At 70.5% G+C, this 112,630-nt stretch carries 105 protein-coding genes and 3 pseudogenes (2 of these 108 only partly in view); 41 read left to right on the top strand and 67 right to left on the bottom strand.

Annotated features, from left to right (window positions below):
- The 7 genes from ACIBW9_RS21460 to ACIBW9_RS21430 all read right to left on the bottom strand — a co-directional run.
- Positions 1 to 2,554: the 5' portion of a SpoIIE family protein phosphatase gene (locus ACIBW9_RS21460; protein ID WP_398957249.1), read on the bottom strand. Its footprint begins 113 nt before the window's first position; the window shows 2,554 of its 2,667 coding nt (coding positions 1–2,554); its start codon is at positions 2,552 to 2,554; its stop codon lies off the left edge, out of view.
- 274 nt (positions 2,555 to 2,828) lie between these two features.
- Complete coding sequence (locus tag ACIBW9_RS21455) at positions 2,829 to 3,236, bottom strand: ATP-binding protein (RefSeq protein WP_398957247.1); 408 nt, start codon at positions 3,234 to 3,236, stop codon at positions 2,829 to 2,831.
- A gap of 123 nt (positions 3,237 to 3,359) precedes the next feature.
- Positions 3,360 to 3,770 carry a (deoxy)nucleoside triphosphate pyrophosphohydrolase gene (locus ACIBW9_RS21450; protein WP_398957244.1) on the bottom strand — a complete coding sequence of 137 codons (411 nt, stop codon included), beginning with the start codon at positions 3,768 to 3,770 and terminating at the stop codon, positions 3,360 to 3,362.
- A gap of 18 nt (positions 3,771 to 3,788) precedes the next feature.
- Positions 3,789 to 3,989 (bottom strand): SPOR domain-containing protein, encoded by a 201-nt coding sequence (locus ACIBW9_RS21445; protein WP_351462159.1) that lies wholly within the window; start codon positions 3,987 to 3,989, stop codon positions 3,789 to 3,791.
- 351 nt (positions 3,990 to 4,340) lie between these two features.
- Complete coding sequence (locus tag ACIBW9_RS21440; protein ID WP_351462160.1) at positions 4,341 to 5,093, bottom strand: GntR family transcriptional regulator; 753 nt, start codon at positions 5,091 to 5,093, stop codon at positions 4,341 to 4,343.
- A 147-nt stretch (positions 5,094 to 5,240) separates the two neighbouring features.
- On the bottom strand, positions 5,241 to 6,359 hold the full coding sequence (locus ACIBW9_RS21435; RefSeq protein WP_398957241.1) for a DUF4190 domain-containing protein: 1,119 nt from the start codon (positions 6,357 to 6,359) through the stop codon (positions 5,241 to 5,243).
- A 111-nt stretch (positions 6,360 to 6,470) separates the two neighbouring features.
- Positions 6,471 to 6,917: a MarR family winged helix-turn-helix transcriptional regulator gene (locus ACIBW9_RS21430; RefSeq protein ID WP_398957239.1), complete on the bottom strand. Its 447-nt coding sequence runs from the start codon at positions 6,915 to 6,917 to the stop codon at positions 6,471 to 6,473.
- Between the two features lie 71 nt (positions 6,918 to 6,988).
- Between ACIBW9_RS21430 and ACIBW9_RS21425 the strand changes: the two genes are divergently transcribed.
- Positions 6,989 to 7,495 (top strand): hypothetical protein, encoded by a 507-nt coding sequence (locus ACIBW9_RS21425; protein ID WP_398957237.1) that lies wholly within the window; start codon positions 6,989 to 6,991, stop codon positions 7,493 to 7,495.
- A gap of 16 nt (positions 7,496 to 7,511) precedes the next feature.
- Here ACIBW9_RS21425 and ACIBW9_RS21420 read toward each other — a convergent pair whose 3' ends face one another.
- Positions 7,512 to 8,336 (bottom strand): SDR family NAD(P)-dependent oxidoreductase, encoded by an 825-nt coding sequence (locus tag ACIBW9_RS21420; RefSeq protein ID WP_398957234.1) that lies wholly within the window; start codon positions 8,334 to 8,336, stop codon positions 7,512 to 7,514.
- Between the two features lie 112 nt (positions 8,337 to 8,448).
- On the opposite strand from ACIBW9_RS21420, the pseudogene ACIBW9_RS21415 reads away from it, so the two are divergent.
- Positions 8,449 to 8,929, top strand: a pseudogene (locus ACIBW9_RS21415) (LysR family transcriptional regulator); the annotation flags it as partial.
- 186 nt (positions 8,930 to 9,115) lie between these two features.
- Here ACIBW9_RS21415 and ychF read toward each other — a convergent pair.
- Positions 9,116 to 10,204: a redox-regulated ATPase YchF gene (gene ychF / locus ACIBW9_RS21410; protein WP_398957232.1), complete on the bottom strand. Its 1,089-nt coding sequence runs from the start codon at positions 10,202 to 10,204 to the stop codon at positions 9,116 to 9,118.
- A gap of 199 nt (positions 10,205 to 10,403) precedes the next feature.
- Here ychF and ACIBW9_RS21405 point away from each other — a divergent pair, with 199 nt between their 5' ends.
- A complete protein-coding gene (locus tag ACIBW9_RS21405) occupies positions 10,404 to 10,994 on the top strand; it encodes a DUF6542 domain-containing protein (RefSeq protein WP_398957230.1) in 591 nt (196 codons plus the stop codon).
- Positions 10,995 to 11,002: 8 nt separating this feature from the next.
- Here the strand turns inward: ACIBW9_RS21405 and ppgK are convergent, their stop codons facing one another.
- Positions 11,003 to 11,746: a polyphosphate--glucose phosphotransferase gene (gene ppgK, locus ACIBW9_RS21400; protein ID WP_398957228.1), complete on the bottom strand. Its 744-nt coding sequence runs from the start codon at positions 11,744 to 11,746 to the stop codon at positions 11,003 to 11,005.
- A gap of 29 nt (positions 11,747 to 11,775) precedes the next feature.
- Entirely contained in the window at positions 11,776 to 12,786 is a 1,011-nt protein-coding gene (locus ACIBW9_RS21395; protein ID WP_398957226.1) for a 4-hydroxy-3-methylbut-2-enyl diphosphate reductase, read from the bottom strand.
- Positions 12,787 to 12,931: 145 nt separating this feature from the next.
- On the opposite strand from ACIBW9_RS21395, the gene xseA reads away from it, so the two are divergent.
- The 3 genes from xseA (at position 12,932) to ACIBW9_RS21380 (ending at position 15,178) form a co-directional block, all read left to right on the top strand.
- A complete protein-coding gene (gene xseA / locus ACIBW9_RS21390) occupies positions 12,932 to 14,149 on the top strand; it encodes an exodeoxyribonuclease VII large subunit (protein ID WP_398957223.1) in 1,218 nt (405 codons plus the stop codon).
- Positions 14,150 to 14,196: 47 nt separating this feature from the next.
- On the top strand, positions 14,197 to 14,427 hold the full coding sequence (locus ACIBW9_RS21385) for an exodeoxyribonuclease VII small subunit (protein ID WP_398957221.1): 231 nt from the start codon (positions 14,197 to 14,199) through the stop codon (positions 14,425 to 14,427).
- 160 nt (positions 14,428 to 14,587) lie between these two features.
- A complete protein-coding gene (locus tag ACIBW9_RS21380; protein ID WP_398957219.1) occupies positions 14,588 to 15,178 on the top strand; it encodes a malonic semialdehyde reductase in 591 nt (196 codons plus the stop codon).
- A gap of 303 nt (positions 15,179 to 15,481) precedes the next feature.
- Here ACIBW9_RS21380 and ACIBW9_RS21375 read toward each other — a convergent pair whose 3' ends face one another.
- Positions 15,482 to 16,003 (bottom strand): DUF4245 domain-containing protein, encoded by a 522-nt coding sequence (locus tag ACIBW9_RS21375; RefSeq protein WP_398957217.1) that lies wholly within the window; start codon positions 16,001 to 16,003, stop codon positions 15,482 to 15,484.
- Positions 16,004 to 16,130: 127 nt separating this feature from the next.
- Here ACIBW9_RS21375 and glpX point away from each other — a divergent pair, with 127 nt between their 5' ends.
- Entirely contained in the window at positions 16,131 to 17,165 is a 1,035-nt protein-coding gene (gene glpX, locus ACIBW9_RS21370; protein ID WP_398957215.1) for a class II fructose-bisphosphatase, read from the top strand.
- Between the two features lie 197 nt (positions 17,166 to 17,362).
- On the opposite strand, the gene ACIBW9_RS21365 is transcribed toward glpX, so the two are convergent.
- Both ACIBW9_RS21365 and ACIBW9_RS21360 read right to left on the bottom strand, forming a co-directional pair.
- Entirely contained in the window at positions 17,363 to 17,740 is a 378-nt protein-coding gene (locus ACIBW9_RS21365; RefSeq protein WP_115906155.1) for a WhiB family transcriptional regulator, read from the bottom strand.
- Positions 17,741 to 17,914: 174 nt separating this feature from the next.
- Positions 17,915 to 18,616 carry a DUF1707 domain-containing protein gene (locus tag ACIBW9_RS21360; RefSeq protein ID WP_398957213.1) on the bottom strand — a complete coding sequence of 234 codons (702 nt, stop codon included), beginning with the start codon at positions 18,614 to 18,616 and terminating at the stop codon, positions 17,915 to 17,917.
- Positions 18,617 to 18,794: 178 nt separating this feature from the next.
- Between ACIBW9_RS21360 and ACIBW9_RS21355 the strand changes: the two genes are divergently transcribed.
- The 6 genes and pseudogenes from ACIBW9_RS21355 to ACIBW9_RS21330 all read left to right on the top strand — a co-directional run bounded on the left by ACIBW9_RS21355 (position 18,795) and on the right by ACIBW9_RS21330 (position 27,467).
- Complete coding sequence (locus ACIBW9_RS21355; RefSeq protein WP_398957211.1) at positions 18,795 to 20,462, top strand: fumarate hydratase; 1,668 nt, start codon at positions 18,795 to 18,797, stop codon at positions 20,460 to 20,462.
- Between the two features lie 802 nt (positions 20,463 to 21,264).
- Positions 21,265 to 21,786 (top strand): SH3 domain-containing protein, encoded by a 522-nt coding sequence (locus ACIBW9_RS21350; protein WP_398957209.1) that lies wholly within the window; start codon positions 21,265 to 21,267, stop codon positions 21,784 to 21,786.
- A 232-nt stretch (positions 21,787 to 22,018) separates the two neighbouring features.
- A complete protein-coding gene (locus ACIBW9_RS21345) occupies positions 22,019 to 22,819 on the top strand; it encodes a DUF2690 domain-containing protein (RefSeq protein WP_398957207.1) in 801 nt (266 codons plus the stop codon).
- Positions 22,820 to 22,898: 79 nt separating this feature from the next.
- Positions 22,899 to 24,287: a class II fumarate hydratase gene (locus ACIBW9_RS21340; RefSeq protein WP_398957205.1), complete on the top strand. Its 1,389-nt coding sequence runs from the start codon at positions 22,899 to 22,901 to the stop codon at positions 24,285 to 24,287.
- 72 nt (positions 24,288 to 24,359) lie between these two features.
- Positions 24,360 to 25,061 (top strand): DUF402 domain-containing protein, encoded by a 702-nt coding sequence (locus ACIBW9_RS21335; protein WP_398957203.1) that lies wholly within the window; start codon positions 24,360 to 24,362, stop codon positions 25,059 to 25,061.
- 293 nt (positions 25,062 to 25,354) lie between these two features.
- Positions 25,355 to 27,467, top strand: a pseudogene (locus ACIBW9_RS21330) (SpoIIE family protein phosphatase).
- A 58-nt stretch (positions 27,468 to 27,525) separates the two neighbouring features.
- Here ACIBW9_RS21330 and ACIBW9_RS21325 read toward each other — a convergent pair.
- A complete protein-coding gene (locus ACIBW9_RS21325; protein WP_398957201.1) occupies positions 27,526 to 29,907 on the bottom strand; it encodes a transglycosylase domain-containing protein in 2,382 nt (793 codons plus the stop codon).
- Between the two features lie 274 nt (positions 29,908 to 30,181).
- Between ACIBW9_RS21325 and ACIBW9_RS21320 the strand changes: the two genes are divergently transcribed.
- The 5 genes from ACIBW9_RS21320 (at position 30,182) to ACIBW9_RS21300 (ending at position 35,044) form a co-directional block, all read left to right on the top strand.
- Entirely contained in the window at positions 30,182 to 31,099 is a 918-nt protein-coding gene (locus ACIBW9_RS21320; protein WP_398957199.1) for an SPFH domain-containing protein, read from the top strand.
- Entirely contained in the window at positions 31,096 to 31,353 is a 258-nt protein-coding gene (locus ACIBW9_RS21315) for a hypothetical protein (protein ID WP_078912344.1), read from the top strand. Before ACIBW9_RS21320 ends, ACIBW9_RS21315 begins: the two co-directional genes overlap by 4 nt.
- A 150-nt stretch (positions 31,354 to 31,503) precedes the next feature.
- The gene (locus tag ACIBW9_RS21310; protein WP_398957197.1) at positions 31,504 to 32,028 is read left to right on the top strand and encodes a PadR family transcriptional regulator; all 525 of its coding nucleotides are present in this window, start codon (positions 31,504 to 31,506) and stop codon (positions 32,026 to 32,028) included.
- Complete coding sequence (locus tag ACIBW9_RS21305) at positions 32,025 to 32,711, top strand: ABC transporter ATP-binding protein (RefSeq protein WP_398957195.1); 687 nt, start codon at positions 32,025 to 32,027, stop codon at positions 32,709 to 32,711. The genes ACIBW9_RS21310 and ACIBW9_RS21305 overlap by 4 nt, the downstream gene beginning before the upstream one ends.
- Positions 32,708 to 35,044, top strand: a complete 2,337-nt coding sequence (locus ACIBW9_RS21300) for an ABC transporter permease (protein WP_398957193.1) — start codon at positions 32,708 to 32,710, stop codon at positions 35,042 to 35,044. The genes ACIBW9_RS21305 and ACIBW9_RS21300 overlap by 4 nt, the downstream gene beginning before the upstream one ends.
- Before the next feature lie 76 nt (positions 35,045 to 35,120).
- On the opposite strand, the gene ACIBW9_RS21295 is transcribed toward ACIBW9_RS21300, so the two are convergent.
- The 4 genes from ACIBW9_RS21295 to ACIBW9_RS21280 all read right to left on the bottom strand — a co-directional run bounded on the left by ACIBW9_RS21295 (position 35,121) and on the right by ACIBW9_RS21280 (position 40,160).
- Positions 35,121 to 36,470 (bottom strand): AI-2E family transporter, encoded by a 1,350-nt coding sequence (locus tag ACIBW9_RS21295; protein WP_398957191.1) that lies wholly within the window; start codon positions 36,468 to 36,470, stop codon positions 35,121 to 35,123.
- 159 nt (positions 36,471 to 36,629) lie between these two features.
- On the bottom strand, positions 36,630 to 37,313 hold the full coding sequence (locus ACIBW9_RS21290; protein WP_398957189.1) for a transglycosylase SLT domain-containing protein: 684 nt from the start codon (positions 37,311 to 37,313) through the stop codon (positions 36,630 to 36,632).
- Positions 37,314 to 37,732: 419 nt separating this feature from the next.
- Positions 37,733 to 39,058 carry a PhoH family protein gene (locus ACIBW9_RS21285; RefSeq protein WP_398957186.1) on the bottom strand — a complete coding sequence of 442 codons (1,326 nt, stop codon included), beginning with the start codon at positions 39,056 to 39,058 and terminating at the stop codon, positions 37,733 to 37,735.
- Positions 39,059 to 39,386: 328 nt separating this feature from the next.
- Entirely contained in the window at positions 39,387 to 40,160 is a 774-nt protein-coding gene (locus ACIBW9_RS21280; protein ID WP_398957183.1) for an isoprenyl transferase, read from the bottom strand.
- A gap of 647 nt (positions 40,161 to 40,807) precedes the next feature.
- Here ACIBW9_RS21280 and ACIBW9_RS21275 point away from each other — a divergent pair.
- Positions 40,808 to 41,962, top strand: coding sequence for a winged helix DNA-binding domain-containing protein (locus ACIBW9_RS21275; protein WP_398957181.1), 1,155 nt, complete (start codon positions 40,808 to 40,810; stop codon positions 41,960 to 41,962).
- 3 nt (positions 41,963 to 41,965) lie between these two features.
- On the opposite strand, the gene ACIBW9_RS21270 is transcribed toward ACIBW9_RS21275, so the two are convergent.
- From ACIBW9_RS21270 to ACIBW9_RS21260, 3 genes are all read right to left on the bottom strand, one after another.
- Positions 41,966 to 42,757 carry a methyltransferase domain-containing protein gene (locus tag ACIBW9_RS21270; protein ID WP_398957179.1) on the bottom strand — a complete coding sequence of 264 codons (792 nt, stop codon included), beginning with the start codon at positions 42,755 to 42,757 and terminating at the stop codon, positions 41,966 to 41,968.
- A gap of 111 nt (positions 42,758 to 42,868) precedes the next feature.
- Entirely contained in the window at positions 42,869 to 43,741 is an 873-nt protein-coding gene (locus tag ACIBW9_RS21265; protein ID WP_398957177.1) for an LLM class flavin-dependent oxidoreductase, read from the bottom strand.
- An 80-nt stretch (positions 43,742 to 43,821) separates the two neighbouring features.
- Positions 43,822 to 44,583: a prepilin peptidase gene (locus tag ACIBW9_RS21260; RefSeq protein WP_398957175.1), complete on the bottom strand. Its 762-nt coding sequence runs from the start codon at positions 44,581 to 44,583 to the stop codon at positions 43,822 to 43,824.
- Between the two features lie 125 nt (positions 44,584 to 44,708).
- Here ACIBW9_RS21260 and ACIBW9_RS21255 point away from each other — a divergent pair, with 125 nt between their 5' ends.
- On the top strand, positions 44,709 to 45,086 hold the full coding sequence (locus ACIBW9_RS21255) for a DUF192 domain-containing protein (RefSeq protein WP_398957173.1): 378 nt from the start codon (positions 44,709 to 44,711) through the stop codon (positions 45,084 to 45,086).
- A gap of 28 nt (positions 45,087 to 45,114) precedes the next feature.
- Here ACIBW9_RS21255 and ACIBW9_RS21250 read toward each other — a convergent pair whose 3' ends face one another.
- Positions 45,115 to 45,963 carry a LysR family transcriptional regulator gene (locus ACIBW9_RS21250; RefSeq protein WP_398957171.1) on the bottom strand — a complete coding sequence of 283 codons (849 nt, stop codon included), beginning with the start codon at positions 45,961 to 45,963 and terminating at the stop codon, positions 45,115 to 45,117.
- 104 nt (positions 45,964 to 46,067) lie between these two features.
- Here ACIBW9_RS21250 and ACIBW9_RS21245 point away from each other — a divergent pair, with 104 nt between their 5' ends.
- A complete protein-coding gene (locus ACIBW9_RS21245) occupies positions 46,068 to 46,793 on the top strand; it encodes an SDR family oxidoreductase (RefSeq protein WP_398957169.1) in 726 nt (241 codons plus the stop codon).
- A gap of 73 nt (positions 46,794 to 46,866) precedes the next feature.
- On the opposite strand, the gene ACIBW9_RS21240 is transcribed toward ACIBW9_RS21245, so the two are convergent.
- The 19 genes from ACIBW9_RS21240 to ACIBW9_RS21150 form a co-directional block, all read right to left on the bottom strand.
- Entirely contained in the window at positions 46,867 to 47,250 is a 384-nt protein-coding gene (locus ACIBW9_RS21240; RefSeq protein WP_398957167.1) for a hypothetical protein, read from the bottom strand.
- Positions 47,247 to 49,265: a PrsW family glutamic-type intramembrane protease gene (locus ACIBW9_RS21235; protein WP_398957165.1), complete on the bottom strand. Its 2,019-nt coding sequence runs from the start codon at positions 49,263 to 49,265 to the stop codon at positions 47,247 to 47,249. The genes ACIBW9_RS21240 and ACIBW9_RS21235 overlap by 4 nt, the downstream gene beginning before the upstream one ends.
- A 265-nt stretch (positions 49,266 to 49,530) precedes the next feature.
- Entirely contained in the window at positions 49,531 to 50,064 is a 534-nt protein-coding gene (locus ACIBW9_RS21230; protein WP_398957163.1) for a GNAT family N-acetyltransferase, read from the bottom strand.
- 93 nt (positions 50,065 to 50,157) lie between these two features.
- Positions 50,158 to 50,550 carry a hypothetical protein gene (locus ACIBW9_RS21225; RefSeq protein WP_398957160.1) on the bottom strand — a complete coding sequence of 131 codons (393 nt, stop codon included), beginning with the start codon at positions 50,548 to 50,550 and terminating at the stop codon, positions 50,158 to 50,160.
- Positions 50,547 to 50,828 (bottom strand): Arc family DNA-binding protein, encoded by a 282-nt coding sequence (locus tag ACIBW9_RS21220; protein ID WP_398957158.1) that lies wholly within the window; start codon positions 50,826 to 50,828, stop codon positions 50,547 to 50,549. Before ACIBW9_RS21220 ends, ACIBW9_RS21225 begins: the two co-directional genes overlap by 4 nt.
- 132 nt (positions 50,829 to 50,960) lie before the next feature.
- Complete coding sequence (locus tag ACIBW9_RS21215; protein WP_398957157.1) at positions 50,961 to 51,620, bottom strand: OmpA family protein; 660 nt, start codon at positions 51,618 to 51,620, stop codon at positions 50,961 to 50,963.
- Positions 51,621 to 51,628: 8 nt separating this feature from the next.
- Positions 51,629 to 52,213 carry a hypothetical protein gene (locus ACIBW9_RS21210; protein ID WP_398957155.1) on the bottom strand — a complete coding sequence of 195 codons (585 nt, stop codon included), beginning with the start codon at positions 52,211 to 52,213 and terminating at the stop codon, positions 51,629 to 51,631.
- Positions 52,214 to 52,247: 34 nt separating this feature from the next.
- A complete protein-coding gene (locus ACIBW9_RS21205; RefSeq protein ID WP_398957153.1) occupies positions 52,248 to 52,850 on the bottom strand; it encodes a pilus assembly protein TadG-related protein in 603 nt (200 codons plus the stop codon).
- Positions 52,850 to 53,047, bottom strand: a complete 198-nt coding sequence (locus ACIBW9_RS21200; RefSeq protein WP_115906185.1) for a hypothetical protein — start codon at positions 53,045 to 53,047, stop codon at positions 52,850 to 52,852. Before ACIBW9_RS21200 ends, ACIBW9_RS21205 begins: the two co-directional genes overlap by 1 nt.
- 160 nt (positions 53,048 to 53,207) lie before the next feature.
- The gene (locus ACIBW9_RS21195; RefSeq protein WP_398957151.1) at positions 53,208 to 54,149 is read right to left on the bottom strand and encodes a response regulator; all 942 of its coding nucleotides are present in this window, start codon (positions 54,147 to 54,149) and stop codon (positions 53,208 to 53,210) included.
- 32 nt (positions 54,150 to 54,181) lie between these two features.
- Positions 54,182 to 55,705 carry a sensor histidine kinase gene (locus tag ACIBW9_RS21190; protein WP_398957149.1) on the bottom strand — a complete coding sequence of 508 codons (1,524 nt, stop codon included), beginning with the start codon at positions 55,703 to 55,705 and terminating at the stop codon, positions 54,182 to 54,184.
- 19 nt (positions 55,706 to 55,724) lie between these two features.
- A complete protein-coding gene (locus ACIBW9_RS21185; protein WP_398957647.1) occupies positions 55,725 to 56,612 on the bottom strand; it encodes a DUF5936 domain-containing protein in 888 nt (295 codons plus the stop codon).
- 41 nt (positions 56,613 to 56,653) lie between these two features.
- Positions 56,654 to 57,598 carry a type II secretion system F family protein gene (locus ACIBW9_RS21180; RefSeq protein WP_398957147.1) on the bottom strand — a complete coding sequence of 315 codons (945 nt, stop codon included), beginning with the start codon at positions 57,596 to 57,598 and terminating at the stop codon, positions 56,654 to 56,656.
- Positions 57,599 to 57,634: 36 nt separating this feature from the next.
- Complete coding sequence (locus tag ACIBW9_RS21175) at positions 57,635 to 58,972, bottom strand: CpaF family protein (RefSeq protein WP_398957145.1); 1,338 nt, start codon at positions 58,970 to 58,972, stop codon at positions 57,635 to 57,637.
- A gap of 24 nt (positions 58,973 to 58,996) precedes the next feature.
- Complete coding sequence (locus tag ACIBW9_RS21170; RefSeq protein ID WP_398957143.1) at positions 58,997 to 59,371, bottom strand: TadE/TadG family type IV pilus assembly protein; 375 nt, start codon at positions 59,369 to 59,371, stop codon at positions 58,997 to 58,999.
- 1 nt (position 59,372) lies between these two features.
- On the bottom strand, positions 59,373 to 59,768 hold the full coding sequence (locus ACIBW9_RS21165; RefSeq protein WP_398957141.1) for a TadE/TadG family type IV pilus assembly protein: 396 nt from the start codon (positions 59,766 to 59,768) through the stop codon (positions 59,373 to 59,375).
- 5 nt (positions 59,769 to 59,773) lie between these two features.
- Positions 59,774 to 61,018 carry a CpaE family protein gene (locus ACIBW9_RS21160; protein ID WP_398957138.1) on the bottom strand — a complete coding sequence of 415 codons (1,245 nt, stop codon included), beginning with the start codon at positions 61,016 to 61,018 and terminating at the stop codon, positions 59,774 to 59,776.
- A 9-nt stretch (positions 61,019 to 61,027) separates the two neighbouring features.
- Positions 61,028 to 61,735 (bottom strand): Flp pilus assembly protein CpaB, encoded by a 708-nt coding sequence (gene cpaB, locus ACIBW9_RS21155; protein WP_398957136.1) that lies wholly within the window; start codon positions 61,733 to 61,735, stop codon positions 61,028 to 61,030.
- A gap of 84 nt (positions 61,736 to 61,819) precedes the next feature.
- Positions 61,820 to 62,647, bottom strand: a complete 828-nt coding sequence (locus ACIBW9_RS21150) for a hypothetical protein (RefSeq protein ID WP_398957645.1) — start codon at positions 62,645 to 62,647, stop codon at positions 61,820 to 61,822.
- A gap of 297 nt (positions 62,648 to 62,944) precedes the next feature.
- Between ACIBW9_RS21150 and ACIBW9_RS21145 the strand changes: the two genes are divergently transcribed.
- The 3 genes and pseudogenes from ACIBW9_RS21145 (at position 62,945) to ACIBW9_RS21135 (ending at position 66,696) form a co-directional block, all read left to right on the top strand.
- Positions 62,945 to 64,666, top strand: coding sequence for a chitinase (locus ACIBW9_RS21145; RefSeq protein ID WP_398957134.1), 1,722 nt, complete (start codon positions 62,945 to 62,947; stop codon positions 64,664 to 64,666).
- Positions 64,667 to 64,849: 183 nt separating this feature from the next.
- Positions 64,850 to 65,355: pseudogene (locus tag ACIBW9_RS21140) on the top strand (SigE family RNA polymerase sigma factor).
- Between the two features lie 75 nt (positions 65,356 to 65,430).
- Positions 65,431 to 66,696, top strand: coding sequence for a hypothetical protein (locus tag ACIBW9_RS21135; protein WP_398957132.1), 1,266 nt, complete (start codon positions 65,431 to 65,433; stop codon positions 66,694 to 66,696).
- A gap of 32 nt (positions 66,697 to 66,728) precedes the next feature.
- Here ACIBW9_RS21135 and ACIBW9_RS21130 read toward each other — a convergent pair whose 3' ends face one another.
- A complete protein-coding gene (locus tag ACIBW9_RS21130; protein WP_398957130.1) occupies positions 66,729 to 67,127 on the bottom strand; it encodes an ATP-binding protein in 399 nt (132 codons plus the stop codon).
- A 242-nt stretch (positions 67,128 to 67,369) separates the two neighbouring features.
- On the opposite strand from ACIBW9_RS21130, the gene ACIBW9_RS21125 reads away from it, so the two are divergent.
- Positions 67,370 to 68,068 carry a hypothetical protein gene (locus ACIBW9_RS21125; protein WP_398957128.1) on the top strand — a complete coding sequence of 233 codons (699 nt, stop codon included), beginning with the start codon at positions 67,370 to 67,372 and terminating at the stop codon, positions 68,066 to 68,068.
- Here ACIBW9_RS21125 and ACIBW9_RS21120 read toward each other — a convergent pair.
- Positions 67,992 to 68,897, bottom strand: coding sequence for an anti-sigma factor RsbA family regulatory protein (locus tag ACIBW9_RS21120; protein WP_398957126.1), 906 nt, complete (start codon positions 68,895 to 68,897; stop codon positions 67,992 to 67,994). The genes ACIBW9_RS21125 and ACIBW9_RS21120 overlap by 77 nt on opposite strands.
- A 53-nt stretch (positions 68,898 to 68,950) precedes the next feature.
- Positions 68,951 to 71,335 (bottom strand): ATP-binding protein, encoded by a 2,385-nt coding sequence (locus tag ACIBW9_RS21115; RefSeq protein WP_398957125.1) that lies wholly within the window; start codon positions 71,333 to 71,335, stop codon positions 68,951 to 68,953.
- Between the two features lie 331 nt (positions 71,336 to 71,666).
- Here ACIBW9_RS21115 and ACIBW9_RS21110 point away from each other — a divergent pair, with 331 nt between their 5' ends.
- On the top strand, positions 71,667 to 73,010 hold the full coding sequence (locus tag ACIBW9_RS21110) for a M14 family metallopeptidase (protein WP_398957123.1): 1,344 nt from the start codon (positions 71,667 to 71,669) through the stop codon (positions 73,008 to 73,010).
- A gap of 3 nt (positions 73,011 to 73,013) precedes the next feature.
- On the opposite strand, the gene ACIBW9_RS21105 is transcribed toward ACIBW9_RS21110, so the two are convergent.
- From ACIBW9_RS21105 to ACIBW9_RS21085, 5 genes are all read right to left on the bottom strand, one after another.
- Positions 73,014 to 73,565, bottom strand: coding sequence for a hypothetical protein (locus ACIBW9_RS21105; protein ID WP_398957120.1), 552 nt, complete (start codon positions 73,563 to 73,565; stop codon positions 73,014 to 73,016).
- 443 nt (positions 73,566 to 74,008) lie between these two features.
- Positions 74,009 to 75,490: a GntP family permease gene (locus ACIBW9_RS21100; protein WP_398957118.1), complete on the bottom strand. Its 1,482-nt coding sequence runs from the start codon at positions 75,488 to 75,490 to the stop codon at positions 74,009 to 74,011.
- Between the two features lie 118 nt (positions 75,491 to 75,608).
- A complete protein-coding gene (locus ACIBW9_RS21095; RefSeq protein WP_398957116.1) occupies positions 75,609 to 76,019 on the bottom strand; it encodes a RidA family protein in 411 nt (136 codons plus the stop codon).
- Positions 76,020 to 76,029: 10 nt separating this feature from the next.
- Positions 76,030 to 76,800, bottom strand: a complete 771-nt coding sequence (locus tag ACIBW9_RS21090; protein ID WP_398957114.1) for an IclR family transcriptional regulator — start codon at positions 76,798 to 76,800, stop codon at positions 76,030 to 76,032.
- The gene (locus ACIBW9_RS21085; protein ID WP_398957112.1) at positions 76,797 to 78,074 is read right to left on the bottom strand and encodes a PfkB family carbohydrate kinase; all 1,278 of its coding nucleotides are present in this window, start codon (positions 78,072 to 78,074) and stop codon (positions 76,797 to 76,799) included. The genes ACIBW9_RS21090 and ACIBW9_RS21085 overlap by 4 nt, the downstream gene beginning before the upstream one ends.
- Before the next feature lie 137 nt (positions 78,075 to 78,211).
- On the opposite strand from ACIBW9_RS21085, the gene ACIBW9_RS21080 reads away from it, so the two are divergent.
- Positions 78,212 to 79,477, top strand: a complete 1,266-nt coding sequence (locus ACIBW9_RS21080; RefSeq protein ID WP_398957110.1) for an amino acid deaminase — start codon at positions 78,212 to 78,214, stop codon at positions 79,475 to 79,477.
- Between the two features lie 10 nt (positions 79,478 to 79,487).
- Positions 79,488 to 81,119, top strand: coding sequence for an amidohydrolase family protein (locus ACIBW9_RS21075; RefSeq protein ID WP_398957108.1), 1,632 nt, complete (start codon positions 79,488 to 79,490; stop codon positions 81,117 to 81,119).
- Between the two features lie 9 nt (positions 81,120 to 81,128).
- Here ACIBW9_RS21075 and ACIBW9_RS21070 read toward each other — a convergent pair whose 3' ends face one another.
- Entirely contained in the window at positions 81,129 to 81,998 is an 870-nt protein-coding gene (locus ACIBW9_RS21070) for a serine protease (RefSeq protein WP_398957106.1), read from the bottom strand.
- A gap of 952 nt (positions 81,999 to 82,950) precedes the next feature.
- Between ACIBW9_RS21070 and ACIBW9_RS21065 the strand changes: the two genes are divergently transcribed.
- A complete protein-coding gene (locus ACIBW9_RS21065) occupies positions 82,951 to 84,162 on the top strand; it encodes a pyridoxal phosphate-dependent aminotransferase (protein ID WP_398957104.1) in 1,212 nt (403 codons plus the stop codon).
- 47 nt (positions 84,163 to 84,209) lie between these two features.
- Positions 84,210 to 84,647, top strand: a complete 438-nt coding sequence (locus ACIBW9_RS21060; protein WP_398957101.1) for a hypothetical protein — start codon at positions 84,210 to 84,212, stop codon at positions 84,645 to 84,647.
- A gap of 211 nt (positions 84,648 to 84,858) precedes the next feature.
- Here the strand turns inward: ACIBW9_RS21060 and ACIBW9_RS21055 are convergent, their stop codons facing one another.
- The 7 genes from ACIBW9_RS21055 to ACIBW9_RS21025 all read right to left on the bottom strand — a co-directional run bounded on the left by ACIBW9_RS21055 (position 84,859) and on the right by ACIBW9_RS21025 (position 92,375).
- Positions 84,859 to 86,031, bottom strand: a complete 1,173-nt coding sequence (locus ACIBW9_RS21055) for a hypothetical protein (RefSeq protein WP_398957099.1) — start codon at positions 86,029 to 86,031, stop codon at positions 84,859 to 84,861.
- Complete coding sequence (locus ACIBW9_RS21050; protein WP_398957097.1) at positions 86,028 to 86,852, bottom strand: PP2C family serine/threonine-protein phosphatase; 825 nt, start codon at positions 86,850 to 86,852, stop codon at positions 86,028 to 86,030. The genes ACIBW9_RS21055 and ACIBW9_RS21050 overlap by 4 nt, the downstream gene beginning before the upstream one ends.
- A gap of 11 nt (positions 86,853 to 86,863) precedes the next feature.
- Complete coding sequence (locus ACIBW9_RS21045; protein WP_398957095.1) at positions 86,864 to 87,625, bottom strand: hypothetical protein; 762 nt, start codon at positions 87,623 to 87,625, stop codon at positions 86,864 to 86,866.
- A gap of 25 nt (positions 87,626 to 87,650) precedes the next feature.
- Positions 87,651 to 88,580: a hypothetical protein gene (locus ACIBW9_RS21040; RefSeq protein ID WP_398957093.1), complete on the bottom strand. Its 930-nt coding sequence runs from the start codon at positions 88,578 to 88,580 to the stop codon at positions 87,651 to 87,653.
- A gap of 92 nt (positions 88,581 to 88,672) precedes the next feature.
- A complete protein-coding gene (locus tag ACIBW9_RS21035) occupies positions 88,673 to 89,098 on the bottom strand; it encodes a hypothetical protein (protein WP_398957090.1) in 426 nt (141 codons plus the stop codon).
- Between the two features lie 16 nt (positions 89,099 to 89,114).
- Positions 89,115 to 90,101 carry a serine/threonine-protein kinase gene (locus ACIBW9_RS21030; protein WP_398957088.1) on the bottom strand — a complete coding sequence of 329 codons (987 nt, stop codon included), beginning with the start codon at positions 90,099 to 90,101 and terminating at the stop codon, positions 89,115 to 89,117.
- Between the two features lie 450 nt (positions 90,102 to 90,551).
- On the bottom strand, positions 90,552 to 92,375 hold the full coding sequence (locus tag ACIBW9_RS21025) for a phosphoenolpyruvate carboxykinase (GTP) (protein WP_398957086.1): 1,824 nt from the start codon (positions 92,373 to 92,375) through the stop codon (positions 90,552 to 90,554).
- Positions 92,376 to 92,716: 341 nt separating this feature from the next.
- On the opposite strand from ACIBW9_RS21025, the gene ACIBW9_RS21020 reads away from it, so the two are divergent.
- The 4 genes from ACIBW9_RS21020 (at position 92,717) to ACIBW9_RS21005 (ending at position 96,532) form a co-directional block, all read left to right on the top strand.
- Positions 92,717 to 93,463, top strand: coding sequence for a hemolysin III family protein (locus ACIBW9_RS21020; protein WP_398957084.1), 747 nt, complete (start codon positions 92,717 to 92,719; stop codon positions 93,461 to 93,463).
- Between the two features lie 118 nt (positions 93,464 to 93,581).
- Complete coding sequence (locus tag ACIBW9_RS21015; protein WP_398957082.1) at positions 93,582 to 95,144, top strand: MFS transporter; 1,563 nt, start codon at positions 93,582 to 93,584, stop codon at positions 95,142 to 95,144.
- The gene (locus ACIBW9_RS21010) at positions 95,141 to 95,782 is read left to right on the top strand and encodes a TetR/AcrR family transcriptional regulator (RefSeq protein ID WP_398957080.1); all 642 of its coding nucleotides are present in this window, start codon (positions 95,141 to 95,143) and stop codon (positions 95,780 to 95,782) included. The genes ACIBW9_RS21015 and ACIBW9_RS21010 overlap by 4 nt, the downstream gene beginning before the upstream one ends.
- Positions 95,783 to 95,815: 33 nt before the next feature.
- A complete protein-coding gene (locus tag ACIBW9_RS21005; protein WP_398957078.1) occupies positions 95,816 to 96,532 on the top strand; it encodes a Mut7-C RNAse domain-containing protein in 717 nt (238 codons plus the stop codon).
- A gap of 11 nt (positions 96,533 to 96,543) precedes the next feature.
- Here the strand turns inward: ACIBW9_RS21005 and ACIBW9_RS21000 are convergent, their stop codons facing one another.
- Positions 96,544 to 98,577 (bottom strand): thioredoxin domain-containing protein, encoded by a 2,034-nt coding sequence (locus ACIBW9_RS21000; RefSeq protein WP_398957076.1) that lies wholly within the window; start codon positions 98,575 to 98,577, stop codon positions 96,544 to 96,546.
- A gap of 29 nt (positions 98,578 to 98,606) precedes the next feature.
- Positions 98,607 to 99,314, bottom strand: a complete 708-nt coding sequence (locus tag ACIBW9_RS20995) for a hypothetical protein (protein WP_398957074.1) — start codon at positions 99,312 to 99,314, stop codon at positions 98,607 to 98,609.
- Between the two features lie 192 nt (positions 99,315 to 99,506).
- On the opposite strand from ACIBW9_RS20995, the gene ACIBW9_RS20990 reads away from it, so the two are divergent.
- Positions 99,507 to 102,707, top strand: coding sequence for a tetratricopeptide repeat protein (locus ACIBW9_RS20990; protein ID WP_398957072.1), 3,201 nt, complete (start codon positions 99,507 to 99,509; stop codon positions 102,705 to 102,707).
- 27 nt (positions 102,708 to 102,734) lie between these two features.
- Here ACIBW9_RS20990 and ACIBW9_RS20985 read toward each other — a convergent pair whose 3' ends face one another.
- Complete coding sequence (locus ACIBW9_RS20985; protein WP_398957070.1) at positions 102,735 to 102,983, bottom strand: hypothetical protein; 249 nt, start codon at positions 102,981 to 102,983, stop codon at positions 102,735 to 102,737.
- Positions 102,976 to 103,857 carry a mycothiol conjugate amidase Mca gene (mca, locus tag ACIBW9_RS20980; protein ID WP_398957068.1) on the bottom strand — a complete coding sequence of 294 codons (882 nt, stop codon included), beginning with the start codon at positions 103,855 to 103,857 and terminating at the stop codon, positions 102,976 to 102,978. The genes ACIBW9_RS20985 and mca overlap by 8 nt, the downstream gene beginning before the upstream one ends.
- A gap of 113 nt (positions 103,858 to 103,970) precedes the next feature.
- Here mca and ACIBW9_RS20975 point away from each other — a divergent pair, with 113 nt between their 5' ends.
- On the top strand, positions 103,971 to 104,369 hold the full coding sequence (locus ACIBW9_RS20975) for a DUF4307 domain-containing protein (protein WP_398957066.1): 399 nt from the start codon (positions 103,971 to 103,973) through the stop codon (positions 104,367 to 104,369).
- Positions 104,370 to 104,538: 169 nt separating this feature from the next.
- Positions 104,539 to 105,039 (top strand): transcription elongation factor GreA, encoded by a 501-nt coding sequence (gene greA, locus ACIBW9_RS20970; RefSeq protein WP_030929763.1) that lies wholly within the window; start codon positions 104,539 to 104,541, stop codon positions 105,037 to 105,039.
- Between the two features lie 70 nt (positions 105,040 to 105,109).
- On the opposite strand, the gene ACIBW9_RS20965 is transcribed toward greA, so the two are convergent.
- The 3 genes from ACIBW9_RS20965 to ilvA all read right to left on the bottom strand — a co-directional run bounded on the left by ACIBW9_RS20965 (position 105,110) and on the right by ilvA (position 108,389).
- Positions 105,110 to 105,955, bottom strand: a complete 846-nt coding sequence (locus ACIBW9_RS20965) for an ABC transporter permease (protein WP_398957064.1) — start codon at positions 105,953 to 105,955, stop codon at positions 105,110 to 105,112.
- A complete protein-coding gene (locus ACIBW9_RS20960; protein ID WP_398957062.1) occupies positions 105,952 to 106,962 on the bottom strand; it encodes an ATP-binding cassette domain-containing protein in 1,011 nt (336 codons plus the stop codon). Before ACIBW9_RS20960 ends, ACIBW9_RS20965 begins: the two co-directional genes overlap by 4 nt.
- 197 nt (positions 106,963 to 107,159) lie before the next feature.
- Positions 107,160 to 108,389 carry a threonine ammonia-lyase gene (gene ilvA / locus ACIBW9_RS20955; protein ID WP_398957060.1) on the bottom strand — a complete coding sequence of 410 codons (1,230 nt, stop codon included), beginning with the start codon at positions 108,387 to 108,389 and terminating at the stop codon, positions 107,160 to 107,162.
- Positions 108,390 to 108,555: 166 nt separating this feature from the next.
- Between ilvA and ACIBW9_RS20950 the strand changes: the two genes are divergently transcribed.
- The 3 genes from ACIBW9_RS20950 to ACIBW9_RS20940 all read left to right on the top strand — a co-directional run bounded on the left by ACIBW9_RS20950 (position 108,556) and on the right by ACIBW9_RS20940 (position 109,988).
- The gene (locus ACIBW9_RS20950; RefSeq protein WP_389076952.1) at positions 108,556 to 109,062 is read left to right on the top strand and encodes a MarR family winged helix-turn-helix transcriptional regulator; all 507 of its coding nucleotides are present in this window, start codon (positions 108,556 to 108,558) and stop codon (positions 109,060 to 109,062) included.
- 148 nt (positions 109,063 to 109,210) lie between these two features.
- Positions 109,211 to 109,714 carry a sigma factor-like helix-turn-helix DNA-binding protein gene (locus tag ACIBW9_RS20945; RefSeq protein WP_398957058.1) on the top strand — a complete coding sequence of 168 codons (504 nt, stop codon included), beginning with the start codon at positions 109,211 to 109,213 and terminating at the stop codon, positions 109,712 to 109,714.
- A 25-nt stretch (positions 109,715 to 109,739) separates the two neighbouring features.
- Positions 109,740 to 109,988, top strand: a complete 249-nt coding sequence (locus tag ACIBW9_RS20940; protein WP_398957056.1) for a hypothetical protein — start codon at positions 109,740 to 109,742, stop codon at positions 109,986 to 109,988.
- A 161-nt stretch (positions 109,989 to 110,149) separates the two neighbouring features.
- Here ACIBW9_RS20940 and ACIBW9_RS20935 read toward each other — a convergent pair whose 3' ends face one another.
- Positions 110,150 to 111,304, bottom strand: coding sequence for a cystathionine gamma-synthase (locus tag ACIBW9_RS20935; protein WP_344404415.1), 1,155 nt, complete (start codon positions 111,302 to 111,304; stop codon positions 110,150 to 110,152).
- Between the two features lie 163 nt (positions 111,305 to 111,467).
- On the opposite strand from ACIBW9_RS20935, the gene ACIBW9_RS20930 reads away from it, so the two are divergent.
- A complete protein-coding gene (locus ACIBW9_RS20930) occupies positions 111,468 to 112,586 on the top strand; it encodes a hypothetical protein (protein ID WP_398957054.1) in 1,119 nt (372 codons plus the stop codon).
- A 30-nt stretch (positions 112,587 to 112,616) separates the two neighbouring features.
- Here the strand turns inward: ACIBW9_RS20930 and msrA are convergent, their stop codons facing one another.
- A protein-coding gene (msrA, locus tag ACIBW9_RS20925) for a peptide-methionine (S)-S-oxide reductase MsrA (RefSeq protein ID WP_398957051.1) crosses the window boundary here: on the bottom strand, positions 112,617 to 112,630 show its 3' portion. Its footprint extends 499 nt past the window's final position; 14 of the gene's 513 nt are visible here — the last part of the coding sequence; the start codon falls outside the window, past its right edge; the stop codon is at positions 112,617 to 112,619.

The following is a 112,630-nucleotide window of genomic DNA, read 5'->3' as shown; positions in this document are numbered from 1 at the left end:
CCGCGCTCAGGAGGCCGACCAGCTGGAGGCCACGGCCGCCCTCGTCGGTGTCCCGGGCGCGGCGCCGACGCGGCTGGACGAGGCCGGAGTCCCAGACCTCGCAGACCAGGGTGCGGTCCAACAGCAGCCGCAGTCTTATCTCACCCTCGCCGTACCGCAGGGCGTTGGTGACCAGCTCGCTGACCAGCAGCTCCGTCGTGTCGACGAGGGGTTCGAGGTCCCAGGACAGCAGCTGCCCGCGGGCGTACTCCCGGGCTCTGCCCACGCTGCGCGGCTCGCGCGGCAGCGTCCAGTCGCCGACGGAATCGGCGGGCAGTCCCTGGACACGGGCCATCAGCAGGGCGATGTCGTCCTCGCCGTGGTGGGTGTCGAGGGTGTTGAGGACCTGGTCGCAGACGTCCTCCAGGGGCGCGGAGGGGTCCGTGAGCGCGCCGACGAACGCCTGGAGGCCTTCGTCCAGCGGATGGTCGCGCGATTCGACCAGTCCATCCGTGTAGAGCGCCAACAGTGCGCCTTCGGGTAGTTCGACCTCCACCTCCTCGAAGGGCTCCCCGCCGACGCCCAGCGGCATGCCCGGCGGCACGTCGAGCATCAGCGCGTCCTCCCCGGGCTCCACCAGCACGGGCGGCAGATGGCCCGCGTTGGCGAACGTGCAGCGCCGCGTGACGGAGTCGTAGACCGCGTAGACGCAGGTGGCGAGGTACACCTCGGAGAGGTCCGCCTCACGGGGCCGGCGGGCCGCGCGGGTGGCCTGCTGGACACCACCGGGTGCGCCGAGGCCCCGGGCGATCTCGTCCAACGCGCTCAGCACCTCCGCCGGTTCGAGGTCGAGGAGCGCGAGTGTCCGTACCGCCGAACGGAGTTCGCCCATCGCCACCGCCGCCCGCAGACCGCGGCCCATGACGTCCCCGACCACCAACGCCGTACGGTGCCCCGGCAGTTCGATCACGTCGAACCAGTCGCCGCCGACCTCGCTGGGGCGGTCCGCGGAGGAGTTGCCCGGCAGATAGCGGCAGGCGATGTCCAGACCGGAGGCCACCGGGTCGCCCGGCGGGAGCAGCGACCGCTGCAGTATCAGGGCCCGCTCGTGCTCACGGCGGTACAGCCGCGCGTTGTCGATGCAGACGGCGGCGCGCGCCGCGAGCTCCACCGCCAGATCCCGGTCCCGGTCCCCGAACGGCTCACTGCCCTTCGTACGGGCGAACTGCGCGAGTCCTACGACGGTGTCGTGGGCGACCATCGGCACGGCCAGCGTGGACTGGACGAGGCCGCCCTCCTCGGCAGGGACGACCTGGGGGCGGGCGGTGCGCAGGGCGTCCGCACAAGGGGAGTTGAAGGGGTAGTGGTGGACCGCCCCGACGGCCACGGGCGCGCCGCCCCCGACGAACGGCGCGTCGGAGACCGCGCTGGCGAAGGCGACCCTGCGCAGCTCCGCGCTGCCGTCGGCGAGGCCCGGCGGGGTCTCGTCGCCCGCCAGCAGCCCCTGGTAGAGGTCGACCGTGGCGAGGTCGCAGAAGCCGGGGACGACGACGTCGAGGAGTTCGCGGGCCGTGGTCTCCAGGTCGAGGGAGTTGCCGATACGGGCGCCCGCCTCGTTGAGAAGGGCGAGATTGCGCCGCGCGGCAGCGGCCTCGCGGGCCGCGGCGCGGCGGGAGGTGATGTCGGTTCCGAGCCAGGCGACGCCGATGGGGCGCCCGGAGCCGCTGTGCACGCGGTACAGGTTGATGGACCAGTGCCGGCGGTCCTCGGAACCCGGCACGAAGCCCGTGACATGCATGTCCGTGATGGAGTTGCCGGTCTCCAGGACCCGGCGCAGGGTCGCCGCGACCCGCTCGGCCTCGGGCCGCTGCAGATAGTCGTGGACGCCGCGGCCGCGGTGGTCGTCGGGCGTGCCGCCGAAGGTGTTCGCAAACTGCTCGTTGACGCGGCGGACCCGCAGGTCGGGGTCGATCAGGAGGAAACCGAAAGGAGATTGACCGAAAATCGACTGCGAGGCGGCAAGGTCGGTCTCGATGCTGCGCAGGGTGCGTACGTCGACCACGATGCAGACGGCGGCCTTCTCGCCCTCCTCGGTCCGCGTCGGCATCACATAGACCTCGGCGAGCCCCTCCCGTCCGCTCCCCCCCGGCGCCGCGCCGGGCTGACGGAACGGGACCACTCCGGTCCACTCCCGCCCGTCGAGGATCTCGGCCATCTTGCGCTGGCCCTCCTCGCGCAGGTCGGGGTCGATGAACGCCTCGATGGGGTCCATGCCGACCGCGTGCTCGGCGGGGATCCCGAAGAGCTGCTCGGCGCGCAGACTCCACTGGTCGACGAGCCCGTCCGGGCCGATGGAGAAGGACGCGACCTTGATGTAGTCGTAGATGGAGCCGGGTGGACTGCTCTGCCACATGGCGTCACCGTGAGGTGCTGCGCCGGTCCCCTCGAAGGCGGACAGGCCCGTCCCGCCCGCCGTCCCGCTCGTCACATCGGCCGCGGCATCACCCGCGGCCTCTGCCCTCGCGCCGTCCGACGGGTCCTCGGACTCCGTGGCCTTCGCTGGTATCTCGCTCACGCGAACCGTCCCCTCCAGCTCACCGCGTCCGGTACCGGTCACCGGGGGCGGCTGCCCGCAGTATCCAGCACTACGGCGCCGCACAACACGGTGTTCACGATCACAGCACGGTCCCGACGGTTTTCGGTCCCTGGCTGCGACAACACTTCCAGTCTTCTAACCAGCCGACACCTCCTCGAACCCCGTGCGCCGGACACTGCCACCGGCCTGATCGGGTCGGTCTACAGGACGGGTGTTCGCGTACACCGTCCGAAGGGCCGGACCGGGCACCGGCTCAGCCGGGCAAGGTCAGTTCGAACCACACCGTCTTGCCCGCCACGCCGGGCCGGGTGCCCCAGCGGCGCGAGGAGTGGGCGACGAGTTGCAGCCCGCGGCCGCTCTCGTCCTCGGGGCGGGCGACGCGTTCGCGCGGCGGGTCGGGCAGTGGGTCGGAGACCTCCACCAACAGGACGTCCGCCAGTCCCGCGGGCCGTACCAGGCGTACCCCGATGGGTCCGGTGGCGTGTCGCAGCGAGTTGGTGACCAGCTCGCTGACCAGCAGGGCCGTGAGATCTCCGAGGGCGTCGAGCTCCCAGGTGCGCAGCTGGCCGCGGACGGCGGCGCGGGCACTGCGGGCGGCTCCCGGCTCCGCGGGGAAACTCCACTCGGCGCAGTCGCCTTCTGTGTCGATCACGCCGATCACTTCCCAGGCCAGAAGCCCACCCTTGTCCGGTTTCGTGGGGTTAATTGGGGCATACCCGATATCTGGGGCGTATTACCGTCCACGGCGTGAGCTTGCTCCGCGGGGGTGCCGGGCGCCCAGGAGCTACACAGCCCCGCGCCCCTGGAGAGTGGTCAGCTCGCGGACCGCCTCGACGTCCTGGTCCAGCCAAGGCACCGTCCACAGCTCGCCCCGTGTGAGCCAGCGCAGTTCGTCGTGGTCCTGGAGGGGTTTGGGGTCCGGGGAGCCCGGGCGCAGGCGGGCCGTCCACACGTGGAGGACGTACGGCGGCTTCAGGGGCCACTCGCCCGGTACGCGGGCCACGGGGTCGGCGTCCACGCCGAGTTCTTCGTGCAGTTCGCGCACGAGGGCCGCCTCGGGACTCTCGCCCGGTTCGACCTTGCCGCCCGGGAGTTCCCAGCGGCCGGCGAGTGCGGGAGGCGCGCTGCGGCGCGCGGCGAGCAGGCGGTCGCCGTCGAACAGGGCGGCGCCCACCACCACGATCCGTTCCGTCATGCGGGGAGCCTACGGGAGTCAGTTGACCGTGGCCGTTCCGTTCTGCCCGTTCTGGCCTATGCGCTCGACCCAGTACAGCTGCTTGTGCCCGCGGTCGTCGAGACTGTCCGCGATCTTCTGGGCCTCAGCCCGGGTCGCGTACCGGCCCACTCGGTAGCGATTGCCGTTGTCGTCCTGCCGAATGACGAGCCAGGGAAGCGTGATCGTGCCGTCGTTCATCGCGCCCCACCGCTCCTTCCCACCGCGGCCCGACCGCTCCTCGCCCGCGGTTCGTGCCGTGCCCCACCCACTAAGGAAACCGCAATCCGCATATGCCCGAGCCTACGCCTTACCTTTACGCAGCGAACACGTCTTTTCACAAAGAGGTACGCAACCGGCCAGAACGAGGGGGCGCACGGAATCGAATGCGCCGCGCGCGGGTGTCGACGCATCGGGTCAGCGGCATGTCGGGCATGCGTGGGGCGACCTGCGAGAACGGCCAGATCCCAGCGGCGGACGGGCCGGTTCCGAGGGTGTGCGGAGGAGGTGGGGACGAGGGGGCGGCGGGGTCAACTGCCGTAAAGGTGTGCGCTACTTCACTGGGAGGTGGTACGCCACGCGGTAGCGGTCGGCGGGGATGACGACGTCGGCCGTCTCCACGGGGCGGCCCGAGGCGAAGAAGGTGCGCTGGATGACCAGGACGACATGACCGGGGACGCCGCCGAGGGTCACGAGTTCCTCGGCGAGGCCGGGGCGGGCGCCGACCTCCTCCGTGACGTTGTCCACGATCACGTCGATCGCGGCCATGCGCTCGACGACACCCATGCCGCCGAGCGGGCCCTCCTCGGGAAGCATCACAGGGGTGCGACCGGTGACCGCGAGGGGCTCCCAGGAGGTGGAGAGCATCATCGCCTCGCCGGCCTCGCGGAAGACGTACCTCGTGCACATCACGCGGTCGCCGGGCTTGATGTCGAGCCGCTCCGCGACGGAGCTGCTCGCCTCGGCCTGGGCGCTGCTGGACTCCCAGGTGCCGCGCCCCTCCCCGTCGGCCTGCTCCTGACGGAAGGGCGTCGCGCCGCCGGCCGGGCGGAAGCCGGAGCGGGCCACGCTGCGGGGCACGGGGCGCTCACGGACGTAGGTCCCCGATCCGGAGCGGCCCTCGACCAGGCCCTCCGCCATCAGCACCTTGCGCGCCTCCAGCGCCACAGTGTCCGAGACGCCGTACTCCTCGCGGATCCTGGCCTGGGAGGGCAGTCGGGTGTGCGGTGGCAGCGAACCATTGACGATCTTCTTGCGGAGATCACCCGCGACACGCAGGTACGCCGGCTGCTCACCGAAAGTCACTGGCCACTCCCATCAGGTTGTACAGACAGCAACAGCGTGGCAACCGTGGGTTGTGCCGTGCAAGCAAAGGCCAGAGAATCACTCGATGTGATGACATGTGTCTGCGGGGGGCTTTACGCAGGCACTTTCTCCCCGCTATAGCCGTGGTCACACCTCGAACTCGGAGGCGCCTGAGGTGCCGCTCCCGTCGTCGTCCGCGTCCTTGGACTCGGGCGGGGTGGCGTCCAGGCCCAGAGCCTTGCGGGCGGTGACGGCCGCGTCGGGTGTCGAGAGCGCCATGACGAGGTCGTAGTGCTCGTAGAAGCCGTTCGCGTCACCGGCCTTCGCGGCGTCCGCCCATTCCTGCCGTCGTGCCACGACCTCCTTGGCGACCGTCACGACCGGCGTCCGCAGGGCGGCCGGCCAGGAGTGGTCGTGCAGCATCCGGGCCTCCTTGTCGAGCGCGGCCGCCATCTGCCCGGCCCACTGACGGTTGGCCCGCAGATCGTCGTCGGGGCTGTCCGTGGGCTGCCGGTCCAGGGCGGCGTTCTCCACGTCGACGGCCTTGAGATAGGCGGCCTGGTCGGCGTCCAGGATCTGCTCGTCGTTGCGCAGCGAACCCTCGATGCCGGCCTTCTCGTCGGTGTTGCCGAACAGGCAGGTGACCTCGCGGTCGCCGTAGCGCCAGCTCTCCCGGCTCGGCGTCAGGTAGTACACGTCGACGTCGTCGGGCACGGCCCAGGCGTCCATGGCGTAGCCGTAGCGCAGCGCGTAGCACCTGGCGTCGGCGGCGTCCGTGATCTCGCCGTCGCCGGGGTAGGCGGCGCCGCCGGGCATCTTGAAGGTGGCGAAGACCTCGGCGTCGTGCAGGCCGGTGCAGGGCACCTTGTCGACGTCGTAGGCCACGCCGTCCAGGGAACCGCTCGGGGAGTCGAAGCACTCCCCCTTGGTGAGGGAGTAGGCGCTGCCGTGGTCGCGTGCGGTGTCCTTCACCCAGCCGTCGAGCGCGGCACCGCCGACCGGCACCGCCACCCACAGCACCAGCCCGAGACCGGAGAGGACCGCGCCGCTGACGGCCATCGCGCGTCCCCGCTCACCCGTCCTGCTGATCTGGCGCAGCGCGACCAGCCCGAGGAGCAGCCCGAGGGCCGGAACGCAGCAGAGGATGCCGAGCACCAGGGAGGCAATGGCGACCCCGTTGACCGGCGCAGGCGTGTTGTACGGGCGGTAGCCCTGCTCCCAGGGCGGGTACGGGTACGGCCCGGGCGGCGGGGGTGGTGTGGACACGGCTGCCGTGCTCCTGGTTCGGACGACTGACGCACAGAACGGGCGTACGGAACTCGTACGACTGGGCGCATGGTAAGCGTGCGGTGAGGAGAAGAGGACCCCCTGCCTCCGTTACGCCCGCCCGCGCTCCGCCTCCAGCAGCGCCACGCACCGCCCCAGCAGCCCGGCCAGCGCCTCGCGTTCCTCATCCGTGAACTCGGCGGCCAGAGCCCGTTCGACCCGTACGGCGCGGGCGTCCGCGTCGGCCATCACCGCGCGGCCCTCGTCGGTGAGACGGGTCTCCAGGACGTTCTTGTGCCACTCGTGGGGGGTGCGTGCGATCAGGGCGCGGTCCTGGAGGTTGTTCAGGACCGTGTTCATCGTCGGCGGGGTGACTCCGCACAGGCGGGCGAGAGCCGCGGCCGAGATACCGGGGTTCTCTGAGAGGTGGAGCAGCGCCGAGTACTGCGCCACCGTCACACCGGCCGGTTTGAGGACGGCCGCCTTGGTCGCGCTGAGAGCCTGTTCGGCCCGCTTGAGGTGGGAGCCGAGGCGCTCGGACACGGGCATGGACGTCATCCCCCTCCTTCGTCAACGACCTGGCGCTCGGCCCTGACGGCACGGCCTACCTCACCGACAGCTCCCGCCCGGTGGTCTACCGCGTCACCCCGGCCGACCTGGGCCGCGCCCGCGGCGGCAGCGCGACGCTCGACGCCGCCTACGACCTGAGCACCGTGGCACCCTCCGACGGCTTCCTCCTCAACGGCATAGTCGTCGCCCCCTCGGGGCGGTACCTGCTCGCCGTCGACATGACGGGCGGCGGCCTGTACCGGGTGGGCACTGGCTCCGGATCCGTACGCCAAGTGGCCCTGGACGGCGGTGACTTGAAGCACGGCGACGGCCTGGAGCTGGCGCACGGCACGCTGTGGGCCGCGCACAACACCACCAACACCCTCAGCCGCTGGCGGCTCTCCCCGGACGGCACCTCGGCCCGCCTGGAGCGGCGGTTCACCGACCCCGCCCTGCAGATCCCGACCACCCTCGCCCGCGTCCAGGGCCGGTTGCTGGTGGTCCGCTCGCAGTTCGACAAGGGCGGCCCGATGGGCCCGGGTGTGCCCGAGGAGCCGTTCACCGTGGCGTGGGTGGACGGGATCTGAGAGCCTGTCGGGGGCTTCAGTCGCGGAAGCCCGTGCGGCGGGTGCGCTTCTCCCAGCCGAGGACGTCGTCGCGTACCTGGTCGAGGTGGTCGAGGACCGCACTCACGCCGTCGTCGCCGAGCGGCAGGCGCAGCGGGGTCTGTTCCGCCTCCAGCGCGGCCAGGATGAGCGCCGCCGCCTTGGCCGGGTCGCCCGCCCGCTCGTCGAAGCCGGCGTCGACCATGGCGCGCGTGCCGCCCACGGTGGCGTACGCCCCGCCGTCGGCGCTGGCCTGCGTCCCGTCGTACAGCGCCGTACGGAAGGCGCCCGGCTCGACGATGAGGACCTTGATGCCGTACTCGGCGACCTCGCCGGCGAGCGCCTCGGACATGCCCTCCAGGGCGAACTTCGTCCCGCTGTACGCCGAGAAGCCGGGGTAGGACGTCTGCCCGCCCATGCTGCTCATCTGCACGATCGCGCCCGAGCACCGCGAGCGCATGTACGGCAGTACGGCGCGCACCAGGGCGGCCGGGCCGAAGGCGTGCACGTCGAACAGGGCGCGCAGCTCGTCCTCGGTGGTCTCCTCGAAGGCACCGACATGACCGCGGCCGGCGTTGTTGACCAGGACGTCGATCCGCCCGTGCCGCGCCACCACGTCCCGTACCGCAGGTCCGGCGGCGGCCGTGTCCGCGACATCGAGCCGCAGCGCCTCGACCTGGTCGGGGTGGGCGGCCACGAGGTCGTCCAGCCCCTCGGGCCGCCGCGCGGCCCCGACCACGACGTCACCGTCGGCGACGGCCGCCTCGGCGATGGCCCGCCCGAGCCCGCTGCCGGCACCGGTGATCAGCCACACCTTGTTCACGACAACCCACCCTCTCCGAGCAACGCTGCGAGTGCCTCCCTGTGCAACTCCTGAACCAGGCTGCTCCTGTGGCGAGTTGCCCGTCCAAGACCTACGGTGACAACCGATGGCTATGACGGCGGACGTTCATGTGCGGGACCTGCGGTACTTCGTCACGGTCGCCGAAGAGCTGCACTTCACGCGCGCGGCCGAGCGCCTGTACGTCTCGCAGCCCGCGCTGAGCAAGCAGATCCGGGCGCTGGAGGGGCAGTTGGGGGTGGAGCTGCTGCGGCGCGACCGGCACGGCGTGGCGCTCACCGCGGAGGGCGCGCCGCTGCTGCCGCACGCCCGGCGGGTACTGGAGGCCTGGGCGCAGGGGGGCGTCCGTGGTCGCGGAGGCGCGGGCCGCGCAGCGCAGCACGCTGGTGGTGGGCATGAGCACCAGCCCCGGCCGCGGCGGTCTGCTGCCCGCGATCCGCTCCCGTTTCACGGCCTCGCATCCCGAGGGCGCCGTCCGCCTGCGCCAGGTGAGCTGGGACGACCCGACGGCCGGCCTGGCGGACGGCGACACGGACATGGCCTTCGTCTGGCTGCCCCTGCCCGGCCAGGACCGGACGAACCGACCGGCGTCTACGCGCCCGCCGGCATCTTCCGGGGCACCCTGAAGCGGCCTGTGCCTTTCGAGATCAGCCTGGATCTCGACCAGCTCACCCCGCCGAAGCGCAGGTAGCAGCCCGCTCCAGGTCGGCACGGGAACGCGGAAGGGGCCGGGCTCACGGAGCCCGGCCCCTTCCGGCCGCTCACACGTTGAAGCGGAACTCCACCACGTCGCCGTCCTGCATCACGTAGTCCTTGCCCTCCATCCGCGCCTTGCCCTTCGCGCGGGCCTCGGCGACCGAGCCGGTCTCGACCAGGTCCTCGAAGGAGATGACCTCCGCCTTGATGAAGCCCTTCTGGAAGTCGGTGTGGATGACACCGGCGGCCTCGGGGGCGGTGGCGCCCTTCTTGATGGTCCAGGCGCGGGATTCCTTGGGGCCGGCCGTGAGGTAGGTCTGCAGGCCGAGAGTGTTGAAGCCCACGCGCGCAAGGGTCGTCAGGCCCGGCTCCTCGGCGCCGACGGACTCCAGGAGCTCCATGGCATCCGCCTCGTCGAGCTCGGCGAGGTCCGCCTCCAGCTTGGCGTTGAGGAAGATCGCCTCGGCGGGGGCGACCAGGGCGCGCTGCTCGGCCTTGAAGTCCTCGTCGACCAGCTCGTCCTCGTCGACGTTGAAGACGTAGAGGAAGGGCTTCGTGGTCAGCAGATGCAGGTCGTGGAGGAGCTCCTCGTTGCCGGAGCCCTGGACGATGCCCGCCGAGAACAGCGTGTCGCCCTTCTCCAGGATCTCCTTCGCCGCCTCGACCGCCGCCACCTTGGGAGCCACGTCCTTCTTGATGCGCGACTCCTTCTGGAGGCGCGGCAGGACCTTCTCGATGGTCTGGAGGTCGGCGAGGATCAGCTCGGTGTTGATCGTCTCGATGTCGTCCTTCGGCGAGACCTTGCCGTCGACATGCACGACATTCTCGTCCTTGAACGCGCGGATGACCTGGCAGATCGCGTCGGACTCACGGATGTTCGCGAGGAACTTGTTGCCCAGGCCCTCGCCCTCGGACGCGCCCTTCACGATGCCCGCGATGTCGACGAAGTCGACGGTCGCCGGGAGGATGCGCTGCGAGGAGAAGATTTCGGCCAGTTTCGTCAGCCGGGGGTCGGGGACGCCCACGACGCCCACGTTGGGCTCGATCGTGGCGAACGGGTAGTTGGCCGCGAGCACGTCGTTCTTGGTCAGGGCGTTGAACAGGGTCGACTTGCCGACATTCGGCAGACCGACGATTCCGATCGTGAGCGACACGTTGCGACTTCCCGTACGTGAGAGACATCAGGGGACTGGGGCGGTGGGCCCGGTCCTTCTTCGGTGCACGGGCGGGCCGATCCACAAGTCTACGGCGTACCGGTCCCCGCCCCGGCTCCCCGTCGAACGCGTGGCCAGGCTCCGCCCCTCGGCGTGTCTGAGGGGCGATTGCGCACATAAACCGACCTAAGTTGGTCCGGTGGAGCAACACGGGTCGGGACCACCGCACAACCAAGCACGACGCGGCACGCCCCCGCTGCCCCCGCAGGCGAAGCGCGGCGGAAGCGGTGGGGGTGCGGGCGGTGGTGCGCGACCTGCCGGACAGCGCCGGCCCGCCTCCCGCCCGGCGGCGCGGCAGCCCGGCCCGCCGCCGGCCGAGGCCGTACGGCGACTGCCCAACCCGCGGCTGACCGGGCTGGGCAGCGGACTGTTCAGCGGGGCGGTGATGTTCGCGCTCGGCTGTCTCGACCAGCTGCTGTTCGGGGCGTCACTGACCCTGTACGGCGTGCTGTTCCTGCCGGTGTGCCTGCTGACCGCGGTCTGGGTGCGCAAGAGCGACCTGGCGACCGCACCCGTCGTCGTACCGATCGCCTTCGCGGCGGGCCTGCTCCCGGTGGCCGACGGCAGCGGCGGACTGCTCGGCCGACTGATGGGCCTGGTGACGGCCCTGGCCACCCAGGCCGGGTGGCTGTACGGGGGAACCCTCGTCGCGGGCCTGATCGTCATGGGACGCAAGGCGGCCCTGGCGCGCCACCGACGCACCGGCGACCGCCGCCCGCCCCGGTACTAGGCCCGGCCTCAGCCCTCCGCGGCGTGCATCGCGGCGCCCACGATGCCTGCGTTGTTCTGCAGTTGCGCCGGGACGATCTCCGCCTTGATGCCGTCGATGAACGGCAGGAACTTCTGGGACTTACGGCTGACGCCGCCCCCGATGACGATCAGTTCGGGTGAGAACAGCATCTCGACATGGGCGAGGTACTTCTGCACGCGGTGCGCCCAGTGCTCCCAGGTCAGCTCGCCGTCCTCCTTGGCCTTGCTGGAGGCGCGCTTCTCCGCGTCGTGGCCGTGCAGCTCAAGGTGGCCCAGCTCGGTGTTGGGCACCAGGGTGCCGTCGACGAACAGGGCACTGCCGATTCCGGTGCCGAAGGTCAGCAGGATGACCGTGCCCCGGCGGCCGCGGCCCGCGCCGAAGTGCATCTCGGCGACGCCCGCCGCGTCCGCGTCGTTGACCACGGTCACCGGCAGGCCGCCCAGGCGGTCGCTGAACAACGCGCGGGCGTCCGTGTCGATCCAGCTCTTGTCGACGTTGGCCGCCGTACGGATGGTGGATCCGCCGGTGACCACCCCGGGGAAGGTCAGGCCGACCGGGCCGGTCCAGCCGAAGTGCTCGACGACCTGCTTCACGCCCTCCGCAACGCCGTCGGGTGTCGCCGGGTGCGGAGTGAGCACCTTGCAGCGCTCCTGAGCCAGGTCACCCTTGTCCAGGTCCACCGGGGCGCCCTTGATCCCGGATCCACCGATGTCCACACCGAAGATCTGCATGGCTCTACGTTACGACGGACGACTGACAGTCACTCCGGCGAGGTGCCGGTTCGCTCCGCGATCAGCGCCGCCGCCTCCTCGCGCAGGTCGCGGCGGAGCTCCTTGGGCAGTGAGAACGTGATGGACTCCTCGGCCGCCTTGACGATCTCGACGTCCTCGAAGCCGCGCTGCGCGAGCCACTCCAGGACCTGCTCGACCAGGACCTCCGGGACGGAGGCGCCGGAGGTGACGCCGACCGTGGACACTCCCTCCAGCCAGGCCTCGTCGATCTCGTCGGCGAAGTCCACGAGGTAGGCCTCGCGCGAGCCCGCGAGCTTGGCGACCTCGACGAGCCGCTTGGAGTTGGACGAGTTGCGGGAGCCGACGACGATCACCAGCTCGGCCTCGGCGCCCATCTGCTTCACCGCGAGCTGCCGGTTCTGCGTGGCGTAGCAGATGTCGTCGCTGGGCGGGGAGATCAGCTGCGGGAACTTCTCCTGCAGCGCGTCGACGGTCTCCATGGTCTCGTCGACGGAGAGGGTGGTCTGGGACAGCCAGACGACCTTGGACGGGTCGCGGACCTCGACCTTGGCGACGTCCCCAGGCCCGTCGACGAGCTGGATGTGCTCGGGGGCCTCGCCGGAGGTGCCGATGACCTCCTCGTGGCCCTCGTGCCCGATCAGGAGGATGTCGTAGTCCTCCTTGGCGAAGCGGACGGCTTCCTTGTGGACCTTGGTGACGAGCGGGCAGGTCGCGTCGATGGTGGCGAGCTTGCCGCGCTCGGCCTCTTCGTGGACGACGGGGGCCACGCCGTGCGCGGAGAACATCACGATGTTCCCCTCGGGGACCTCCTCCGTGCGCTCCACGAAGACGGCACCCTTCTTCTCCAGGGTCTGCACGACGTACTTGTTGTGCACGATCTCGTGCCGGACATAGATCGGAGCCCCGTACTGCTCCAGGGCTTTCTCGACGGCGATCACGGCGCGGTCCACACCCGCGCAGTAGCCCCGGGGGGCGGCGAGCAGGACACGGCGGCCAGGCGAAGCAGTCATGCGGTCCATCGTAAGGCCGCGGCCGGAGGGCGAAGATCGGGTCGCCCCCGCCGCCCCTGCCGGTCCCGTCCCTGGGGGCTGCGCCCCCAGACCCCCGCTTTCGGGCTGGAGAGCGCAGCCCGGAGTTGTCAGTCCTGGCCGTTACCCTCGCGGCATGGCTCTCAACACGTCCCCGGAAGCGCCCCTGCCCGTCGGTGAGGTGTCGCGGCTCATCGGTGGGTGGATCGACCGGCTGGGGGCCGTCTGGGTCGAGGGGCAGATCACTCAGCTCTCGCGGCGGCCCGGCGCCGGGGTCGTGTTCCTGACCCTGCGGGACCCCTCGTACGACATCTCCGTCAGCGTCACCTGCTACCGGCAGGTGTTCGACGCCGTCGCCGATGTGGTGAGCGAGGGTGCGCGGGTCGTCGTCCTCGCGAAGCCGGAGTGGTACGCGCCGCGGGGGCAGCTGTCCCTGCGGGCCGCCGAGATAAGGCCCGTGGGGGTCGGTGAACTCCTCGCGCGGCTGGAGCAGTTGAAGAAGTCCCTGGCCGCCGAGGGGCTGTTCGCGCCCGAGCGCAAGAAGGCCCTGCCCTTCCTGCCGCAGCTCATCGGACTGGTCTGCGGCCGGGCCTCGGCCGCCGAGCGGGACGTCCTGGAGAACGCCCGGCACCGCTGGCCGGCCGTCCGCTTCGAGGTGCGCAACGTGGCCGTGCAGGGCGTGCACGCCGTCCCGCAGGTCGTGCAGGCCGTCAAGGAGCTCGACGAGGCGGGCGAGGTGGACGTCATCATCGTCGCGCGCGGGGGCGGGAGCGTGGAGGACCTCCTTCCGTTCTCCGACGAGCAGCTCGTGCGCGCCGTCGCCGCGTGCCGTACGCCGGTCGTGTCGGCGATCGGGCACGAGCCGGACAACCCGCTCCTCGACTACGTCGCCGACCTGCGGGCCTCCACCCCGACCGACGCCGCCAAGAAGGTCGTACCGGATGTCGGGGAGGAGTACGAGCGTGTGCAGCAGTTGCGCGACCGGGCCCGGCGGTGCGTCCAGGCACTCGTCGAGCGGGAGGAGCGCGGGCTCGCCCAGGCGCTCGCCCGGCCCTCGATACAGGATCCGCACCGGATGATCGACGAGCGGGCCGATCATGTCGCCTCGCTGGTCGACCGTTCGCGGCGCACGCTCGGGCATCTCCTGGACCGCGCCGCCTCCGAGCTGACGCACACGCACGCCCGCGTGGTGGCCCTCTCCCCCGCGGCGACCCTGAAGCGTGGTTACGCGGTGCTGCAGAAGTCCGACGGGCATGTCGTCCGGGCTCCGGACGAGGTGGGGGCGGAGGAGACACTGCGGGCGCGGGTGGCCGAGGGAGAGTTCACGGTGGTCCGGGCCGACCGGGAACGCTGAGAACACGGGAACAGGGCACGGTCCGAGTCGATGCATAGGGTGGGCGGATGACCAGCAAGGTGGATGAGGCGCTCGGCTACGAGCAGGCACGGGACGAGCTGATCGAGGTCGTACGACGGCTCGAGGCGGGCGGTACGACGCTGGAGGAGTCCCTGGCGCTCTGGGAGCGGGGCGAGGAGCTGGCCAAGGTGTGCCGGCGCTGGCTGGACGGGGCGCGCGCCCGGCTGGACGCGGCCCTCGCGGAGGAGGACGCCGCGGAGGAGGCCGGCGGCAAGTAGCGCTCGACGAGGGGCGGTGGCGGCGCTCCGCTGTGAAGCGGATCACCACGCCCTGCTTATTGTTGAACCTTGAACCTTCCTTCGCGTACCGTCGGTCTCGTCAGTCGATCCGGACCACGGTCCGGATCGGATCCCGGCGCCATCCCGAGGAAGTTCCCGCATGTCTCTCGTTCTTGACCCCGCCGCCCAGGACCTGCTCTTCCGCGAGGCCCGTACCGCCAACACCTTCACCGACGAGCCGGTGACCGACGAGCAGATCCAGGCGATCTACGACCTGGTCAAGTACGGCCCGACCGCCTTCAACCAGTCGCCGCTGCGCGTCACCCTGGTCCGCTCCGCCGAGGCCCGTGAGCGCCTGGTCAAGCACATGGCCGAGGGCAACCAGCCCAAGACCGCCACCGCGCCCCTGGTCGCGATCCTCTCCGCGGACAACGAGTTCCACGAGGAGTTGCCGACCCTCTTCCCGCACTTCCCGGCCGCCAAGGACGTCTTCTTCTCCGAGCGCCCGGCCCGCGAGGGTGCCGCCGGTCTGAACGCCGCGCTGCAGGCCGCGTACTTCATCATCGGCATCCGGGCCGCCGGCCTCGCCGCCGGCCCGATGACCGGCCTCGACTTCGCGGGCGTCCAGAAGGAGTTCCTGGACGACGACCACACTCCCCTGATGGTCGTCAACATCGGCAAGCCGGGCGAGGACGCCTGGTTCCCGCGCTCCCCGCGCCTCGAGTACGACCAGGTCGTCACGACGGTCTGAGCGACCCCGCAGGACAGACGGGTCTGAGCGACCCCGCAGGACAGACGGGTCTGAGCGACCCCGCAGGACGGACGGGTCTGAGCGACCCCGCAGGACGGACGGGTCTGAGCGACCCCGCAGGACAAAGGCCCCCGGCGACGAAGCCGGGGGCCTTTCCCGTGCGGTCCCGCGGGCGGGGACCAGTGTCCCGGTCCGCAGATCCTGTCGCAGTAGTGGCAGATGCGGTCGATGATCTGGTCGGCGGCCTTGGTCCATCTGAAGGGGCGGGCGGTGGAGGCGAGCTACCGATTCAAGACCGGCTCACTAGGCCAGTTTCAGCGCCCGCGCCATCTCCGTCAGCTGCTGGAACGAGCCCGTGCCCGCGACCACCGTCGTCGAGCCCTTGCCGGGGAGCACCAGGGCGTCGTAGCGGCCGCCGGTGTAGCGGGTCCAGGTGCGGCCGGCGATCTCCTCGGTGGCCTTCGTCGCGTTCGACCCCTGGGTCGCCTGGTCGATGAAGGTCGACGGCTTCTGAGTCGACTGCTCGATCTGCACGTACTGACCGTCGGGGGTGTGGAAGCCCAGGTGCCAGGCGTCGAACTGGTCGCCCTGGAAGCGGACCGAGGTCGCCTTCCAGTCCTTGGACAGGCCCTCGGGTGCGGCCACCGGGTAGGCGGCGGCGCGGCGCGCGGTGAGCAGTTCGACGCGGTAGTCGACCCGCGGGAGGTCGGGAGGCGAGTCGTCGTGCGGAATGAACACATAGATGAGCGCCGCCGCGATCCCGATGAGGCCCAGGGAGAGAATCATGTCCCGGACCGTCTTCTGCCTGCCGTTCGAACCTGCCACGCCCCCTATCGTCGCAGGTGCCCGGCTCGCTCATCCGTGGGGTCCCCTGCTCATTTTGTCGGACTGAGGATAGAGTCGAGGGTCGAACCCTCATCCGGCCGTCGTCGTATCAGAAAGGTGCGCCTCGATGACCGAGCATCATCACTTGCCGTCCGAGCTCGAAGTCCCCAGCGAAGCCCCCGACCGCAACCTCGCCCTCGAACTCGTCCGGGTGACCGAAGCCGCCGCGATGGCGGCGGGCCGCTGGGTCGGGCGGGGCGACAAGAACGGCGCCGACGGCGCCGCGGTGCGCGCCATGCGGACCCTCGTCTCCACCGTGTCGATGAACGGCGTGGTGGTCATCGGCGAGGGCGAGAAGGACGAGGCCCCGATGCTCTTCAACGGCGAGCGCGTCGGTGACGGGACCGGGCCCGAGTGCGACATCGCCGTCGATCCCATCGACGGCACCACCCTGACGGCCAAGGGCATGCCGAACGCGATCGCCGTGCTGGCGGCCGCGGACCGCGGGTCGATGTTCGACCCGTCCGCCGTCTTCTACATGGACAAGCTGGTCACCGGGCCCGAGGCCGCCGACTTCGTCGACATCGACGCGCCGGTGTCCGTGAACATCCGCCGTGTCGCCAAGGCCAAGCGCTCCACCCCGGAGGACGTGACGGTGGTGATCCTCGACCGGCCGCGGCACGAGGGGATCATCAAGGAGATCCGGGAGGCAGGCGCGCGCATCAAGCTGATCTCCGACGGTGACGTCGCCGGGTCGATCTACGCGCTGCGCGAGGGCACCGGCGTCGACATGCTGCTCGGGATCGGTGGCACCCCGGAGGGGATCATCTCCGCCTGCGCCGTGAAGTGTCTGGGCGGGACGATCCAGGGCAAGCTGTGGCCGAAGGACGACGCGGAGCGGGCGCGGGCGATCGAGGCCGGGCACGACCTCGACCGGGTGCTCACCACCGACGACCTGGTCGCCGGTGAGAACGTGTTCTTCGTGGCGACCGGGATCACGGACGGGGAGTTGCTGCGGGGGGTTCGGTACCGGTCGGAGACCGCCACCACCGAGTCGATCGTCATGCGGTCGAAGTCGGGGACAGTGCGGCAGATCAACTCCGAGCATCGGCTGAGCAAGTTGCGCGCTTACAGCGCGATTGATTTTGATCGCGCCAAATAGCTCGAGGGCCTTGGCACGTTGGCGGGTGCGGGTAGTTCGTGGTTGATCGCGCCCACGCGGCGGAGCCGCAGATCGACACAGCCCCGCGCCCCTAGGGGAGTGCGGCACCCCGGGCTCCAGCAGCGCCGGCGGCTATGACAGCGATGGGGCGCCCCCGGTGCGGTGGGGGCGCCCCATCGGTGTGCGTACGGGGCCGGTCAGCCCGCTGCCGCTATGCGGCCCTGCGCGCGGGCCGTCTTCTTGAGCTCCATCTCGCGGCGGCGCCTGCGCGCCAGGACCACGCGGCGTTCGGCGGCGGTGAGGCCGCCCCAGACGCCGTAGGGCTCCGGTTGCAGCAGCGCGTGCTCGCGGCACTCGACCATGACGGGACAGCGGGCGCAGACGCGCTTGGCCGCCTCCTCGCGGGAGAGCCGGGCGGCGGTGGGTTCCTTGGACGGTGCGAAGAACAGGCCGGCCTCATCGCGCCGGCACACCGCCTCGGTGTGCCATGGGGCGTCTTGGTCCCTGTCCCGCACTGGCACCCGCTGGGCCGGAACGGCAGCTACCTGCAGGGACGAATGCGGCGGTTGCAGCACGGTCTACTCCTGACGACGGCTTCGCGAGCGAGCGACGATGCAGCAAGGCCTACCCGCTGTGCGCGCGCCTATGCACTGAGTTCCGAACCGCTGGATTTCGCGTGCTCGCGAGCGCCTCGGGCGCGCGACCGCGGGTGGACCAATACCCTGCGGGCGCGCCCGAATTAACAACCGTCAACGATTCAGGCGTTTGCGCAAACTCTTGTCGACCTTGTGCTGGACGCGGTCGAGGATGTCCGCGACGAGCTTGCCCCGCTTCGGCCGCGCCTCGACGCTGCCCAGCACGGCCCAGCCGTCGACATAGACCACCGGGGCGTTCGCTTCCGTCGAGTCGAGGTTGTCCACCTCGAAGCTGCCGAGCACTCCGCCGCCGATGCCGCGCAGTGACACGTTCTCCGGGACGCGGATCTCGACGCTGCCGCAGAACGAGAACGTCTTGATCGCGACCTGCTGGTACTCGAAGAGGGCCTCGCTGAGGTCTATCTCCACGCTGCCGAAGATCGCGTACGCATGGATGCGGCGCCCCGCGCGCCAGCGGCCCTTGCGGACGGCGCTGCTGAACACCGCCACCACGTTGTCGTCGGGGTCGGCCGGGATCGCGCCCACCGTGGGGCGGCTCGGGGCAGCGGCGAAGGCGGGGGCCGCGCGATGCTGGTGGGCCGCGGGCAGGTCCCGTATGAAGACCTCCAGTTCGCCGACCGTCTTGGCGGCGAGCACGCCTTCGACGCGCTCGGCGTGCTCGTCGGCGGTCAGGCGGCCCTCGGCGAGGGCGTCGCGCAGGAGGTCGGCGATGCGGTCACGGTCGGCGTCCGAGGCGCGCAGTTCGGAAACCCGCGGTGCCGTGTCCTGGTGTCGGTCGCTCTTCTGAAGGTCCACGACAGCAGCGTACCGAAACGCGATAGATCGCGACTACCCCTCATCGGAACCTGTGGAAAACCCATACGGCTTCGAACTGAGCCCTACCTCACAAGCCCGGTGTCAGCGGCAGGTTCTACGCTGGTGAGCGCCCGCCAATGACGGCGGGCGCCGTCTGTCGAGTGAGGAATGGGCTGAGATGCCTGAGTTCGCGTACACCGATCTGCTCCCCATGGGAGAGGACACCACCCCGTACCGGCTGGTGACCTCCGAAGGTGTGTCCACCTTCGAGGCCGACGGGCGGACGTTCCTCAAGGTGGAGCCGGAGGCGCTGCGCAAGCTCGCCGAGGAGGCCATTCACGACATCCAGCACTATCTGCGGCCCGCCCACCTGGCCCAGCTGCGGCGCATCATCGACGACCCCGAGGCGTCGAGCAACGACAAGTTCGTGGCGCTGGACCTGCTGAAGAACGCGAACATCGCGGCCGCGGGCGTGCTCCCCATGTGCCAGGACACCGGCACGGCGATCGTCATGGGCAAGCGCGGACAGAACGTGCTCACCGAGGGCGGCGACGAGGCGGCGCTGTCGAAGGGCATCTACGACGCGTACCTCAACCTCAATCTGCGGTACTCGCAGATGGCCCCGCTGACCATGTGGGACGAGAAGAACACCGGTTCCAACCTGCCGGCGCAGATCGAGCTGTACGCCACGGACGGCGGCGCGTACAAGTTCCTGTTCATGGCCAAGGGCGGCGGCTCCGCCAACAAGTCGTTCCTGTACCAGGAGACGAAGGCCGTCCTGAACGAGGCCTCCATGATGAAGTTCCTGGAGGAGAAGATCCGTTCACTGGGCACGGCCGCCTGTCCGCCGTACCACCTGGCGATCGTGGTGGGCGGTACGTCCGCCGAGTACGCGCTGAAGACCGCGAAGTACGCCTCCGCGCACTACCTGGACGAGATCCCGGCCGAGGGCTCGGAGCTCGGTCACGGCTTCCGTGACAAGGAGCTGGAGGAGAAGGTCTTCGAGCTGACGCAGAAGATCGGCATCGGAGCGCAGTTCGGCGGCAAGTACTTCTGCCACGACGTGCGTGTGGTGCGGCTGCCGCGGCACGGCGCCTCGTGCCCCGTCGCGATCGCCGTGTCCTGCTCGGCCGACCGCCAGGCGGTTGCGAAGATCACGGCAGAGGGTGTCTTCCTGGAGCAGCTCGAGACGGATCCGGCGCGGTTCCTGCCGGAGACGACGGACGAGCACCTGGAGCAGGACGGGGACGTCGTCAAGATCGACCTGAACCAGCCGATGGAGTCGATCCTCGCCGAGCTGACCAAGTACCCGGTCAAGACCCGGCTCTCGCTCACCGGTCCGCTGGTCGTGGCCCGCGACATCGCGCACGCCAAGATCAAGGAGCGGCTTGACGCGGGCGAGGAGATGCCGCAGTACCTGAAGGACCACCCGGTGTACTACGCGGGCCCGGCGAAGACTCCCGAGGGGTACGCGTCCGGTTCCTTCGGGCCGACCACGGCCGGGCGCATGGACAGCTACGTCGAGCAGTTCCAGGCGGCGGGCGGCTCCAAGGTGATGCTCGCCAAGGGCAACCGCAGCAAGCAGGTCACCGACGCGTGCCATGCACACGGCGGTTTCTACCTCGGCTCCATCGGCGGGCCGGCCGCACGGCTCGCCCAGGACTGCATCAAGAAGGTCGAGGTCGTCGAGTACGAGGAGCTCGGTATGGAGGCGGTCTGGAAGATCGAGGTCGAGGACTTCCCGGCGTTCATCGTGGTGGACGACAAGGGCAACGACTTCTTCCAGGACCCGGCGCCGGCGCCGACGTTCACGTCGATCCCGGTGCGGGGGCCTGGGCTGGCGTAGCGCCTGCGGGTGCGGCGGGGACGGATCTCGCCCCCGCCGCCCCTACCCGTCCCATCCCCAGGGGCTGCCGCCCCTTCGACCCCACCAGGGGCTCCGCCCCTGCACCCCCGGCGGGGACTGCGTCCCCTGCACCCCTCGCGGGACTCCGTCCCCGAACCCCCTCAGGGACCGCGCCCCCCGCACCTCGCGGCACTCCGCCCCCGAACCCCCTCAGGGACCGCGCCCCCCGCACCCCTCGCGCGGCTCCGCCCCCGAACCCCCTCAGGGACCGCGCCCCCCGCACCCCTCGCGCGGCTCCGCCCCAGCACCCCGTTTCGGGGCTCTGCACCCCTCGCGGGACTCCGCCCCAGCACCCCGTTTCGAGGCTCTGCCCCCGCACCCCTCGCGGGGCTCCGCCCCGGACCCCGATCGGCCTGAACGGCCTCGTCCTCAAACGCCGGACGGGCTGAAAGACCAAACCGCCGCACGGTCTGAGAGACCCAAACGCCGGACGGCTGAAGAACCCGAACGCCGCACGGTCTGAAAGACCCAAACCGCCGCACGGTCTGAAAGACCCAAACGCCAGGCGCGGTGGAACACCCAAACGCCAGGCGAGGGGAAGGCCCGAACGCCAGGCGGGCGGGGGTGAGGACACAGTCCCGGGACGGCGGCGGTATGCCGTGCTGTTGCGGTAGCGACTGAACGTCGTCCCAGTTCGTCCCAGGAACGGGTGGGACGGCATCTTTGGGAAGTTCGCCGGAAACGCTCCGTGCTGACTGGATCACAGCCCGTGATCCGCAGGTCAACTCGGAGGGACAAACCCATGATCCGACGCTCACTGCGCAGCGGCCTTGTGGCCGCGTTCGCGGTCGTTGCCGTCTTCCCGGTGGCGGCCGTCGCCTCCGCCGGGCCGGCCCCGCAGCAGGCCCACGCGCTGAACTCCACTCCCCCGCAGATCTCCGTACCGGCGTGGCAGCCGGCCCCCGCGCCGTCGACGCTGCCCGCCAAGCCCAAGGCACCGAAGTGCCACCACACGAAGGGCCGTGCCGCGCGTCACCACCGCCAGGTCCGGCACATCCGGCACATCCGCCACATCCGGCACATCATCAGGAACCACACCTGGGGTCACGTCGTCACGCACCGTCTGCCGCTGAACGTGCGCTCCGGGCCGGGCACCGGCTACCGCGTCGTCGGCTCGCGGGCGGTGGGCTCCGACGTGGCCGTCACCTGCAAGGTGCGGGGTTCCAACGTCCGCGGCAACCACCGCTGGTACCGGCTCGCCCACCACAGGGGCTGGGTCTCCGCCCGCTACGTGCACAACCTCGGCACCGTCCGCTGGTGCTGACGCCCCCTCGCCCGCACCGGTCGTGATCCCGGTACCTCCCGGCGGGCCGCACCGGCCCGCCGGGAGCTGCCGTCCGGTAATCCGCCGATCACACCCCCAGTCGGCGCAATCGCAGGTCAACTCAGTCAACTCCCCTTCATATTCCGGTGATCGCGGAATGGCCGGGCGCCGCCGCCGGGAACACATCAGGGCGGTCACCCCGGTAGGGCGAGGGAGCGAGATGGAGAGCCACGTGACGGTCCAGAGGCAGCCGCTGCCCGACGCGTCGCAGGACGACGGGCGGCTCCTGACGGAGCGGCTGCGTGCCCTCAAGCAGAGGACGGGGCTGAGCCTGGCCGCACTGGCCGGTGTCACCCCGTTCAGCAAGTCGACCTGGCACCGCTATCTGAACGGCGATCAGTTCCCGCCCCGCGCCGCCGTCGTGGCGCTCGGACGGCTCGCCGACGCCGACCCCGGCCCGCTGCTCGCCCTCTGGGACTCCGCGGCACGGGCGCAGGCCGACGGGGCGATGGTCGCGAAGCGGCAGCCGGTCCCGTCCGTGCCGCCCGCCGCCGTACGGCGCCGCCGCATCCCGCGGCCGAGTCGCGCCGTCGTCGCCCTCGCCACCATGGCCGCCACCGTGGCGGTCACCGCGGCCGCCGCGGACGTCCTGGACCCCGACCGCACGGCGGCGCCCAGGACGACCGCCTCCTGCCACGGCAGCGAGTGCCAGGGGGAACTCCCCACCTCCGAGACCTGCGCCCGGGACGCGCGCACCGAGAGCACGGTCTCAAGGTCCGCCGAGGTGGTGCTGCTGCGGTTCTCGCCGTCCTGCGCCACGGTCTGGTCCGAGCTGCGCACCCGCACGGGCGGCGCGCGGCAGATCTGGATCAGGTCGGGCCAGGACGAGCTGTCCGCGGAGTACCAGGGCGACAAGTCCGACGGGTTCAGCAGCCCGATGCTGGCCGCGCCGGACCCGCGCGGTGCCCAGGCCTGCGCCGAGGTGGCCGAAATGCCCGTGTGCACCGGCCGGTTCGGCACGCCGGGCCGCTGACGACAGCACCGGCCCGCGGGACAGCCCCCGGCCGGCCCAAGGTCCGGAACATCCCCGCCTCTCCGATCGCTATACGGGCATGAGCGACGACTACCGCATCGAGCACGACTCCATGGGCGAGGTCCGCGTCCCCGCCGACGCCAAGTGGCGGGCCCAGACACAGCGTGCCGTCGAGAACTTCCCGATCTCCGGCCAGCGCATCGAGCGCGCCCACATCGAGGCCCTGGCCCGGATCAAGGGCGCGGCGGCGAAGGTGAACGCGCGGCTGGGGGTGCTCGACAAGGACATCGCCGAGGCGATCCAGGAGGCGGCCGGGGAGGTCGCCCGGGGGGACTGGGACGAGCACTTCCCGATCGACGTCTTCCAGACCGGTTCCGGCACCTCGTCGAACATGAACACCAACGAGGTCATCGCCACCCTCGCGACCGAGCGGCTCGGCAGGGACGTACACCCCAACGACCATGTGAACGCCTCCCAGTCCTCCAACGATGTCTTCCCGTCCTCCATCCACATCGCCGCCACCGCCGCCGTCACCCACGACCTGATCCCGGCCCTGGAACACCTCGCCGACGCCCTCACCCGCAAGTCCGAGGAGTTCGCCGACGTCGTGAAGTCCGGGCGGACGCATCTGATGGACGCCACGCCGGTCACCCTGGGGCAGGAGTTCGGGGGCTACGCGGCCCAGATCCGCTACGGCGTCGAACGGCTGTACGCCGCCCTCCCCCGCCTCGCGGAGCTGCCCCTCGGCGGGACGGCGGTCGGCACCGGCATCAACACCCCGCCCGGCTTCTCCGCCGCCGTCATCGAGGAGGTCGCCCGCGTCACGGGCCTGCCGCTGACCGAGGCGCGCAACCACTTCGAGGCGCAGGGCGCGCGGGACGGGATCGTCGAGACCAGCGGACAGCTGCGGACGGTCGCCGTCGGGCTGACCAAGATCGCCAACGATCTGCGGTGGATGGCGTCGGGGCCGCGGACCGGCCTCGCCGAGATCACCCTGCCCGACCTCCAGCCCGGTTCGTCGATCATGCCCGGCAAGGTCAACCCGGTCATCCCGGAGGCCGTGCTCATGGTCGCCGCCCAGGTCACGGGCAACGACGCCACCGTCGCCGCCGCCGGGGCCGCCGGCAACTTCGAGCTCAATGTGATGCTGCCGGTCATCGCCAGGAACGTCCTGGAGTCGGTCCGGCTGCTCGCCAACGTCTCCCGGCTGCTCGCCGACCGCACCGTGGACGGGATCACCGCGAACCGGGAACGGGCCCGCGAGTACGCCGAGTCCTCACCCTCCGTGGTCACTCCGCTCAACAGGTACATCGGCTACGAGGAGGCCGCCAAGGTCGCCAAGAAGTCCCTCGCGGAGCAGAAGACGATCCGCGAAGTCGTCCTGGAGAGCGGGTACGTGGAGCGCGGCGACCTGACGGCGGAACAGCTCGACGAGGCCCTGGATGTCCTGCGGATGACGCATCCGTAACCATTCGTCGCACCGTCGCGAACCGTGACGCGCGCCGCAGCGTCGTATGCGGGGGGCACCTAATATCTGTGCATGGCAGAGGGTGGAGCGATGAGAGCGGAAGCGGACGCGGCTGCGGCGGTGCGGACGGGGTTCTGGACCCCCGGGACACAGGTTCTGTGGCGCTACCGGGAGAACGCCGGCGAGCGCTTCCACATCGCACGCCCCGTCACCGTCGTCCGGGACGACGACGAACTGCTCGCCGTCTGGCTGGCGCCCGGCACCGAGTGCGTGCGGCCCGTCCTCGCCGACGGGACCCCGGTGCACGTCGAGCCCCTCCAGTCCCGCTACACCAAGCCCCGGACCGTCCAGCTCGACCACTGGTTCGGCACCGGCGTCCTCAAGCTGGCCCGCCCCGGTGAGCCCTGGTCGGTGTGGCTGTTCTGGGAGCCGGGCTGGCAGTTCAAGAACTGGTACGTGAATCTCGAGTCGCCGCTCGTGCGTTGGGACGGCGGGGTCGACTCCGAGGACCACTTCCTGGACATCTCGGTGCACCCGGACCGCAGTTGGCACTGGCGTGACGAGGACGAGTTCGCGCAGGCCCAGCAGGACGGGCTGATGGACGCGTCGGCCGCCGAACAGGTGCGCAGGGCGGGCCGGTCGGCGGTGGAGGTGATCCGCGCCTGGGGCTCACCGTTCAGCGACGGCTGGCAGCACTGGCGCCCGGATCCGTCCTGGGCTGTACCGTCTTTGCCGGAGGACTGGGACCGTACGCCCGCGCATGTGTCCACGTGAGACTCTTGATGCGCCCCCGGTCCACAACCGTAGGATCGTCCTCCGCAAGGGTGCGGCAGCAACTGCCGGAGCAGGCGCTGGGCTTGACCGATCGTCACCGAGGGGCGGCAGGACGTGAGCGAGGGGTACGAGGGCAACACCGCAGCGAGCCGTGAACGGTTCGCCGGTGGCACGACAACAGCCTCTGACCACGCGGGAAATCCGTTCCGGGGACACGTATTCCGGGTATCGGGATTCCTGCGGGACCAACTGCGCTCGCGATGCGCAGCCCCGGACGGACGGATTCGACACGCGTGACGGAGCACCCCATGTCCTTCGAGCGCCCGCAGCCGGGCGCCGACCCCGCGGACCCCCGCGGGGCGCTCCTGCACACCCAGACGCCCTCCCCCACGGCCGCCTTACCCGCACAGGCGCGCACCGGGGAGACCCCGTCGACCCCGGGCACGGCCACGCCGTGCAGCAAAGGAAGCCAGGGAAAGGACCCGGTCTCGCCCCCCCTCCGACACCACCGGCCCCGAGCACTCGCAGCCCGCCGCCGCAGACGCCGTGGAACCCGGCACGCACCGCCCGCGCCCCGTCCCCGAGACCATCCCGGACCAGCCGGACGGCGCGCAGGACCGGTCGCAGGGGGTCGGCGCCCAGGAGCGCCGCACCGGCCAGGGGATGACGACGCCCGGGCAGCCGACGCCGATGCGACGGGACGGCGACCGGCTGCGGTTCGTCGGCGCCGCGACCCGGCGGATCGCCCGCGGCATCGACCTCGACGAGATCGTCATGGGCCTGTGCCGGGCCACCGTGCCGACCTTCTCCGACGCGATCCTCGTCTATCTGCGCGACCCGCTGCCGGTCGGCGACGAGCGGCCCACCGGCCCGCTCGTGCTGCGGCTGCGGCGCACCGACCGGATCCCCTCGGAGCGGGACACCGAGGGCGGCTTCTCGCCCGCCCTGCAGCCGGAGCCCCCGGAGATGACGGGGCTCGACGCGGTCGGCGCCGAACTGTGCGAGGTACGGCCGGGCAGCGCGCTCGCCGAGGTGCTGCGCGGGGTCCGCCCGGTTTTCACGGACGCGCCCGCCGCCCGCGCCGCCCTGCCCGAACTCCTGGGCGACGGCGGGGAGTTCCTCGTACCCGACGGACAGCGCGCGATCCTCGCCCCGCTCCGCGGCCGGCGCCGGGTGATCGGCGCCGCGCTCTTCCTGCGCCGCCCCGAGCGCATGGCCTTCGAGGCGGACGACCTGCTGGTCGCCGCCCAGCTCGCCACGCACAGCGCCCTCGGCATCGACAAGGCGGTGCTGTACGGCCGCGAGGCGTACATCGCCGACGAGCTGCAGCGCACCATGTTGCCGGAGACCCTCCCGCGGCCCACCGGTGTGCGGCTGGCGTCCCGCTATCTGCCCGCCGCGGAGACCGCGCGGGTGGGCGGCGACTGGTACGACGCCATCCCGCTGCCCGGCAGCCGGGTCGCGCTGGTGGTGGGGGACGTGATGGGCCACTCCATGACGTCCGCGGCCATCATGGGCCAGCTGCGGACCACGGCCCAGACCCTGGCCGGACTCGACCTGCCCCCGCAGGAGGTCCTGCACCACCTCGACGAGCAGGCCCAGCGCCTCGGCTCCGACCGCATGGCGACCTGCCTCTACGCCGTCTACGACCCGGTCTCGCACCGCATCACCATCGCCAACGCCGGGCATCCGCCGCCGGTCCTGCTGCACCTGGGCGGCCGCGCCGAGGTGCTGCGGGTGCCGCCGGGTGCGCCGATCGGTGTGGGCGGCGTCGACTTCGAGGCCGTGGAGCTGGACGCACCGGCCGGGGCGACGCTGCTCCTGTACACCGACGGCCTGGTCGAGTCCCGGCTGCGGGACGTGTGGACCGGCATAGAGCAGCTGCGCGAGAAGCTCGCCGCGACCGCCCAGCTGACCGGACCCGACCATCCGCCGCCGCTGGAAGCGCTCTGCGACGAGGTGCTCGACATGCTCGGCCCCGGCGACCGGGACGACGACATCGCGCTGCTCGCCGCCCGCTTCGACGGGATCGCGCCGAGCGATGTGGCGTACTGGTTCCTGGAGCCGGAGGACGCGGCACCCGGCCGCGCCCGCCGACTGGCCCGGCGCGCGCTGTCCCGCTGGGGCATGGAGGACCTGAGCGACTCCGTGGAGCTCCTCGTCAGCGAGGTCGTCACGAACGCCGTCCGGTACGCGTCCCGCCCGGTCACGCTACGGCTGCTGCGCACCGACGTGCTGCGCTGCGAGGTCGGCGACGACGTACCGCAGCTGCCGCGGCTGCGGCAGGCACGGGCGACGGACGAGGGCGGTCGCGGGCTGTACCTGGTGAACAGGCTGGCGCGGCGGTGGGGGGCGACCCGGCTGAGCACCGGGAAGGTGGTCTGGTTCGAGCTGAACCAGAACTGAGGGCGGTACGCGAAGGGCGCCCGGTGGTCACCGGGCGCCCTTCGCTTTTCGGCCGCTACTACTGAGCGTTGGGGTTGAGCGGATCTGCCGGGTTGGTCGGCGTCTGCGTCGGCGTCTGCGTGGGGGTCTGCGTCGGCGTCTGCGTGGGCGTCTGGGTCGGCGTCTGTGTGGGTGTCTGAGTCGGCGTCTGGGTCGGCTTCTTGGTCGTCGCCGACGGGCTGGGCGTCCGGCTCGGGGACGCCGTGGGCGACGGCGTCCAGGTCGGCTGGACCGCGGCGCCCTGCGTGGTGTCCAGGTCGAACTTGAGGCCCGTGGCGGAGACACCGAAGGTGTACGCCGCCCAGATCTGCGCCGGGAAGGTGCCACCGTTGACGCGGGGCAGCCCGCCCGCGTGGTACATCGAGACCTGCGCGCCGCTCTTGGACTCGCCGAACAGGCCGACCGAGGTGACCAGGTCGGGCGTGAAGCCGCTGAACCAGGCGGAACGGTTCTCGTCGGAGGTACCCGTCTTGCCGGCGACCTTGCGGCCGTCGCGGTTGGCGTTCGCCTGCACCGACGTCTTGGCCGTGCCGTCGTCGACCACGCCCGTCAGCACCGAGGTGACCGTGTCGGCGGCCTCGCGGCTGATGACCTGCTCGCCGATCGGGCTCGGCAGGGTGACCGAATGCCTGCTGTTCTCCACGGACTTGATGATGCTCGGGGTGACCTGCTTGCCGTGGTTGTCGAGCGTCGCGTAGACCCCGGCCATCTGCAGCGGGCTCGCGCCCATGGTGCCGAGGGTCTGCGCGGGCACCGGCTTGAGGCCGGCCGTGTCCATGCCGAGCTGGCTTGCCACCTTGAGCACCTTGTCCATGCCGACGTCCACGCCCATCTGCGCGAAGACGGAGTTCACGGACTGGTTCATCGCCGTCTGGACGGTGATGGGGCCGTAGCTCTGGTTGTCCTCGTTCTCGGGGGCGAAGCCGACCTTGTTGCCGTTGCTGTCCACGACCTGGCGCTTGCTGGTGCCGTCGTAGATCGTGTTCGCGCCGATGGCCTTGCCGCCCTGTGTCTCGGCGGCCTCGTCCAGGGCGGCGGCGAGGATCACCGGCTTGAACGTCGACGCGGGCTGGTAGTCCGTGCGGGTCGCGTTGTTGCGGTAGTGCTTGTAGTAGTCCTGCCCGCCGTACATCGCCACGACCGCGCCCGTCTTCGGGTCCACGGAGGCGGCACCGGCCTGGACCTCACCGTCGACCGAGCGCTTCTTCGGGTCGAGCTTGCTGGTCAGCTGCGACTTGGCGGCCTTCTCCAGCGCCGCCTGCTTCTTCTTGTCGATGTTGAGCGTGATGGTCCAGCCGCCGGCCTTGACCACGTTCATGGCGTCGTTGAAGTTGTCCGCCGTGCCCTGGGCCACCAGCCGCTTGGCGAGCTGGGCGTTGGCCGCGTCCACCAGGTAGCCGGTCTGGCCGCCCATGCCGGGTGCGGCCTTGGGGGCCTTGGGGGTCGGGAACGTCATCTGCTCGCGCTTGGACTTGTCCAGCCAGTCCTTCTCGACCATGTTGTCGAGGACGTAGTTCCAGCGGGCCTGCACCAGCTTCCTGCCGGTGGGGGTCGCGATCGCCCAGTCGTACTGGTTGGGCGCCTGGAGGAGGGCGGCGAGGTAGGCGCCCTGCTGGACCGAGAGCTTCTGGGCGTCGACGTGGTAGTAGGCCTGGGCGGCGGCCTGGATGCCGTACGCGCCGCGGCCGTAGTAGCTGGTGTTGATGTAGCCGGCGAGGATGAAGTCCTTGCTCTTCGTCCGGTCCAGCTTCAGCGAGATGACCAGTTCCTTCAGCTTGCGCGAGATGGTCTGGTTCTGCGTCAGGTAGTAGTTCTTGACGTACTGCTGGGTGATCGTCGAACCACCCTGCGCGCCCTTGCCGGAGAGCGTGTTGAGGATGCCTCGGGCGGTGCCCTTGAGGTCGACGCCGTTGTCCTCGTAGAAGGTCTTGTTCTCAGCGGCGACGAAGGTGTGCTGGACGTCCTTGGGCACCTTGGACAGGTCGACGATCTCGCGGTTCTTCTCACCGTCGCGCGTCAGCAGCGAGCCGTCACTGTACTTGTAGACGTTGCTCTGCAGCGTCGCGTCGGGGTTGCCGCCGTCGGGGACTTTGATCATCATGTAGAGCGCGACGAAGGCGCCCATGCCGAGCAGACAGAGCACGAAGAAGGTCCCGACGATCTTCTTCCAGGTGAAGAGCCGGCGTATGAAGCTCCTGCCCTCCTTGCCGTTGCCCTTGCCCGCTTTGCCGCGGCCCGCCTTGCCCTTGGCGGCCCTGCGCGCCGCGGCACGGCCGCCTATGACGGTGGGCTCGGGCCCGGAGAGGTCGGCGGGCCCCGTCGCCGTACCGGACGAGCGCGTCGGGGGCGCCGCGCGGCGGCCACCACGCTGTCGCGCTCGTCTCTCTTCCGCTCGTCCCATGGGTCCGTTCCGCTCCGCTTCGTTCATGTGTGCTCATCTGCCACACAGGTTCGCCCGCACAGGTCAGCTCAGAAAGCTAACACCGGGAGATGTGACAAAGGTCGGTGGATCCGCTCTTTTGCGGACGTGACAATCAGCACCCGCCCCGATGGAACCGACGACCGAGAGGGGTTGAGGGTTGCTTCCGCGAGGTAAAGTGTTATCACTTAGATAGGCCGGTGCTTTCGCTGAAGGCGCCACAAACGGACCGCACCACGACAACGGGGGACCACCCATGCCCATCCACGACAACGCTCCCGACGCCGACATACCGGAGATGCCCGCGCCCCGCGTCCGGGAGTTCGCCGCGCACAGCATCGGCGGTGCGCTCGCGCTGCTGCTGGGGCTGCTCGGACTCCTGGTCGCCGGCCTGCTGTTCGCGGCCGCGCAGGCAAATCCGGCCTTCGCGGCCGGTGGTGCCGTCGTCCTCGTCGCGGCGGTGATCTCGCTGCGCGGGCTGAACACCGTGGCGCCGGGCGAGGCGCGGGTCGTCCAGCTCTTCGGGCGCTACCGGGGGACGATCCGGCAGGACGGCCTGCGCTGGGTGAACCCCTTCACCTCCCGCACGAAGATCTCCACCCGGGTGCGCAACCACGAGACCGCCGTCCTCAAGGTCAACGACGCCTACGGCAACCCGATCGAACTCGCCGCGGTGGTGGTGTGGAAGGTGCGGGACACCGCGCAGGCCACCTTCGAGGTGGACAACTACCTGGAGTTCGTCGCCACGCAGACCGAGGCGGCCGTACGCCACATCGCGATCGAGTACCCCTACGACGCCCATGACGAGGGCGGGCTTTCCCTGCGCGGCAATGCGGAGGAGATCACCGAGAAGCTCGCCGCCGAGCTGCACGCACGTGTGGAGGCGGCCGGGGTGCAGATCATCGAGTCCCGCTTCACGCATCTCGCGTACGCTCCCGAGATCGCCTCGGCGATGCTTCAGCGGCAGCAGGCCGGGGCGGTCGTCGCGGCCCGGCGGCAGATCGTGGACGGGGCGGTGGGCATGGTCGAGGCCGCGCTCGCCCGGATCGCCGAGCAGGACATCGTGGAACTGGACGAGGAGCGGAAGGCGGCGATGGTGTCCAACCTGATGGTGGTGCTGTGCGGGGACCGCGCCCCGCAGCCCGTGCTCAACACCGGGACCCTCTACCAGTGACGGATCCCTCCGAGGGGGCTTCGCCCCGGCGCCGGCCGCAGCAGCGCAAGCAGGTGCTGCTGCGTCTGGACCCGTCCGTCTACGAGGCGCTGGCTCGGTGGGCCGGCGACGAACTGCGTTCCGCGAACGCCCAGATCGAGTTCTTGTTGCGGCGCGCTCTCGCGGAGGCCGGGAGGCTGCCCGGGGAGGCGGGGCCGATTCCCCGTCGTGGGCGCCCGCCCGGGGGTTCCGCCCCCAGACCCCCGTCGGCCTGAACGGCCTCGCCCCAAAACGCCGACGGCCTTGTTGCAGAACCATGACAATCGGCCCCCACCTGCGGAGCTGTGGGTCAGCTGTACACCGCGCCATGATCTAAACACCGGGCGTATACGCAAGGCGTATACACCATGTGTAGAGTCGTGGACATGTCCATCGGTCACACTCTTCTGGGACTCCTGGAGTCCGGGCCCCGCCACGGCTACGACCTGAAGCGGGCCTTCGACGAGAAGTTCGGTCACGACCGGCCGCTGCACTACGGCCAGGTCTACTCGACGATGTCCCGCCTGCTGAAGAACGGGCTGGTCGAGGTCGACGGCATCGAGCCGGGCGGCGGTCCCGAGCGCAAGCGGTACGCGATCACCGACGCCGGGATCACCGACGTGGAGCGCTGGCTCGCGACACCGGAGGCGCCCGAGCCGTATCTGCAGTCCACGCTGTACACCAAGGTCGTCCTCGCCCTGCTCACCCACCGCAACGCGGCCGACATCCTCGACACGCAGCGCTCCGAGCACCTGCGGATGATGAGGATCCTCACCGACCGCAAACGGAAGGGGGACCTGGCCGACCAGCTCATCTGCGACCACGCCCTGTTCCACCTGGAGGCCGACCTGCGCTGGCTGGAGCTGACCGCCGCGCGCCTGGACAAGCTGGCGGAGGCGGTGGCCAAGTGACTCCCGCAGGTTCCCTGCTCGTCGCCGACGCGCTGCACAAGGCGTACGGCCCGACCACCGCGCTGGACGGCGCCGAGTTCTCCATCCACCCCGGTGAGGTCGTCGCCGTGATGGGCCCCTCCGGGTCCGGCAAGTCGACGCTGCTGCACTGCCTCGCGGGGATCGTGACGCCCGACTCGGGGTCGATCCTGTACGCCGGACGCGAGATGGCGACGATGAGCGATGCGGAGCGCAGTGCGCTCAGGCGCTCCGAGTTCGGGTTCGTGTTCCAGTTCGGCCAGCTCGTACCGGAGTTGACCTGCGTGGAGAACGTGGCCCTGCCGCTCCGGCTGAACGGCACCTCCCGCAAGGAGGCCGAGCGGACCGCGCTGACCTGGATGGAGCGGCTGGAGGTCGACGACCTCGCCAAGAAGCGGCCCGGTGAGGTCTCCGGCGGCCAGGGGCAGCGCGTCGCCGTCGCCCGGGCGCTGGTCACCAGCCCCCGGGTGCTGTTCGCCGACGAACCCACCGGCGCGCTCGACTCGCTCAACGGCGAGCGCGTGATGGATCTGCTCACGGACGCCGCCCGGTCCACCAACGCCGCCGTCGTCCTCGTCACCCACGAGGCCCGGGTCGCCGCCTACTCGGACCGCGAGATCGTCGTACGGGACGGGAAGTCCAGGGACATGGAGCGCATCGTATGAAGGTGCGGGGGCAGTGGACCAGGGATCTGGCCATGGGGGTGCGGTTCGCCTTCGCCGGTGGGCGTGAGGGGTGGACCCGGGCCCTGCTGACGGCAGTGGGCGTCGGGCTCGGGGTGGCGTTGCTGCTGCTGACCACGGCGATACCGAGCGCGCTGTCCGCGCGGAACCAGCGGGGCACCGACCGGGACGACTTCACGTACAGCCAGAATGTGCTGCCGAAGGCGGACGACACTCTCGTCATCGCCAATACGGACACGACCTTCCGCGGCAAGGACGTGCGAGGGCGGCTGGTGGAGCCCGAGGGGGCGAAGGCGCCGCTGCCGCCCGGGGTCGGGAAGTTCCCGGCCAAGGGCGAGATGGTCGTCTCGCCCGCGCTGGAGAAGCTGCTGGATTCCGGCTCCGGCCGGATGCTGCGGGACCGCTTGCCGTATCGGGTGGTCGGCACCATCGGCCATCCCGGGCTGATCGGGCCCGCCGAACTCGCCTACTACGCGGGGGAGACGGGGCTGGCGAACCATCTGGCGAGTGGCTCGGTCGAGCGGATCGACTACTTCGGGCCCTCCCGGGAGCACACGCAAGACAAGCTGGACCCGATTCTCATACTCCTCATCATGATCATCTTCGTGGTGCTGCTGCTGCCCGTCGGAGTGTTCATCGCGGCCGCCGTGCGCTTCGGCGGTGAGCGGCGGGACCGCCGGCTCGCGGCTCTCAGGCTGGTCGGGGCGGACGGGCGGATGGCGCGCCGGATCGCTGGGGGCGAGGCGCTCGCCGGGGCGCTGCTCGGCCTCGTGCTCGGCACCGTCTTCTTCCTGGCCGGGCGGCAGTTGGCCGGGGTGCTGGTGGTGCGGGACATCAGTGTGTTCCCGAGCGACCTCAACCCCTCCCCCGCGCTGGTCGCGCTCGTCGCCGTCGCCGTACCGGCCGCGGCCGTCCTGGTCACGCTGTTCGCGCTGCGCGGAGTCGTCATCGAACCGCTGGGCGTGGTCCGTACGGCGAAGCCGCCGCGCCGCAGGCTGTGGTGGCGGCTGCTGCTGCCGCTGGCCGGTCTCGGGCTGCTGTACCCGATGGTCGGGCAGGGCAACCGCAACGGGAACTTCAACGAGTGGATGGTGATCGGCGGCACCGTGCTGCTGCTGGTCGGCGTCACCGCGTTGCTCCCCTGGATCGTGGAGGCCGCGGTGAACCGGCTCGACGCCGGATCCGTGTCCTGGCAACTGGCCGTACGCAGGCTGCAGTTGAGCAGCGGAACGGCCGCCCGCATGGTCAACGGCATCGCGGTCGCGGTGGCCGGTGCCATCGCCCTGCAGATGCTGTTCGCCGGGGTCGAGCACGACTACACCAAGGAGACCACCAACGACCTGAGCCGGGCCCAGATGCAGATCTACCTACGCGGCGACATCCCCCTGGCCGAGGCCGCCCGGCAGATCGCCGCGACCAACGGCGTGCGCCACGCCTCGGCCATCTCGCAGGGGTCGCTCGGCGAAAAGGCCAAGGAGCCGGACAACACCGTGGAGGCCGCCGCGGGCACCTGCGCGGAGCTGCGGGAGGTGGCCCGGCTGTCGTCCTGCCGCGACGGTGACGTCTTCGTGGTCCAGGGCGGCAACTACGACGCCAAGACCAAGGAGCTCACCACCGCGGGCCGCACCCTGTACTTCGACCCGGCCTACACCGGCTCCACGCACCACACGGTGGCCTGGAAGGTGCCCCCCGGCATCAAGGCGGCGGCCGAGCGCGAGGACCCGACCGGCTATGCGCGCGGCGGCCTGCTGTTCACCCCGGGCGCGCTGCCCGCGGGCACGATGGCCGGCATGGTCCAGCAGGTGTACGTCTCGCTGAAGCCGTCGGTGCCGGACGCCGACGACTACGTTCGCAACACCGCCGCGCGGCTGGACCGGCTGGCGGACGTGAACACCATGGCGGCCAGCAGGCAGTCGCTGCAGTTCCGTTCCATCCGCACCGGCCTGTTCGTCGGCGCGACCTGTGTCCTGCTGCTGATCGGCGCGAGCCTGCTGGTCTCCCAGCTGGAGCAGTTGCGGGAGCGCAAGAAGCTGCTGTCCTCGCTGGTCGCCTTCGGCACCCGGCGCCGCACGCTGAGCCTGTCGGTGCTGTGGCAGACGGCGATCCCGATCGCGCTGGGCCTGCTGCTGGCGTCGGTGGTCGGGCTGACGCTGGGCGCGGTGCTGCTGCGGATGACCGGCGAGACGGTGACCGTGGACTGGGCGAGCGTGCTGTCGATGACGGGCATCGGCGCGGGTGTCGTACTCGCCGTGACCCTGCTCAGCCTGCCCCCGCTGCTGCGGCTGATGCGCCCGGACGGGCTGCGCACCGAGTAACTGGCGCAAGCCCAGGGCCCCTCCCCGATGCGGGGAGGGCCCCTGTCCGTTCCGCCGGCAGGTCGTGGCGCTCGTTTCAGGGGCTGTCGCCGGGGGCTGCGCCCTCAGACCCCGCTTCGGCCTCAACGGCCTCGTCCTCAGCCGCCGGACGGGCTGAATGAGGCTGATCGGCGGGGAGCAGTCCGGCCGAGTAAGCCCTCAAGTACCCCACCACCGTGTTCGTCACCGCCACCAGCGGTACGGCGACCACCGCGCCGCCGATTCCGGCGACCATGCCGCCCGCAGCGACCGACAGGACCACCGCGAGGGGGTGGACGCGTACCGCGCGGCCGAGGATGAAGGGCTGCAGGATGTGGCCCTCGATCTGCTGGACCGCGAGGACCACCAGGAGCGTCATCACGGCCGTGAACACGCCCTGGGTGACCAGCGCGACGACCACCGCGAGCGCGCCGGAGGCCACCGCGCCGACCAGCGGGATGAAGGAGAACAGGAAGATGAACACGGCCAGCGGGACGGCCATGGGGACGTTGAGGAAGTAGATGCCGAGGCCGATGAAGATGGCGTCGATCAGGGCCACCAGCACCGTGCCGCGCACATAGGCGGTCAGCGTGCGCCAGGCCCGCGGGCCCGCGCCCGCGACACCGGGGCGGGCCGCCGCCGGCACCAGCTTCAGCGTCCACTCCCAGATGCGCCGGCCGTCGTAGAGGAGGAAGAGGGTCGAGAAGAAGGTCAGCAGGATGCCGGTGAGTGCCTCGACGACGACCTGGACGCCTTCCAGACCGAAGGACGTGATCTGGTCGGTGTTCGCGCCGACCGCCTCGCGCAGGTTCTTGGCGATCTGGTTGATCTGCTTGTCGGTGACGTGGAAGGGGCTCTTCAGCAGCCAGTTGCGCAGGTCGTCGATGCCGTTCTGGATCTGGTCGGAGAGGTTGTCGATGTTCTCCATGATCTGCCAGGTCACGAACCAGCCCAGCAGCCCCATCACCACGAAGCCGAGGACCGCGGTGAGCGCGGTGGCGGGGCCGCGCGGCACGCCGTGGCTCTTGAGGCGGGCCACCGTGGGCTGCAGCAGCGCCGTGATGAGCAGGGCGACCACGAAGGCGAAGACGACGAGTTGTACGGCGCTGATGATCCGCATCAGCACCCAGACCGTGCCCGCGAGCACCAGCAGCCGCCAGCCGGCCTCGGCGGCTACGCGCACGCTCCACGGCACGGCCTGCACGGGGTCGGGGCGTACGACGGGCGCGGGCGGCGGCGCTTTTGCCGCGTGGGGCGGCGGAGCCTCCGCGGCGGCCTTGCGGGGCGGGCGCGGTGCGTCGTCCGCGGCGCTCTCCCGCTCCACTTCGGCGCGGCGCTCGTCCAACCGCTCACTCACCTCGGTCAGACCGGCACCGATGCGGCCGAGCCACCCTGGCACTCGCGACATGATCCGTCCTCTTCCCCCGCGTCCCCGGGTGCTCCCCACCACTCCCCCCTGGAGTCGTCGCATCGACCGTACAGGGCAACAGCCCCTCCCCCTATGACGGGGAGGGGCTGTCGAAGGTTGAGAGGCCGGACCGCGGGTCTCGGCGGCTCCGCTCCGGGCCTAGTACCAGTGGTTCGCGGCCCAGAAGGACTGCGCCGCGCACGGGCTGCCGTAGCGGCTGTTCATGTAGTTCAGGCCCCACTTGATCTGCGTGGCCGGGTTGGTCTGCCAGTCGGAGCCGGCCGAGGAGTACTTCGAGGCGGGCAGCGCCTGGAAGAGGCCGTAGGCGCCGGAGGAGGCGTTGACCGCGTGGTAGTTCCAGCTGGACTCGTGGTCCACGATGTAGCTGAAGCACTGGAACTGGCCGCTCGGCACCATCTGCCGTGCCATCGCCTGGATCTCGGCGACGGAGTACGAGCTCTGGATCGGGAAGTCACCGGCGCTGCGGCTGGCCTTCTCCTTGGCCTCGGCGCGCTCCTTGGCCTCCTTGGCAGCCTTCTCCGCCGCCGCCTTCTTGGCGATCGCGGTGTCGGCGGCAGCCTTGCGGGCGGCCTCCTCGGCGTCCTTCTTGGCGCTCGCGTCGGCCTGGATGGCCTGGGCGTCGGCCTGCTGCGTCAGGGAGGCGGTCTGGACCTGGGCCTGCTGGCCCGCGGGTATGTCCGCCAGGAGCGTCGCGTCGCTTGCCGTCGCCTCGGCGTCGTTGGGCTGGGCGGTGCTGCCCGAGGCAACTCCGACAACGCTTCCGACGGCGGTGACCGCGGTGGCCGAGGCCACTGCGAATCCCCGGACCGAAATCCGGCTCACACGGTTTCCTTCCAGCATCGCCCGCTTCGGTGACCCTGGCGGACGCAATCGTGCCCCTGACTCTGGCCTCCCCACTCATGGGTCACGGGAGGCGCGGGCCCGGTGGGCAACTCCCGCGAGGGGAGCGCCGCGTGGTGCTCGGGCGGCATACGACGACGCTGTGGAGTTAGCTGTGGTGCTCGTGTGGTGCCGTACCGCTGGGGGTACAGGTGTGTCGTATGCGGGGCCTGACAGGAATGAGACTCTGCCGTAACCGGACGCCGGGTGGCAATTCTGAGTTGCGTGTGAAAGCTCACATCCCGTTTGACCCCAGGGATTTCGAGAAACAGCAACACGCGAAGGCGCCGCCCCACTAGGCTCACAGCCTTTGTGGGACGGCGCCAACTGGCCTTGATCTATCTCAGAGTTGACCTTCCGTCTCAGATCTGCCCGTCTTCGAGCATTTCGGTCACAAGCGCAGCGATCTGGGACCTCTCGGACCTGGTCAGCGTCACATGCGCGAAGAGCGGATGCCCCTTCAGCTTCTCGACCACGGCGACGACACCGTCGTAGCGCCCGACACGCAGATTGTCCCGCTGTGCCACGTCATGGGTGAGAACCACCCGTGAATTGGCGCCGATTCGGGACAGAACGGTCAGCAGTACATTCCGTTCCAGCGACTGCGCCTCGTCCACGATCACGAAGGCGTCGTGCAGCGAGCGCCCGCGGATGTGGGTGAGGGGAAGGACCTCCAGCATTCCGCGTGCGGTGACCTCTTCGATGACCTCGCGGCTGGTGACCGCGGACAGCGTGTCGAAGACCGCCTGCGCCCAGGGGCTCATCTTCTCGGCCTCGGAGCCGGGGAGATAGCCGAGTTCCTGCCCGCCGACCGCGTACAGCGGACGGAAGACCATCACCTTCTGGTGCTGGCGCCGCTCCAGCACCGCCTCGAGCCCCGCGCACAGCGCGAGCGCCGACTTGCCGGTGCCGGCCCGGCCGCCCATGGACACGATCCCGACGTCCGGGTCGAGGAGCAGATCGAGCGCGATCCGCTGCTCCGCGCTCCTGCCCTTGATGCCGAAGGCCTCCCGGTCGCCGCGCACCAGGCGGATGTTGCCCTCGGCGGTGACCCGGCCGAGCGCCTTGCCGCGCTCCGACTGGATGGTCAGACCTGTGTGCACGGGCAGCTCGGACGCTTCGGGCACATACACGTGCCCTTCCTCGAAGAGGAGGTCCACCTGCTCGCCGGGCAGGGTCAGTTCGGACATTCCGGTCCAGCCGGAGGAGTCCGTGATGGCGAGTTCGGCGCGGTACTCCTCGGCGAGGAGACCGACGGACGAGGCCTTGATCCTGAGCGGCAGGTCCTTCGACACGACGGTGACGTCGAACCCCTCCGCCTGCAGATTGCGGGCGACCGCGAGGATGCGGGAGTCGTTGTCCCCCAGGCGGTAGCCGGTCGGCAGCACGCTGGGGTCCGAGTGATTGAGCTCGACACGTACGGTGCCGCCGAGATCCCCGATCGGGATGGGGGCATCGAGGCGGCCGTGCCGGACCCGGAACTCGTCGAGCAGCCTGAGGGCCTGCCGGGCGAAGTAGCCGAGCTCGGGATGGTGCCGCTTGGCCTCCAGCTCCGTGACCACGACGATGGGGAGCACTACCTCGTGCTCGTCGAAGCGGCTCAGGGCGTTCGGGTCGGCCAGCAGGACGCTGGTGTCGAGAACATAGGTGCGCCGGTCTGGCTTGTGGCGCTTTGTGCTGGTCACCACGGAAGGACGTACCCCCTCGGATGAGGTCGGGGAGCGACGGAGTGGAGCTGGGCCGGTCGACGGCCGCGATGCACGGGCCGAAAACCGGCCCTCCGCCTGTTCTTCCGTGCTGGAACCGCACGGTCGGGCTGGTGCAAAGGGCCTCCCGGGCGGACGGCCCCGTGCCGCCCGCTGAGATCCGACACCCGTGGTTCGGGCATCGACCTGACTGGCTTATGCCCTCGAACATGCGTCACCATGCCGACGCATATGACGGCGCCCTGGTGAACTCCTCGTTACATGTGCCCCAAATCGGGGTACTCGCGCCCGCTTCAGGGGGTACAGCGTGTCAGCCGCCGTAACGCCGATGTCGCGCCGCGTAGTCACGCAGGGCGCGCAGGAAGTCGACCTTGCGGAAGGCCGGCCAGAAGACCTCGCAGAAGTAGTACTCGGAGTGCGCGGTCTGCCAGAGCATGAATCCGGACAACCTCTGCTCACCGCTGGTACGGATCACCAGGTCGGGGTCGGGCTGGGCGCCGGTGTACAGGTGGCGGCCGATCATGTCGACGTCGACGGCCTCGGCGAGGTCCTCCATCGAGGTGCCCTTTTCGTGGGCGTCGAGGAGCATCGAGCGCACCGCGTCGGCGATCTCCTGGCGGCCGCCGTATCCGATGGCGACGTTGACCAGTATCCCGTCGATGCCGGCGGTGGCCTCCTCGGCCTCCTTCAGGGTGGTCTGCATCTGCGCCGGGAGCAGGTCCGGCGTGCCGACGTGGTGCACCCGCCAGCGGCCGTCGGCGGCGAGGGTCTTCACGACGTCCTCGATGATGCCGAGGAGCGGGACGAGCTCTTCCTGGGGCCGGTCGAAGTTGTCCGTCGACAGCAGCCAGAGGGTGACGACCTCGACGTCCGTCTCGCTGCACCAGCCGAGGAACTCCTCGATCTTCTCGGCACCGGCCCGGTGTCCGTGCTCGGTGGAGGAGCCCGCGGCCTTCGCCCAGCGTCGGTTGCCGTCCATGATGACGCCGATGTGCCCCGGCACCTGAGCGTGGTCCAGGTGGCCTTCCACCCGGCGTGCGTACAGCCTGACCAGCAGGCCGCGCAGCTTGTCGCGCAGGTTCACGTGATTGTCAGCCCCTCCGTACGGATCGGACAGGCGCGGCCCAGGAGTGTGGAGGGCGATCCTGTCCGTATGGCGGTCCCCGGAGGCGAAGCCTACCCCCGGCTCCACCACGGCTCCCTCAAGGGGTGGTGGGGCGCACAGAAAACGGGCCGGTCCGTGGGGGGGAGACGGACCGGCCCGAGGGGGGGTTTCCACCATAACCCTTCGTAAGTGCTGCTGGGTGCATCGGCGTGCCACAACTACTCTCCGAATTCGAACGGCGACGCGCCGATGGCCATGGAGGGGCAGTTTCATGGCGGGCTCATGGCCGGATCGCAGCGGATTTCCAGGGGAAACGTGCGGGAAGCGCAGTGATCTGGAGGGTTTGCCGCGTCTTGGGGCTTGTTCGGCGAGTTGTCCCCGCATCCCCCAGCCGGGTGAACCGGCCCACGAACGCCGATTTGACGGGGATACGGCACCGCGCAGCCCCCTCCACGGCGCGGTGCCGCCGCGCAGCTTTGCTCACGCGAATTACCTTGGTCTGAACTTACGTGACGCATGGGACTGGAATCGACTCGGGGGGATAACGATGTGGAAACCGCCCGCGTTCGCGCACGGAACGTCCAGCTAGGACAGAAACTGTCCTGCTTGGGTCCTACGGTCGTCCCATGAGCCTGAGGATCAGCTGGAACGAGGCGAGCGCGCGCCGACTGGAACGGCAGTTCCTGGCCAACCCTGCCGAGCCGGGCACGACGGTCGCCGATGTGGTCGACGCGATGCTCGCCGCGCATGCGCAGGTGCTGTCGGCGGCCGAGGTGTCGGTGGGGGTGCGGACGGCCAGGACGACCCGGTCAGCGGTGCGTGCCGCACTGTGGGACGAGCGGACGCTGGTGAAGACGCACGGCCCGCGCGGGACCGTACATCTGCTGCCCGCGCGCGAACTGCCCCTGTGGTGCTCGGCCCTGCCTGCCGTTCCGTCCACCGCCAGTCCGTTCGCACCGGGCGTACGGGTCACCGAGGAGCAGGCACGGCAGATCGTGGCGGCGATCGGGGACGCCCTGGAAGGGGTCGCCCTGACCATCGACGAACTGAGCGAGGAGGTCGTCGCGCGCACCGGTTCCTGGGCCGGCGACCGGGTGATGCCGGCGTTCCAGGACCTGTGGCCGCGCTGGCGGCAGGTGCTGCACCGGGCCGGTCAGTCCGGCGCCCTGTGCTTCGGCCCGAACCGCGGCCGCAAGGTGACGTACACCCGCCCGCCGCACTTCACCCCGCTGCCGCCGGACGAGGCGGTGCGCGAGCTGGTGCGCCGTTATCTGCGTGCGTACGGCCCGGCGACCCCGCAGAACTTCGCCAAGTGGCTGGCGGCGCCCGGTGGTTGGGCCGCAGCGCTGTTCGGCACGCTCGCCGCGGCGGGGGAGATCGAGGAGGTCGTCTTCGAGGGGGCGGGGGGCTGTTGGGTCGTGGCGGGCGACACGGAGTTCCCGGAGGGGCGGCTGCCCGGGGTCCGGCTGCTGCCGTACTTCGACGCGTACGGCATCGCCGCGCAGCCGCGGGAACTGCTGTTCCCGGGGGCCGCCTACGAACGGGCGCTGGCGGGCGGCCAGGCGGGCAACTATCCGGTGCTGCTGGTGGACGGCGTGGTGGCGGGCGTGTGGCACCAGCGGCGCCGGGGACGTCGTACGACCGTCACGGTGGAGCCACTCGGACGGCTGACGGACCGGCAGGAGCGGGAGCTGGGCGAGCAGGTGGAGCGGGTGGGCGAAGTACTGGAGGCGCAGGCGGAGTTGGTGATCGGGGAGGTGACGGCGGGAGCGCACGCGTAGGGCTCATCGGCGGTGCGGCTTGCGGGCCTCGACCAGATGGCGGGTGCTGTGCGCGACGAACGGGCCCTCGGACTCGATCCGTTCGTGCAGGGCGCGGAGCCGGTCCTCGTACGCCTCGACCGTGAAGTCCGGGACCATCCAGATCACCTTGCGGAGGAAGTGGACGACGGCTGCGATGTCGTGGAACTCGACGCGGAGCCGTTCGGCGCGCAGGTCGACGATCTCCAGGCCCGCGGCTTCGGCGCCTGCGCGTTCGTGGTCGGGGTGGCGGGTGCTGCGGGACTCCTCGGGCTGGGGGCCGAGGAAGTACTCGACGAGTTCGAAGACGCTGTTCGGGCCGACGTGCTGGGCGAAGTAGCTGCCACCGGGCTCCAGGACACGGGCGATCTCCGTCCAGTGCGGGGTCACCGGGTGCCGGCTGCTGACGAGGTCGAAGGCGCCGTCCGCGAAGGGCAGCGGGGCGTCCTCGGGCACGGAGACGACCACGGTGCCGTGGGGGCGGAGCAGGGCGGTGGCCTTGGCGGCGTTCGGCGGCCAGCCCTCGGTCGCGGCGGTGAGCACCGGTGGCTTCGTGGCCCGGCCGAGGGCGAAGTGCAGGACCTCGCCTCCGCCGGTCTGGATGTCGAGCGTGGCGGTGGCTTTGGCGAGGCGGTCTGCCAGGGAGACGGCGTAGCCCCAGGAGGGCCGCGCTTCCGTGGCCCGCCCTGCGAACCACGAGAAATCCCAGCCGTCGGTGGGGACGGCGGTGCCTTCGGCTACGAGGTCCTCGAAGCGCCGGTTTCCCTTACGGGGCATGAGTGATGTGCGGTGAGGGGGCATCTGTGGCTCCGTCGTGGCTGGTCGCGCAGTTCCCCGCGCCCCTGTAGGGGCGCTGCCGAACCGTCGCGGACTTTGCGAACCCTGCGGTCACGGGACCAGCGGCCTGACCTGTTGTGCCGCGAACCGTACGAAGCCCTCGGGGTCGGGTTCGTCGCCCGTCGGCTGCAGGATCACCCTGTCGGCGCCTGCGTCCGCGAGCCGCTGCACGGCCTTGGCGACGGCACCGGCGTCTCCGGCCACCCCCAGGTCGGGCACGGACTCCAGCCCCTCGTCGGCGAGTTCGGCCCGGAGTCGGGCGGCGGCGTCGGGGCCGGTGGCGGTGAGGAGGTACACGACCACCTGGTGCGGGTCGGTGCGACCGGCGGACTCGCGGCCCTCGTCGATGAGCCGGCGGGCCCGCCGTACTCCGTCGGCCGTGGTCGACGCGGTGAGGACCGTGCCGTCCGCCGCCTCCCCGGACAGCCGCAGCGAACGCGGCCCCGTGGCGCCGGCCAGCACGGGCACGGGACCGGCGGGCGGCCAGTCGAGCGCGACGTCGTCGAGCCGGACGTAGCGCCCCTCGGTCGTCACCCGCTCCCCGCCGAGGAGGGCCCGCAGTGCGACCAGGTGCTCACGGAGCAGTGTGACGGGCGACTCGACCCGCGCCCCTACCTGCCCCATCCAGTCCTGCACCCCGTGCCCCACCGCGACGACCGGGCGTCCCGGGAACATCCGGTGCAGCGCGGCGGTCTCCATGGCGGTGATCGCGACGTTGCGCAGCGGCACCGGCAGCAGCCCGACGCCCACCCGCAGCCGCTCGGTCCAGGCGAGGGCGGCAGCGGCCGTGGAGATCCCGCCCTCCCGGAAACAGTCCTCCCAGAGCCAGAGCTCTTCGAGGCCGCTCTCGTCCGCGAGGCGGGCGACGTCCCTGAGTCGCTCGGGAGGCAGTTGGGGGCGGAACACGGCACCGAGTCCAGTCATGTGTTCTTCCTATCCGGACGGGAGCGAACGGGACAACTCCTTTATGCACCGCAGCCTTTCGGTATGCGGAGTGCGCGCCGTCAGGCCGCCGCGACGGCGCCCAGCAGCAGCCCCGTGAACGCCCCGCCGATCATGAACGGGCCGAACGGAATGGCCGACTTGCGGCCCGCGCGGCGTGCGAGAACCATCCCGAAGCCGTACAGCGAGCCGTACAGAAGGCCCGCGAATGCCCCCGTCAGCAGGATCTGCCAGCCGTACCAGCCGAGGGCCGTGCCCAGGGCGAGGGCGAGTTTCACATCGCCGAAGCCCATGCCGGACGGGTGGACGAGGAAGAGGACGAGGTAGGCGGCGCCCAGGGTCAGGCCGCCGAGGAGGGCCGTGGGCCAGGATCCCGTGGCGGAGGGGAGGGCGGCAGCGACACCCAGGAGCGCGGCGGTCGTGGCGGCCAGCGGCAGCGTCAGGACGTCGGGGAGGCGGTGGACCCGGTGGTCGACGAGGGTCAGCAGGACCGCCACGGGGGTGAGGAGCACCCAGACCGCCGTCCCGGGGTGGGGCCCGGCCGCGGCGGCAAGGGCCGTACAGGCGAGGGCGGTTGTCGTGGCGACGGCCGGCGTGCTCGGGCCGTAGGGACCGCACGGCCCTGTCCCCTCTGCCCCTTCGGTTCGTCGGCAGGCCGCCCTGCCCAGCCAGCCGGAGAAGGCGCCCGTGATCCGGTGGCCTGCGGGGCAGCGGTCGCTCCACGGCTGGTCCGGGTCGACCGAGAGGCGGTGGGCGGCGCGGGGCAGGAGCAGGCCCGCTCCCGCGCCCCACAGGGCCGCCACGAGGGTGAGGAGAGTGCGCACGGCGGGACCCTATGCCCGGCGCGGGCCGGGTGGCACGGGCCCGTGGGCCCATCGGGGCCCACGGCGGTGGGGAGCGGATACCTTCGGTTCCAGGCAGCGGACGGCGGCGGTGAGGGGGCCTCGGAGTGGGGCGGCAATGGGCGGACGGGCCAGGGAAGCTGATCGTGCGTACGGGGGGTGGCGGGACGGGCGCCGTGGCCGTTCCGCTGGAGATCGCCACCTCCTACCGCGCCCGTACGAAAGGGCTGTTGGGGCGGGACTCGGTCGACGGGGCGATGCTGCTCTCCCCCGCCAACAGCGTGCACACGTTCCGGATGCGGATGCCCATCGACGTCGCCTACCTCGACCGCGACCTGACCGTCGTCGCCGTGGTCACCATGAAGCCCTGGCGGCTGGGGCTGCCCCGGCCCCGTTCGCGGCATGTGCTGGAGGCGGAGGCCGGGGCGATGCAGGGGTGGGGGGTCAGGGTGGGGGCCCGGGTGGAGGTGCAGGTCGGCGGTTGAGAGGGTCTGAGCTTCCCCGGCGGTTCTGCTAGAGCCGTGTCGCCGTGCGGACCAGGCCCGCGACGGCTCGGGAGCGGCTGTGCGGTGGCCAGGCGATGACCGTCGTGACCTTCGGCGCGTCCAGAACCGGCACGGCGACGACGTCGTCGCGCAGCTGGCCCCGGCTCGACTCCGGCGCGATCCAGCAGGCACGGCCGAGCGCGATCAGCTGGTACAACTGCGCATGGTCCCGGGCCTGCGGTCCCGGGCCGTCGGGGTACTTGCCGTCCCGGCCGGGCCAGCGCGGCATCGGCAGATCGGGCAGCTCTCTGACGTCGGCCATCTGCACATGGGGCCGGGCGGCGAGGGGATGCCCGGCCGGCAGAAGCGCGACCTGTCGTTCCGTGCAGAGCTCTTCGGTGTCGAGCCCTGCCGTCGCGTCGAACGGCAGGTGCAGCAGGGCCACGTCCGCGCGGCCGTCGCGCAGCAGTCGTTCCTGCTCGCCGATTCCGCACAGGAGCACCTCGACGGGGGCTGCATCGGGCTCGGCGGCATACGTGTCGAGCAGCTTCGCCAGCAGTTCGCTGGACGCGCCGGCCTTCGAGGCGAGGACCACTCCGGCCTGGCCGCCGACGGCGAGGGCGGCGCGGCGGGTGCGACGCTCGGCGGCCTCGACCGCGTCCAGTGCCGCGCGGGCCTCCCGCAGGAGCACCGCCCCGGCCTCGGTCAGGGTGACCGTGCGGCTGGTGCGTTCCAGCAGGACCGCCCCGAGGCGCCGTTCGAGTTGGCGGATCGTCCGCGACAGCGGGGGCTGTGCGATCCCCAGCCGCCGTGCGGCCCTGCCGAAGTGCAGCTCCTCGGCGACGGCGACGAAGTACCGCAGTTCACGCGTCTCCACGCCGCCATTTTACCGGCCGGGACCGGGACCGATACCCGTGCGGTATCGGTCCCCACCCGATTGGTGTTGGCCTGCTCCCGCCGGGCCGGGACAGGATCGACCGTATGAGCGAACAGACGATCGCGCTGGTGACCGGCGCGAACAAGGGAATCGGCTACGAGATCGCGGCCGGGCTGGGTGCCCTCGGCTGGAGGGTCGGGGTCGCCGCCCGGAACGAGGAGCGGTGCGAGGCCGCCGTGGCGAAGCTGCATGCGGGCGGCGTGGACGCGTTCGGCGTACCGCTCGACGTGACCGACGACGCGAGCGTGACCGCGGCCGCCGAGCTGCTGGAGGACCGCGCCGGAGGCCTCGACGTGCTCGTCAACAACGCCGGGATCACGGGCGGCATGCCGCAGACGCCCACCACGGTCGACCTCGACACGGTGCGGGCGGCCGTGGAGACCAACGTGATCGGCGTCATCCGCGTCACCAACGCGATGCTGCCGCTGCTGCGCCGGTCGGCTTCGCCGCGGATCGTGAACATGTCCAGCAGCGTCGGCTCCCTCACCCGGCAGACCACTCCCGGCAGCGAACCGGGCCCGATCGCGGTTGCCTACTCGCCCTCGAAGACCTTCCTCAACGCCGTCACCGTCCAGTACGCCAGGGAGCTGCACGACACGAACATCCTGATCAACGCCGCCTGCCCCGGCTACTGCGCGACCGACCTCAACGGCTTCCGCGGCGTACGCACCCCGGAACAGGGCGCGGCCATCGCCATCCACCTGGCGACCCTGCCGGACGACGGCCCGACGGGCGGGTTCTTCGAGGACGCGGGGGTGGTGCCGTGGTGACGTGACGCGAACGTCCGGCTGAATCGGCTCCGCCGTGCAAGGACGAAGCAGCCCGGCCCGAGCAGCGCGGCGCCTACGGCCAAGTCCTGACGACAGGTGGAGCCGACGCCACGTCAATCGCTCCCCAGTCTCCCTCCACATGGAAAACCGAACCATTCCAGAAGAGCGCATCGATACCACCGAAGTCCTTGGCCCCGGAGGCGTCAACGGCCGGAGGCGTCCCCTGGTCGGCCCACATCAGGTTCCGCACGTTCGGGAATTCGATCGTCGCCCGCGCGTAACAGTGCTGCTCACCGGGGGCAGGCGGGTGGTACGCGGGGTGCTGGGGAGCGAGAACCAGTTCCACCTCAAGAACCAGAAGTCCCGGGGTAGCTTTGACCTCCAAGACGAAACTGTCCTCCAGGTAGACATTCGCAAATCCATCCAGCTGCGCATAGTCGACCTTTTCAGCGTTCATGGCAGATCCCAAGTGATCGGCGTGTGGTTACCCGGACTCTTCCTTGTGACGAGATTCCCGTTCGGATCAATTCTCTCCCCTTGGGCATTCCTGATTTCCACATGCGGCATGTCGCTGCCCGGAGCACGGCTACTCCCCTGCTTCAGCGTCACGCGGACTATCCCGTTCTCATCGACGAACTTCGGCGGGCCGTTCTCTGTCTGTGTCTCCGTCCACCCCTGCTCGCGCGCCCATTTTGCGATACCGGATGCCGTCCGCTGTCCTCCGATCGCGTCGCCGGAAGCAGCCGGAGCCTGCTTCGCAGGAGAGGTACCCGGAGATTGCCCGGTCCCGCCGCCTGCGCCACTAGTCCCTCCGCCGACTGCCCCAGCAGCCATCAGGGCGATGCCCGTCGCGCCGAGCCGCGCAGCCAGCGCAGCCCCCACCGCGCCTTCGCCCCACGCGGAGACACCGGCAAGCGCCAACCCGGCTCCCGGCGGAAAGAGGGCGAGCAGGGAGAGAAGAAGTAGGGCGAAGCCCAGGTAGACGAGGAAGTGGTTCAGGGCGTCGAGGAGGTGGGCCGGGGGAATGACCCGCCCGTCGGGGCCGGCCGGACCGGCGCTGCGCCAGACCAGGAGCGTTCCGATCGTCGCAGAGGCCAGCGCTGAAGCGAATCGCAGACGATGAGTGGCAAGTTGCTCTCCCAGCGGGTGATCTGCTGCCTGCCGCCAGGTGCGCAGCAGGATGGCCAACTGCCAGGCGATCCACACCAGGGCGGCCATCGCGAAACCCAGCAGGATCTTGGGGCCAGCGCCGGTGGTGAAGTAATCCTGGAGCCCGGCCGTCGACTTGAACGAGCCGACGCAGAGGAAGAGGACAGACGGGAGCAGCAGGACAACCGGGATCAGGGCTACGAGCCGTCTGCGGCCGTCGCCCGCTGCGGCTCTGGCCGCTCTCACGCGAGCGCGTATGTCGGCAGTGCGCCAAGCCCGTTCATGGTCGGTGGCGTCGATCCGTGTCGCGATGTCGGCCACGCCTCGGCGTAACGGCTCGAGGGCAGGAGGCGGGGTGCCGGCCGCTGCGTAGCACAGGGCACGCCGCAAGCGTACGAAGCGCAGCGCGATCAGGAGGGTCCACGGGATGCGCCGGCTTGCGTAGCGGATCAGCACGGCAGCGGTGTCGCTGTCCGCCCGCTCCGCCGACAGCAACAGGCCAGATATTCCCCGCTTTCCCCGACGCAGGCAGACCCAGTCGGCGGCCATCGCCAGGAGCAGTGCCGCCAGAGGAGCGAGCCACAGCTCGCCGTCCAGGTGTTCCAGCCACTGCTTGGCCTGTCTGTCGGTCGGATGCTGGACGACATAGTTGTTCAGGGTGTGATGCGCCACGGACGCCGCGAGCGGAACCACCGCCAATGGCTTCACCCAACTTTTCAACCTCCACAGAAGGCCAACTCCCAGTCCCGCCAGGGCTGTCCAGGCCAGATGGTTGAAAGTGGGGACGGCGATGTCACCGGTCTGTCCCAGGTCCAGTGAGGCCGCCGGAGAGGGCAGCCAAGAGGTGAGCACCTGGCTCGGGCCGGGGATGTACGGCGGGGTGAGGCTGTCCGGGACGATCCAGCCGCCATGGCGTGCAAACGCCCGATCCGCGTCCAGGGAGTAACGCAGCAGCGACTCCAGCAGACCGAATCCAGCGCCCAGCCCGGCTCCCAGCACGGTGAAGTCCGCCAGGCCCCACTGGCGCCGCACCTTGGCATGCAGCCCCACGAGCAACAGCGGCAAGACCTTTACCAGTTCCTCCACCCAGGGAGCCGTGGTGTAGGACGTCGTATTCACGACCTCGATCAGAGACTGGCCGGTCCGGTCAGCGATCACCCTGGTGTATGCCAGTTCCAGCAGGGCCACGGCCGTTCCGCAGACGTAGACACCCACGATGAGCGCCAGCAGCACCGTGGCGAGGCGCACCGAGCGCGTTGGATACGACAGCACGAACAGCTGGACGACCCCGTACATGGCCGCGGCCATCATGAGTACGGTCACGCAAGCCCCCGCTCCCCCAAAGCAAGTACGTTGCTGACGCGAACATCATGTCAGTTTGGCCAGTCGATGACTACAACGATTAACTGGCACTTGTTTCTGGGGGATTAATGGTGTGGGTGGCGATCCGAGGAGTGCACATCATTCGCCTCCATGAACCTGCCTGCCAGGGATAGCGCGACGGCAGGGCCTGGAGATCACGGCAGGCAAAGTCGACCACGTGCCGTAGCCCCTCCTCCCCCGGCATCAGAGGCCTCAGCTCAGATGCTCAAGCCGAGGGACTCAACTCAAGGCGCATGCGCACATAGTTCGCGGCAGCCGGACCGGGCCGATGGTGCCCGTCGGGCTTCCATCCGTGCCGGGCGTAGAACGCCTGGGCCCGGTTGTTGCGCTCCCACGCTTCGAGCACCCCGGTCGTAAGGGACGCATCGCGAAGCTGCTGCACGAAGGCCCCGTGCAGCAGGCTGCCAATCCCGCGTCCCCAACTCCCGGGGTGGACATGGATCTGGTAGAGCTGACCGGCAGCCGCGGCGTCCACGTCAGGGTCCAGCGGCGGTCCCATCGCCAGGATGCCTACGGTTTCGTCGCCTCCTCGCACGGCACACAGCACCGTCGTGGTGTCGCCCTGGAGGGCACGCATCCACATCTCCCGGCGACGGGAACGCGCCTCGGGAGAGGTGAGATCCGCATCCGAGAATCCGCCCGCCCGGTAGTACGCGGTGCGCGCCTGCGTGTGCAGGTCGGTGATCCGGTCCAGGTCGTCGAGGGCGGCCGGCCGCAGCAGAGTTCGGGAAGTCGTCACGATCAGACGACGCGGCCGGCTCGATGCGTGGTTCCACTATGAGGGTGCTGCCGCCGGGGCCTCCTGACGGCAGCACAACAGTCCAGCGGCTCGTCATCGGTTCAGGTCCATGACGCCGACTCCGAGCCCGGAATAGGCCTCCGGCGTGACGGTCGCCACCACCGCCCCGTCAGGGAGCATCGGGTTCGGCCGCGCGGAATGTACGGCTGCCGCAACACCGAAGCGCACGCCGTCGCGGCACAGCTCGGCCACGGTCACAGCCATTGCGTAGTCGTCATCGATGACGCGGAGCACGTCCAGCAGCACACCGGCGTGGGCGACGATCCCCGCGCGCTCGCGCTCAGCCTCCAACAGACACAGGACCGGCACCCACAGATACACGTCATCGCTGGCCGCCGCAGCATGGATGAGACCGGAGACCTGCTTGTTCCCGCCCATTGCCTGCAGCGTGGCACTGTCGAGCACATAGTGTTCGGTGAAGTTCACCGGGACGACTCCGCCTCCGCCAGGGCAGCCCGGTGAGCGGCGGTGGCTTCACGCATCTTGCGTCGCATCTCCGCGGACTCCTCGTCTGTCACGTAATGCCCGAACCGCTCGGCGAGCAGAGCACGGGTGCGGTCGGCCCGCTCCTTGATCTGCTCGGGAGTCAGCGTCTGAGCAGCTATCTCCTGCATGAGGGCACGGAGACTGGTGCCCCTCGCCTCCGCCACTGCGGCGAGCTGGTCCCGGACTTCTGCAGGTACGCGGATCATGACATCGGACATACCGCGAGTATACGTCGCGTATACGTCCACCGTCGAGACGCCCTTGCCCCTCTCACGGCAGCTCGCCCGACGCGGATGCGCCGTCGGGGCGGCGCGGGCCCCGGTTCGTTCCCGTTTGTCACGCGGTCTGCGTCAGCTGCCGCTCTCACTCCGCGGGAACGTGACCTCTACCCGCCGGTTCTTCCTCCGTCCGGCCTCCGTGGAGTTGTCGGCGATCGGGTACTGCTCGCCGTAGCCGCGTACCTCGAAGGTGATGTTCGGGTCGTGCAGCTCCTGGTCCAGGACGTCCTGTACGGCGTTGGCGCGTTGCCGGGAGAGGACGTCGCCGTGGGCCGCCGAGCCCAGGTTGTCCGTGAAGCCGAAGACGCGGACCTTTGTCGCGTTCTGCTTCTTGATCTCGTCGGCGATCGCCGCGATACGGGACTTCGACTCGTCGCTCAGTTTCGCGCTGTCCTTGCTGAACAGGACCTCGGCCTGGAGGGCGAACGTCACGTCGCTATTGGTGTCTTCACGGCGTTCCTCGCCGCCCTGGTCCTCTACGACGGATTTGATGTCCAGGACTTTGGGGGCGGCGAGCGTGGCGCCCTCGGGGAGCTTGAGGTCGGGGTCGTTGGGGTCGACTTTGACGGGGGCCGAGGCCGTTGGTTCGGTGCCGGGCGGGACGCTCGGGGTGTCGTCGGCATGGGCTGTTACGGCGCCGAAGAGGTTGGTGGCGACCATGAGGGAGGCGGCGGTGACGGCGAGAGCGAGGCGGGGTGCGCCCGCTCGTGCTGGGGTGCGGGTGACGGTCATGGCCGGCCTCACCCAGAGATCGCGATGTCAGCGGGAGCGAACATGGGCAGCTGGAAGGAAACTTGGGTCGTGTCCGTGGGCGGTGCGGGGAACTGCATGAACACCGGCACGGTTTCGCCCGACTTGATGGAGGTGATGCCAGTGGTCGTCAGCGGGCGGCCATCCGTGTCACGCAGGACGTAGTAGCGCTTTTTCCCCTTGGAGTCCACCAACGTGGCCCCGCCGAGCGATCGGCCGTTCCTGATGATCTCGGTCTCGTTGCCGCTCAGCTGCGCGGGAAGGGTGAGCGTCTTGCCGCTGTCGTTCTTCAGCACTCCGCTGACCGTGACGAATCCGCCCGAGTCCCGCTTGGCGGAGGTGATCTGAAGTTGTAGGCCGTTCGGGCCCTTCAATTCGGCCAGGGGCTCGTCCGACTGCCCCTCCTGAGCACTCGCGTTTGATCCACTGCTCCTGGTGGCGGACGCCGACGTGTCCGGCTTCTTGTCTTCGCCACCACCACCGCTGCCGCAACCGGCCACTCCGATGGCCAAACCGGCCGCAACGGTCAACGCGACCATCCCCCTACGGGCCTTCGCAGTGAACCGAATGCTCATGACTCCGCTTCCTTCATCACTCGTCGTTCGCTTGTCAGTCGGCCAGATGGACATCGAAGAGGTCCTCGGGACCCGGCAGGCCGGCGGGGTCATCCGGGTTCAGGTGGTCCCAGATCCTGTTGTCCTTGCAGGTGAGCTTCGGCAGCGGGTTGCCTTGAGCATCGCCATCGGGGAGCTGACAGAGCGGCTCGATCACAGCCTTGGCTGACGCCGTCGCATACCGGCTCTCCGTACCGGGGACGATGGAGTCCCCGACGGTCTTGTTCGTCTCGACTTCGACCGTGTAGCTCAGGTCCAACGGTTGCGGGGAGCAACGACCGTCGAGAACATGTGAGTCGTTCTGCTCAGCGAGCTGGTTCGCACGCCAGCACCCGTTGAGTTGCGCCGCGTTGCCGTCGAGGATGTCCTGCCACTTCGTGGGGTCGCGTACGACGTCCAACCACTGTCCTGCGAGCTTGTCCCGGGTGTCCTGGGCCGCCGCAAGGGCAGCTGCGTCGGCTGCTGTCTGGGCGCCGTTCCGTGTCGCCGCGGCCTGGCCGACCGCAAGGTACGCGAACGCGAGAAAGAGCAGGCCCGCCACCACCGTGATGTAGATGGGGAAGGCCTGCCCTGCGTCGTCGTACCTGTGGCGTCGCATCAGCCGCCGGTGACTCGGGTGATCTGGTCCGTGATCGCGTTGAAGATCGTCTGACCGATGTCCGTACCAGTGATCGCCAACACGATCGCCACCACCACCGCGATGATCCCCAGATACTCCACCGCCGTCTGTCCCTTGTCGTTGCGGGCGGCGCGGGTCTGCAGGTACGCGACAGTGGTGTTGATCCAGTTGCTCATGGTGTTCCCCTCCGGGTCGGATCTCCGTGCCGCTCTCGGCACGAGAACCGTACGGTGCAACACCCCTCCCGCCGAAGGGTCCCAGGGCCCAATCATGGGCCCAGAGCGAGGCCCGGCTGCGAGCTCGGTACCGCCCGTTCCCCCCTGCCCTCATCTCGGCTCACCCCACCCCTCGGCCCGAACCGGGCGCCGTGCCGAGCCATTTGGCGGCCGCTTCCGCGCGGCTGGTGCTGTGGAGTTTCGCGAAGATGCGGTTGATGTGGTTCTTTACCGTCTTCTCGCTGATGAAGCAGGTGGCGGCGATCTGCTGGTTGTTCATCCCGGACGCGATGAGGTCCATGATCTCCGCCTCCCTCGTGCTCAGTTGGAACCTTGCCCTGTCGGGAGCAGCCACCGGACGGCCACCCGACCATCCAGACGACGACTGTCCCACACTCGGTTGCACCTGCGAAAGGTTTTTTGAAGAAGTAGTGGAGGTCGGGGGCGGGGGCGCTTCGAAATCCGCTGATGAAGCGGGGTGTTCAGTAGTCGCACCCGGATGTGCGCGGTGCTCATTTTCGTATGCAGTTGCACTACCCAGGCCCTCTGGGAGCGGAGGGCCTCCCTGACTCTGACGCAGTTGCGCCAGCAGCGCCCCGGCCGCCGTCGAAGTGAAGTGGGCCCTGCCCTCCTTGATGTCCCATACCGCCGCGACCAGTTGGTCCGCGGTGAACTCGCCGTGGACCAGATAGCCGCCTGCGCCCCTGCGCAGGGCCTCCTGGACGATCTCCGACTCCCTGCTGTACGTAAGCATCACGACCGGGGCGATCTGTACGAGGTACGGGAGCGCCGAGATGCCGTCCACGCCGGGCATACGGACGTCCAGGAGGACGACGTCCGGGTGGTGTTGGAGTGCCGCTTCGTAGGCCTGGCGGCCGTCCGCCCCTTCCGCCACCACGGTGATGTCCGCACGGCCGGAGAGGAGGGCGGTGAGGCCTGCCCGGACGACCGGGTTGTCGTCCGCCACCACGACCTTCAGCGGGGCGGGCGAGGGGACGGCCTCGAACGGGTTCTGCGGTGGCGGCTGCTGGGGACCGGTGCGGGGAGTCGCGGGATCCGGCATGGGGCAGCCTCCTCTCGTGTCGTGGGGGACGTTCATGTCGTCACGGCCGCCAGGGGCAGTTCCAGGCAGACCTCCGTGCCCTTGGTGTGGGCGCCGCGGCCGATGCGGATGCGGGCGCCCACCGATGCCGCGCGCTCGACCATGCCGACCAGGCCGAAGTGACCTTCCCTGCGCAGTTGTTCGAGGGTGGTGCCGGAGGGCAGACCGGGGCCGTCGTCGTGGACGCTGATGCGGAGGAGGCCGCCGTGGACACCCGCGTGTACCTCCACCCGGGTCGGGGCCGCGTGGCGGTGGGCGTTCTCCATGGCCTCCGAGGCGATGGTGAGGAGTTGGCGGGCCACGGCCGGTGGCATGGGCGGGACAGCCTCGTCGCCGGTGGAGCGGTAGGCGGCGGGGACGCCCGTGCGGGTGGTGAAGTCGCGGGTGCGGGCGGCCAGTTCGACGAGGACGTCGGTCGCGTGGTCCGGGTCGGATTCGCGGCGCAGGTCCGCCAGCAGCTCGCGGGATTCGGCGGCGGCTCGGCGGGCCGAGCGGGCGACCAGTTCGGCTTGTTGCTTGACCAGCTTCGGGTCCAGGTGGGGGCTGCCCGCCGAGGCTGCCAGGCCGTCCGCGGCCAGGGCCACGCCATGGAGGGTCTTCGCCACGGAGTCGTGCATCTCCCTGGCCAGACGGGCCCGTTCGGCGCTGACTGCCTCGGTCACCGCCAGGCGGGCCTGCATGGTGGTCAGGGCCTGCGTTGCGGCGCCGAAGCGGAACATGAGGTTGCGCAGGGCCGAGCCGACCGCGCCTGCGATCACGCACAGGCCGGGCAGGAGCAGGGTCTCCGCGGGGCGGCCGGAGTGCAGGTCCCGCGCCGCCGCGTGCACGAAGAAGAGGATCAGGGACTGGAGCGAGGCGAAGACCGCGGCGCCTCGCCAGCCGTAGACGATGCCGGCCAGGAGCGGGGTGCAGACGCTGACGTAGGCGAGGGGGGTGTCCGGGCCCGCGGAGATCAGGAGCAGCGAGCCGAGGAGCATGTCCACGGCGAGGAGCGTGGGGTGCCGCAGGAGCAGGGGCCCGAAGCGCTCCCAGTCCCTGAAGAGGACGTAGGAGCCCATGAAGGTGACCACGACCGCCGCGCCCACCACGCGGGTGGCCAGGCCCGGCGCCGCGTGGAGGAGGGCGGCGGGGGCCGCCAGCGCGATCATGGCGAGGCGGAAGCCGAACACCTGGCGGCACATGGCCTGGAGGGCGTTGACCTGGAGGGGGAGGGCGATGTCGCCGGGTGCGGGGTCCGGTGCGGGTGCTTGGGTGGGCACCCGGCCTTCGTCCAGGCTCGGGCCACCCGCACCACCCGCACCACTTTCGTCGTCGAGTGCGAGCGGCCCCTGTGGGGGTCGACCGTCATCGGCGACTTCGGGGCTCCGGGTGTGCGGTTGCGCGGGCAGGGCAGGCAGGTGGGTGTGGGGCGGCAGGACCGTGGCCGCCGGTGGGGTGGTGATCTCCGGGGGCTTCGGGCGTCGTCGTAGCAGCCGTGTGCGTTCCTGGCGGCCCGCGCGTTCCTCTGTCGTCGCCATCGTCCTCGTCGCCCCGTCCCTACTTGCCCGTGAGTGAGCCGAAGTCGGTGCCGGAGCCGAGGATCAGTCCGGCGCCGAGGAGGATCATCGTGGCCGGGACCATGAAGGTGGTGATCATCATGGTGGCCTTGGGGACCGCTCGGGCCGCCTTGCGGCGGGCGTTCTGCGCGTCCGTGCGGCGCATGTCCTTCGCCAGGGCCACGAGGGTGTCCACGATGGGGGCGCCCAGTTCCTCGCCCTGCTGCAGCGCCGTCACGAACATCGCGACCTGTTCGGAGTCGTTGCGGCGGCGCAGCTCCGTGAAGGCCTGGCGGCGGCTCATGCCGAGGTCCATCTGGCGCAGCGTGATGCGCAGTTCGTCCGCCCAGGGGCCCTCGTACTTCGAGGCCACCCGGTCCAGGGCCTGGCGGAAGCCGAGGCCCGCGCTCACCACGACGGCGAGCACGTCGAGGAAGTCCGGCAGGGTGCGCTCGATGACGTCCTTGCGGATGCGGATCGCCGACCAGATGCCGACCTCCGTCCAGAACGCGCCGAAGGCGAACAGGACCAGGGCCAGGATGAAGTTGCCCTTCATCAGGAACACCAGTCCGCCCACGCCGCCCAGGAAGCCGTAGACCGCGCGGCGGGCCGCGTAGCGGTCGATGGTCAGGCCGCCGGGGTTGCCCGCGAGGTCGATCTTGCGGCGGTACCTGGCGACCAGCTTCGGGCCCATCAGGCGCAGGACCGCGGGCGCGTAGCGCATGCCGAGGCGGTCGATGAGCGAGTCGACCGCGCCCGTGCGGGTCGAACCCACCTCCAGGGCGAGCACCAGGTCCCCGGGCAGCTTGGCGTCCGCGCGGTACATGCGGATGCCGGCGAAGATGCCCCAGACGCTGAGTCCCATCACCAGTGCCAGCAGAAGTCCCACTCCCATGGTCCTCCTCCCTCCTTCTCGTACGCTCGGGCGACTCAGACGTCGATGCGGGACAGGCGGCGGATGAGGATGAAGCCGACCGCGTAGAGAGCGAAGGCGATGATCACCGCGGCCTGTCCGACGGGGGAGCCCGTCATACGGTCCAGGGCGCCGTGCTTGACGCCGTTCATGAGGAACAGGGAGCCCACGCCGAGCACGGGGACGGCGTACGAGGTCATGTTGACCTGGGAGAGCTGGGTGCGGACCTCACGCCGCGTCTCCTTGCGTTCCTCCAGCGTGTCCGTGAGGTTGCGCAGGGCGGTGACCACCTGTCCGCCCGCCCGGTTCGACAGCACCAGCGTCGTCACCAGGACGACCAGTTCGCGTGACGGCAGCCGCTCGGCCAGTTCGCCCAGTGCGTCGTCCATGGAGGCGCCGAGCGCCAACTGGTTGGCGACCTTGGCGAGCTCCTCCCCGGCCGGCGCCTCCAGTTCCTCCGCCGCCATCCCGATCGCGGTGCGCAGGGCCAGTCCGGCCTGGGTGGCGTTGGCCATGATCCGGGCCAGCTCCGGCAGTTGGTTGATGAACTTCTCGATCCGCTTCTGCCGCTGCCAGTTCAGGAACTGCAGCGCCACCCAGATGCCCAGCAGACCGGCCAGCGGGCCGAAGAAGGGCGCGAGGGACGCCTGGCCGACGAGCCACAGGCCCGCCACCGTGGCCAGCATGTAGACGAAGAACTCGCCCGGAGTGATGTCCAGGCCCGTCGCCGCCAGCCGCAGTTCCAGCTTCCTGCCGAGCTTCGTACGGCGCAGGCGCCGGTCCAGGTTGCGGAAGCGCCGGCGGCGGCCGCCCGCCGGTATCTGCCCGGCGGCCGAGAGGCGGTCGACGAGTGCTTGGCGCTGGGCCTTGCCGGTGGCGTAGGAGTGCAGGCCGATGACCGCAAGGACGCAGGTCAGCAGGGTGATGCCGGTGGTGAGCAGGACTAGGGTGTGCAGATCCATCGGGCGGTTCCTACCTGGGTTCCATCGGGACGGTTCCTACCTGGCTTCTCGGATGGCGAGCTGTGCTGCGGACTCGGCGACGCCGAACGCCTGGGGAACCGGCTGGCTCGCCATGTAGAGGCGGTCCGCGGTGCGGCGTGGGAGCGGGAAGTACTCGAAGGCGCCGTAGATGCGGCCGTCGGCGGCCATCGGCCGGGCGTTGAAACGGGCCACCGTCGCCAGGCGGTACGGCTCGCTGCCGTGGCTGTCGAGGATGGCGATCTCGGTGATGCGGCGGGCGCCGTCGGCGAAGCGGGTGAGCTGGATGATCACGTCGATGGCGCTGTTGATCTGGTCGTGCAGCGCCTCGAAGGGGACCTCCACCTCGGACATCGATGCCAGGGTCTTCAGTCGCATCAGCGCGTCCTCCGCGCTGTTCGCGTGCACCGTGGCCAGGGATCCGTCGTGGCCCGTCGACATCGCCTGGAGCATGTCGAGGGACTCACCGCCGCGAACCTCTCCGACGACGATGCGGTCGGGGCGCATACGCAGGGAGTTGCGCACCAGGTCGCGGATGGTGACCTGGCCCTTGCCCTCGACGTTCGGGGGGCGGGACTCCAGCCGGATCACATGGCTCTGCTGCAGCTGGAGTTCCGCCGAGTCCTCGATGGTGATGATGCGCTCGGTCTCGGGGATCAGGCCCGACAGCGCGTTCAGCAGCGTCGTCTTGCCCGTGCCCGTCGCGCCCGACACGATCACGTTGGACTTCGCATGCACCAGCCCCGCCAGCAGATACAGGATGGGCTCGTCCAGTGAGCCGAAGCCGATCATCTCCTGGAGCGTGAAGGAGCGCGGGAAGCGGCGGATGGTGAGGGTGGCGCCGGTCAACGACAGCGGCGGGATGATGACGTTCACTCGCTCGCCGGACGGGAGGCGGGCGTCGACCATGGGGTTCGACTCGTCCACGCGCCTGTTGACCGTGGAGACGATCCGCTCGATCGTCTGCATCAGCTGGTCGTGGGAGGGGAAGCGGAGGGGCAACTGCTCCACCCGGCCGCCTCGTTCGACGAAGATCGCGTCCGGGCCGTTCACCATGATCTCCGTGATCGACGCGTCTTCGAGCAGCGGCTCCAGGATGCCGAGACCCAGGGCCTCGTCCACCACCCTGCGGATCAGCTGCGAGCGCTCGACCGTGGACAGCACCGGGCCCTCACGGCTGATGATGTGCCCGAGCACCCGCTCAAGGCGGGCGCGGCGCTCGGCCGCGGCCAGCGCGCTCATCTCCGCGAGGTCGATCTCCTCCAGCAGCTTGGCCCGGTAGGAGGCGACCAGGTGGCCGTCCTCGCCCCGGTGGCCGTTCTCCTCGGGGGTGTTGATGCGTGCGCGCAGGCTCATCGTCGGTGGCTCCTTGTTCCTGCGTCAGCCGGTCGTCGTGCCGGTGGTCGAGTCGAGCGGCATGGTCGCGGTCCTCTTGGCGGGGCCGAAGTCCCAGCCGGGGACGATCTTCGGGATCTGGACGGTGGCGGTGACGGTGACCGTGTCACCACCCACCACGGCCGGGCAGTTCACGGACAGCCAGTCGCTGACCGCATTCACACACCCCTCCTGAGCTGTCCCGGGCTTCAGCGATTCCGCCCGCGCCCCGGCCCGGGCCGCCGTACCCGCCTGCTGAGCGGCGTAGGCGATCAGACCCAGCTGCACGACCGCCATGCCGACGATGAGCAGGATGGGCAGGAATCCCAGGTATTCGAGGGCGGCTTGGCCCCGGTCGCGGTCTTCGCGGTCGTACGACATCTCAGTGCGTCGCCTCCTTGACCGCGCCCGCGTGGCCCTTCACGGGGAACGGGAAACTGAACGCGCCCGGGAAGAGGATGGGGACGGTGAGCGTGACATCGGCCGTGACATAGCCGGGTGCTCCGGGACTGCAGGTGACGGTGGCGCCGCCCTGCCATGCGTCCGGCAGCTTCTCCTTCCCCTTCTGCGCGCACACCCCCTGCCAGTCACCCTCTGCCGCGGTCCCCGCCCGCACGGCCTCGTCCGCAGCATTCCCCGCGAGCGTGTACGTGTATCCCACCAGCACGAGCTGCCACAGCACCACCAGCGTGATGATGATCGTCGGCATCATGCCCAGGAACTCGATGGTGACCTGGCCCCGGTCACGCTCTGCCGACGGCAACGCCCGCATCCCCATCCCCCTCAGTCCCTGCGCCGCCGGAAACTCACCGACCCGCGGTCCCCCCGGAACCGCCCACCCCGCTGCGCCCCCTCGACCGCCTTGACCAGCCCCAACTCCCCCGCCAGCGCCCACAGCGCCTGCTTCACCGCGCCCCTGCTGTCCAGCTCGTGGACCCGGCCCGCGTCCACCGCCCCCTGCAGCTCCTTGAAGTTGGCGGGAATCGCGGTCCCGGCGACCGCCGTGCCGGTGATCTTCTGGATCAGCGGCGGCTGGATCTCCGTACCGCGCGAGTGCCGGTTGACGACCACCGTCGTCTCCTCCGCCTTGCGGATCTGCAACCGGTCCCACATCCGCACGGTCCGCTTGGCGCCGCGCACCGCGACCACGTCCGGGGTCGTGACCAGCAGGGCCGTGTCGGCCATCTCCACCGCGGCCGCTCCCGCCCCGCCGAGCTGGGCGCCGCAGTCGATGACGACCACCTCGTAGCGGGAGCGCAGGGCGCTGACGATCTGCCGGGCCGCCCGGTCGGTCACCTCCTCGCCGCGTTCGCCTTCTCCCGGGGCGAGCAGCAGCGCGAGGCCGGTGTCGTGGCGGAAGACCGCGTCCGCGAGCACCCGCGGTGAGATGTCGGTGATCGCCGCCAGATCCACCACCGACCTGCGGAACTGGACGTCCAGGTACGAGGCCACGTCCCCCGTCTGCAGGTCCATGTCCACCAGTGCGGTGCTACGCCCCGAGGCCTGTGCCGCAAGCGCCAGTTGGACGGCGGTCAGGGTCGCGCCCACGCCGCCCTTCGCGCCGCTCACCGTGACGACGGTGCCGCCGACGCCGGTGAAGACGTCGCCGCCGGAGCCGAGGTGGCGCCGTACGCCCACCGACCACTGTGCGACGGCCTGGACGCGGCTGGCCAGTTCCTCGTAGCTGAGGGGGAGCGCCACCAGGCCGCGCGCGCCGTAGTCCATCGCGGCCTGGAAGAGGCCGGGGCTCGCGTCCGAGGTGACGAGGATGACCCCGACCGCGGGAAAGCGCAGGGCCACCTCGCGGATGAGCTCCAGCGCCGGTACCGGGCCGATCCGTTCGTGCACCACCACGACCTCGGGCAGCTCGTCGACGGACTCGGCGGCGAGCCGCGCGAGGGTGTCGACGAGCTGGGTCGAGTCGACGACCGGGGTCACCGGTTCGGCGTCCGGGAGCTGGCTGAGCAATGTCGTGATGGACCGCACCGCGTCCACGTCACCGACTGCCGGGAGGATCCTCGTGGGCATGGGGGCCTCTCACTTGTCCTTGGCGAGTTGGTAGGTGCGGTCCTGCTCGGGGATGGTGCCGGTCTCGCTCGGCGCGACCAGCGCGAGCCGGACCCGCTTGGCGAAGGACTCCGCGTACGTCAGGCGCTGGGCGTCGAGCGCGGAGAGCGCGAAGGTGATGGGGACGGCCTTGGTGGGCTGACCGGTGCGGTTGTCGGCGTCGGGCTGGAGCGAGGTGAGGTCGCCGACGTCGAGGACCCTGGCGTTCGTCACGATGATCTTGGACAGGTCGGGGTCGCCCTGCTTCTGACCCTCGAAGGTGGCATAGACGTTGACCTTGGAATCCGGCGTTATCTTGCCGGCGACTCCGGTCGCCGCATCGATCATGATGGCGACCTCCTGCTGCCCGGGCTGCAGGGCGGGCTGATCGACGATCATGTCGCTCTGCAGCAGGGAGCCCTTCTTGAGGGTCGTCACGGCGACCTTGCCGCGGATGCCGGCGAGATCGGTGACCGCGTTCGCCGACAGCCACCGCTTGGGCATCTCGGTCTTCTCGAACTGCGCGGCGCTGAGGCTGCTGTACGGCTTGATGTCGCTCTTGACCTCGTACGCCGTGACCTTGGGCCCGACCTGGGACTTCACGTCACTGATGACGGACAGGACGCCGACGAACGCGCCGAGGGCGCAGACGACCGACAGAAGCAGGAGTAGCACGCCACGGCGCTGACGGGAGTTCATGAACCGTACAACCTCATTGGGGGATAAGGGTCGAGCGGACGGGATGGTGCGGGCGATGCGTCTGCGGCGGGTCCGGTCGGCGGTTCAGGAGCCTCTCCCCGCGGGGAGCTGGTTCTGGTTCTCCAGGATGGGCGGCGGGCCGGCGGAGCAGAAGACACAGCGGTCACCGATGACGTCGATGCCGCACCAGTGGCAGGAGCCCTGCCGTACGGACGTGACCAGCTGGTACAGCACGGACAGGTCGGGCAGGAAGGCGGCGAACTCGATCAGCTTGCCGGTCCCCCACCAGACCGCGGACTCGGCGGGCAGCACCGCTTCCCGCAGCCCCTGGGCGTTCCACTGCGGTACGAGGCTCGCGGTGACCCAGTCCGACTGCAGCTGCCCCTTGGCGACCAGCATGGAGGTGCCGAACTCCGGCCCAGGCAGGGCGGCCCCGGGGGCGAGCTTCACCAGCTGCGGCTCGGGGTGGGCGAGTACGGCGAAGTGCTGGCCCGGCACCCATGACTTGGCGTGCTGCTTGAGTCCGACGTGGACGCGGTCGAGGCGGGCGACCGAGCCGAGCAGTGCTCCGGCGTGAATGTAGTGGGTGAGGAGGCGGCCGGCGGAGGCGAGTACGCCGGGGCTGAGGTCGCAGGAGGCCAGCTGCCTCAACTGGCGGGCCAGGACGGCCAGTCCGAGGGGAGGCAGAGCGGGACGGAACAGGGCTATACGGTCGGTTTCCAGCAGGGAGCGGATCGTGTGCAGACGGCGGCCCGTCTCCGCGGAGACCGCCTGTGAACAGACCACGATCAGATGCCCGTGCTGGTCGATCAGACTCTGCACACCCGCCAGCGCCTGCTCCAGGGGCTGCTTGTCCAGGTCCTGCAGGACGACGGCAGGCAGGGTCCGCTCGTCCTGCGGTGGCAGCGCCATGTCGGCACTGGTCACGGCGATGGCAGTTGGCACGCGCAGCTCCCCGTGGTACGCCCGTCGGCGAACCGGCGCGTTACTCCGGTACGCCGAGGTGACTTCACTCCGTGACTACCTCAGCACTGTATCCACGCCTCTGTGGCCGGAGAACAGCGTTTGTGGAGCTGATGAGCAACTGGCGTTTCACAAGTTACGTCAAAACGGGGCAGGTTCGAGCATCTCGCCGATCCCCCAGCGAGCTCGCGACCCATTTGGTCTGGACCTCTTGACAGGGGAATTGGTCTGGACCAACTTATTGTCATGTCCCCACAGAGACGATCCACGGCACGACGTACGGCACGTCTGTCGACAGCACGGCTCTGGTCAGGAGCCGTCACCGCCGCCCTCGCCCTCACCTTCGCGGGCACGGGCCAGGCGTCCGCAGCGGACGTCAACAACGCCAGGAACGCCGGCTTCGAGTCCGGCCTGAGCAACTGGACCTGTTCCGCGAGCAGCGGTACGACGGTCCCCTCCCCCGTGCACGGCGGCGCGGCCGCGCTCAAGGCCACCCCGGCCGGGCAGGACGACGCCCGGTGCAGCCAGACGGTGGCGGTGAAGCCGAACTCGACGTACTCGCTGAGCGCCTGGGTGCAGGGCGGCTACGCCTTTCTGGGCGTGACCGGCACGGGCACCACGGACGTGTCCACCTGGACCCCGGACTCGTCCTCCTGGAAGCAGTTGACGACGAGCTTCACCACGGGCTCGGCCACGACCTCCGTGACGGTGTACACGCACGGCTGGTACGGCCAGGCGGCGTACTACGCGGACGACGTGTCGGTCTACGGCCCGGACGGCGGCGGAGGCGGCGATCCGGCCCCGACGGTCCCGTCCGCGCCGGGCGGCCTCTCGGTGTCCGGCACGACCTCCTCCTCGGTGTCCTTGTCCTGGACCGCGGTGTCAGGAGCGACCGGCTACAACGTCTACCGGAACGGCACGAAGGTGACGGCGGTGACGGGTGCGTCGGCGACGGTCACCGGCCTCACGGCCTCGACCTCGTACTCCTTCCAGGTCACGGCGACCAACTCGGCGGGTGAGTCGGCGAAGTCGACGGCGGTGACGGGCACGACGACCGCGTCCTCCGGGGGCGGCGGCACCGCGCTTCCCAAGCACGCCGTCACCGGGTACTGGCAGAACTTCAACAACGGCGCCACGGTCCAGAAGATCTCCGACGTCTCGTCCCAGTACGACATCATCGCCGTGGCCTTCGCGGATGCCACGACGACGCCGGGCGCGGTGACCTTCAACCTGGACTCGGCGGGGCTGGGCGGATACACGGTCGACCAGTTCAAGGCGGACATCAAGGCCAAGCAGGCGGCGGGCAAGAAGGTCATCGTGTCCGTGGGCGGCCAGAACGGCACGGTGTCGGTGAGCGACTCGACGTCGGCGACGAACTTCGCGAACTCCGTGTACTCCCTGATGCAGACCTACGGCTTCGACGGCGTCGACATCGACCTGGAGAACGGCCTCAACGCCACGTACATGTCCCAGGCCCTGCGCTCCCTGTCCTCGAAGGCGGGCTCGTCCCTGATCATCACGATGGCCCCGCAGACGATCGACATGCAGTCGACGTCGAACGCGTACTTCCAGACGGCGCTGAATGTGAAGGACATCCTGACGGTCGTCAACATGCAGTACTACAACAGCGGCTCGATGCTGGGCTGCGACGGCAAGGTCTACTCCCAGGGCTCGGTCGACTTCCTCACCGCCCTGGCCTGCATCCAACTGCAGGGCGGCCTGTCCCCGTCCCAGGTGGGCCTGGGCCTGCCGGCCTCGACGAGCGCGGCGGGCAGCGGCTACGTCTCCCCGACGGTCGTGAACAACGCCCTCGACTGCCTGACGGCCGGCACGAACTGCGGCTCCTTCAAGCCGTCGCAGACGTATCCCGACCTGCGGGGTGCGATGACGTGGTCGACCAACTGGGACGCGGCTGCGGGCAGCTCGTGGTCAAGTGCGGTGGGGGCGCATGTGCATGGGCTGCCGTAGCGGCCTTTGACTGATGTGCTTCGGTGCGGCGCCGCGGGACGTGCGGCGCCGCACCTGCGTGCGGGTGCAACTGGCGCGAGCAGACCACCCGCTGTGAAACATTTCCCCGGTCCCACCGCGTCAATGAAGTGAGAACAGTCGAACGCCGGCGCCGGTACGGTGCCGTGGGCACGGGGGACATGGATGAGACAGGCACGCGCGGACGAGTACGCCGAGTTCGCTGCGGTGCGTGCCGGGCATCTCTACCGGTCCGCCTGTCTGCTGACCGCCGGTGACACGCATCTGGCCGAGGATCTGGTGCAGGAGACGCTCGGGCGGTGTACGTCAGCTGGCGGCGCGTGTCCCGCGCGGAGAATCCCGCGGGATACGCGCAGACCGTTCTCATGCGTACGTTCCTCACCCATCAGCGCAGGCGCAGCAGCACCGAGCGCGCCACCGACGTGCTGCCAGACGTGCCCGCCGACGGCCGCGACATGCCGCTCAGGCTGACCCTGCTTCAGGCCCTGGCCAGGCTGCCCGCCAAGGACCGGGCCGTGGTCGTCCTGCGGTACTGGGAGGACCGCTCCATCGAGGAGACCGCCCAGGCCATGAACGCCAGCTCGGCGGCCGTGCGCACGCGGTGCGTCCGGGCCCTGGGGCGGCTGCGGGAGCTGCTCGGCGAGGACCTCGGCGAGTACGCCCGCCCCTGAACGGCATCTGTGCAGCCCTGCGCAGCCGTCCTCTTCACTCACTTCTTCGTCCCTTTCGCGAAACGGTGGTCCGTCATGCCCTTCGAACAGCACGGCAATCCCCTTGAGCCCTTCGAGGAGCGGCTCTCGGCGGATCTGCGGCAGGCCGGCGACACCTTCGAGGCCGACCGGGCCGCGCTCGTCACCGCCGGCGCGCTGCGGGGGCGGCGCCGTCTGCTGCTGCGGCGGCGGGCCGCCGTCGTGGGCGGGGTCGCCTCGCTCGCCCTCGTCGGCGTGGGCGGGGCGGTGCTGCTGCCCGGCAGCGGATCGCCGGCGCACCAGGACGGGGCATCGGTCGGCACCGGCAGCCACACCGCCACCGCCGCACCCAGCCCCTCGCCCGTCTCCGGCGACCAGATGATCCGCACGCTCGAAAGGCTGCTTCCCAAGGGAAGGTTCAGCCAGGCGGAAGCGCGCGGGTCGGACGAGCGGCCGGGGCCGTATGTGCAGCTCGTGTACGACGACGGAAAGGGCCAGGCGGCCATCAGCGTCGGCCTGGGGCGGGTCGAGCCGGGGAGCGACGAGGCGCGCGGGGCCACCGAGTGCCCGGAGAAGGTGTTCGTCCATTACGACGCCTGTGGCACGACCCGGCTGTCGGACGGCTCGGTGGTGATGGTGCTGCAGGGCTACGAGTATCCGGACCGGCGGGTGGACACCAAGTGGTGGAGCGCCGAGCTCGTCACGCCGGAGGGTCAGCATGTCAGCGTGAGCGAGTGGAACGCGCCGGCCGAGAAGGGTGCATCGACCAGCCGGGCCGAACCACCGTTGTCGGCCGCCCAGTTGAAGAAGCTGGCAGCCGCCGGTGCCTGGCGGGACGCCATCGACGCGATGCCCCCGGACACGAACCAGCCGGCCCCGCAGCCGAGCGCGACCGGGACGGCCGGCTCCGGCGCGATCGCCCCCACCCTCAAGTCCCTGTTGCCGAAGGGGGTGTTCAAGGTGTCGGAGGACAGCGGTGACGACTCCGGATACGGCTACCTCGTTCTCGATGACGGCAAGGGCAAGAACTTCGTCCAGGTCAACGTCCAGCCCGACATGTCGGACGCCGAGGGCGACCTCTTCGGCTCCGGCGCGGAGGTCCTCGCCGACGGGACGAAGGTCGCCACGCACCAGGTGCCGAGCGAGAAGGGCGGCGCCGGGGCCGTGATGTGGACCGTCGACACCATCCGGACCGACGGGCGGCGGGTGGTGATCAGCGAACTCAACTCCGGCGCGCCGAACGACGACGCGACCCGCAAGACCCCCGCGCTGACCATGAAGCAGCTCCGCGAGATCGCGCTCAGCCCCAAGTGGTGGCGCTGAGGGTGACAAGGGGGCGGCGTGCGGGCCTGCCGCTACGGTTCCCGCCGGCCGCAGCCGTCCGCCCCGCACGTGCCCAGCTCGAACCACACCGTCTTGCCCTGTCCGTCCTGGTGGCAGCCCCAGCGTCTGGCCAGCGCGTTCACCAGGAACATCCCGCGGCCGCTCTCCGAGGCGCCCGCCTGAAGCACCTGCGGGGTGCGGCGGCCGCCGTCGCGCACCTCGCAGCGCAGGACGCCGTGCGCCGCGGAGAGGGTGAGCCGGAAGCGGCTCGCGGAGTGCAGCAGGGCGTTGGTGGCCAGTTCGCTGACGAGGAGTTCGGCGACGTCCACCACGTCGTCCCGGTCGGTCAGCCCCCAGACCTCCAGCTGTCTTCGGACCTCCCTGCGGGCCTCGCGGACGGCGGTGGGTCGGGGATCGTACTCGACGCTCAAATGGCCTGCCTGCAAAGGAGGTTGAGGGTACGTAGCGAAGTGCGGGGCGGGGTCCTGGTGGGGAGCGGTGATCTGCTGCCCTTCGACATTACTCAGGCGCGTCGGAGCGTGCACGAGTGAGTGCTGCGGCCATGGGGCGCATGGATTCCGGGGGAACGGGCGTTCTTGCATCGAATGCGTGACCTTCGCGCGTGAGTGCTCGTTGGGTGTCTTGACTGGTGCTTCGGGAGGGGGTCGGGTAAATGAGCGGGCCGCGCGAGTTGGCGGCGTCGTGCGTCGCTCTCGGCCCGTCCGGCGTTGCCGTCCATACCCGGCTCAAGCTGCTGGCGTCCGAGGACGAGAGGGTGCTCAGGCTGGTCGGCGGTCATCTCGGGACGCTGGCTGGGCGGGATCTCAAGGCCCGCTGTGCTGCCGGTCTGGAGCACGATGCGGAGGCGTGGGCTGCGCGCAAGCGGGCCCTGACGAAGGAGTCCTCCTCGCGCTGGGCCGGGTCGATCACGAAGGGCAGACGCGCCCTGGGGCACCCGATCCGGCGACGGACGGCACCGCCCCCGCACGACCGGAGTGATCGTGCGGGGCATCGGACCGTCCAGGCCGCACCGGGGCGTGAGGGAACCCGCCCCCGTATACCCGGACCACGCACCGGATGCGTGCGCGCCGGTGACGGAGCGAAAGCGGGGGACCAGCGCGCCCAACACCGTTCGGGGCACGCGGCTGAGCATGAGCTCTGGCAACAGGACTCACTCCCGCTCAGTCTTCAAGAAAGGTCCCGGAGAGATCCAGCATGGTTTTCAGCGTGTCCTCCCCGGTGCCGGGGCAAACGGGGAGGACTACCTGTTTCCATACCTGCCCACGGGCAAGCGGTTACCCGTACTGCAGCCGTACGGTCGTCCCCGTCCCCTCATCACGGATGTCGACGTAGGCGCAGACCTGGCGGGTGAACCACAGGCCCTGGTCCGGGTCCAGTTCGGGCACGGACGGCGGGACGAAGCCGGCCAGCGGGTCGTCGAGGCGGCGGGGTGCGCGCAGTTCGCAGATGCAGGCGGGTGCCTCGCCCCACATCAGGGCGCCGGTCAGGGGGCCGAGGGCGGTGGCCGCCGCGGTGACCGCCTGCGTGAACAGTTCGGCGTCCGCGGGCGCCAGTCCACGGGCGGCCGCCCCGCTGCGGACGGCCTGCGGGTAGGGCGGGGTGAGCGGTTCCGCTGTGGCCGGGGGCAACGGCAACGGCACGGAGTCCAGTTCGGCCGCGAGGCGGACGGGGTCCTCGTAGACGGCGGTGTCCGGGTGGGCGCGGCGGGCCGCCTCGATGATGGCCGCGCCGGCGGTGCGGGTGTCGTAGGCGCACAGGGCCGTGGTCGCCAGCGGCGCGAAGAGGAGGTTGGCGAGCGCCTCGTAGCGGATCCACTCGGTGGTCTCCCGGACGGAGCGTCCTGCGCGGCCGTTCCAGACGGGTTCCATGAGGAGGTGGACACGGCCGCCGGGGCCTGCGTGCGCGGCGAGATAACCGGCGCCCTGGGCCACGGCGTTGGCGGCCGAGCCGGTGTACCACTCGGTGTGCGGGACGAAGGTGACGCTCTTCGTGTCGCCCCCGAGGGCCTCGCGCAGCAGGTCCAGCTTGTCGGGGGCGGCGATGGCCACCGGCGGGGGTTCGCCGGGGGTGCCGAGGCCTTCGACGAGGAACGGCAGCGCGGCGGCCACGAACTCGTCGTCCGCGCCGTACACGGCCATGCGGTGGTCGAACGGGGTGGGGGTGGGTGGTGTGCTGGTCATGGTTCTCCGCTCTGTGGGGGGTGTGGAGGCCGGGAGGGGAGCCTGGGCGGGGCTCAGTTCTGGGCGGCGACCCAGGCGGCGATCTGGCTGCGGTTGCTGAAGCCGAGTTTGCTGAGGATGCGTTCCACATGGCCTTCGGCGGTACGGCGGGCGATGACGAGCCGGTCGGCGATCTGCTGGTTGGCGAGGCCCTGGGCGACGAGTTCGGCGACCTCGGTCTCGCGGCGGGTGAGTGTGCTGTCCTGCGGGGGCCGGGAACTGCGGCGGCCACTCGTCTCCCTTGGCGGTGCGATCCGTCGGGGTTCCTCGTCCTGCGTCGCACGGGCGACGAGCTCCGCGAGTCCGAGGGCGCCTCCTTTCTCGTACGACCGGTCGAAGGCGGCCCGGCCCAGGGCGGCCGACGCCCGCTCGCCGCTGTCGCGGCGGATGGCGCCCAGATGGGTCGAGCCCCAGCGGTCCCGGTCGATGTCGGCCCAGGTGCGGTCGGCGCCGCCGAGCAGGGCGGCCGCGTGTTCGTGGGCGCCCGCCCGGGTCGCGATGTGGGCCAGCAGGTCGAGGGTGAGGGCGATGCCGGTGACGTCGTTGACGGCGAGCTTGAGGCGCAGGGCCTCGCGGGCGTGCCGTGCGGCCTCGTCCCAGTCCTCCTTCACGGTGTGGGCGAGGGCCAGCATCCGCAGCACATACGAGCGCACCCACTCCTCGCCGTGCTCCTCGCACAGCCGGCGGGCCCGCTCGCAGACCTCGACGGCGCGGTCGGCCTCGCCCAGGAAGCCCAGGGCGCAGGCGAGTTCGACCTGGTCGAGGCCGTGCAGACTGAGGTGCTGGCCGGGGACGGGGCCGCGGGCGACGGAGGCCTCGAAGTGGTCGAGGGCGGCGGGCAGTTCGTTGCTGAAGAGGCGGATGACGCCGATGACGTAGGCGGCGTGGGCGGCCTCGGCCCGGTCGCCGAGCTGTTCGGCCAGCGCCTGGGCGTCCCGTGCGCGGCGCAGGCCTCCGCTCATGTCCTGGGTGGCGGCGGCGAGAAGGCCGGCCACCCACAGCCCGCGGGCCCGCTCGACGGTCGGTTCGGGGTTGGCGGCAAGGGCCCGCTCCAGCCAGTAGCGGCCCTCGCGGGGTGCCCCGCAGGCGTGCCAGTAGAACCACAGGGTGCCTGCGAGGCGCAGGGCGGCGAGCCGTTCGCCGGGGTGGGTGAGGCTGAAGTCGAGGGCGGCGCGCAGGCTGTCCTGGTCGGCCCGTAGCCGGGCGACGATCTGCCGCTGTCCGGGTCCGAACCAGGCGCGTTCGCAGTCGGCGGCCCGCCGCTGCATCCAGTCGCGCTGACGGCGCCGGGTGGCGTCCTCCTCGCCCTCCAGCCGCCGCAGCCGGTCCAGGCCGTAGTGCCGCAGGGTGTCCAGCAGCCGGTAGCGCACGCCGTCCGGTCCCGTCTCCCGCCCCAGCACGGACTTGTCGACGAGCCCCGCGACCGCCTCCAGCACCTCCTGCGACCGCACCCTCCCCCGGCCGCCGGCCGGATGGACCCCTCTCTCGCCTCGCTCGCCGTCCGCGCACACCGCCTCCGCCGTCTCCAGGTCGAAGCCGCCGGGCAGGACGGAGGCCCGCGCCCACACCAACTGCTCCTGGCCGGTGCACAGTTCGTGGCTCCAGTCGACGGCGGCGCGCAGCGTCTGGTGGCGGGGCAGGGCCGCGCTGCTGCCGGCCGTGAGGAGGCGGTAACGGTCGTCGAGGCGCTCCAGGAGCTGTTCGACGCCGAGGACGCGCATCCGTACGGCGGCCAGCTCGATGGCGAGCGGAAGCCCGTCCAGGCGGCGGCACAGGCGGGCCACGGCGGCGCGGTTGCCGGCGGTCAGCCGGAAGCCGGGGACCACGGCGGCGGCACGGTCGACGAAGAGGGCGAGGGCCGGGTAGCCGTTGGCCGCGCTGAGGTCGCCGTCCGGGTCCGGGACGGGTAACGGCCGTACCTCCAGGAGGTGTTCCTCGGTGAGCGCGAGGCGGTGCCGGCTGGTGGCGAGGACACGGACGCCGGTGGTGCCGTGCAGCAGGGCGGCGGCGAGTTCGGCGCAGGCCTGCAGCAGGTGTTCGCAGTTGTCCAGGACGAGCAGCAGGCGCCGGTCCCGCACCTGCTCGACCAAGGCGTCCAGCGGGGGCTGCGCGGAGTGGTCGTGCAGGCCGAGCGCGTCGGCGGCGGCGAGGGGGACGAGCGCCGGGTCGTGCAGTCCGGCCAGGTGCACGAAGCGCACACCGTCCGGGAAGGCCCGTTCCACACGGGCCGCGATGCGTGCGGCGAGCCGGGTCTTGCCCACGCCGCCCGGTCCGGTCAACGTGACCAGGCGCGCCTTGGCGAGCAGTTCGCGGCCCTCGGTCTGTTCGCCGCGCCGATCGACGAAGCTGGTGGTCTCGACCGGCAGATGACGGTCCCGTCGCGGCGCTGATCCGCCCATGATCAGCCTCCCTGACTGCATTTCCCGGGGGCCGCCCCCCGGACCCCCAGCAGAACAGCAGGCTGGCCAGCGTGACCGGCACGGACATCGCAAGGCGAACCTGAGTGAAGCGGAACCTCACTCTTCTCCGCAATCGGCATATATGCACGTTCCCCTCACACCCGCGAGTGCACTTCGCCGGACGACGCCTGTGCGGTGACGGCTGCGCGTACACTCCGGCCGGTTTTCGCTCTCTTGACCTGTCCATGCCATTCCATGACGATGGGCGGCACCCGCACAGGTACCTCACAGGCACGTCGCACTGAACCACCCCACCTCCCTAGGAGACTTCATGCGACTTCGGATACGAGGCTCGGGCGCCCGCGGCGGCAGACGCACCGCCGCGTTCGCCGCCCTGCTCGCCCTCGCCCTCGCGGCTCCCGTCTCGGCGACGGCCCACAGCGCCCACAAGGCGGCACCTTCGGCCGACGACATCCGCCAGTACGAGATCCACGTCGACCACAACACGCCCGTCACCCGCACCGCCATCGCCGCGGCCGGCGTGACCGTGGACGAGGCAGACGAGGAGACGGTGGTCGTCTCCGGACGCGCGGCACAGATCAGCACGCTCCGCCGGCAGGGCTACGACGTCTCACCGCTGGGCTCGGCGCCGGACCGCTCCTCGGGCTCGGAGGGCGTACGGCTCTACGACTTCCCCTCGGCCGACTCGAAGTACCACAACTACGCCGAGATGAACACGGAGATCGACCAGCGGCTCGCGGCCTACCCGAACATCATGAGCAAGCGGGTGATCGGCAAGTCGTACCAGGGCCGGGACATCGTCGCCATCAAGGTCAGCGACAACGTGGCGACGGACGAGAACGAGCCGGAGGTGCTGTTCACCTTCCACCAGCACGCGCGTGAGCACCTGACGGTGGAGATGGCGCTGTATCTGCTGCGCGAGCTGGGCGCCGGTTACGGCACCGACTCCCGTGTCACCAGCCTGGTGAACAGCCGCGAGATCTGGATCGTGCCGGATCTCAACCCGGACGGCGGCGAGTACGACATCGCGACCGGCTCGTACCGGTCGTGGCGCAAGAACCGGCAGCCCAACTCCGGTTCCTCGTACGTGGGTACGGACCTGAACCGGAACTGGAACTACAAGTGGGGCTGCTGCGGCGGCTCTTCGGGCTCCACCTCGTCCGAGACCTACCGTGGCGCCTCGGCGGAGTCCGCGCCCGAGGTGAAGGTGGTCGCCGACTTCGTCCGCAGCCGGGTGGTCGGCGGCAAGCAGCAGATCACCGCCGGGATCGACTTCCACACGTACAGCGAACTGGTGCTGTGGCCGTTCGGGTACACCTACTCGGACACCGCGACCGGGATGACGGCGGACGATGCCGCCGCCTTCAAGGCCGTGGGGCAGAAGATGGCGGCGAGCAACGGGTACACCGCCGAGCAGTCCAGCGACCTGTACATCACGGACGGGTCGATCGACGACTATCTCTGGGGCAGTCAGAAGATCTTCGACTACACCTTCGAGATGTATCCGACGTCCAGTTCCGGGGGCGGGTTCTACCCGCCCGACGAGGTCATCGAGCGGGAGACGTCACGGAACCGGGACGCTGTGCTGCAGTTGCTGGAGAACGCGGACTGTATGTACCGGTCCATCGGCAAGGCCGCCCAGTACTGCAGCTAGCGGCTAGTCGGCGTCCTCGGCCTCGGTGCCTTCTTCGAAGTAGGCGTCGAGGACCGCGTCCAGCTGTTCGTCCCACTCGCTGAACTGCGCCCTGGCCGTCGCCTCGATCTCGATCGGGTACCAGCGGCGGTCAGGGGTGTGGACGGTGATGGTGAACCGCTTGCCGAAGCGGGGCGATTCGGTCTCCACGGCGCCGATCTCGTCCCAGCGGAACTCGCACTCCTGGTCGTCCAGGCTGAGCCGGACGCCCCGGTGATCGGCGACGATCCTGGCGCGCCGGTCGGAGGCCTCGAAGACGGGCCCGTCGGGGGCCTCGTCCGCGTCACCGTCCCCGGAGTCCCCGTTCTCCGCGGCCGGCTCCAGCTCCTCGGCCTCGGACTCGACGTCCTCGTCCGTGAGTTCGGGCTCGGCGGGCGCGGTGTCCTCCGCCTCGACCTCCTCCGGCTTCTCGGAGACGGGTGAGGTGAGCCCGGGAATGAAGGCCGGGTCGAATCCGGCACCGGTCACGGGCTCGCCCTTCAGGGGCTGGCTGCTCGATCCTATGCGCTGCTCCACAGCGGGCAGTATGGTCGAAGATCCTGTGGCGGACACAGTCGGCCCCGACTTCGTTATGAGACGCCTACACGACCAGGCTCAGCACCGCCGCCACCACGCGCATCCATCAGCACCCTCCGGGCGCGGGCACCACGATCGTCGCTCAACGCGAAGACGGAGCCCACTGAAACGATGGCCCGCACACCACCCGAAAGCGACAGCGACCGCCACGGCCAGACCAGCACACCCCAGCCACGGCAATCACCACCACCGGACATCTACGCGACCAGGCTCAGCACCGCCGCCACCACGCGCATCCATCAGCACCCTCCGGGCGCGGGCACCACGATTGTTGCTTGCGGCGAAGAACGAGCCCGCTCAAACGGTGCTCTGCACACGACCCGAAGGCGGCAGCGACCCGCGCGGCCAGACCAGAACGCCCGAGCCACGACCACCTCCGACATCTACACGACCAGGCTCAGCACCGCCGCCACCGCGAACCCGACCACGGACAGCACCGTCTCCAGCACGGTCCACGTCTTCAGGGTGTCCCGCTCGCTGATGCCGAAGTACTTCGCCACCATCCAGAAGCCCCCGTCGTTCACGTGCGAGGCGAAGATCGAGCCTGCCGAGATGGCCATGATGACGAGGGCGACGAAGGCCTGGGAGTGGTGGCCCTCGGTGAGCAGGGGAGCGACGATGCCGGCCGTCGTGACGATCGCCACCGTCGCCGAGCCCTGGGCCACGCGCAGGACCACGGAGATCAGGTAGGCGAGGACGAGCACGGGCAGGCCCACGTCGTGGAAGGTGTCCGAGAGGGCCTGCGCGACGCCGCTCGCCTTGAGGATCGCGCCGAAGACACCGCCCGCGCCGACCACCAGCAGGATGTTGCCCACCGGCTTGAGCGAGGCCGTCGAGACCGTCTCCAGGGACTTGCGGGACCAGCCGCGGCGGATGCCCAGCAGGTAGTACGCCAGCAGCAGCGCGATCGTCAGGGCCACGAACGGGTGGCCGAAGAACTCGATCACCGAGCGGCCGGTGGAGGGGTCCAGCGCGATGGAGGAGAAGGTGGCCGCGAGGATGAGGACCAGGGGGGTGCCGATGATGCCCAGCACCGTGCCCAGGGGCACCGGGTGCTCACGCGGCTCGACGCCCTGCTCCCGCTGCTCGTTGATGACCGCGAGCTTCGCCTCCGCCGCCGCCTCCACCATGTCCTGCGGTACGGCGACGAAGATGCGGCGGCCGATCCATGCGGAGAACGCCCAGGCTGCCAGCACCGCCGGGATGCCGCAGACGATGCCCATCAGGATGACCCAGCCGAGCTGTACGTGGAGCAGGCCGGCCGCGGCCACCGGGCCCGGGTGCGGGGGCAGGAACGCATGGGTCATCGAAAGGCCCGCGAGGAGGGGCAGGCAGTACAGCAGGATCGACTTGCCGGAGCGCTTGGCGGCGGCGTAGACGAGGGGCGCGAGGACGAAGATGCCCACGTCGAAGAAGACCGGGATGCCGAAGATGAGGCCCGTCAGGCCCATCGCGAGCGGGGCCCGCTTCTCACCGAACAGGCCCAGCAGACGTGACGCCAACACCTCCGCGCCGCCGCTGACTTCGAGGATCGCGCCGAGCATCGTGCCCAGGCCGATGATGATCGCGACATGGCCGAGGATGCCGCCCATGCCGGTCTCGATGGTGGACACCGCGTCCGAACGCTGGACCGTACCGAAGAGTTCGGTGACCGAGAGGCCGGCGAGCAGGCCCACGGCTATGGAGACGGCGAGCAGGGCGACGAACGGCTGGAGCCTGACCTTGATGATCAGGAACAGGAGCAGGGCGATACCGATGGCGGCGACGGTGAGGAGGCCGGCCGTTCCGTCGACCAGCAGGAGCAGGCCTCCGGTGTGGGGTGCGGGCACGGGGGCTGGGGCTGTTGCGGCGAGTGGGAGGGACATTTGGGGGTCCTCTACGTAAATGCATGGGCCTTCGGGCAGGGGGGATCGCGGCACGGCGCCCAGGGGATGACGGGCGCCGCGCCGTGAGTGCGTACGGCGTGCGGGAGTTGAGGGCGCGTCAGCCGAGGACGGCCAGCGCGTCGATCTCGATGAGGAGGCCCGCGGGCAGACCGACGTAGACCGTCGTGCGTGCGGCGGGCGGGGCAGTGAGCGCCTGCTCCTCGAAGTACGTGTTGTAGATGTCGTTCATCTCGGCGAAGTGGTCCACGTCCGTGAGGTAGACGCGGATCATCATCACGTCGTCCCAGCTCGCACCGCCCTCCTCCAGGATCGCCTTGACGTTGGCGAGGGTCTGGAGGGTCTGCTCGCGCAGGGTCGGGCCGGCGGGCGTGGGGGGCTTGCCCTCCTCGGCGGGCAGGAAGCCGACCTGGCCGGCGACCTGCAGGATGTTGCCCTTCTTGACGCCGTGGGAGAACTTCGCGGGCGGGGTGGTGTGGGTCTTGGGGGTGAGTGCGATCTTCTCGGTCATGCGGTGCCCTTCATGTCTTTCCTACGGTGTCCGTCACAGGCGTTCGTCCGGAGTACTCCCCGCTGATCGCGTCGGCCGTGCGGCGCACCAGGGGGAGCAGGGTGAGGAGTTCCTCGGCGGTGACGACGACGTTCGGCGCGGAGACCGACATCGCGGCGACGACCCGCCCGTCGGCACCGCGGATCGGGGCGGCGACGCAGTTGATGGACTCCTCGTGGCCGCCGAGGTCGGTGGCCCAGCCCTGTTCGCGCACCTTGTCCAACTCGCGCAGGAAAGCGGGGGCGTTGGGGGTGGAACGGGAGGTGTACATGGGGTAGTCCAGCTTGTCGGCGAGCGCCCGGCGCTCCCCCTCGGGCAGGTCGGCGAGGAGCAGCTTCGCCACCGCGGCGACGGTGATCGCGACCGGCTTTCCGATCCGTGAGTACATCCGGACCGGGTAGCGGCTGTCCACCTTGTCGATGTAGAGGACCTCGGACTCCTCGTACACGGCGAGATGGACGGTGTGCCCGCACTGCTCGTTGAGCCGTACGAGGTGGGGGTGGGCGATCTCGCGGATGTCGAGGTTCTCCATGGCCTCCTGGGCGAGGGCGATGAGCCGGGCGCCGAGGCGGTAGCGCTGGTCGGACTGGCGGTAGACGAGGCCGTGCTCGTGCAGCGTGCGCAGCAGCCGGAGGGCCGTGGACTTGTGCACGTCCAGGCGGTCGGCGACCTGGCCGAGGTCGGCGGGGCCCTCGGCGAGCAGCGGCAGGATGCTGAGCGCGCGGTCGACGGTCTGGCTCATGGGGTGCGTACCTCCTCCGGGGCCTGCTCGGCTTGCGTCCAGCCGGGGCCGAGTCGAAGTTTCCCCCACGCGTCGTCGTCGAGGGCGGCGAGTCGGTCGGCGTGGTGGCGGGTGGGGGGCGGGGCGAGGTCGCCCGGGGCGGTGAGGGCGGCTGCTGCCATGAGGTGGCCGTGGCGCAGGCAGGTCGCTGCCGGGAGGCCACGCAGGGTTGCCGACAGGAAGCCCGCGGCGAAGGCGTCTCCGGCACCGACTGTTGCCACGACGTCCACGGCAAGGGCGGGAACGAAGGTGCCCGGGGTGGGGGCTGGGCGCGGGGAAGTGTCGCTGGCCCGCGCGTGCGGGGTGCCCCCTTTCTTCGGGTCGGGAGCCGCCCTAGCGGCACGACTGCCCGCAGGCTCCGCGGAGTGGCGGTCCGCAGGCGGTTCGGCGTGGCTGCTCGCGGGCGGTGCGGGGTGGCTGCCGGTGGGTTTTAGGGGCGCGGGGAACTGCGCGACAAGCCCACGACTGCCCGCGGACGACACGAAAGCGGTGGCCCCCACGCTCCCTTGCTTCACCACCAACACCCCCGGCTCCGGCAGCACCGCGCGAACCGCCTCCGGGCCGCCCGTCACCCCCCATGCCTCCTCCGCCTCGTCCTCCCCCACGAACACGACGTCGGCGCCGCGCGCCAGTTCCAGCAGCACATCCGCCCGGTCGGCGTCCGGCCACAGGCCCGGCCTGTGGTTGACGTCGAAGGAGATCAGCGGGCGCCCGGCCCGCGGCGCCGTCAACTCGCGCAGCAGCCCCAGGCAGCCCTCCGACAGCGCCGCCGTGATCCCCGACAGGTGCAGTACCCGGCCCGCGCGCACCGCGTCCAGGTCCGTGTTGCCGACCGTCATCGCGGAGGCCGCGGAGCCGGTCCGGTAGTACGCCACCTCGTGGGCGGCGGTCGACCGGTCGCCGGCCGTGCGGAAGTAGATGCCGGTCGGGCGTGCCGGGTCCCGCCGTACGGCGGTGACGTCGACGCCGTACGCCCCGATCGCCTCGACGAGGTGGTCCCCGAACCCGTCGGCGCCGACCCTGCTCACCCAGCGCGCGGAGTGCCCGGCGGCCGCGAGGGCGCAGGCCACGTTGGATTCCGCGCCGCCGATGGCGCGGCCGAAGGAGGGGACGTCGGCGAGGCGGCCGGCACGGGAGGGCAGGAACGTGACCATGGACTCGCCGAGCGTGACGACGTCGACGACCTCGGCGGTATCGGTGCCGCCGGGGGCGTTGCAAGGTCCGGTCGCGGTCACGATCGTCGTAACTCCTCGGTGGTGCGGCGGGCGGGCGATGTTCGTTGACCCCGCGTTGGCCGAGATGTTAGACAGCGGTAAGCGATATACGCAATGAGCGTTGCAGACACCGCAACGCACCTGATCAGGGAGGCTCAATGGTCACGGAAGACCTCGCCCGGCTCGCCGGGGAACGCGTCGACCACCGGTTCAAGGGCCTCCCGCCGGACGCCGACGGACTGACCGTCGGCGAGCTGGCCGCCCAGCGCCGCAACCTCTTCACCGGCGGCTTCGCCACCCCCGTCCTCGCCCTGTCGGCCGAGCGCCTGGAGCACAACCTCGCGCTCATGGAGACGTATGCGGCGCGCCACGGACTGACCTTCGCCCCGCACGGCAAGACCACCATGGCCCCCCAGCTGTTCCGGCAGCAGATCGCGCGCGGCGCCTGGGGCATCACCCTGGCGGTGCCGCACCAGGTGCGCGTGGCGCGGGCGTTCGGCATCCAGCGGGTCTTCCTCGCCAACGAGCTGGTCGACCCGGCCGCCCTGCGCTGGATCTCGGCCGAGCTCGACGCCGACCCCGAGTTCCGTCTCGTCTGCTACGTCGACTCCGTGCGCGGGGTGGAGCTGATGGACGCGGCGCTGCAGGGTGCCGCGCGGCCGCTGGACGTGGTGGTCGAGCTGGCGGCAGGTGAGGGCGCCCGTACCGGGGTCCGTACGGAGGCGGAGTGCGCGGCGGTCGCCGATGCCGTGGCCGGGACGCGGACGCTGCGGCTCGTCGGTGTCGCGGGCTATGAGGGCGAGGTCCCGCAGGCCGACCCGGACCGGGTGCACGCCTGGCTGCGCCGGCTGGTCGCGCTGGCCGTGGACTTCGACAAGGCGGGGCGGTTCGCGGGCCTGGACGAGATCGTCGTCAGCGCGGGCGGCAGCGCCTGGTTCGACGCGGTGGCCGACGTGTTCGCCGAGATCCCCGAACTCTCCGCCCCGGTGCTGAAGTTGCTGCGTTCCGGCGCCTACGTCTCGCACGACGACGGCCACTACCGCAAGCTCACCCCCTTCAACCGGGTCCCGGAGGAGGGGGCCCTGGAGCCCGCCTTCCGGCTCTGGGCGCAGGTCGTCTCCCGGCCCACCGACGAGCAGGCCTTCGTCAACGCGGGCAAGCGGGACGCGGCCTACGACCTCGATCTCCCCTTCGCCCAGGTCGTCCGGCGGGACGGCGCCGAGCGCCCGGCGACCGGCATCTCGGTGACCGCCCTGTCGGACCAGCACGCCTGGCTGCGGACGACGGAGGAGGCGGATCTTGAGGTCGGGGACTGGCTGGGCATGGGGCTGTCCCACCCGTGCACCTCCTTCGACAAGTGGCAGCTGATCCCGCTGGCGCAGGCCGACGGCACGGTGGTCGACTACATCCGTACCTTCTTCTAGGAGGCAGGCCGTGGAAGAGCTGGTCATCCGGGACGCGGAGGTCGTGGACGGCAGCGGTGAGCCGTCGTACCGGGCGGATGTGGTGGTCGACGGCGGCAGGATCGTCTCGATCGTCAAGGAGGCGGCCGCCGCGGGCTGTCTGCGCCCGAAGGGGCGCCGGGAGCTGGACGCGGAGGGGCTGGCCCTCTCCCCCGGCTTCATCGACATGCACGCCCACAGCGATCTGGCCCTGCTCCGGGACCCCGACCACAGCGCCAAGGCCGCGCAGGGCGTCACCCTGGAGGTGCTGGGCCAGGACGGGCTGTCGTACGCCCCCGTCGACGACCGCACGCTCGCCGAGGTGCGCCGCGCGATCACCGGCTGGAACGGGTACGGCGACGACATCGACTTCGACTGGCGCTCGGTGGGCGAGTACCTGGACCGGCTGGATCGGGGGATCGCGGTGAACGCGGCCTATCTGGTCCCGCAGGGGACGGTCCGCATGCTGGCCGTCGGCTGGGAGGACCGCGAGGCGACCCCGCAGGAGCTGGACCGGATGCGGCAGTTGGTCGCGGAGGGCCTGGAGCAGGGCGCGGTCGGCATGTCGTCCGGGCTGACCTACACACCCGGCATGTACGCCAAGGACGCCGAACTGACCGAACTGTGCCGGGTGGTGGCGGAGTACGACGGCTACTACTGCCCCCATCACCGCTCGTACGGAGCGGGCGCCCTGGAGGCGTACCAGGAGATGGTGGCCCTGACCCGCGAGGCGGGCTGCTCGCTCCATCTCGCCCACGCCACCATGAACTTCGGAGTGAACAAGGGCCGGGCGCCTGAGCTGCTGTCCCTGCTGGACGAGGCGCTGGCGGCCGGGGCCGACATCAGCCTCGACACCTACCCCTACACACCCGGCTGCACCACCCTCGTGGCGCTGCTGCCGAGTTGGGCGAGCGAGGGCGGGCCCGAGGCGATCCTGAAGCGGCTGACGGACGACGAGAGCGCTGAGCGGATCCGGTACGACATGGAGGTCGTGGGCGCGGACGGCTGCCACGGCGTGCCCGTCGAGTGGGACACGACCGAGATCTCCGGCGTGGCGGATGCGGGGCTGGCCGATTTCGTCGGCCGTACGGTCCTGCAGTCGGCCGAGGCGCGTGGCGAGTCCCCCTGGGCCACCGCCCGTCATCTGCTGCTTGCGGACCGGCTGGGCTCGACGATCCTGCAGCACGTGGGCCACGAGGAGAACGTCCGGGCGATCATGCGGCACCGCGTCCACACCGGCGGCTCGGACGGCATCCTCCAGGGCACGAAACCGCACCCGCGCGCCTACGGCACCTTCCCGCGGTATCTCGGCCGGTACGTACGGGAGTTGGGCGTGCTGTCGCTGGAGGAGTGCGTCGCCCGTCTGACCTCACGGCCCGCCGCCCGGCTGCGGCTGCCGGACCGGGGCCTGGTCCGCGAGGGCTACCGGGCCGACCTGGTGTTGTTCGACCCGCAGACGGTGGCCGCGGGGTCGACGTACGAGAATCCGCGCACGCTTCCGACGGGCATCCCGTACGTCCTCGTCGACGGCCGCTTCGTCATCGAGGACGGCCGGCGGACGGACGTGCTGGCCGGACGGGCGGTCCGTCGCAGTCCCGTGCGACGGAACGCCACCCGGCGGTGAGCTACGGGACTACGGCTTGGGCAGGGTGCAGCCGGCGGCGCTCAGGTTCAGCTTGTTGCCGGCCCCGAAGCAGGCCGGGATCTGGTAGGTCTCCTCGGCGTAGTTGATGCCCTGGCGGACGGTCACGTTGCCGTTCGCGTCGACCTCGCACGGGTTGTTCTCGGTGCAGCGCTCGCCGTCCTCGTTGCCGGTGTTGTTGACGGCGACGACCTTGCCGGTGGCGTTGTCGACGACGGGCGAGCCCGAGGTGCCGCCGATGGTCTGGCAGGCGGAGGTGTAACGGAGGGAGTCCTTCCAGGTCCAGTCGCCCTCCTTGAGGCGGTAGACGAAGCCGTCGACGTTGCAGGCGTACGTCCTCTTCCAGTAGCCGGAGACGACCGTGATCGCGGTGCCCACGGTCGGGTGCGTGTCCTGCACGGTGAGCGGGCTGATGCCGTAGGTGCTCTTGATCTTCGCGTAGGTGGTGGTGAGCTGGTAGATCGTGACGTCCGTGTCCGTCATCGTCGAGTAGGCCACCTTGCTCGCCCTCAGCGTCCCGACCTTGGTGGCCGAGGCGTTGAGCAGGCTGAAGCTACGGCTGGAGGCCTGGTCGACGATGACCTCGCCCGGCTCCGGGAACCCGGTCTCCAGGCAGTGGCCGTTGGTCAGGACGAGCGCCGGGTCGGTGTCCGCGGAGTTCGGGAAGCGGATGACGGAGCCGGAGCAGTTGCTGAGCGCCACGGTGCCGGCGAAGTTGACGGCCTTGATGGTGGGCGTGGCCGTCTTCGTCGTCGTCTTCGTGGCCGCGCCGTCCGTGAGCAGGGGCGCCGCGACCGCGGGTGCCATGCCCGCCCCGGTTATCACCAGGGCCGAGAGCACGGCGAGGAGAGGCTTCTTCATGTGGGGGTCCCCTCTTGCGACTTGGGCGACCGGAGATTTTCCGGCCGCCCATAGATTTGACATGTGCATTGTGAGGGGAGAGGGGTGGTTGGGCAAGAACGTATCCAGCCCTACGGCTGCTTGGGCCCCTTGCTGCCGCCCTGACCGTGCCCGGGGTTGTTGCGGGAGCGGCCGGGGGCCGAGGCGGTCACGGTGGGATTGGGCGCAGCCGTGGCCCCCGCGGCGGAAGCGCCGGCAGAGGGCTCCCGGCTCACACCCCCGGACGCGGTCCGGCTCGGTGAGACACTCGAACCCGGGGAAGCCACCGGGGACGATTCCACTCCACCGCCGGACGGCTGACCGGTGACAGCCCCACCGGGGGCCTCGGAAGCCGCAGGCGACGCGGACTCCCCTACCGTCGGCGCAGCACTCTCCTCCTTGCCCTGCACGCCACCAGAGGGCGCGGAGGAGCCTCCGGAGAAGGAGAACCCAACAACCAGGGCCAACACCACACCCCCGGCGACGACAGCCCCCATGAGGGGCGCGGGGCTGTGTCGACGAGCGGCTCCGCCGCGGGGCGCGACAAGCCCCCACCGGCCGCCGGACGACCGACGCCCCTTCCCCCGCCTCCCCGCGGAGCGATTCCGCCGGGAGGGCCGCGGCACGTACGCCTCGTCCACCGCCGGAGGCACGGGCATCTCCCGGGTCTCGTCATACGCATTGAGCCACCCGTGCGCAACGGCCGGATCGGCATACTCCTCGTACGAGGGGACCGACTCCGGCTGCGGGTGGTACACGTTCGGCGGACCCTGAGGTGCCCCGTTTTCGTACTCGGGTGGCCTGGACATGACCGCGCATTGTAGAGACGGGCGGGACTCGTGGGACAGCTACCGGCGATAACGGCCCAAACCCCATGTCTCACGTGGCGGATAACACGGGCCAAGACGCGTTACCGGGCCGTAAGCTCCCAGACATGCAGGTGATCCAGTCGACCAAGCTCGCCAACGTCTGTTACGAGATCCGGGGCCCGGTGCTCGAGGAGGCGATGCGGCTGGAAGCGGCCGGTCACCGCATTCTCAAGCTGAACACGGGGAACCCGGCGGCGTTCGGCTTCGAGTGCCCGCCCGAGATCCTCGAGGACATCCTCCGTAACGTGTCGTCGGCGCACGGCTACGGCGACGCGAAGGGGCTGCTGGCCGCCCGCCGGGCGGTCGTCATGCACAACCAGACCCTCGGCATCGAGACCGACGTCGAGCACGTCTTCATCGGCAACGGCGTCTCCGAGCTGATCGTGATGGCCATGCAGGGCCTGCTCGACGACGGCGACGAGGTCCTCGTACCGTCGCCGGACTATCCCCTGTGGACCGCCGCCGTCTCGCTCTCCGGCGGCACGGCCGTGCACTACCGCTGCGACGAGCAGTCCGACTGGATGCCCGACCTCGCCGACGTCGAACGCAAGGTCACCGACCGCACCAAGGCGATCGTCATCATCAACCCCAACAACCCGACGGGGGCCGTCTACGACGAGGCGATGGTCAAGGGCCTGACCGACATCGCCCGCCGCCACAACCTCCTGGTCTGCTCGGACGAGATCTACGACAAGATCCTCTACGACGGTGCCACGCACACCCCGACCGCCGCCGTCGCCCCCGACCTGCTGACCCTCACCTTCAACGGCATGTCGAAGGCGTACCGGGTGGCGGGCTACCGGGTCGGCTGGATGTCGATCTCCGGGCCGCGCGCCCACGCGGACTCGTACATCGAGGGTCTGACGATCCTGGCGAACATGCGCCTGTGCGCGAACATGCCGGGGCAGCACGGCGTGGTCGCCGCACTGAGCGGACGCCAGACCATCAACGACCTGGTGCTGCCGGGCGGGCGGCTGAAGGAGCAGCGGGACGTCGCCTACGAGCTGCTCACCCAGATCCCGGGCGTGACCTGCGTGAAGCCGAAGGGCGCGCTGTATCTCTTCCCGCGCCTCGACCCCAAGGTGTTCAAGATCAAGGACGACCGGCGGATGGTCCTGGACCTGCTGCGCCGCGAGAAGATCATGGTCGTGCAGGGGACCGGGTTCAACTGGGCCGAGCCCGACCACTTCCGGGTCGTGACCCTGCCGTCGGTAGGGGATCTGCGGGACGCGGTCACCCGGATCGGGAACTTCCTCGATGGCTACAGCCAACTTTAGACGAAATCTAAGCTAGGATGGTTTCCTGACAGCACAGGAGGCCATCCATGTACGAACCGATCCGCACACCTCCTTCCCGCAAGGGGTCTGTCCACAGCACGATGGCCGGCACCACCTCCGACTCCGACTTCCCGCACCGCTCCCGTGAGGAGGAGCTGGACATCCAGCTCGCGGGCCATCTCGGGGCGCTGCTCGCCGTCACCGACGAGCTGCGGGCGGCTGTCCCTTCCGAGGAGCTGGACGCCGCGGCCGAGCGGCTCGCCGGGCAGGTGGCCCGACTGCGGGGCGGAATGACCCCGGTCCGCATGCCCGTGGCGCTGTCGGACGACGACCCCATGGCCCTGCACGAGCGGGCCCACGCCCTCGCCGGACGCGCCCTGGTCGTGGCGGCGTCCAGGGCGGACACGGCGGCGGCCATTCTCGCCGCCGAGCAGATGGACGTGCATGCGGCCGCTCTGGAGCCGCGCGAACTCTCGTCCCACTGAGCCCCCGGGGCTCCCTCTGACGGCCCCGGTCCGCGTGCTACCCGCAGCGTCGCGCGGACCGGGCGCCACAGCACCGCATTGGCTGAGGCCGCGGTGCCTGGTCGCCGTAGGGTTCATGTCTGCCCGCGGCTGCGGGTCACGTCGTGGCTTGTCGCACAGTTCCCCGCCCCTTGGCAGCGTGACTGGTTCCGTCGCGTTCCGGGACGGGCGGTCAGGCATTCTGCGCGATGATCCCCACGATCACGATGATCAGCACGAGTGCGACCAGCAGCGCGACACCCATGAGCGGGCCGAACCGGCTCACTGCGGGCGGCTGTTGAGGCGGAGCCGGGGTCGGTACGAGGACCGGCCGCGGGCCGTTGAAGACATCGTGGCCCGTCGTCGCGGCGCGGGTGCACCACGGGCAGGCCGGCAGGTGGGAGCCGTACGTGTGCAGGGGGCGGGCGGGGCACACCCGTACCTGGGCGCGTTCCTTGTCGAGGGCGCGCAGCCAGGCCTCCGCGGAGGGGCGGGCGGCGGGGGCGTGAACGCCGGGGCCGAAGGCCGAGCGGGCCAGGGTGAGGAGCTCGGGCGGGAGGACGGAGGGGTCGACGGTGCCACGCGGGACGACGACGAGTTCGGGGCGGACCACGTAGGAGACGCTGGCGGCGATGTTGTCCTTGACCGTCGACTCGGAGGTGCTCTCGTGCGGGACGCCGCCGAACGGGTGGTTGCCGGCGGTGAGCAGCTGGTAGACGAGGACGGCGAGGGCGAAGTCGTCGCTGGCGCGGGTCGCCGGGCCGCCCGCCTGCCGCTCGGGCGAGGAGTAGTCGGTGGTGTGCATCAGACAGGGGAAGGCCTCGCCGGTCACCGGGTCGGTGAAGGCGATCGAGTCGCAGTCGAGGAAGGTGACGAAGCCGTTGGCGTCCACGACCACGTTGCTGCTGGAGAAGTCGCCGATGACGAGGTTGTCGTGGTGCATGCGCGCGGTCATGAAGGCGAGGTTCCAGGAGACGCCGAGCAGGAACCGCCAGTCCGCGCGGTCCGGGAAGAGGCGCAGCCGCTGGGCGCGGGTGAACAGGCCGACGAGCTGGACGTGTCCGGGTTCGCCGAAGCGGTGCATGGCGTAGCCGAGGAACTCGCCCTCGGGGCCCCGGGCCAGCGCGGTGGGCCAGGCCAGTTCGGGCGGCTGGGAGGCGTCGGTGGGGCGGGCGGCGAGCGGGGACATGGCGAGCATGCGGGTGAGCCGGCGTTCCTGGTCGGGGCCCGGGCGGTCGCGGTAGAGCTTGACGACGGTGTGGTCGTCGCCCTCGACCGGGAAGACGGCGGCCTGTCCGCCGCCCTTGAGCGGAAGCTCGGCGAGAGTGACGCGCTTGCCGTCCAGGAACACCTTGCGGCCGCTCATGGGCGCACCTTGCGCACGGCCCGCAGCAGTGTCTTGTCGTCGGCGTTCAGTGCGGTCAGCCGGTCCGACCTGAGGAGCGCGGTGAGGCTCTCGTGGGCGCTCTCGGAGACGGGTCCGGGGGCGTCGAGGGAGCGGAACACGGCGTCGGCGAAGGAGGAGTTCGGAGTGGGCGGGCCCGCGGCGGAGCGGGAGAGCGCGGCCTGGGCGAGTCCGTCGGTGGACAGCAGCACGCCGTCGATGCCCGGGTCGCAGACACAGTCGGTGTGCACCCAGCGGGCCGCGTCCGGTGAGGTGAGGAAGACGGTCTCGTTGCTGTACTCGCCGGCGGCGTCCGGCTGCGGCAGCAGATGGAACTGCCGTTCACCGTCCTCCGTACCGGCCCGCAGTACGACGAAGCCGTCGCCGACGCTGAGGTGGCCCAGCCAGCCGGGGGCGAGGACGACGACGGTGAGGGTGGTGGCGAAGTCGTCGGATTCGGCGCCGGTGCGGTCCAGGAAGATCTTGCTGACGTCCCGGTAGGCCTGCGTGAGCAGTTCGTGGACGCCTTTGCCCGGCTCGCAGTCGTGGGCGGCGGCCGCCCGGCGCCCGAAGTGCTCGACGGCCAGCTCCACGGCGAGCCGCGAGCCCTGGCCGGACCGCTGCCGGCTGCCTGCGCCGTCGGCGACGGCGAGCACGGCGACGGACGCCGACGAACCGTACGTACAGGCGTCCTGGCCCGGCATGCCGGCCCGGTGGTGGCGGTAGCCGGTGACGCTGACGCCGTGGATCCGCCACGGGGAGTGCCGGTCGTCGTCGCCCCGCAGGGCGGTTCCTTCGTCCATCGCCGGCCGCCTCAGGATTCCCAGGCCGGCCGCTGGGTCTTGAACTGGCTGAAGATCTTCTCGAAGACCTCGTCCCCGGCGCCCTTCTGCTCGGCGTTGGCGCTGGCGGACATCATCTGCAGCAGTTCGCGGAACGGGAAGCCCTGGATACGGGCGTTGAAGGTGGGTGCCAAGGCGCGCAGGACCTGTTCGCCGAGGTCGGTGATGCCGCCGACGCCGATGGCGTAGAGCCGGAAGCGCCGGGCGCGCTGCTCCTCCTCCAGGGCCGGGACGAGCCGGTGCCAGGAGTTGGTGTGGTGGCCGGTGCCGTCGGTGGGCAGGCCGTCGGTGACGAGGCAGATCTGTGGGCGGTAGTACTGCAGTCCGGAGGCGCGCAGTTCGGCTTTCCGCGCGGCCACGAGGTGCATCGACAGCTCCAGGGCCTCCGTCATCAGGGTCACCCCTGCGGCGCCGAGCTGGGGCGGACTGAACATGTGGGCGGGCACGAAGGGGCTCACCGGGGCGCCGGGGGCGAGGGGCTGTGGGCCGCGCCAGGCGGCGACGCCGTGTCCGCCGAAGGTGACGACGGCGACCTCGACGCTGTAGCTGAGGGCGACGTCGTCGTGGAGTTCGCGGGTCCATTCCACGAGGGCGCTGTTGAGGGTCTGGATCGGCGGGCCGGCCATGGAGCTGGAGGTGTCGAGACAGAGCACCAGCGGCAGCCGCTGGGCGTTGTTCTCGAACTCGATGTCGGCGTACTCCGCCGGCAGGGTGGGCGGGTATTCGCTGGACATGGCTACTCCTGATGAACCGGTGCGTTCAGTGGGCACGGGCGTGCCGGGCCGGGGCGGGCGGATAGGCGTACAGCACGTCGGAGCCGGGGTCGGGCGGATCGGCCACGTCGACGCGGGAGCCGGGCGCCGGCGGCGGCTCAGCGGGCTCGGCCCACACAGCGCGGTAGAGGACGCGGTCGAGCTCGACGTAGCCCTGGGGGTGGAGGGGGGTGCGGAGGGTGGCGGGGTGGGTGGGGCCGACGCGGGCTGTGGGGGGCCGACGAGCGCGGGAGGGGGCGGGGTTGGCACGGAGGGCGCGGGTGGGTTCGTCGGCGGTGCGGGCGGCCGGGACGGCGGGTGCGGCGGGGGCTGTGCGGGTGCGGCGGACGGCGAGGACGAAGGCGGCGAGGAGGAGGATCAGGGCGGTGGCGGTGGCGAAGAGGAGCCACTTGTCGCCGTTGCCGTTGTCCTCCCTGGAGCCGACGGCGGATTCGTGTTGGCTGGTCGCCATGCCGCTGCCGATCAGGTCGCCGCCGGTGAGCGTGCTCTTGCCGTCGACCGCTCGGCAGAACGACTGCCTCTCCTTGCAGACGTTCTTCAGCTCCGCGCGAGTGCTGGGTGACAACGGCGTGATCACGGCTTCCGGGTCGACAAGCCTGTGGTTCTGTGCCGCCAGCATGAGAAGGACCGTGCCGCCCTCGCCGGTGGTGACTCCGGCCGGTACCTGGACCTCCAGCCTTTCGGCGTGCTTCTCGGCGAGTCCGATGGCCTCATCGCGTTCCTTCTGGGAGCCGTCCGCCTTCAGCTCGTGATCGAGGACGACCTTGAGGTCCTCCCCCTTTTCGAGCCGGTCGGCCCAGCACCGCAGCCTCGCCGGAAAGTCCCCGCCGCACTTGTCACCCGCACTCGCCGGTGTCGCCGACCCCAAAAAGGCAACCGCCCCGAGCAGCACCGCACAACACACCCAACGCCTCATGGGCGACCCCCCGTGGCCCGAAAACCCCCGCCCATAATGGCGGCAACGCGCCCTGACCCGAAAGGGGTTGAAGGAAATCGCGCAACTCACTTCTACAGCTTGAACACCTCGTGGCAGCGCAGGAACATCTGTCGCGCCCGTTCCACCCAGTCACTGGCCAGCGCGTCGAAGTCCGCCTGGGTGACCCGGCAGCTCAGCGGCAGATCGCACACCCCCGCGAGGCACGGACGCGGACCCCGTACGTCCCACACCGAGAGCATGGGGTTCAATTGTTCGGTATTCCACGCGTTCGACGCCGCCGCCGCAACAGCCAGCTGATCGTGGCGCAGAGAATGACCGTCCGTGATGAAAGCGACAAGCAGCCGTTTCGTGGTCATGAATCTGACCGTGAGCATCCGCCCCGTTTCCTCCAGATCGAATTGGAGGGACACCGAATCCGTGTCGGCGGCGGCACGGTAATTCCGCCCATCCCCCCAATTCCGCACCAACTGCCGCCAGTGCGTCCCGATTTCGAGCACCGCACCGGACCGTGACTCAGACGCTGCCACGGCCCACCGCCCGCACGACCATCCCGTCGGTGAGCCCGGCGTCCAGCAGCGCCTGGGCGTGCAGCAGCAGACAGGACGGCACGGAGACGCTCGTACCGGCCTTGCGCCGCGCCGCGAGTTCGTCGACCCGTATCTCGATCGTCCGTCTCACCTTCGGCGGCGGCCAGGCCGGCGCCCGCGGAGTCTCCTCCAGCAGCGCGGCAAGGAGTTCGTCGAGCCGCGGCCGGTCCTCGGGCCGCTTGGCGAGGCAGTGCGCGATCAGCGGACGCACGGCCGCAGGTACGGCGTCGAGGTCGGGCTCGCCGAGCACGACCTGGTAGCGCACCGCCTCCCCGGTGCCGTGCGGCGGCTTCCCGGTCAGCGCGTACACCAGCACCCCGCCGAGGGAGAACACATCGCTCGGCGGACCGACCGCCGCCCCCTTCATCTGTTCCGGCGACATGAACGGCGGTGTGCCGACGACGATTCCGGCCTGGGTGAGTCCGGGCGCCCCATCGACATGGGAGATCCCGAAGTCGATGACGCGCGGACCGTCGGAGGCGAGCAGCACGTTCGCCGGCTTGAGGTCACGGTGCACCACTCCCGCACCATGGATGGCCTGCAACGCCTCGACCAGGAACGCGCCCAGTCGGCGCGCCTGCGGTTCGGGCAGCGGCCCGTCCGTGCGGACCGCCTCCGCGAGCGAGGGGCCGGGCACGTACAGCGTGGCCAGCCAAGGCAGTTCGGCCTCGGGGTCGGCGTCGACCACGGCCGCGGTGTAGGCACCGCTCACCACTCGCGCGGCCGCGACCTCGCGGGCGAAACGCTCCCGGAACTCCTGCTCGGCGGCCAGTTCGGGCCGTACGACCTTCACCGCGACCTCGCGCCCGGCGGGCGAGCGGGCGAGATACACCCAGCCCATGCCGCCCGAGCCCAGGCGCCCCACGACGCGGTACGGCCCCACCTTCAGGGGGTCGCTGACCGGTGTGCGCACCCCGCTCACCTCATTTCGGGGTTCGTTGCAGGATGTCCTGAGTGTGCCGCGAAATCCCGGTCCGTACAGAGGTGATGGCGGAAAAATCCGTACAGAGGTGATGGACGAAGAATCCGGACCGAGGCGACGACGGAAAGGACGAAGGCCTGTCGTCGCTCTCCCGTCGGGGCGGACGGGAGAGCGACGACAGGCCTTAGGGGTGTCCGGCGGATCATGTCGGCGTCACGGGCCCTGGCACGCACTCCCCCGGAGGGGGCACCTGCAGCTGCACGCACCAGACCCGCTCGGCTCGGCTGTCAGGGGCCGTGTCGTGCAGCCGACCTGATCCGCCGGACACCCACTGAGCCCCGTACGCCGTTGTACGGGACCTCGTCGGCTCGTACCGCGGCCGGCCGTGACGATCACTGGTCAGGGCATCCGTGCCGACCGCGGAGTTCGCGGGGGCGGGGCTCAGCCCAGGCGCTGCACCAGCGCCCGGTACTCGTCCCACAGTTCCTTCGGGGTGTGGTCGCCGAAGGTGTTGAGGTGCTCGGGGACCAGGGCGGCCTCCTCGCGCCAGACCTCCTTGTCGACCGTGAGCAGGAAGTCGAGGTCGGACTCGGAGAGTTCCAGACCGTTGGTGTCGAGGGATTCCTTGGTCGGCAGGATGCCGATCGGGGTCTCGACGCCCTCCGCCTTGCCGTCGAGGCGGTCGACGATCCACTTCAGGACGCGGCTGTTCTCACCGAAGCCGGGCCAGACGAACTTGCCCTCGTCGTTCTTGCGGAACCAGTTGACGTAGTAGATCTTGGGCAGCTTGGACTGGTCCTTGTCCTTGGCGACGTCGATCCAGTGGCCCATGTAGTCGCCCATGTTGTAGCCGCAGAACGGCAGCATGGCGAACGGGTCGCGGCGCAGCTCGCCGACCTTGCCCTCGGCGGCGGCGGTCTTCTCGGAGGCCACGTTGGCGCCGAGGAAGACGCCGTGGTTCCAGTCGAAGGACTCCGTCACCAGCGGGACCGCGGTGGCGCGGCGGCCGCCGAAGAGGATCGCCGAGATCGGCACGCCCTTCGGGTCCTCCCACTCGGGCGCGATGATCGGGCACTGCGCGGCGGGGGTGGTGAAGCGGGCGTTGGGGTGCGCGGCCGGGGTCCCCGACTCCGGGGTCCAGTCGTTGCCCTTCCAGTCCGTCAGATGGGCCGGGGTCTCCTCCGTCATGCCCTCCCACCACACGTCGTTGTCGTCGGTGAGCGCCACGTTGGTGAAGACCGAGTTGCCCCACAGCGTCTTCATCGCGTTGGCGTTGGTGTGCTCACCCGTGCCGGGCGCGACGCCGAAGAAACCGGCCTCCGGGTTGATCGCGTACAGGCGGCCGTCCTCGCCGAAGCGCATCCAGGCGATGTCGTCGCCGATCGTCTCGACCGTCCAGCCTGAGACCGTGGGCTCCAGCATGGCGAGGTTCGTCTTGCCGCAGGCGCTCGGGAAGGCTGCGGCGACGTACTTGGACTCACCGGTCGGCGGGGTGAGCTTCAGGATCAGCATGTGCTCGGCGAGCCAGCCCTCGTCGCGCGCCATCACCGACGCGATGCGCAGGGCGTAGCACTTCTTGCCGAGCAGCGCGTTGCCGCCGTAGCCGGAGCCGTAGGACCAGATCTCGCGGCTCTCGGGGAAGTGCGAGATGTACTTGGTCGAGTTGCACGGCCAGGGGACGTCCTTCTCTCCGTCCTCCAGGGGCGCTCCGAGGGTGTGCACGGCTTTCACGAAGAAGCCGTCGGAGCCGAGTTCGTCGAGGACCGGCTGTCCCATGCGGGTCATGGTGCGCATGGAGACCGCGACATAGGCCGAGTCGGTGATCTCGACGCCGATCGCGGAGAGGTCCGAGCCGAGGGGGCCCATGCAGAACGGGACGACGTACATCGTCCGGCCCTTCATGGAGCCGCGGAAGACGCCCTTCTCGCCCTGGAAGATCTCCCGCATCTCCGCGGGGGCCTTCCAGTGGTTGGTCGGGCCCGCGTCCTCCTCCTTCTCGGAGCAGATGAAGGTGCGGTCCTCGACACGCGCGACGTCGGTCGGGTCGGAGGCCGCGTAGTAGGAGTTCGGGCGCTTGATCGGGTCGAGTTTCCTGAAGGTGCCCTTCTCGACGAGCTCCTCGCACAGGCGCTCGTACTCGGCCTCGGATCCGTCACACCAGACCACGTTGTCCGGTTGGGTCAGTTCGGCGATCTCGTTCACCCACGAGACCAGTTCCTGATGCTTGGTGGGAATGACGGTGGGAGCCGCGTTGTCGCGCGCCACGATTGCTCCTAAATGAGGGATTTTTGTTGTGGAGGCCCCGTGGGGGCTGCGACCCGGATGCTTCGTGGCTGGATCTTCAGCGCTCATCCGGTGCCGACCGCACTCATTTGATCATCCGACGCGAGTGCCCATATGTCCAGAGGGCCTCACAGGTGAGCGGAGTGGGGATCGTCACGCGGAAGTGTGTTTCCAAGCGTGTTTTTGCGTGCACGTTGAGTTCACCTGAAGGTTCTTTTGCCTGACGGCCTCAACGCCAACTGCCGTGAGATGATGGCCACTCTTGGCCCGTTCTCAGCCCGCACTCATCCGCAACCTACGGTCCCGTAGGTACGATGAAGGGCATGACTGCGCCCGTCCCCGACGCGCCAACGGACACGCCGGCCGCCGGCCGCGGTTCCGTCGCGCCCTCCATTCCGCACCAGATCAAGGAGCACGCCCAGCAGCTCGCCGAGCCGATCAAACCGAAGCTCCGCGGCTGGCTGCATCTGGGCATGTTCCCCGCCGCACTCGTCTCGGGCCTGGTGCTCACGGCCCTCGCGGACTCGACCCGAGGACGCATCGCCTGCGGGATCTACGCCCTGACGGCCTGCCTGCTGTTCGGCGTGAGCGCGCTGTACCACCGGGGGAACTGGAGCCCGCGCATGGACGGCGTCCTGCGCAGGCTCGATCACGCCAACATCTTCCTGATCATCGCGGGCACGTACACACCGCTGACGATGCTGCTGCTGCCGGGTGCGAAGGGGCAGTGGCTGCTGTGGGGCATCTGGGGCGCCGCGGCGGCGGGCATCGTCTTCCGGGTCTTCTGGGTCGGCGCCCCGCGCTGGCTCTACACCCCCTGCTACATCGCCATGGGCTGGGCGGCCGTCTTCTTCCTGCCGGACTTCATGCGCGCGGGCGGCATCGCGGTGCTGGTCCTGGTGATCGTGGGCGGTCTCCTCTACAGCGCGGGCGGCGTGATCTACGGCATCAAGCGACCGAACCCGTCACCGCGCTGGTTCGGCTTCCACGAGGTCTTCCACTCGTTCACGCTGGCCGCGTTCGTCGTCCACTACGTGGGGATCTCGCTGGTGGCGTACCAGCACGGCTAGTACCTCGCAGCACCAACAGGGCCACGGCTTCCACGCCGTGGCCCTTTTGCATGCGCCAAGCAGATTGAGAGCCCAATCCGATTGACGGTTCCTATATTTTGAGAGTTACTCTCATTTCATGGTTACTACCACCTTGAACCCACGGCGCTGGTGGGCCCTAGGGGCCCTGGTCGCGAGCATGCTCACGCTCGGCTTCGACACGACGATCCTCAACGTGGCGCTGCCGACCATGGCCGCCGATCTCGGCGCCCCCACCGGGCAGCAGCAATGGATGGCGGACGCGTACGTCGTCGTCTTCGCGGCGCTGATGCTGCCCGCCGGGCTGCTCGGCGACCGCTTCGGACGGCGGCTGATGCTGATCGCGGGGCTCGCGGTCTTCCTCGCCGGTTCGCTGGCGGGCGCGCTGGCCGGGGACGTGAACTGGGTCATCGCCGCCCGTGCCCTGATGGGCGTCGGGGCCGCGCTGGTCACCCCGCTCGCGCTCTCCGTGCTGCCCACGCTCTTCGCCCGCGGCGAGCAGCCCAAGGCCACCGCCATCGTCTCCGCCGCCTCCGCGCTCGGCCTGCCGCTCGGCCCGATCATCGGCGGCTGGCTGCTGAACCACTTCTGGTGGGGCTCGGTCTTCCTGGTCAACGTCCCGATGGCCGCGATCGGCATCGCCGCCTGTGTCTTCCTGCTCCCCGAGACCCGCGATCCCGCCTCCCCCAAGGTCGACACCGTCTCCACCGCGCTGACCGCGACCGGCCTCGCCGCCCTGGTCTACGCGATCATCGAGGCGCCCACCCGCGGCTGGGGCGACCCGCTGGTCCTGGCCATGCTCGCGGCGGCCGTCGCCCTCATCACCGCCCTGGTCCTGCGCGAACGCCGCGTCGAGCGCCCCATGCTCGACATGACCCTCCTCACCCACCGCGGCTTCCTCTTCAACACGATCGCCGCGACCCTGGTCATGTTCGTCCTGTCCGGCCTGCTGTTCGTCCTGCCGCCCTACCTCCAGGCGGTCCTCGGGAGCGACGCCTTCGGCACCGGCGTACGTCTGCTGCCGATGATGGGCGGCATCCTGGTCGCCTCCCGGACCGCCCCGCCGGCCGCCGCGCGCTTCGGCGGACGCGCCACGGTGAGCGCGGGCCTGGTGGTCCTGGCCTTCGCGGCCTTCCTCGGCAGCCGTACGACCGTCGACTCCGGCTACGGCTACACCGCGCTGTGGCTCTCGATCACCGGTCTCGGCTTCGGCTTCTCGCTCATGCCGGCCATGGGCAACGCCCTTGCCGCCCTGCCCCGCGACCGCGCCGGCAGCGGTTCCGGGCTGCTGATGACGCTCCGCCAGGTCGGCGGCGCGATCGGTATCGCCCTGCTCGGCAGCCTGCTCGCGGGCGCCTTCCGCGACCGGCTCGACGTCACCGGGCTGCCCGCCGAGGCCGCCGACGCCGCCGGGGACTCCGTGGTCGCGGCGCACATCGTCGCCGAGAAGGCACATCCCGACATCGCAGCCCACCTGGCCGCCTCCGCGAACAGCGCGTACGTCCACGGCATGGGCCTGGTACTGCTGGTGTGCGGGGTCGCGGCGCTCGTATCGGCGCTGCTGGCGGCCGCGTTCCTGCCGAACACCCGGGCCGACCGAGCCGCCGTACCGGCGGAAGGCACCCCGGACATGGTCGCCCCGGCGGCCGATGCCCGACAATGAGCCGCATGACGGCCGCACGTTCCCCCCTCTCCCCCGCCGACCGCTCCCAGCTCGGCCTGCGCGAACGCAAGAAGATCAAGACGCGGGAGGCGATCCGCACGGCGACCTACGCGCTGATCGAGGAGCAGGGCTACGACGCCACGACCATCGAGCAGATCGCCGAGCGGGCCGAGGTGTCGCCGTCGACCGTCTTCCGGTACTTCCCGACCAAGGAGGACATCGTCCTCACGGACGAGTACGACCCGCTGATGCTGGAGGAGTTGCGGGCGCGGCCCGCCGACGAGTCGTGGATCGAGTCGGTGCGGCACATCATGCAGAAGGCGCTGGACTTCATGGCACAGGAGAGCCCCGAGGTGATCCGGCTGCGGGCACACCTCGGGGTCCAGGTCCCGGCCGTCCGTTCCCGGATGTACGAGAGCATGTCGGAGACCGGGCGCCTGATGCGGGGGGCCATCGCCGAGCGCTTCGGCCTGGACCCGGACAGCCTCGAGGTCCGCGTCTACGCGATGTCCCTCATCGGCGGCCTCATGGAGGTCAACATGTACTGGGCAGAGAACGACTTCGGGGGCGATCTCGGGACACTCATGAACCGCGCCCTGGACGTCCTCGAACACGGCCTCCCCAGCAAAAAGCCCTGAGCCCGTCGTCCCCTCCCATGACATCCTGACCGGGTGAACGGTCCCGAGATCCACGTCGAGTTCGCCCCCGACCTGGCCGTGTTCGTCCAGCACCGCCTGGAGCGCAGGCTTGCCACCGACGGCGTCTCCTCCCTCGGCCACGCCGTCGAGTCGGCCGGCGTCCCGCTCACCGAGGTCGGGACGCTGTGGGTCAACGGCCGCGAGGTGCCGCACTCGTACGTCCCCGCCGCGGGCGACACCGTGCAGGTCCGCCCCGTCGAGCGCCCCCAGCAGGTGCCCGGCGCCCCGCTGCGCTTCCTCCTCGACGTCCACCTCGGCACGCTCGCCCGCCGGCTGCGCCTGCTCGGTGTGGACACGGCGTACGAGTCGACGGACATCGGCGACCCGGCGCTCGCCGCCCGCTCGGCCGCCGAGGAGCGGGTCATGCTCAGCCGCGACCGTGGCCTGCTGCGCCGCCGCGAGCTGTGGGCCGGGGCGTATGTCTACAGCACCCGGCCCGAGGACCAACTCCGGGACGTCCTGGACCGGTTCCGGCCCGAACTCAGGCCCTGGACCCGGTGCACCGCCTGCAACGGGCTGCTGAGGGAGGCCACCAAGGAAGAGGTCGCCGACCAGCTGCACGGCGGCACCCACCGGTCGTACGACGTCTTCGCACAGTGCCGGGAGTGCGGCCGCGCCTACTGGAAGGGCGCGCACCACGAACAGCTGGTGGCCATCGTGACGCGCGCCCTGGAGGAGTTCGCGAGCTAGACCCTGTCGTTTCATCTGGTCAGCGCGGTGCGCAACTGGTCCGGATCGGTGGTCGGGGCGTCGCAGGTGAAGTTGCGGCAGACGTAGGCCGCGGGTCGGCCCTGCCGCAGCGGGCGGTCGGCGAGGAGCGGGAACTCATCACTCCCTGGAGTCCCTACGGCCACGACCACGCCCGGGGCGTGGCCGAGAAGTGCCGTGCGGTGCAGGGTCTGCGTGGCGGGGTCGTCGAGCGACGGGCCGACGATCGCGACCTCCCGCGGCCCGTCGAGGAGGGCCTCGGCGACGGCGAGCCCCCAGCCGATGAAGCGCGGCACCCGCGGCCCGAGCGCCTTGACCACGCCCAACGCCCTTTCAGCGGCGGCCCGATGGGGTTCACCACCGGTGTGGGCGGCGTAGCTCAACAGGGCACCCGCGGCGGCGGTCCAGCCGGACGGCGTGGCGTTGTCGGTGGGGTCCTGCGGCCGGCGGATCAGCTGCTCGGCGTCCGCGGCGGTGTCGTAGAGGCTGCCGGACTCCGCGTCGACGAAACGGGCCAGGACATGGTCGAGCAGGAACCCGGCGAACTCGAGCCAGACGCCCTCGCCGGTGACGGACGCAAGCGCGAGGAAGCCCTCGGCGACATCGGCGTAGTCCTCCAGCACCCCCGCGTTGGCGCCGGCCCGGCCGTCCTTGCTGGTACGGGTGAGGCGGGCCTGCTCGTCCAGATGCAGCCGTACGAGGAGATCGGCGGCGCCGACCGCGGCCTCGACCAGATCGGGGCGGTCGAAGTAGGCGCCGGTCTCGGCGAGGGCGGCGACGGCGAGACCGTTCCAGGCGGCGACCACCTTGTCGTCACGGCCGGGGGCGGGGCGCCCGCTCCGCCTGTCGAGCAGTCGCTGACGGATGGAGGCGATCTTCTCGGCGTCGAACAGGCCGTCCTGCTGCGGGAGTTGGAGGACGGACTGGCCGTGCTCGAAGGTGCCTTCCTCGGTGACGCCGAAGTACTGGGCGGCGAGCTCGGCGTCCTCCTCGCCGAGGGCTTCGGTGAGCTGCTGGGGCGTCCACACGTAGTACGCGCCCTCGACGTGCCTGCCCGTGCCGTCGTCGCTGTCGGCGTCGAGGGCGGAGGCGAACCCGCCCTCGGCGGTGCGCAGTTCACGCACCATGAAGTCGGCGGTCTCCAGCGCGACGCGACGGGCGAGCTCCGAACCGGTGGACCGCCACAGGTGCGCGTACACACGGCACAGCAGCGCGTTGTCGTAGAGCATCTTCTCGAAGTGCGGGACGACCCACTCACGGTCGACGGAGTAGCGGGCGAAGCCGCCGCCGAGCTGGTCGTAGATGCCGCCGCGGGCCATGCGCTCGCAGGTGTCCACGGCCATCTGCAGGGCGCCCTCGGCGCCGGTGCGGGCGTGGTGGCGCAGCAGGAACTCGATCACCATGGACGGCGGGAACTTCGGCGCGCCGCCGAAACCGCCGCGCTGCGGGTCGTACTCGCGGGTCAGCCCGAGGAGCGCCTGTGCGAGCTCCTCCTCGCCCGGGACCTGTGCGTCACCGTAGGAGATCTCCCGTCCGGCGAGATCCCGCACGATCTTCCCGGCGACCTCGGCCACCTCGTCCCGCCGGTCGGACCACGCGGAGCTGACGCCCTCCAGGACCTGCCGGAAGGAGGGGCTGCCGTGGCGGGGGGCGGGCGGGAAGTAGGTGCCGAAGTAGAAGGGCTCGGCGTCGGGCGTGAGGAACACGGTCATGGGCCAGCCGCCCTGGCCGGTGGCCGCCTGCACGGCCTCCATGTAGACGGCGTCGACGTCGGGGCGCTCCTCGCGGTCGACCTTGACGCTGACGAAGTGCTCGTTCAGGAAGTCGGCGGTGGCCTGGTCCTCGAAGGACTCGTGGGCCATGACATGGCACCAGTGGCAGCTTGAGTACCCGACGCTCAGCAGGACCGGTTTCCCGCTCTTGCGCGCCTCCTCGAAGGCCTCGGCCGACCACGGCCACCAGTTGACGGGGTTGTCCGCGTGCTGGAGCAGGTAGGGGGACGTCTCGTGAGCCAGTCGGTTCGGCATGAGTCCATCCTGCCGCAGTACTCCGGCCGTCACGCGGCAGGCGTCTCCCAGACGGTGACCTTGAACTTCGCGATACCGCGGTCGTCAGGTGCGGAGACGACACTCAGATAGGCCGTACGCCCCTTGTTCGTCGTCAGGCAGAAACGGCTGCCCCTGGCAGCCTTGCCGGTGTAGGCGCCGCCCTCGGCCACGGCCTCGGCGCACTGGGCCTCGGTGGGCGCGGAGCCGGAAGCGGGCAGAAGGGCGAGCGTGTTGCCGGAATGCGGGGTGTACAGGGTCGGAGCGGGCTGGGACGTACTGACAGTGAGATCCCTGCTCTTGGCGTCGGTGTCCATGACGACAGGTGCGGTCGGGTCCAGGTCGAGGTATCGCGAACCGGCGCTGGTGAGATCGACCTCGAACGTGACGGGGCCATAGAGGACCTTGGCCGCCGCAACGCTCTCCTCGGGCGAGTCGGTGGGCTCTTCCGGTGCGGTGGCCTGCGTCGACGCGGACGACTGCGTGGCGGGCTGCTTCGGCTCCGCGCTCTTGTCGTCCGACGAATCCGAACCGCTCAGCAGGATCGTGACCAGGATTCCCACGACCGGAATGACGATCCCGACGACCCACCAGGCCCAGCGGGGCGGCTGGGAGCCCTGGGGGCTCTGGTCGCCCTGCGGGTCCTGACGGCCCTGGGAGGGACCGTGCGGCGGCTGGCCCGGCTGCGGACCCGTCGGCCCGTTGTTCGCCCCACTCATGTCTCTCCCCCGACCTTCCCTCTCGTGTCGGCGCTCACCATAGCCACAGGCTTCCTGCCCAATTCCCAGGCCTTTCCAAGCAATTCACACACTTGCCGCAAGCTGATCGGGGTCCACACGCCCTCTCGCCCCGACGCGCCGTCCGCAGCACACTTGACCAAGAACGCCGTTGCCGCCGGAGGGGGACGTGACATGCGGGACAGCCATCGGGCGGATGCCGAACGGCTGTTGGCCCGGGCCGTGGAGGAAGAGGTGAGACGCTCCGGCGGGCGCACCGACGGAGCGGTGCTGTTGTCGCGGTCGCGCGGCGCGCTGGACGCGATGGCTCAGACCGCCGCCGAGGAGTACGAGGCCTACACCCGCGCCCTGGACGAGGCGGAGGGCGACCGGCTCACCTTCGGGCAGCGGTACGCGAAGGAGGGCTCCGGGACTCCCCTGCTGGTGGCGGTCGTCGCGGCGGTCGCGGCGGCGCTGGCCGACCTGGCCTTCGGCACGGACACCGGTACGGCGGTGGGGGTGGGCGCGACGGTCGGCGTGGTCGGCGCCGCGGCGACCGTGATCAAGGTGGCCGGTTCCCATCTGCCCGCCGCGCACCACCGGGCCGGCGCCGCGAACCAGCCCGGCGGGCCGGAACAGCTGCGGCTGCAGTGGCTGACGGCACTGGAGGTACGTGGCATACGGCCGTTCCTCGACCAGCAGCGGGTGCGCGCCGCGTCCACCGGCCCGAAGAAGCCGGGACCGCAACTGCGCGGCACCGACAAGAGCGCGGCGGCCCGCGGGCGGAACGTTCTGGCGCAGTCGTTCGCCCAGCTCCCGGAGCCCGTGGGGGTGTTCGCGGGGCGGCGGCAGGAGATGGCGCGGATACGGCAGTGGGTGCAGGCGTCCCGCGCGAGCACGGACACCCGCCCGACGGTGGTGGTCCTGCACGGGGCGCCCGGCAGCGGCCGTACGACCCTTGCGATGCGCGCCACGCACGACCTGAAGGACTACTTCCGCGGCGCCTGTGTGGTCGATCTGCGCGGCGGCAGCCCGGAGGAGCCGCCGCTGTCCACCCGGGACGCCCTGCTGCACCTGCTGAACCGGCTCGGCGCGCCCCGCGAGCAGCTGCTGTTCCGTGAGCGTTCCTCCCCGGAGCAGCAGGTCAAGCGGCTGAGCGAGCTGTACCACCAGCATCTGACGGGCCTGCCGGTCACGGTCGTCCTGGACGACGCCTCGGACCCCGAACAGATCCGTACGCTCGTCCCCGAGCGCTCCGACAGCCTGATCCTGGTCACCGCCCGCGAGCCCCTGGAACTCCCCTCCGACCTGCAGGCCCATGTCCATGAACTGCCGGTCCGGGCGCTGGACGCGGCGGGCGCGGAGGAGTTGCTGGACGCGGCGGCGCAGGACAGCTCCGGGCCGTACGACGCCGATGCGGCGGACCGGATCCGGGAGCTGTGCGGCGGGCTGCCGCTGGCGCTGAGCATCGCCGGTTCGTCGCTGGGCCCGCGCTCGCCGCGACAGCTGGCCACGGATCTGGCGGCGTACGGCCCCGTGGAGCCGATCGAGCGCGTGCTGTGGCTGCGCTACACCGACCAGTCGGAGGCGGCCCGCCGGCTGTTGCGCCGGCTGGCGCTGGCCGGGCGGGCCTCCCTCGGTGCCGCCGCGGCCGCCTCCCTGCTGGCGACGGACGAGACGGAGGCGACCCGGCATCTGGTGGCGCTCTCCCGGGCGGGCCTGATCGACCATGTGCGCGGCAGCCGCTACCGCCTCCACGACCTGGTGCGGGCCTTCGCGCAGGCCCGGCTGCTGGACGAGGAGGAGGCGGGCGAGCGCACGGCCGCGCAGGAGCGTCTGATCGTGAACTACGCCGACCTGGCCGACTCGGTGCTGCGGCTGGTCGACGGCAACATGTCGACCCGCTCGGACCGCTTCAGCCCGCACGGGTTCACCTCCCTGGACGAGGCGCTGCGCTGGCTGGACGACGAGTCGAGCTTCATCACCTCCACACTGCGGCACGCGGAGGGCGTGAACCAGGCGGCGGTGCTGAGCCTGCTGGGTGCGCTGTGCGACTACTGCCTGCTGCGCGGCGACCTCTACCGCCTGGGCGAGATCAGCGAACTGGCGCAGGCCGTCGACCAGGGTCTGCTGGTCCGCTCGGTGCAGTGGCGCACGGGCATCGCGGCCCGTCAGCTGGGAGAGCTGGACAAGGCGCGGACGACACTCACGTCGGTCGTCGACCTGTACATGGAGGCCCACCACGACGCGGGCGCGGCCCGGGCCCTGTGCTCCCTGGGCATCACCCTGCACCACCAGGGCAACCTCACGGAGGCCGCGGCGAAGCTCCGCGAGGCGCTGGAACTGCAGGCGGCCCCCGAACTGGCGACGGACCGCGGCTGGACGATGCACGCCCTGGCCGCGGTGGAACGGGACCGCGGCCATGTACAGGAGGCACTGCGCCTGCTCGCCGAGTCCCTGGTCCTGCACCGCGCCGGCGAGTCCGTGCACGGCGAGGCCTGGGCCCACTTCCAGCTCGGCCAGCTGTCGCTGCGCATGGGCGACGTCCCGCGCGCGGAGTCCGAGCTGAACGCTGCCCTCGACCGCTACGGCCGCACCCGTGACGCCCGCGGCGAGGCCTGGGCCCTCACCCAGCTGGCCCGCGCCCGCCTGGTCGCCGGCGACCCGTCCCAGGCGGTGGACGGCCTGCGGCAGGCGGCCTCCCGGCACCGGGAGAACGAGGACGCCCGCGGCGAGGCCTGGACGGTGTACTACCTGGGCCAGGCCCTGGAGGAGACCGGCAACCTCGACCACGCGGTCCGGGAACTGGAACGCTCCCGCACGATGTTCTCCCGGATGCGCGACGTCTACGGCCTGGCCTGCGCCCGCCACCACTCGGCGAGAGTCACCCGCGACCAGCGCGCCGCCCAGACGGGCTCGCTCAGGAACTCCGGTTTCGCCCGCCAGCTCCTGGTCGACGCCCGGGCCGACTTCCAGCGCATCGGCGTCGCCCACGGCGAGGCATGGACCTGCCTGGAACTCGCGGTCGTGGACGCGGGAAATGCCCGCTGCCAGCAGGCGCTGGCGCTGTGCGACGACGCGGTGGACCTGTTCACCTCGTACGGCGACCAGCGCGGCGCGGACTGGGCGCGCTTCCTGCGCTGCACCCTGCTCCCCTACGCGGCTCCCGGCGGCGTGGAGATCGGCACGGCCGTCGCGCAGGAGGAGCTGGCCCAGCTCTCCCGCACCGGCCATCCCCTGCGGGACCGGAAGCTCGACGAGTACGTGGAGGCGTATCAGCTGCTGCTGGAGCGGGGCGTCAACCTGGAGGAGGGCTGGCAGGCCTGGCGGCTCGGGATGGTGCCGAGCCGGCATGCGCGGGAGGTGATGGGGGTGGCGGTACCGGCCAGTCACTGACCGCCGGCCGCCCCCGCTCCCACCGCGTCAGCTCCGGCGCGCCTCGGAGTCGGCCGAGGACTCAGCGGACCCGGCGTCCGCGTCGCCCGACTCCTTGAACTTCACCTTGCCCATGTGCCGGTTCATCGACTTCATCAGGGCCCACACCGCCAGGGCCATCGCCGCGAAGACGATGAAGCCGAGGACACCGGGGGTGACCTTGTTCTCGTCCACCTCCTTGGCGAGGGGGACGAGGTGCGTCATTGCCAGGCTCACGCTTGCGCTCATGTCAGGCATTGTCGCGGACGCCCGCGAAGAGGTCGTCCTCGGGGAGGGAGGTATCGACGAGGGACTTCGCCAGCTCGTACTCCTCCGTCGGCCAGACCTCCTTCTGGATCTCCATCGGGACCTTGAACCAGCCGCCGTCGGGGTCGATCTGCGTGGCGTGCGCGATCAGCGCCTTGTCGCGGATCTCGAAGAACTCGGCGCACGGAATGTGCGTGGTCAGCGTGCGCTCGACGCGCTCGAACTCGCTCCAGCGCTTGAGCCAGTCCCCGTACGGCGACTCCAGGCCGCGGTCCAGCATCGCGTTGTGCAGCGCCTCGGTGCGGGGGCGGTTGAAGCCCTGGTTGTAGTAGAGCTTGAGGGGCTGGTAGAGGGGGCCGAACTCGGACTCCGGGTACTTCTCGGTGTCCGCCGCGCCCTCGAACGCCACCATCGAGATCTTGTGGGTCATGATGTGGTCGGGGTGCGGATAGCCGCCGTTCTCGTCATAGGTGGTGATCACCTGGGGACGGAAGGAACGGATCTGCTTCACCAGCTCGCCGGCCGCCTTGTCGACGTCCTCCAGGGCGAAGCAGCCCTCGGGCAGCGGCGGCAGTGGATCGCCCTCGGGCAGACCGGAGTCGACGAAGCCGAGCCACTCCTGCTTGACGCCGAGGATCTCGCGGGCCTCGTCCATCTCCTTCTTGCGTACCTCGTGGATGTGCTCCTCGATGTACTTGTCGCCCTGCAGCTTGGGGTTGAGGATGGAGCCGCGCTCCCCGCCCGTGCAGGTCACGACCAGCACGTCCACCCCCTCGGACACGTACTTCGCCATGGTGGCCGCGCCCTTGCTCGACTCGTCGTCGGGGTGGGCGTGCACGGCCATCAGTCGCAGCTGGTCAGTCAAGACTCAATCCTCGGTAAGTCGGCGCCCGGTGTGAACCGGCGCGATCGGCGGCTTCTATAGTGACCGAATCCGGGGGAGAAAAATTCCGAGGTCCGGTTTCGGAGAGGACGATCATGAGTACGGCGAGCACGCGGCTGCCCGAGGGCCGCTACGGCCGCTCCTCGGACGAGCGCGCCGACCGCAAGCTCAAGATCGCCGGGGCTGTCCTCGGGACCCTGCTGCTGGTGCTGATCGGTTACTTCGCCTACCACTACGTCGCCGAGAACAAGATCAGCGCCGAGGTGATCACCTTCGATGCGCAGAAGGACTCGGTGAAGGTGCATCTGGAGGTCCGCAAGGACGCCGACACCTCCGGCTACTGCACCATCCGCTCCCAGTCGAAGGACGGGGCCGAGGTGGGCCGGGCCGACTTCCGCTTCGGCGGCCACGCCACCCGCATCGACCGGGTCGTCACGCTGCGTACGACCTCCGAGGGCACCACGGCGGAACTGCTCGGCTGCCACGCCGACTGACCTCAGCCGGAAATACACAAGGCGTGACCTGCATTGATGCAATTCTGATGGCTTATGTCCTCCCCCTTCAGCCGCTGAATTGTTAGGCTCGTGGTTTCGCCCATCCGTGAAGGACCATTCTTCTGGGTAGGGCGATGCTTTGTATTCCCAGTACCTACGAGGAGCACCTGTGACCCAGACCAGCGAGAACGTCACCTGGCTGACCCAGGAGGCGTACAACCAGCTCAAGGCCGAGCTGGAGTACCTGTCTGGTCCTGCGCGCACGGAGATCGCCGCCAAGATCGCGGCAGCGCGCGAGGAGGGCGACCTGCGTGAGAACGGCGGGTACCACGCGGCCAAGGAAGAGCAGGGCAAGCAGGAGCTCCGTGTGCGCCAGCTGACCCAGCTCCTGGAGAACGCCAAGGTCGGCGAGGCCCCGGCGTCGGCGGACGGCGCCGTGGCCCCCGGCATGGTCGTGACGATCGCCTTCGACGGCGACGAGGACGACACGATGACCTTCCTGCTCGCCTCGCGCGAGTACGCGAGCTCGGACATCGAGACGTACTCGCCGCAGTCCCCGCTGGGTTCCGGCGTGATCGGCCACAAGGTCGGCGAGGACGCGGAGTACGAGCTGCCGAACGGCAAGAAGGCCTCGGTGACGATCCTGAAGGCCGAGCCCTACACCGGCTGATCCGCCGACCTGCATGTCCTTCGGTGCCCCCGGCGTCCTGGTGACGCCGGGGGCGCCTTCGTTCCGTCCGTCACGCCGTCGCCGAGCGGTACTTGCGCACCGCCAGCGTCCTGAATATGACGACGATCAGGACCGAGTAGATCAACGAGGCCCACACGGGGTGTGCCATCGGCCAGGCGTCCGAGGGCGAGACGCCGGGGTTGCCGAAGAGCTTGCGGCAGGCCTGGACGGTCGCGCTGAACGGGTTCCACTCGGCGATGTGACGCAGCCAGGGGGTCATACGGCTGGAGTCCACGAACGCGTTCGAGATGAACGTGACGGGGAACAGCCAGATCAGACCGCCGGAGGTGGCCGCCTCGGGCGTGCGCACGGACAGGCCGATGACCGCGCCGATCCAGGTGAACGCGTAGCCGGTCAGGAGCAGCAGGCCGAAGGCTCCGAGCACCTCGCCGATGTTGGTGTGGGTGCGCCATCCGACCAGCAGGGCGACCATGGCCAGCACGAACAGCGTGAGCGCCGTCTGCACCAGGTCGGCGAGCGTCCGTCCGGTCAGCACCGCGCCGCGGGCCATGGGCAGCGAGCGGAAACGGTCGATGAGTCCCTTGTGCATGTCGTCGGCGATGCCCGCCCCGGCGCCCGCGGTGGCGAAGGTGACCGTCTGGGCGAAGATGCCGGCCATCAGGAACTCGCGGTAGACCTGGGAGTCCGTGGTGCCGCCGATGTTCATGGAACCGCCGAACACATAGCTGAACAGCACCACGAACATGATCGGCTGGATGAGGCCGAAGATGACCATTTCGGGGATCCGGGACATGCGGATCAGATTGCGTTTGGCAACGACCAGCGAGTCGCGGATCGACTGGCTGACCGGGTTCGCGGGCGGCGCGACCCGCGCGGTGTCGGCGACGGCGCTCACTTGACTGCCTCCTTCTTCTGCTTGCGGTCCTTGGTCTCCGCCGGCGTGCCGTTCTCCTCGTCCTTGACCTCTGCCACGTGTCCGGTCAGGGACAGGAAGACGTCGTCGAGGGTGGGGCGGCGCAGGCCGATGTCGTCTATCTCGATGCCGCGGGTGTCGAGCTCCCGGATGACCTCGGCGAGCAGCTTCGCGCCGCCGGTGACGGGCACGGTGAGCTTGCGGGTGTGCTCCTCGACGGTGAGCTCGCCCTTGCCGAAGCCGGTGAGGACCTCGCCGGCGGTCGACATGTGCTCGCGCTCGTGCACCACGACCTCGACGCGCTCGCCGCCGGTGCGGGCCTTGAGCTGGTCGGAGGTGCCGCGGGCGATGACATGGCCGTGGTCGACGACCACGATGTCATGCGCGAGGTGGTCGGCCTCCTCCAGGTACTGGGTGGTGAGCAGCAGGGTCGTGCCGCCGGAGACGAGCTGTTTGATGACCTCCCACAGCAGCTGGCGGTTGCGGGGGTCGAGGCCGGTCGTCGGCTCGTCCATGAACATCACGGGCGGCGAGACGACCAGGGCCGCCGCCAGGTCGAGCCGGCGGCGCATGCCGCCGGAGTACGTCTTCGCGGGCCGGTCGGCGGCCTCCGCGAGGTCGAACTGGTCCAGCAGCTCCCCGGCCCTGGCCTTGGCGGCCCTGGCCTTCATCTGGTACAGCTGGCCGACCATCTGCAGGTTCTCGCGGCCGGTCAGATACTCGTCGACCGCGGCGAACTGGCCGGACAGGCCGATGGAGCGCCGCACCTCGTTGGGCTGCTTGAGGACGTCGAGGCCGGCCACGACCGCCCTGCCGCTGTCGGGGCGCAGCAGAGTGGTCAGGCAGCGGACCGTCGTCGTCTTGCCCGCGCCGTTCGGCCCGAGCAGGCCCAGCACGGTGCCCTCGGGGACATCGAGGTCGACGCCGTCCAGAGCCCTTACGTCGCCGAAGGTCTTGACCAGGCCTTCGGCATAGATGGCGCCTGGCATATGAGTCTCCACGTCGTCGGGGATGCTTCGGAAAGTCTTGGTTTGCGCACGTTGCTCCGCCTGTCGGGTGGCGTGACAGGCGGCTGTCACGACCCACACCGTAACGCGATGTATCGCGTCTCTCAACGCATTTACTCGATCGAATGGCGAAGAGCTCCTGACCTGGTGTTTCTGCTCGGCCCGGGTCGCAGGGCGGCTCAGTCGATGACCGTGTAGCCCGCCTCGCGCAGTGCCCGGCCGACCTCGGCGCAGTGCTCCCGCCCCTTGGTCTCCAGGTGCAGTTCGACCTCCGCCTCCGTGAGTCCGAGCCGAGGGTCGGTCCGTACGTGACTCACATCGAGGACGTTAGCGTCCACCACTGACAACACCCCGAGAAGCGTCGCAAGAGCCCCCGGCCGGTCCGTCAGCCGCAGCCGTACGGCCAGGTAGCGGCCCTGCGCCGCCATGCCGTGGCGCAGGACGCGCTGCATCAGCAGGGGGTCGACGTTCCCGCCGGACAGCACCCCCACCACCGGGCCCTCGAAGGCTCCCGGCTCGCTCAGCAGCGCCGCCACCGGGCTGGCACCGGCCGGTTCGACGACCAGCTTGGCCCGCTCCAGGCACAGCAGCAGCGCGGTGGACAGGGCGTCCTCGGAGACCGTGCGGACCTCGTCGACCAGCTCGCGGACGATCTCGAACGGCACGTCGCCGGGCCGCCCGACCTTGATGCCGTCGGCCATGGTCGCCGGGTGCTCGACCGACACCGGGCGCCCGGCCGCGAGCGAGGGCGGGTACGCCGCCGCGCCCTCCGCCTGCACGCCCACGATCCGTACGTCCGGCCGCAGCGCCTTCACCGCGATCGCGATACCGGCCGCGAGGCCTCCGCCGCCGATGCCGACGACGACGGTGCGCACCTCCGGGCACTGCTCGAGGATCTCCAGCCCGACCGTGCCCTGGCCCGCGATGATGTCCGGGTGGTCGAAGGGGTGGATGAAGACCGCGCCGGTCTCGGCCGCGTACGCCTGCGCGGCGGCCAGCGTCTCGTCTACCACCTGCCCGTGCAGGCGCACCTCGGCGCCGTACTCGCGGGTGGCGCTGATCTTCGGCAGCGGGGCGCCCTTCGGCATGAACACCGTCGCCCGCACGCCGAGCAGCGAGGACGCCAGCGCGACGCCCTGCGCGTGGTTGCCGGCGCTCGCCGCCACCACCCCGGCAGCCCGCTCCTCGGGCAGCAGCCCCGCGATCCGGACGTAGGCGCCGCGCAACTTGAACGACCCCGTGCGCTGAAGGTTCTCGCACTTGAAGTGCACCGGCGCGCCCACCAGCTGGGACAGATGCCTGCTGCCCTCCATCGCCGTCACCCGCGCCACGCCCGAGAGCATCTTCTGGGCGCCCCGCACGTCGTCGAGGGTCACGGGCCGAAAGGAGTCAGCCGTGCTGTAGCTCATGACTCAAGCATCGCAGTTCACAGGCGCGCACGGTCGCTGTGACCAACGTCCGAGACTGGTTTGCGCAGCGCCGGTACGGCTTGCCCCCCGGCCGCGTACTCTGTCCCCCATTCCAGCCAGCCCCCCTTCATGAAGTGAGCCTCCGGCCATGCCCACAACACCCGAAATGTCGATGGACATGACGACCGTCGGTGACACCGGTCTCCTCGACACGCTGCAGCACGAGGTGGCGGTCTTCGCGCGCCGTGCCGAACAGACCCGGCTCGGCGGCGTCGGGCAGGTGCGCAACTCCATGGACCGCGCCGCATACCTGCTGCTCAACCGCCTCGACAAGGAAGGCCCCATGGGCGTCAAGGCGCTCGCGGCGAGCATGGGCATCGACTCCTCGACGGTCACCCGGCAGGTGGCTCCGCTCGTGGACACCGGGCTCGTCAAGCGCACCTCGCACCCCGAGGACGGGCGCGCGGTGGTGCTCCAGCTGTCCCCGCGCGGCCAGTCACGGCTGGAGGAAGTGCGCTCCTCGAGGCGTCAGTTGATGGCCGAGCTGACACACGACTGGGCGCCGGAGGAGCGTGAGGCGTTCTGCACGCTCCTGACGCGCTTCAACACCGCTCTGTCCTCCCGGATGGCGGCCCAGGGGGTGCCGGCGCCGGAGGCGTCGTCGGCCTCGTAGCCGCCCTCGGCACGCGCGCGTGCCGCGCGGCTCTTGACCGAAAGGCCACCCCTGGCCTCAGATGAGACCGGGCCCCGTCGTACGCGGTCGCGCACCCCGTACGCGGTCGGGTCCGTTCGGTCAGGGTCGCGTCAGGGCGGGAGGCGCGGTGCGACAGCGGCAGGTGTTCCAAAGTGCCCGCCGGGCCCGGGAGTTCGAGGCGTTCGTCGCGGGCGCGGCAGGGCGGCTGCTGCATGCCGCCACGCTGCTCACGGCGGAGGCCCCCGACGACAACCCGCGCGCGCGGCGCCTGCTGACGCTGGCCCTCGCGCACACGTACGCGTGCTGGGACCGGCTGCGCGGGGAGGACCCGTACGACCGCACCCGCCAGTACCTGGCGAGCCGCTTCGCGCGCGGCGCCTGGCACCAGTACGGCGGTCTCGGGCGGGGCCGCCCGCATCCCGGCAGTCCGCTGGCCCTGCTGGCACCGCAGGAGCGTCTGATCCTGGTCCTCAGGCTGTACGAGGGGGTCGGAGAGGAGCAGACGGCGGCGCTGCTCGGCCTGCCGACGGAACGCGTCCGGGCGATCTGCGACCGGGCCACGGCGACGCTGCTGCATCCGCCGCGCCGCCCGGCACCGGCGGTCGGCGGGGCGAAGGTGGCGCCGTCATGAGGCCCGCCGACGGAGGGGGACGCGCATGAACCGGGCCGAGCGCGAGGCCGCCGCACGGCGGATCATGGAGCAGGCGCCGCCGCCGGTGCCGCCGGACCTGTACGGGGAGGTCGTGCGGCGCGGTGCCCGCAGCCTGCGCCGCAGGACGCTCGCCCGCCGTCTGATGTGGCTGCTGCTGTGCGCCGCGAGTGTGGCGTTCCTGGTGTGGGCCATGACGGCCCGTCCGTGGGTGGAGCCGCCCTCGCAGACGACTCCCCCGTACACGGGCTGGTGATGCGGTTGCACGGGCGGGTGACGCGGTCGGTCGACTGACGTCCGGGCCGGGCGATGTCCGCGAGGGTTCGGCCGCGCCCTGTAGGGGCGCGGGGAACGGCGCGACAAGCCACGACGGCGCCGCAGACGAACCACGGCACCCCAGCCCTTCCCGCGGAGCGACTAGCCGAGCGCCTGCTGCAGGTCCTCCAGGAGGTCGTCGACGTTCTCGATGCCGACGGAGAGGCGTACGAGATCGGCGGGCACCTCCAGGGCCGAGCCGGCCACGGACGCGTGGGTCATCCGCCCCGGGTGCTCGATCAGCGACTCGACGCCGCCCAGGGACTCGCCGAGCGTGAACACCTTGGCGCGGTTGCAGACCTCGACGGCCGCCTCCTCGCCGCCCTCGACCCGGAAGGAGACCATGCCGCCGAAGGACCGCATCTGCTTGGCGGCGACCTCGTGACCGGGGTGGTCGGGCAGGCCCGGGTAGAGAACGCGCGTCACGCGTGCGTGCCGGGTGAGCATGTCGGCGACCTTGCCGGCGTTCTCGCTGTGCCGGTCCATGCGCACGGACAGCGTCTTCGCGCCGCGCAGCACCAGCCAGGAGTCGAAGGGGCCGGCGACCGCGCCCATCGCGTTCTGGTGGTACGCGAGCTCCTCACCGAGCGCCTCGTCGGCGACGACCAGCGCACCGCCGACGACGTCGGAGTGACCGCCCATGTACTTGGTCAGCGAGTGCACGACGACGTCCGCGCCGAGCGCCAGCGGCTGCTGCAGGTACGGCGTGGCGAAGGTGTTGTCGACGACGAGCTTCGCGCCCGTGTCCCGGGCGATCTGGGCGACCGCCGCGATGTCGGTGATGCCGAGCAGCGGGTTGGAGGGGGTCTCCACCCACACGGCCTTGGTCTTCGGGGTGATGGCGGCCCGTACGGACGACGGATCGCTGGTGTCGGCGACCGACCACTCCACCCCCCACCGGGCGACTACCTTCGCGAACAGACGGAACGTGCCGCCGTACGCGTCGTTGGGGATGACCACGTGGTCGCCGGGGCTGAGCAGCGTACGCAACAGGCAGTCCTCGGCCGCCAGTCCGGACGCGAACGCGAGGCCGCGACGGCCGCCCTCGAGGGCTGCGAGGTTCTCTTCCAGGGCGGTCCTGGTGGGGTTGGCGCTGCGGCTGTACTCGTAGCCGCCGCGCAGACCGCCGACGCCGTCCTGCTTGTAGGTCGAGACCTGGTAGATCGGCGGGACGACCGCGCCGGTGAGGGGATCGGCGGTGTTGCCCGCGTGGATCGCGAGGGTCTCGAAGTGCTGACTGATGTGCCTGTCGCTCATGGGCACCGAGGGTAGTGCGCTCGCGGGGCGCGCGCCGGGCGGCGGGGCGCGGAAGGCCGCACTGCCGGGTTTTCCCTCGGTTTCCGGCGCCGGGTTCAGGGAGTTTTCCACAGGTCGCCGACCGGGTTCGCCAATTGTCACCGGCGTCTGGAACGCTTGAGTCATGGAATTTCTCTGGGTCCTGATCGCCGCCGTCATGCTGGGCTTCGTGCTGCTCCCCGTCCTGCGGCGCAGGCGGGGCATGATCGAGCAGGTCCCGGCCGGCCACCCGGACGCCGCGGACCCCGCGAACTACGGATTCGTGCGGGAGGAGGAGCTGGACGTCCGCATGCCCGGCCCCGACCAGGACCTGCTCGACGTCCTGGACCTGGTACAGCGCACGCAGGACCACCGTGCGGCCTCCCAGCTGCTGGCCGGCACGGAGGCGGAGGGCGAGCTGCGCTGGCAGCGCGTGCAGGCCTTCGCGGGTGCCGCGTCGCTGGAGCTGCAGCAGCGGCCCGGCGGGGTCAGCGAGACCCCGGGCGGTCAGTGGCTCAGGGTGTGGCGGGCCGAGCAGCCCAAGGACGCGGGCGGCGCCGCGGTGCACGCGGAGTTCCTGGTCCAGCAGGCGTGGCGGACGTCGACGCCGGGCACGGACGAGTTCCGGATCATCATGGAGGAGGCGAAGGCGGCGTGCGGCGATGCGGCGCTGCTCGCCCCCGGTGACCCGGTCCCGTACATCATCGAGCTGTCGGTGGCCCGCGGGCTGGCCTACTCGCAGCCGGAGTTCGAGCAGCTGTGGCTGCGGATCCTGGACCGCGCCCCGGCCCACATGGGCGCCCACCTGGCCGCCCTGCACTACTGGTGCGAGAAGTGGCACGGCTCGCGCGAGCTGGCGAACTCCTTCGCGGAGGCGGCAGCCGCGCGCGCACCGCAGGGTTCCCTCCTCGCCGCGATGCCCCTGTTCGCGGTCTTCGAGCACCTGCCCGAGGTGAACCTGGTCAGCAGCTTCTACCAGAGCGAGACCGTGACGAAGGCGATCCACGGGGCGCTGCACGCCGTCCACTCGGCCCGCCCCGACGACCCGATGCTCGCGCACGTACGCCACCTGCTGGTCTTCTTCCTGGTGCGCGCGGAGCGCTGGGCGGAGGCCATGAACCAGCTCATACACATCGACGGCCATGTCGGCGCCCTGCCCTGGACCCTGTCCGCCGACCCGGCGGCCGAGTTCGCGGTCTACCGGGCGCTGGCGGTGGCGGGCTACGAGGCGAACGGCGGCAGCCCGGCGACGCTGCCGCACTGAGGCTGCCGCACTGAGCAGGCGACGGGCTGGTCAGCCCTGCGTGC

It is taken from the genome of Streptomyces sp. NPDC049541 (assembly GCF_044465725.1).
Taxonomy (GTDB): Bacteria; Actinomycetota; Actinomycetes; order Streptomycetales; family Streptomycetaceae; genus Streptomyces.
Note: the sequence above shows the minus strand (reverse complement) of the source record. Positions and strands in the feature narration are given on the sequence as shown.

Excerpts from the sequence above, each read along its gene's own strand:
- ACIBW9_RS21450 (WP_398957244.1), bottom strand. The coding sequence starts at position 3,770 with ATGACGGAACGGATCGTGGTGGTGGGCGCCGCCCTGTTCGACGGCGAC.
- ACIBW9_RS21445 (WP_351462159.1), bottom strand. The coding sequence starts at position 3,989 with ATGAACGACGGCACGATCACGCTTCCCTGGCTCGTCATTCGGCAGGAC.
- ACIBW9_RS21430 (WP_398957239.1), bottom strand. The coding sequence starts at position 6,917 with ATGACGTCCATGCCCGTGTCCGAGCGCCTCGGCTCCCACCTCAAGCGG.
- ppgK (WP_398957228.1), bottom strand. The coding sequence starts at position 11,746 with ATGCAGATCTTCGGTGTGGACATCGGTGGATCCGGGATCAAGGGCGCC.
- ACIBW9_RS21395 (WP_398957226.1), bottom strand. The coding sequence starts at position 12,786 with ATGGACCGCATGACTGCTTCGCCTGGCCGCCGTGTCCTGCTCGCCGCC.
- xseA (WP_398957223.1), top strand. The coding sequence starts at position 12,932 with ATGGCTCTCAACACGTCCCCGGAAGCGCCCCTGCCCGTCGGTGAGGTG.
- ACIBW9_RS21385 (WP_398957221.1), top strand. The coding sequence starts at position 14,197 with ATGACCAGCAAGGTGGATGAGGCGCTCGGCTACGAGCAGGCACGGGAC.
- ACIBW9_RS21380 (WP_398957219.1), top strand. The coding sequence starts at position 14,588 with ATGTCTCTCGTTCTTGACCCCGCCGCCCAGGACCTGCTCTTCCGCGAG.
- glpX (WP_398957215.1), top strand. The coding sequence starts at position 16,131 with ATGACCGAGCATCATCACTTGCCGTCCGAGCTCGAAGTCCCCAGCGAA.
- ACIBW9_RS21355 (WP_398957211.1), top strand. The coding sequence starts at position 18,795 with ATGCCTGAGTTCGCGTACACCGATCTGCTCCCCATGGGAGAGGACACC.
- ACIBW9_RS21350 (WP_398957209.1), top strand. The coding sequence starts at position 21,265 with ATGATCCGACGCTCACTGCGCAGCGGCCTTGTGGCCGCGTTCGCGGTC.
- ACIBW9_RS21340 (WP_398957205.1), top strand. The coding sequence starts at position 22,899 with ATGAGCGACGACTACCGCATCGAGCACGACTCCATGGGCGAGGTCCGC.
- ACIBW9_RS21335 (WP_398957203.1), top strand. The coding sequence starts at position 24,360 with ATGGCAGAGGGTGGAGCGATGAGAGCGGAAGCGGACGCGGCTGCGGCG.
- ACIBW9_RS21325 (WP_398957201.1), bottom strand. The coding sequence starts at position 29,907 with ATGGGACGAGCGGAAGAGAGACGAGCGCGACAGCGTGGTGGCCGCCGC.
- ACIBW9_RS21320 (WP_398957199.1), top strand. The coding sequence starts at position 30,182 with ATGCCCATCCACGACAACGCTCCCGACGCCGACATACCGGAGATGCCC.
- ACIBW9_RS21310 (WP_398957197.1), top strand. The coding sequence starts at position 31,504 with ATGTCCATCGGTCACACTCTTCTGGGACTCCTGGAGTCCGGGCCCCGC.
- ACIBW9_RS21300 (WP_398957193.1), top strand. The coding sequence starts at position 32,708 with ATGAAGGTGCGGGGGCAGTGGACCAGGGATCTGGCCATGGGGGTGCGG.
- ACIBW9_RS21295 (WP_398957191.1), bottom strand. The coding sequence starts at position 36,470 with ATGTCGCGAGTGCCAGGGTGGCTCGGCCGCATCGGTGCCGGTCTGACC.
- ACIBW9_RS21275 (WP_398957181.1), top strand. The coding sequence starts at position 40,808 with ATGAGCCTGAGGATCAGCTGGAACGAGGCGAGCGCGCGCCGACTGGAA.
- ACIBW9_RS21270 (WP_398957179.1), bottom strand. The coding sequence starts at position 42,757 with ATGCCCCGTAAGGGAAACCGGCGCTTCGAGGACCTCGTAGCCGAAGGC.
- ACIBW9_RS21265 (WP_398957177.1), bottom strand. The coding sequence starts at position 43,741 with ATGACTGGACTCGGTGCCGTGTTCCGCCCCCAACTGCCTCCCGAGCGA.
- ACIBW9_RS21245 (WP_398957169.1), top strand. The coding sequence starts at position 46,068 with ATGAGCGAACAGACGATCGCGCTGGTGACCGGCGCGAACAAGGGAATC.
- ACIBW9_RS21240 (WP_398957167.1), bottom strand. The coding sequence starts at position 47,250 with ATGAACGCTGAAAAGGTCGACTATGCGCAGCTGGATGGATTTGCGAAT.
- ACIBW9_RS21220 (WP_398957158.1), bottom strand. The coding sequence starts at position 50,828 with ATGTCCGATGTCATGATCCGCGTACCTGCAGAAGTCCGGGACCAGCTC.
- ACIBW9_RS21215 (WP_398957157.1), bottom strand. The coding sequence starts at position 51,620 with ATGACCGTCACCCGCACCCCAGCACGAGCGGGCGCACCCCGCCTCGCT.
- ACIBW9_RS21210 (WP_398957155.1), bottom strand. The coding sequence starts at position 52,213 with ATGAGCATTCGGTTCACTGCGAAGGCCCGTAGGGGGATGGTCGCGTTG.
- ACIBW9_RS21205 (WP_398957153.1), bottom strand. The coding sequence starts at position 52,850 with ATGCGACGCCACAGGTACGACGACGCAGGGCAGGCCTTCCCCATCTAC.
- ACIBW9_RS21200 (WP_115906185.1), bottom strand. The coding sequence starts at position 53,047 with ATGAGCAACTGGATCAACACCACTGTCGCGTACCTGCAGACCCGCGCC.
- ACIBW9_RS21195 (WP_398957151.1), bottom strand. The coding sequence starts at position 54,149 with ATGCCGGATCCCGCGACTCCCCGCACCGGTCCCCAGCAGCCGCCACCG.
- ACIBW9_RS21190 (WP_398957149.1), bottom strand. The coding sequence starts at position 55,705 with ATGGCGACGACAGAGGAACGCGCGGGCCGCCAGGAACGCACACGGCTG.
- ACIBW9_RS21180 (WP_398957147.1), bottom strand. The coding sequence starts at position 57,598 with ATGGATCTGCACACCCTAGTCCTGCTCACCACCGGCATCACCCTGCTG.
- ACIBW9_RS21175 (WP_398957145.1), bottom strand. The coding sequence starts at position 58,972 with ATGAGCCTGCGCGCACGCATCAACACCCCCGAGGAGAACGGCCACCGG.
- ACIBW9_RS21170 (WP_398957143.1), bottom strand. The coding sequence starts at position 59,371 with ATGTCGTACGACCGCGAAGACCGCGACCGGGGCCAAGCCGCCCTCGAA.
- ACIBW9_RS21165 (WP_398957141.1), bottom strand. The coding sequence starts at position 59,768 with ATGGGGATGCGGGCGTTGCCGTCGGCAGAGCGTGACCGGGGCCAGGTC.
- ACIBW9_RS21160 (WP_398957138.1), bottom strand. The coding sequence starts at position 61,018 with ATGCCCACGAGGATCCTCCCGGCAGTCGGTGACGTGGACGCGGTGCGG.
- cpaB (WP_398957136.1), bottom strand. The coding sequence starts at position 61,735 with ATGAACTCCCGTCAGCGCCGTGGCGTGCTACTCCTGCTTCTGTCGGTC.
- ACIBW9_RS21150 (WP_398957645.1), bottom strand. The coding sequence starts at position 62,647 with ATGGCGCTGCCACCGCAGGACGAGCGGACCCTGCCTGCCGTCGTCCTG.
- ACIBW9_RS21145 (WP_398957134.1), top strand. The coding sequence starts at position 62,945 with ATGTCCCCACAGAGACGATCCACGGCACGACGTACGGCACGTCTGTCG.
- ACIBW9_RS21135 (WP_398957132.1), top strand. The coding sequence starts at position 65,431 with ATGCCCTTCGAACAGCACGGCAATCCCCTTGAGCCCTTCGAGGAGCGG.
- ACIBW9_RS21125 (WP_398957128.1), top strand. The coding sequence starts at position 67,370 with ATGAGCGGGCCGCGCGAGTTGGCGGCGTCGTGCGTCGCTCTCGGCCCG.
- ACIBW9_RS21120 (WP_398957126.1), bottom strand. The coding sequence starts at position 68,897 with ATGACCAGCACACCACCCACCCCCACCCCGTTCGACCACCGCATGGCC.
- ACIBW9_RS21115 (WP_398957125.1), bottom strand. The coding sequence starts at position 71,335 with ATGGGCGGATCAGCGCCGCGACGGGACCGTCATCTGCCGGTCGAGACC.
- ACIBW9_RS21110 (WP_398957123.1), top strand. The coding sequence starts at position 71,667 with ATGCGACTTCGGATACGAGGCTCGGGCGCCCGCGGCGGCAGACGCACC.
- ACIBW9_RS21100 (WP_398957118.1), bottom strand. The coding sequence starts at position 75,490 with ATGTCCCTCCCACTCGCCGCAACAGCCCCAGCCCCCGTGCCCGCACCC.
- ACIBW9_RS21095 (WP_398957116.1), bottom strand. The coding sequence starts at position 76,019 with ATGACCGAGAAGATCGCACTCACCCCCAAGACCCACACCACCCCGCCC.
- ACIBW9_RS21090 (WP_398957114.1), bottom strand. The coding sequence starts at position 76,800 with ATGAGCCAGACCGTCGACCGCGCGCTCAGCATCCTGCCGCTGCTCGCC.
- ACIBW9_RS21080 (WP_398957110.1), top strand. The coding sequence starts at position 78,212 with ATGGTCACGGAAGACCTCGCCCGGCTCGCCGGGGAACGCGTCGACCAC.
- ACIBW9_RS21070 (WP_398957106.1), bottom strand. The coding sequence starts at position 81,998 with ATGAAGAAGCCTCTCCTCGCCGTGCTCTCGGCCCTGGTGATAACCGGG.
- ACIBW9_RS21065 (WP_398957104.1), top strand. The coding sequence starts at position 82,951 with ATGCAGGTGATCCAGTCGACCAAGCTCGCCAACGTCTGTTACGAGATC.
- ACIBW9_RS21060 (WP_398957101.1), top strand. The coding sequence starts at position 84,210 with ATGTACGAACCGATCCGCACACCTCCTTCCCGCAAGGGGTCTGTCCAC.
- ACIBW9_RS21055 (WP_398957099.1), bottom strand. The coding sequence starts at position 86,031 with ATGAGCGGCCGCAAGGTGTTCCTGGACGGCAAGCGCGTCACTCTCGCC.
- ACIBW9_RS21050 (WP_398957097.1), bottom strand. The coding sequence starts at position 86,852 with ATGGACGAAGGAACCGCCCTGCGGGGCGACGACGACCGGCACTCCCCG.
- ACIBW9_RS21045 (WP_398957095.1), bottom strand. The coding sequence starts at position 87,625 with ATGTCCAGCGAATACCCGCCCACCCTGCCGGCGGAGTACGCCGACATC.
- ACIBW9_RS21040 (WP_398957093.1), bottom strand. The coding sequence starts at position 88,580 with ATGAGGCGTTGGGTGTGTTGTGCGGTGCTGCTCGGGGCGGTTGCCTTT.
- ACIBW9_RS21020 (WP_398957084.1), top strand. The coding sequence starts at position 92,717 with ATGACTGCGCCCGTCCCCGACGCGCCAACGGACACGCCGGCCGCCGGC.
- ACIBW9_RS21015 (WP_398957082.1), top strand. The coding sequence starts at position 93,582 with ATGGTTACTACCACCTTGAACCCACGGCGCTGGTGGGCCCTAGGGGCC.
- ACIBW9_RS21010 (WP_398957080.1), top strand. The coding sequence starts at position 95,141 with ATGAGCCGCATGACGGCCGCACGTTCCCCCCTCTCCCCCGCCGACCGC.
- ACIBW9_RS21000 (WP_398957076.1), bottom strand. The coding sequence starts at position 98,577 with ATGCCGAACCGACTGGCTCACGAGACGTCCCCCTACCTGCTCCAGCAC.
- ACIBW9_RS20995 (WP_398957074.1), bottom strand. The coding sequence starts at position 99,314 with ATGAGTGGGGCGAACAACGGGCCGACGGGTCCGCAGCCGGGCCAGCCG.
- ACIBW9_RS20990 (WP_398957072.1), top strand. The coding sequence starts at position 99,507 with ATGCGGGACAGCCATCGGGCGGATGCCGAACGGCTGTTGGCCCGGGCC.
- ACIBW9_RS20985 (WP_398957070.1), bottom strand. The coding sequence starts at position 102,983 with ATGCCTGACATGAGCGCAAGCGTGAGCCTGGCAATGACGCACCTCGTC.
- ACIBW9_RS20975 (WP_398957066.1), top strand. The coding sequence starts at position 103,971 with ATGAGTACGGCGAGCACGCGGCTGCCCGAGGGCCGCTACGGCCGCTCC.
- ACIBW9_RS20960 (WP_398957062.1), bottom strand. The coding sequence starts at position 106,962 with ATGCCAGGCGCCATCTATGCCGAAGGCCTGGTCAAGACCTTCGGCGAC.
- ilvA (WP_398957060.1), bottom strand. The coding sequence starts at position 108,389 with ATGAGCTACAGCACGGCTGACTCCTTTCGGCCCGTGACCCTCGACGAC.
- ACIBW9_RS20950 (WP_389076952.1), top strand. The coding sequence starts at position 108,556 with ATGTCGATGGACATGACGACCGTCGGTGACACCGGTCTCCTCGACACG.
- ACIBW9_RS20940 (WP_398957056.1), top strand. The coding sequence starts at position 109,740 with ATGAACCGGGCCGAGCGCGAGGCCGCCGCACGGCGGATCATGGAGCAG.
- ACIBW9_RS20935 (WP_344404415.1), bottom strand. The coding sequence starts at position 111,304 with ATGAGCGACAGGCACATCAGTCAGCACTTCGAGACCCTCGCGATCCAC.
- ACIBW9_RS20930 (WP_398957054.1), top strand. The coding sequence starts at position 111,468 with ATGGAATTTCTCTGGGTCCTGATCGCCGCCGTCATGCTGGGCTTCGTG.